Origin of the sequence: Domibacillus sp., from assembly GCF_031181085.1 — a bacterium.
Taxonomy (GTDB): domain Bacteria; phylum Bacillota; class Bacilli; order Bacillales; family Domibacillaceae; genus Domibacillus.
Map to the genome: position 1 here is coordinate 227,374 of NZ_JAPSLE010000002.1, position 115,343 is coordinate 342,716.

Annotated in this window: 112 protein-coding genes, 2 pseudogenes, 2 riboswitches and 2 other annotated features (2 of these 118 only partly in view); of the genes and pseudogenes, 86 read left to right on the forward strand and 28 right to left on the reverse strand. The window is 44.9% G+C overall.

Translation table 11 applies throughout. The features are described from left to right. Nucleotides 1-173, forward strand: a pseudogene (locus tag RIN81_RS04895) (DbpA RNA binding domain-containing protein); its annotated part reaches 268 nt to the left of the window's first position; the annotation flags it as partial. A gap of 126 nt (nucleotides 174-299) precedes the next feature. Here the strand turns inward: RIN81_RS04895 and RIN81_RS04900 are convergent. The 3 genes from RIN81_RS04900 to RIN81_RS04910 all read right to left on the reverse strand — a co-directional run bounded on the left by RIN81_RS04900 (nucleotide 300) and on the right by RIN81_RS04910 (nucleotide 3,692). Further along, nucleotides 300-752: a hypothetical protein gene (locus RIN81_RS04900; RefSeq protein WP_309087931.1), complete on the reverse strand. Its 453-nt coding sequence runs from the start codon at nucleotides 750-752 to the stop codon at nucleotides 300-302. A gap of 87 nt (nucleotides 753-839) precedes the next feature. Beyond that, on the reverse strand, nucleotides 840-2,798 hold the full coding sequence (locus tag RIN81_RS04905; RefSeq protein WP_309087932.1) for a methyl-accepting chemotaxis protein: 1,959 nt from the start codon (nucleotides 2,796-2,798) through the stop codon (nucleotides 840-842). A gap of 312 nt (nucleotides 2,799-3,110) precedes the next feature. After that, complete coding sequence (locus RIN81_RS04910) at nucleotides 3,111-3,692, reverse strand: HAD hydrolase-like protein (protein ID WP_309087933.1); 582 nt, start codon at nucleotides 3,690-3,692, stop codon at nucleotides 3,111-3,113. A 670-nt stretch (nucleotides 3,693-4,362) separates the two neighbouring features. On the opposite strand from RIN81_RS04910, the gene RIN81_RS04915 reads away from it, so the two are divergent. The 9 genes and pseudogenes from RIN81_RS04915 to RIN81_RS04955 all read left to right on the forward strand — a co-directional run bounded on the left by RIN81_RS04915 (nucleotide 4,363) and on the right by RIN81_RS04955 (nucleotide 12,333). Further along, the gene (locus tag RIN81_RS04915; RefSeq protein WP_309087935.1) at nucleotides 4,363-5,556 is read left to right on the forward strand and encodes an acetate kinase; all 1,194 of its coding nucleotides are present in this window, start codon (nucleotides 4,363-4,365) and stop codon (nucleotides 5,554-5,556) included. A gap of 146 nt (nucleotides 5,557-5,702) precedes the next feature. Next, complete coding sequence (locus tag RIN81_RS04920) at nucleotides 5,703-6,716, forward strand: tyrosine-type recombinase/integrase (RefSeq protein ID WP_309087937.1); 1,014 nt, start codon at nucleotides 5,703-5,705, stop codon at nucleotides 6,714-6,716. Nucleotides 6,717-6,992: 276 nt separating this feature from the next. Then, complete coding sequence (locus tag RIN81_RS04925; RefSeq protein WP_242233738.1) at nucleotides 6,993-7,184, forward strand: hypothetical protein; 192 nt, start codon at nucleotides 6,993-6,995, stop codon at nucleotides 7,182-7,184. Nucleotides 7,185-7,366: 182 nt separating this feature from the next. Further along, the gene (locus RIN81_RS04930; protein ID WP_251270802.1) at nucleotides 7,367-7,810 is read left to right on the forward strand and encodes a HEAT repeat domain-containing protein; all 444 of its coding nucleotides are present in this window, start codon (nucleotides 7,367-7,369) and stop codon (nucleotides 7,808-7,810) included. 740 nt (nucleotides 7,811-8,550) lie between these two features. Continuing rightward, entirely contained in the window at nucleotides 8,551-8,988 is a 438-nt protein-coding gene (locus tag RIN81_RS04935) for a phage integrase SAM-like domain-containing protein (protein WP_309087939.1), read from the forward strand. Between the two features lie 273 nt (nucleotides 8,989-9,261). Next, a complete protein-coding gene (locus RIN81_RS04940; protein WP_309088285.1) occupies nucleotides 9,262-10,428 on the forward strand; it encodes an aminotransferase class I/II-fold pyridoxal phosphate-dependent enzyme in 1,167 nt (388 codons plus the stop codon). Between the two features lie 5 nt (nucleotides 10,429-10,433). Continuing rightward, a pseudogene (locus RIN81_RS04945) lies at nucleotides 10,434-10,544 on the forward strand (preQ(1) synthase); the annotation flags it as partial. Between the two features lie 414 nt (nucleotides 10,545-10,958). Then, a complete protein-coding gene (locus RIN81_RS04950; RefSeq protein ID WP_309087941.1) occupies nucleotides 10,959-11,792 on the forward strand; it encodes a 3'-5' exonuclease in 834 nt (277 codons plus the stop codon). Nucleotides 11,793-12,162: 370 nt separating this feature from the next. Further along, the gene (locus RIN81_RS04955; RefSeq protein WP_309087943.1) at nucleotides 12,163-12,333 is read left to right on the forward strand and encodes a hypothetical protein; all 171 of its coding nucleotides are present in this window, start codon (nucleotides 12,163-12,165) and stop codon (nucleotides 12,331-12,333) included. A 190-nt stretch (nucleotides 12,334-12,523) separates the two neighbouring features. On the opposite strand, the gene RIN81_RS04960 is transcribed toward RIN81_RS04955, so the two are convergent. Then, on the reverse strand, nucleotides 12,524-13,294 hold the full coding sequence (locus RIN81_RS04960; protein WP_309088287.1) for an SDR family oxidoreductase: 771 nt from the start codon (nucleotides 13,292-13,294) through the stop codon (nucleotides 12,524-12,526). A gap of 2,280 nt (nucleotides 13,295-15,574) precedes the next feature. Here RIN81_RS04960 and gerD point away from each other — a divergent pair. The 8 genes from gerD (at nucleotide 15,575) to RIN81_RS05000 (ending at nucleotide 26,676) form a co-directional block, all read left to right on the forward strand. Continuing rightward, nucleotides 15,575-16,150, forward strand: coding sequence for a spore germination lipoprotein GerD (gene gerD / locus RIN81_RS04965; protein WP_309087945.1), 576 nt, complete (start codon nucleotides 15,575-15,577; stop codon nucleotides 16,148-16,150). A gap of 210 nt (nucleotides 16,151-16,360) precedes the next feature. Then, nucleotides 16,361-17,848 (forward strand): sugar porter family MFS transporter, encoded by a 1,488-nt coding sequence (locus RIN81_RS04970; RefSeq protein WP_309087947.1) that lies wholly within the window; start codon nucleotides 16,361-16,363, stop codon nucleotides 17,846-17,848. Between the two features lie 997 nt (nucleotides 17,849-18,845). Next, nucleotides 18,846-18,928, forward strand: a riboswitch (cyclic di-GMP riboswitch). 173 nt (nucleotides 18,929-19,101) lie between these two features. Next, nucleotides 19,102-22,317: a response regulator gene (locus RIN81_RS04975; protein ID WP_309087949.1), complete on the forward strand. Its 3,216-nt coding sequence runs from the start codon at nucleotides 19,102-19,104 to the stop codon at nucleotides 22,315-22,317. Beyond that, on the forward strand, nucleotides 22,307-23,131 hold the full coding sequence (locus tag RIN81_RS04980; RefSeq protein ID WP_309087951.1) for a CheR family methyltransferase: 825 nt from the start codon (nucleotides 22,307-22,309) through the stop codon (nucleotides 23,129-23,131). The genes RIN81_RS04975 and RIN81_RS04980 overlap by 11 nt, the downstream gene beginning before the upstream one ends. Nucleotides 23,132-23,153: 22 nt before the next feature. Then, nucleotides 23,154-25,283, forward strand: a complete 2,130-nt coding sequence (locus RIN81_RS04985; protein ID WP_309087953.1) for an EAL domain-containing protein — start codon at nucleotides 23,154-23,156, stop codon at nucleotides 25,281-25,283. 637 nt (nucleotides 25,284-25,920) lie between these two features. Continuing rightward, the gene (locus RIN81_RS04990) at nucleotides 25,921-26,079 is read left to right on the forward strand and encodes a hypothetical protein (protein ID WP_309087955.1); all 159 of its coding nucleotides are present in this window, start codon (nucleotides 25,921-25,923) and stop codon (nucleotides 26,077-26,079) included. A 27-nt stretch (nucleotides 26,080-26,106) separates the two neighbouring features. Beyond that, entirely contained in the window at nucleotides 26,107-26,286 is a 180-nt protein-coding gene (locus RIN81_RS04995; protein ID WP_242232845.1) for a YjzC family protein, read from the forward strand. Between the two features lie 150 nt (nucleotides 26,287-26,436). Beyond that, complete coding sequence (locus RIN81_RS05000; RefSeq protein WP_242232846.1) at nucleotides 26,437-26,676, forward strand: hypothetical protein; 240 nt, start codon at nucleotides 26,437-26,439, stop codon at nucleotides 26,674-26,676. 48 nt (nucleotides 26,677-26,724) lie between these two features. Here the strand turns inward: RIN81_RS05000 and RIN81_RS05005 are convergent, their stop codons facing one another. Continuing rightward, nucleotides 26,725-27,525, reverse strand: a complete 801-nt coding sequence (locus tag RIN81_RS05005) for an NAD kinase (protein WP_309087957.1) — start codon at nucleotides 27,523-27,525, stop codon at nucleotides 26,725-26,727. Between the two features lie 76 nt (nucleotides 27,526-27,601). Between RIN81_RS05005 and RIN81_RS05010 the strand changes: the two genes are divergently transcribed. After that, complete coding sequence (locus RIN81_RS05010) at nucleotides 27,602-27,721, forward strand: NAD(P)-binding protein (RefSeq protein WP_309087960.1); 120 nt, start codon at nucleotides 27,602-27,604, stop codon at nucleotides 27,719-27,721. 421 nt (nucleotides 27,722-28,142) lie between these two features. Beyond that, nucleotides 28,143-29,843, forward strand: coding sequence for a glycoside hydrolase family 13 protein (locus RIN81_RS05015; protein WP_309087962.1), 1,701 nt, complete (start codon nucleotides 28,143-28,145; stop codon nucleotides 29,841-29,843). A 129-nt stretch (nucleotides 29,844-29,972) separates the two neighbouring features. Here RIN81_RS05015 and RIN81_RS05020 read toward each other — a convergent pair whose 3' ends face one another. Continuing rightward, complete coding sequence (locus RIN81_RS05020; RefSeq protein WP_309087964.1) at nucleotides 29,973-30,524, reverse strand: GNAT family N-acetyltransferase; 552 nt, start codon at nucleotides 30,522-30,524, stop codon at nucleotides 29,973-29,975. 914 nt (nucleotides 30,525-31,438) lie between these two features. On the opposite strand from RIN81_RS05020, the gene RIN81_RS05025 reads away from it, so the two are divergent. The 13 genes from RIN81_RS05025 (at nucleotide 31,439) to RIN81_RS05085 (ending at nucleotide 42,884) form a co-directional block, all read left to right on the forward strand. Further along, nucleotides 31,439-31,945: a Dyp-type peroxidase gene (locus RIN81_RS05025; protein ID WP_309087966.1), complete on the forward strand. Its 507-nt coding sequence runs from the start codon at nucleotides 31,439-31,441 to the stop codon at nucleotides 31,943-31,945. 71 nt (nucleotides 31,946-32,016) lie between these two features. After that, entirely contained in the window at nucleotides 32,017-32,433 is a 417-nt protein-coding gene (locus RIN81_RS05030; protein WP_309087968.1) for an FTR1 family protein, read from the forward strand. Between the two features lie 4 nt (nucleotides 32,434-32,437). Further along, on the forward strand, nucleotides 32,438-32,623 hold the full coding sequence (locus RIN81_RS05035) for a hypothetical protein (RefSeq protein ID WP_309087970.1): 186 nt from the start codon (nucleotides 32,438-32,440) through the stop codon (nucleotides 32,621-32,623). Between the two features lie 43 nt (nucleotides 32,624-32,666). Next, nucleotides 32,667-32,809: riboswitch (FMN riboswitch) on the forward strand. Between the two features lie 249 nt (nucleotides 32,810-33,058). Beyond that, nucleotides 33,059-34,135 carry a bifunctional diaminohydroxyphosphoribosylaminopyrimidine deaminase/5-amino-6-(5-phosphoribosylamino)uracil reductase RibD gene (ribD, locus tag RIN81_RS05040; RefSeq protein ID WP_309087972.1) on the forward strand — a complete coding sequence of 359 codons (1,077 nt, stop codon included), beginning with the start codon at nucleotides 33,059-33,061 and terminating at the stop codon, nucleotides 34,133-34,135. A 4-nt stretch (nucleotides 34,136-34,139) separates the two neighbouring features. Continuing rightward, the gene (gene ribE, locus RIN81_RS05045; protein WP_309087974.1) at nucleotides 34,140-34,784 is read left to right on the forward strand and encodes a riboflavin synthase; all 645 of its coding nucleotides are present in this window, start codon (nucleotides 34,140-34,142) and stop codon (nucleotides 34,782-34,784) included. Nucleotides 34,785-34,796: 12 nt separating this feature from the next. After that, on the forward strand, nucleotides 34,797-36,005 hold the full coding sequence (locus RIN81_RS05050) for a bifunctional 3,4-dihydroxy-2-butanone-4-phosphate synthase/GTP cyclohydrolase II (protein WP_309087976.1): 1,209 nt from the start codon (nucleotides 34,797-34,799) through the stop codon (nucleotides 36,003-36,005). After that, on the forward strand, nucleotides 36,005-36,475 hold the full coding sequence (ribH, locus tag RIN81_RS05055; RefSeq protein WP_251270778.1) for a 6,7-dimethyl-8-ribityllumazine synthase: 471 nt from the start codon (nucleotides 36,005-36,007) through the stop codon (nucleotides 36,473-36,475). The genes RIN81_RS05050 and ribH overlap by 1 nt, the downstream gene beginning before the upstream one ends. A gap of 89 nt (nucleotides 36,476-36,564) precedes the next feature. Further along, nucleotides 36,565-37,782, forward strand: a complete 1,218-nt coding sequence (locus RIN81_RS05060) for an NCS2 family permease (RefSeq protein ID WP_309087978.1) — start codon at nucleotides 36,565-36,567, stop codon at nucleotides 37,780-37,782. A gap of 126 nt (nucleotides 37,783-37,908) precedes the next feature. Continuing rightward, nucleotides 37,909-38,895, forward strand: coding sequence for a diaminopimelate epimerase (dapF, locus tag RIN81_RS05065; protein WP_375164500.1), 987 nt, complete (start codon nucleotides 37,909-37,911; stop codon nucleotides 38,893-38,895). Nucleotides 38,896-38,969: 74 nt separating this feature from the next. Continuing rightward, entirely contained in the window at nucleotides 38,970-39,638 is a 669-nt protein-coding gene (locus RIN81_RS05070; RefSeq protein WP_309087982.1) for a phosphatase PAP2 family protein, read from the forward strand. Nucleotides 39,639-39,849: 211 nt separating this feature from the next. Further along, the gene (gene adhP / locus RIN81_RS05075; RefSeq protein WP_309088289.1) at nucleotides 39,850-40,860 is read left to right on the forward strand and encodes an alcohol dehydrogenase AdhP; all 1,011 of its coding nucleotides are present in this window, start codon (nucleotides 39,850-39,852) and stop codon (nucleotides 40,858-40,860) included. Nucleotides 40,861-40,952: 92 nt separating this feature from the next. Continuing rightward, nucleotides 40,953-42,470, forward strand: a complete 1,518-nt coding sequence (gene adh, locus RIN81_RS05080; protein ID WP_309087984.1) for an aldehyde dehydrogenase — start codon at nucleotides 40,953-40,955, stop codon at nucleotides 42,468-42,470. Nucleotides 42,471-42,527: 57 nt separating this feature from the next. Then, a complete protein-coding gene (locus tag RIN81_RS05085) occupies nucleotides 42,528-42,884 on the forward strand; it encodes a DUF779 domain-containing protein (protein WP_309087986.1) in 357 nt (118 codons plus the stop codon). 246 nt (nucleotides 42,885-43,130) lie between these two features. Here RIN81_RS05085 and RIN81_RS05090 read toward each other — a convergent pair whose 3' ends face one another. Genes RIN81_RS05090 through RIN81_RS05100 form a run of 3 tightly spaced genes read right to left on the reverse strand, consistent with a single transcriptional unit; the run spans nucleotide 43,131 to nucleotide 47,265 of the window. Beyond that, entirely contained in the window at nucleotides 43,131-44,537 is a 1,407-nt protein-coding gene (locus tag RIN81_RS05090; protein WP_309087989.1) for a sigma-54-dependent transcriptional regulator, read from the reverse strand. Nucleotides 44,538-44,542: 5 nt separating this feature from the next. Then, a complete protein-coding gene (locus tag RIN81_RS05095; protein WP_309087991.1) occupies nucleotides 44,543-46,138 on the reverse strand; it encodes a GAF domain-containing sensor histidine kinase in 1,596 nt (531 codons plus the stop codon). Beyond that, entirely contained in the window at nucleotides 46,135-47,265 is a 1,131-nt protein-coding gene (locus tag RIN81_RS05100; RefSeq protein WP_375164502.1) for an iron-containing alcohol dehydrogenase, read from the reverse strand. Before RIN81_RS05100 ends, RIN81_RS05095 begins: the two co-directional genes overlap by 4 nt. A 98-nt stretch (nucleotides 47,266-47,363) precedes the next feature. Here RIN81_RS05100 and RIN81_RS05105 point away from each other — a divergent pair, with 98 nt between their 5' ends. The 13 genes from RIN81_RS05105 to trpA all read left to right on the forward strand — a co-directional run bounded on the left by RIN81_RS05105 (nucleotide 47,364) and on the right by trpA (nucleotide 61,754). Further along, on the forward strand, nucleotides 47,364-48,113 hold the full coding sequence (locus RIN81_RS05105; protein ID WP_309087995.1) for an NRDE family protein: 750 nt from the start codon (nucleotides 47,364-47,366) through the stop codon (nucleotides 48,111-48,113). A 40-nt stretch (nucleotides 48,114-48,153) separates the two neighbouring features. Continuing rightward, complete coding sequence (locus tag RIN81_RS05110) at nucleotides 48,154-49,644, forward strand: polysaccharide lyase domain-containing protein (RefSeq protein ID WP_309087997.1); 1,491 nt, start codon at nucleotides 48,154-48,156, stop codon at nucleotides 49,642-49,644. 178 nt (nucleotides 49,645-49,822) lie between these two features. Continuing rightward, nucleotides 49,823-51,121 (forward strand): homoserine dehydrogenase, encoded by a 1,299-nt coding sequence (locus RIN81_RS05115; protein WP_309087999.1) that lies wholly within the window; start codon nucleotides 49,823-49,825, stop codon nucleotides 51,119-51,121. Between the two features lie 2 nt (nucleotides 51,122-51,123). After that, on the forward strand, nucleotides 51,124-52,188 hold the full coding sequence (gene thrC, locus RIN81_RS05120) for a threonine synthase (protein WP_251270766.1): 1,065 nt from the start codon (nucleotides 51,124-51,126) through the stop codon (nucleotides 52,186-52,188). Then, complete coding sequence (gene thrB, locus RIN81_RS05125; RefSeq protein ID WP_309088002.1) at nucleotides 52,185-53,075, forward strand: homoserine kinase; 891 nt, start codon at nucleotides 52,185-52,187, stop codon at nucleotides 53,073-53,075. The genes thrC and thrB overlap by 4 nt, the downstream gene beginning before the upstream one ends. A 226-nt stretch (nucleotides 53,076-53,301) precedes the next feature. Continuing rightward, nucleotides 53,302-54,171, forward strand: a complete 870-nt coding sequence (locus tag RIN81_RS05130; protein WP_251270764.1) for a carbon-nitrogen hydrolase family protein — start codon at nucleotides 53,302-53,304, stop codon at nucleotides 54,169-54,171. Further along, nucleotides 54,168-54,836 carry a GNAT family N-acetyltransferase gene (locus tag RIN81_RS05135; protein WP_309088004.1) on the forward strand — a complete coding sequence of 223 codons (669 nt, stop codon included), beginning with the start codon at nucleotides 54,168-54,170 and terminating at the stop codon, nucleotides 54,834-54,836. The genes RIN81_RS05130 and RIN81_RS05135 overlap by 4 nt, the downstream gene beginning before the upstream one ends. A 40-nt stretch (nucleotides 54,837-54,876) precedes the next feature. Continuing rightward, nucleotides 54,877-55,110, forward strand: a binding site (T-box leader). A gap of 25 nt (nucleotides 55,111-55,135) precedes the next feature. Continuing rightward, nucleotides 55,136-55,344: a binding site (T-box leader), on the forward strand. Nucleotides 55,345-55,395: 51 nt separating this feature from the next. After that, nucleotides 55,396-56,790: an anthranilate synthase component I gene (gene trpE, locus RIN81_RS05140; RefSeq protein ID WP_309088006.1), complete on the forward strand. Its 1,395-nt coding sequence runs from the start codon at nucleotides 55,396-55,398 to the stop codon at nucleotides 56,788-56,790. Next, the gene (locus RIN81_RS05145; protein WP_309088008.1) at nucleotides 56,787-58,403 is read left to right on the forward strand and encodes a bifunctional anthranilate synthase component II/anthranilate phosphoribosyltransferase; all 1,617 of its coding nucleotides are present in this window, start codon (nucleotides 56,787-56,789) and stop codon (nucleotides 58,401-58,403) included. The genes trpE and RIN81_RS05145 overlap by 4 nt, the downstream gene beginning before the upstream one ends. Further along, nucleotides 58,400-59,170, forward strand: coding sequence for an indole-3-glycerol phosphate synthase TrpC (trpC, locus tag RIN81_RS05150; RefSeq protein ID WP_309088010.1), 771 nt, complete (start codon nucleotides 58,400-58,402; stop codon nucleotides 59,168-59,170). The genes RIN81_RS05145 and trpC overlap by 4 nt, the downstream gene beginning before the upstream one ends. Then, a complete protein-coding gene (locus tag RIN81_RS05155; protein ID WP_309088012.1) occupies nucleotides 59,171-59,785 on the forward strand; it encodes a phosphoribosylanthranilate isomerase in 615 nt (204 codons plus the stop codon). Continuing rightward, a complete protein-coding gene (gene trpB / locus RIN81_RS05160) occupies nucleotides 59,782-60,993 on the forward strand; it encodes a tryptophan synthase subunit beta (RefSeq protein WP_309088014.1) in 1,212 nt (403 codons plus the stop codon). Before RIN81_RS05155 ends, trpB begins: the two co-directional genes overlap by 4 nt. Further along, the gene (gene trpA / locus RIN81_RS05165) at nucleotides 60,990-61,754 is read left to right on the forward strand and encodes a tryptophan synthase subunit alpha (RefSeq protein WP_309088016.1); all 765 of its coding nucleotides are present in this window, start codon (nucleotides 60,990-60,992) and stop codon (nucleotides 61,752-61,754) included. Before trpB ends, trpA begins: the two co-directional genes overlap by 4 nt. A gap of 70 nt (nucleotides 61,755-61,824) precedes the next feature. Here the strand turns inward: trpA and RIN81_RS05170 are convergent, their stop codons facing one another. Beyond that, nucleotides 61,825-62,613, reverse strand: coding sequence for an ABC transporter ATP-binding protein (locus tag RIN81_RS05170; protein ID WP_309088018.1), 789 nt, complete (start codon nucleotides 62,611-62,613; stop codon nucleotides 61,825-61,827). 500 nt (nucleotides 62,614-63,113) lie between these two features. On the opposite strand from RIN81_RS05170, the gene RIN81_RS05175 reads away from it, so the two are divergent. Both RIN81_RS05175 and odhB read left to right on the forward strand, forming a co-directional pair. Continuing rightward, nucleotides 63,114-65,933 carry a 2-oxoglutarate dehydrogenase E1 component gene (locus RIN81_RS05175; RefSeq protein ID WP_309088020.1) on the forward strand — a complete coding sequence of 940 codons (2,820 nt, stop codon included), beginning with the start codon at nucleotides 63,114-63,116 and terminating at the stop codon, nucleotides 65,931-65,933. Between the two features lie 72 nt (nucleotides 65,934-66,005). Beyond that, nucleotides 66,006-67,262: a 2-oxoglutarate dehydrogenase complex dihydrolipoyllysine-residue succinyltransferase gene (gene odhB / locus RIN81_RS05180; RefSeq protein WP_309088022.1), complete on the forward strand. Its 1,257-nt coding sequence runs from the start codon at nucleotides 66,006-66,008 to the stop codon at nucleotides 67,260-67,262. Nucleotides 67,263-67,299: 37 nt separating this feature from the next. Here odhB and sda read toward each other — a convergent pair whose 3' ends face one another. Then, on the reverse strand, nucleotides 67,300-67,440 hold the full coding sequence (gene sda / locus RIN81_RS05185) for a sporulation histidine kinase inhibitor Sda (protein ID WP_309088024.1): 141 nt from the start codon (nucleotides 67,438-67,440) through the stop codon (nucleotides 67,300-67,302). A 191-nt stretch (nucleotides 67,441-67,631) separates the two neighbouring features. On the opposite strand from sda, the gene RIN81_RS05190 reads away from it, so the two are divergent. The 5 genes from RIN81_RS05190 (at nucleotide 67,632) to RIN81_RS05210 (ending at nucleotide 72,620) form a co-directional block, all read left to right on the forward strand. Beyond that, nucleotides 67,632-69,080 (forward strand): NAD(P)H-hydrate dehydratase, encoded by a 1,449-nt coding sequence (locus RIN81_RS05190; RefSeq protein ID WP_309088026.1) that lies wholly within the window; start codon nucleotides 67,632-67,634, stop codon nucleotides 69,078-69,080. Continuing rightward, nucleotides 69,077-69,286, forward strand: a complete 210-nt coding sequence (locus RIN81_RS05195; protein ID WP_242232880.1) for a DUF6501 family protein — start codon at nucleotides 69,077-69,079, stop codon at nucleotides 69,284-69,286. Before RIN81_RS05190 ends, RIN81_RS05195 begins: the two co-directional genes overlap by 4 nt. 29 nt (nucleotides 69,287-69,315) lie before the next feature. Further along, nucleotides 69,316-69,768 (forward strand): Rok-like winged helix domain-containing protein, encoded by a 453-nt coding sequence (locus RIN81_RS05200; protein ID WP_309088028.1) that lies wholly within the window; start codon nucleotides 69,316-69,318, stop codon nucleotides 69,766-69,768. A gap of 88 nt (nucleotides 69,769-69,856) precedes the next feature. Continuing rightward, on the forward strand, nucleotides 69,857-70,732 hold the full coding sequence (locus RIN81_RS05205) for an ATP-binding protein (protein ID WP_375164503.1): 876 nt from the start codon (nucleotides 69,857-69,859) through the stop codon (nucleotides 70,730-70,732). Nucleotide 70,733: 1 nt separating this feature from the next. Then, complete coding sequence (locus RIN81_RS05210; protein ID WP_309088032.1) at nucleotides 70,734-72,620, forward strand: vWA domain-containing protein; 1,887 nt, start codon at nucleotides 70,734-70,736, stop codon at nucleotides 72,618-72,620. A gap of 69 nt (nucleotides 72,621-72,689) precedes the next feature. On the opposite strand, the gene RIN81_RS05215 is transcribed toward RIN81_RS05210, so the two are convergent. From RIN81_RS05215 to yidC, 3 genes are all read right to left on the reverse strand, one after another. Beyond that, entirely contained in the window at nucleotides 72,690-73,871 is a 1,182-nt protein-coding gene (locus tag RIN81_RS05215; RefSeq protein WP_309088034.1) for a toxic anion resistance protein, read from the reverse strand. Beyond that, nucleotides 73,816-74,517, reverse strand: a complete 702-nt coding sequence (locus tag RIN81_RS05220) for a 5-bromo-4-chloroindolyl phosphate hydrolysis family protein (RefSeq protein ID WP_309088036.1) — start codon at nucleotides 74,515-74,517, stop codon at nucleotides 73,816-73,818. Before RIN81_RS05220 ends, RIN81_RS05215 begins: the two co-directional genes overlap by 56 nt. A 150-nt stretch (nucleotides 74,518-74,667) precedes the next feature. Continuing rightward, entirely contained in the window at nucleotides 74,668-75,429 is a 762-nt protein-coding gene (yidC, locus tag RIN81_RS05225; protein WP_309088038.1) for a membrane protein insertase YidC, read from the reverse strand. Nucleotides 75,430-75,602: 173 nt separating this feature from the next. On the opposite strand from yidC, the gene bioB reads away from it, so the two are divergent. Continuing rightward, nucleotides 75,603-76,595, forward strand: a complete 993-nt coding sequence (gene bioB, locus RIN81_RS05230; protein ID WP_309088040.1) for a biotin synthase BioB — start codon at nucleotides 75,603-75,605, stop codon at nucleotides 76,593-76,595. Nucleotides 76,596-77,303: 708 nt separating this feature from the next. Here the strand turns inward: bioB and RIN81_RS05235 are convergent. Beyond that, entirely contained in the window at nucleotides 77,304-78,068 is a 765-nt protein-coding gene (locus RIN81_RS05235) for a hypothetical protein (protein ID WP_309088042.1), read from the reverse strand. A gap of 245 nt (nucleotides 78,069-78,313) precedes the next feature. On the opposite strand from RIN81_RS05235, the gene RIN81_RS05240 reads away from it, so the two are divergent. The 5 genes from RIN81_RS05240 to RIN81_RS05260 all read left to right on the forward strand — a co-directional run bounded on the left by RIN81_RS05240 (nucleotide 78,314) and on the right by RIN81_RS05260 (nucleotide 81,107). Next, on the forward strand, nucleotides 78,314-78,709 hold the full coding sequence (locus RIN81_RS05240; RefSeq protein WP_309088044.1) for an FAS1-like dehydratase domain-containing protein: 396 nt from the start codon (nucleotides 78,314-78,316) through the stop codon (nucleotides 78,707-78,709). Continuing rightward, nucleotides 78,702-79,052, forward strand: coding sequence for a MaoC family dehydratase (locus RIN81_RS05245; protein ID WP_309088046.1), 351 nt, complete (start codon nucleotides 78,702-78,704; stop codon nucleotides 79,050-79,052). Before RIN81_RS05240 ends, RIN81_RS05245 begins: the two co-directional genes overlap by 8 nt. Beyond that, nucleotides 79,049-79,417, forward strand: coding sequence for a CidA/LrgA family protein (locus RIN81_RS05250; protein WP_309088048.1), 369 nt, complete (start codon nucleotides 79,049-79,051; stop codon nucleotides 79,415-79,417). The genes RIN81_RS05245 and RIN81_RS05250 overlap by 4 nt, the downstream gene beginning before the upstream one ends. Then, entirely contained in the window at nucleotides 79,414-80,085 is a 672-nt protein-coding gene (locus RIN81_RS05255; RefSeq protein WP_309088050.1) for an LrgB family protein, read from the forward strand. Before RIN81_RS05250 ends, RIN81_RS05255 begins: the two co-directional genes overlap by 4 nt. 179 nt (nucleotides 80,086-80,264) lie before the next feature. Further along, nucleotides 80,265-81,107 carry a formate/nitrite transporter family protein gene (locus RIN81_RS05260; protein ID WP_309088052.1) on the forward strand — a complete coding sequence of 281 codons (843 nt, stop codon included), beginning with the start codon at nucleotides 80,265-80,267 and terminating at the stop codon, nucleotides 81,105-81,107. A 14-nt stretch (nucleotides 81,108-81,121) separates the two neighbouring features. On the opposite strand, the gene RIN81_RS05265 is transcribed toward RIN81_RS05260, so the two are convergent. Further along, the gene (locus tag RIN81_RS05265) at nucleotides 81,122-82,477 is read right to left on the reverse strand and encodes a TrkH family potassium uptake protein (protein WP_309088291.1); all 1,356 of its coding nucleotides are present in this window, start codon (nucleotides 82,475-82,477) and stop codon (nucleotides 81,122-81,124) included. A 22-nt stretch (nucleotides 82,478-82,499) separates the two neighbouring features. Beyond that, on the reverse strand, nucleotides 82,500-83,663 hold the full coding sequence (locus RIN81_RS05270) for an aminotransferase class I/II-fold pyridoxal phosphate-dependent enzyme (protein ID WP_309088054.1): 1,164 nt from the start codon (nucleotides 83,661-83,663) through the stop codon (nucleotides 82,500-82,502). 164 nt (nucleotides 83,664-83,827) lie between these two features. On the opposite strand from RIN81_RS05270, the gene RIN81_RS05275 reads away from it, so the two are divergent. The 9 genes from RIN81_RS05275 (at nucleotide 83,828) to RIN81_RS05315 (ending at nucleotide 93,441) form a co-directional block, all read left to right on the forward strand. Then, nucleotides 83,828-84,382 (forward strand): biotin transporter BioY, encoded by a 555-nt coding sequence (locus tag RIN81_RS05275; protein ID WP_309088055.1) that lies wholly within the window; start codon nucleotides 83,828-83,830, stop codon nucleotides 84,380-84,382. Nucleotides 84,383-84,414: 32 nt separating this feature from the next. Further along, entirely contained in the window at nucleotides 84,415-85,818 is a 1,404-nt protein-coding gene (locus RIN81_RS05280; protein ID WP_309088057.1) for an AMP-binding protein, read from the forward strand. Next, nucleotides 85,815-86,879, forward strand: coding sequence for an acetyl-CoA C-acyltransferase (locus tag RIN81_RS05285; protein WP_309088059.1), 1,065 nt, complete (start codon nucleotides 85,815-85,817; stop codon nucleotides 86,877-86,879). The genes RIN81_RS05280 and RIN81_RS05285 overlap by 4 nt, the downstream gene beginning before the upstream one ends. Before the next feature lie 71 nt (nucleotides 86,880-86,950). Continuing rightward, a complete protein-coding gene (locus tag RIN81_RS05290) occupies nucleotides 86,951-88,390 on the forward strand; it encodes a phospholipase D family protein (protein WP_309088061.1) in 1,440 nt (479 codons plus the stop codon). Between the two features lie 100 nt (nucleotides 88,391-88,490). Next, nucleotides 88,491-88,850, forward strand: a complete 360-nt coding sequence (locus RIN81_RS05295; RefSeq protein ID WP_242232899.1) for a replication termination protein — start codon at nucleotides 88,491-88,493, stop codon at nucleotides 88,848-88,850. Nucleotides 88,851-89,117: 267 nt separating this feature from the next. Beyond that, the gene (locus tag RIN81_RS05300; RefSeq protein WP_309088293.1) at nucleotides 89,118-90,443 is read left to right on the forward strand and encodes a CitMHS family transporter; all 1,326 of its coding nucleotides are present in this window, start codon (nucleotides 89,118-89,120) and stop codon (nucleotides 90,441-90,443) included. A 93-nt stretch (nucleotides 90,444-90,536) separates the two neighbouring features. Continuing rightward, nucleotides 90,537-91,817 (forward strand): sensor histidine kinase, encoded by a 1,281-nt coding sequence (locus tag RIN81_RS05305; protein WP_309088064.1) that lies wholly within the window; start codon nucleotides 90,537-90,539, stop codon nucleotides 91,815-91,817. After that, nucleotides 91,817-92,497 carry a response regulator gene (locus RIN81_RS05310; RefSeq protein WP_309088066.1) on the forward strand — a complete coding sequence of 227 codons (681 nt, stop codon included), beginning with the start codon at nucleotides 91,817-91,819 and terminating at the stop codon, nucleotides 92,495-92,497. The genes RIN81_RS05305 and RIN81_RS05310 overlap by 1 nt, the downstream gene beginning before the upstream one ends. Beyond that, nucleotides 92,494-93,441 carry a tripartite tricarboxylate transporter substrate binding protein gene (locus tag RIN81_RS05315; protein ID WP_309088068.1) on the forward strand — a complete coding sequence of 316 codons (948 nt, stop codon included), beginning with the start codon at nucleotides 92,494-92,496 and terminating at the stop codon, nucleotides 93,439-93,441. The genes RIN81_RS05310 and RIN81_RS05315 overlap by 4 nt, the downstream gene beginning before the upstream one ends. 29 nt (nucleotides 93,442-93,470) lie before the next feature. Here the strand turns inward: RIN81_RS05315 and trhA are convergent, their stop codons facing one another. Continuing rightward, nucleotides 93,471-94,127: a PAQR family membrane homeostasis protein TrhA gene (gene trhA / locus RIN81_RS05320; protein ID WP_309088070.1), complete on the reverse strand. Its 657-nt coding sequence runs from the start codon at nucleotides 94,125-94,127 to the stop codon at nucleotides 93,471-93,473. Nucleotides 94,128-94,278: 151 nt separating this feature from the next. Here trhA and RIN81_RS05325 point away from each other — a divergent pair, with 151 nt between their 5' ends. From RIN81_RS05325 to RIN81_RS05335, 3 genes are read left to right on the forward strand one after another with little or no spacing between them, the layout of a single operon-like run. Next, nucleotides 94,279-94,560, forward strand: coding sequence for a GNAT family N-acetyltransferase (locus tag RIN81_RS05325; RefSeq protein WP_309088072.1), 282 nt, complete (start codon nucleotides 94,279-94,281; stop codon nucleotides 94,558-94,560). Then, nucleotides 94,557-95,879 carry an FAD-dependent oxidoreductase gene (locus RIN81_RS05330; RefSeq protein WP_309088074.1) on the forward strand — a complete coding sequence of 441 codons (1,323 nt, stop codon included), beginning with the start codon at nucleotides 94,557-94,559 and terminating at the stop codon, nucleotides 95,877-95,879. Before RIN81_RS05325 ends, RIN81_RS05330 begins: the two co-directional genes overlap by 4 nt. Before the next feature lie 17 nt (nucleotides 95,880-95,896). Beyond that, complete coding sequence (locus RIN81_RS05335; RefSeq protein WP_309088076.1) at nucleotides 95,897-96,316, forward strand: universal stress protein; 420 nt, start codon at nucleotides 95,897-95,899, stop codon at nucleotides 96,314-96,316. Nucleotides 96,317-96,352: 36 nt separating this feature from the next. Here the strand turns inward: RIN81_RS05335 and RIN81_RS05340 are convergent, their stop codons facing one another. After that, nucleotides 96,353-97,975, reverse strand: a complete 1,623-nt coding sequence (locus tag RIN81_RS05340) for an ABC-F family ATP-binding cassette domain-containing protein (RefSeq protein ID WP_309088078.1) — start codon at nucleotides 97,973-97,975, stop codon at nucleotides 96,353-96,355. A gap of 193 nt (nucleotides 97,976-98,168) precedes the next feature. Here RIN81_RS05340 and RIN81_RS05345 point away from each other — a divergent pair, with 193 nt between their 5' ends. From RIN81_RS05345 to RIN81_RS05385, 9 genes are all read left to right on the forward strand, one after another. Continuing rightward, a complete protein-coding gene (locus RIN81_RS05345; RefSeq protein ID WP_309088080.1) occupies nucleotides 98,169-98,888 on the forward strand; it encodes a phosphoadenylyl-sulfate reductase in 720 nt (239 codons plus the stop codon). A 72-nt stretch (nucleotides 98,889-98,960) separates the two neighbouring features. Then, a complete protein-coding gene (gene sat, locus RIN81_RS05350) occupies nucleotides 98,961-100,100 on the forward strand; it encodes a sulfate adenylyltransferase (protein WP_309088082.1) in 1,140 nt (379 codons plus the stop codon). A 14-nt stretch (nucleotides 100,101-100,114) separates the two neighbouring features. Then, entirely contained in the window at nucleotides 100,115-100,711 is a 597-nt protein-coding gene (gene cysC, locus RIN81_RS05355; RefSeq protein WP_242232910.1) for an adenylyl-sulfate kinase, read from the forward strand. A gap of 84 nt (nucleotides 100,712-100,795) precedes the next feature. Next, on the forward strand, nucleotides 100,796-101,569 hold the full coding sequence (gene cobA, locus RIN81_RS05360; RefSeq protein ID WP_309088084.1) for a uroporphyrinogen-III C-methyltransferase: 774 nt from the start codon (nucleotides 100,796-100,798) through the stop codon (nucleotides 101,567-101,569). Next, nucleotides 101,566-102,315: a sirohydrochlorin chelatase gene (locus RIN81_RS05365; RefSeq protein WP_309088086.1), complete on the forward strand. Its 750-nt coding sequence runs from the start codon at nucleotides 101,566-101,568 to the stop codon at nucleotides 102,313-102,315. Before cobA ends, RIN81_RS05365 begins: the two co-directional genes overlap by 4 nt. After that, nucleotides 102,300-102,920 (forward strand): precorrin-2 dehydrogenase/sirohydrochlorin ferrochelatase family protein, encoded by a 621-nt coding sequence (locus tag RIN81_RS05370; protein WP_309088088.1) that lies wholly within the window; start codon nucleotides 102,300-102,302, stop codon nucleotides 102,918-102,920. Before RIN81_RS05365 ends, RIN81_RS05370 begins: the two co-directional genes overlap by 16 nt. Nucleotides 102,921-102,937: 17 nt before the next feature. Next, the gene (locus tag RIN81_RS05375; protein WP_309088090.1) at nucleotides 102,938-103,822 is read left to right on the forward strand and encodes a sulfite exporter TauE/SafE family protein; all 885 of its coding nucleotides are present in this window, start codon (nucleotides 102,938-102,940) and stop codon (nucleotides 103,820-103,822) included. An 85-nt stretch (nucleotides 103,823-103,907) separates the two neighbouring features. After that, nucleotides 103,908-104,141: a hypothetical protein gene (locus tag RIN81_RS05380; RefSeq protein WP_309088092.1), complete on the forward strand. Its 234-nt coding sequence runs from the start codon at nucleotides 103,908-103,910 to the stop codon at nucleotides 104,139-104,141. Next, nucleotides 104,128-104,712: a hypothetical protein gene (locus tag RIN81_RS05385; protein WP_309088094.1), complete on the forward strand. Its 585-nt coding sequence runs from the start codon at nucleotides 104,128-104,130 to the stop codon at nucleotides 104,710-104,712. Before RIN81_RS05380 ends, RIN81_RS05385 begins: the two co-directional genes overlap by 14 nt. A 160-nt stretch (nucleotides 104,713-104,872) precedes the next feature. On the opposite strand, the gene RIN81_RS05390 is transcribed toward RIN81_RS05385, so the two are convergent. Next, on the reverse strand, nucleotides 104,873-105,250 hold the full coding sequence (locus RIN81_RS05390; protein ID WP_309088096.1) for a DnaJ family domain-containing protein: 378 nt from the start codon (nucleotides 105,248-105,250) through the stop codon (nucleotides 104,873-104,875). 363 nt (nucleotides 105,251-105,613) lie between these two features. Here RIN81_RS05390 and qoxA point away from each other — a divergent pair, with 363 nt between their 5' ends. The 4 genes from qoxA to qoxD are packed head-to-tail and all read left to right on the forward strand — an operon-like array spanning nucleotide 105,614 to nucleotide 109,393. After that, nucleotides 105,614-106,528 (forward strand): cytochrome aa3 quinol oxidase subunit II, encoded by a 915-nt coding sequence (qoxA, locus tag RIN81_RS05395; RefSeq protein ID WP_309088098.1) that lies wholly within the window; start codon nucleotides 105,614-105,616, stop codon nucleotides 106,526-106,528. A 30-nt stretch (nucleotides 106,529-106,558) separates the two neighbouring features. Further along, a complete protein-coding gene (qoxB, locus tag RIN81_RS05400; RefSeq protein ID WP_309088100.1) occupies nucleotides 106,559-108,505 on the forward strand; it encodes a cytochrome aa3 quinol oxidase subunit I in 1,947 nt (648 codons plus the stop codon). Further along, on the forward strand, nucleotides 108,505-109,101 hold the full coding sequence (qoxC, locus tag RIN81_RS05405; RefSeq protein ID WP_242232920.1) for a cytochrome aa3 quinol oxidase subunit III: 597 nt from the start codon (nucleotides 108,505-108,507) through the stop codon (nucleotides 109,099-109,101). Before qoxB ends, qoxC begins: the two co-directional genes overlap by 1 nt. 4 nt (nucleotides 109,102-109,105) lie before the next feature. Next, nucleotides 109,106-109,393, forward strand: a complete 288-nt coding sequence (gene qoxD / locus RIN81_RS05410) for a cytochrome aa3 quinol oxidase subunit IV (RefSeq protein ID WP_242233171.1) — start codon at nucleotides 109,106-109,108, stop codon at nucleotides 109,391-109,393. 31 nt (nucleotides 109,394-109,424) lie between these two features. Here the strand turns inward: qoxD and RIN81_RS05415 are convergent, their stop codons facing one another. The 4 genes from RIN81_RS05415 to RIN81_RS05430 all read right to left on the reverse strand — a co-directional run bounded on the left by RIN81_RS05415 (nucleotide 109,425) and on the right by RIN81_RS05430 (nucleotide 111,543). Continuing rightward, nucleotides 109,425-109,655: a hypothetical protein gene (locus RIN81_RS05415; RefSeq protein ID WP_309088102.1), complete on the reverse strand. Its 231-nt coding sequence runs from the start codon at nucleotides 109,653-109,655 to the stop codon at nucleotides 109,425-109,427. Between the two features lie 131 nt (nucleotides 109,656-109,786). After that, nucleotides 109,787-110,425 carry an MOSC domain-containing protein gene (locus RIN81_RS05420; protein WP_309088104.1) on the reverse strand — a complete coding sequence of 213 codons (639 nt, stop codon included), beginning with the start codon at nucleotides 110,423-110,425 and terminating at the stop codon, nucleotides 109,787-109,789. Nucleotides 110,426-110,437: 12 nt separating this feature from the next. Next, nucleotides 110,438-110,899 (reverse strand): GNAT family N-acetyltransferase, encoded by a 462-nt coding sequence (locus RIN81_RS05425; protein WP_309088106.1) that lies wholly within the window; start codon nucleotides 110,897-110,899, stop codon nucleotides 110,438-110,440. Between the two features lie 71 nt (nucleotides 110,900-110,970). Then, complete coding sequence (locus RIN81_RS05430) at nucleotides 110,971-111,543, reverse strand: spore coat protein (protein ID WP_309088108.1); 573 nt, start codon at nucleotides 111,541-111,543, stop codon at nucleotides 110,971-110,973. 158 nt (nucleotides 111,544-111,701) lie between these two features. Between RIN81_RS05430 and RIN81_RS05435 the strand changes: the two genes are divergently transcribed. Then, a complete protein-coding gene (locus RIN81_RS05435; RefSeq protein ID WP_309088110.1) occupies nucleotides 111,702-112,010 on the forward strand; it encodes a hypothetical protein in 309 nt (102 codons plus the stop codon). Nucleotides 112,011-112,031: 21 nt separating this feature from the next. Here the strand turns inward: RIN81_RS05435 and RIN81_RS05440 are convergent, their stop codons facing one another. After that, nucleotides 112,032-112,997, reverse strand: coding sequence for a cation diffusion facilitator family transporter (locus RIN81_RS05440; RefSeq protein ID WP_309088112.1), 966 nt, complete (start codon nucleotides 112,995-112,997; stop codon nucleotides 112,032-112,034). 102 nt (nucleotides 112,998-113,099) lie between these two features. Continuing rightward, nucleotides 113,100-113,372, reverse strand: a complete 273-nt coding sequence (locus RIN81_RS05445) for a hypothetical protein (RefSeq protein WP_309088114.1) — start codon at nucleotides 113,370-113,372, stop codon at nucleotides 113,100-113,102. Here RIN81_RS05445 and RIN81_RS05450 point away from each other — a divergent pair. After that, on the forward strand, nucleotides 113,365-114,075 hold the full coding sequence (locus RIN81_RS05450) for a hypothetical protein (protein WP_309088116.1): 711 nt from the start codon (nucleotides 113,365-113,367) through the stop codon (nucleotides 114,073-114,075). The genes RIN81_RS05445 and RIN81_RS05450 overlap by 8 nt on opposite strands. Nucleotides 114,076-114,152: 77 nt before the next feature. On the opposite strand, the gene RIN81_RS05455 is transcribed toward RIN81_RS05450, so the two are convergent. Then, nucleotides 114,153-114,320, reverse strand: coding sequence for a hypothetical protein (locus tag RIN81_RS05455; RefSeq protein ID WP_242232928.1), 168 nt, complete (start codon nucleotides 114,318-114,320; stop codon nucleotides 114,153-114,155). 343 nt (nucleotides 114,321-114,663) lie between these two features. Then, nucleotides 114,664-115,343, reverse strand: the 3' portion of a protein-coding gene (locus RIN81_RS05460; protein ID WP_309088118.1) for a glucose-1-dehydrogenase. Its footprint extends 106 nt past the window's final position; 680 of the gene's 786 nt are visible here — the last part of the coding sequence; its start codon lies beyond the right edge, outside the window — the gene reads right to left on this strand; the stop codon is at nucleotides 114,664-114,666.

Below are 115,343 nucleotides of genomic sequence, written 5' to 3' on the forward strand. Positions count from 1 at the left end.
GCACTATTTCAAATCTCCCGGGTATCGAAGCGGCTGATATCGGCATTATTACCATTCAGGACAACGTTACCTATGTGGAGATTTTAAATGGAAAAGGACCGGATGTGCTGCGGGCGATGAAAACAACGACCGTTAAAGGAAAGCAGCTGAAAGTGCAAAAAGCAAGAAGCTGACCTCGGACCGATCATAACTGAAAGTCTCTGCTGTTTATTCATGGCTATTAGGTCATGATGATGGCGGAAACTCCAAAAGCATGTTCTTCGTTTACAAGCATTTCAAATGTTTTCACCTGGCCGGTATCAGGGACTTCCGCTGAACCGGTATTTTTCGTCGTAAAGCGGGTAGAACAAGTGATGGCCGCCTACCGTACCGGCTGGGAGAGGCTCCTGCCTGGCTGGACACGAATTGGCAACCGCCCAGAATGTTCCATCACTCAGCTTAAACACAGCAAGCATGCGGCCTCGGGCTTCGACTTTTTTGCCGAGCGGAATGTTTTTCGCAGCCATATACACATTAGCCGGAAAAACAGCAGCTAAAAAAGCTGGCATCGTTTTTGTGACAAGGGACGTTCCGCGGTTCAACAGCAGGGCGGCTCCGTATATGATTTCAATCATGCCAGAGGTAGCGACAATGGCTTCTCTAAAGGGCAGAAAAGCAGGCCCAATCGTTTTAAAGCCATTGGGCCGTTTGGAATACGCGATGCCTGCGGCTAAAAAACCAGCTCCGTAAAACAGGCGAATCAATGTTTTCATCCTGACACACTCTTTTTTCTACCGTATAAAAGGAAGGATGGCCTGCCAAATAAAAAGCACCGCCGAGGGGGCGGTGCTTAGCATCTATTAAACAGTAAATTTACGGACAACCTGCTGCAGTTCTTCTGCCATGACGGACAGGGATTTTGCAGCAATATTAACTTCCTCTAAAGAAGCAAGCTGCTCCTGTGTCGCCGCTGCCACTTGTTCCGCGCTCGAGGCATTGTTTTGAGCCACATCCGAAACGGAATGAATGGAGGATGTCAGCTGGTTCACAATGGCGGCTACCTGAGCAGCAATTGATGTTACATCCTGCACGTGCGGGGCAATCTGCTCCATGCCGTTTAAAATGCCGCTAAACTTTTCGGAGGTATCATCCGACAGGGAAATGCCGGTTTTGACGCTTTGAGACGCCTGGCTCATCAGCTCAACCGAACGCTGTGTATCTTTTTGAATGACATTAATTAATCCAGCAATTTGTCCGGCAGAAGCCTGTGACTGCTCAGCCAGCTTTCTTACTTCACCGGCTACAACAGAAAAGCCTTTGCCATGCTCGCCGGCGCGGGCTGCTTCAATGGCTGCATTAAGAGCCAGAAGGTTCGTTTGATCGGCAATTGAAGAAATCACATCAATGATGGTATTGATTTCGGCTGACCGCCCGCTTAACGATTTAATCATTTCATCAGACGCCTCTACATGCTCTTGAATTTCGTTCATTTGCGCCACTGTGCGGCGGACGGATTCTTCTCCTTCAGCGGCATGGGACATCGTATCAGCTGCAGATGCTGCCATGATGCCGGCACTGTCTACAATTTTCCCGGCACCCGCACGCAGTTCTTCCATATCATTTACAATGGTCGTAATCGCGCTTGTCTGCTGGTCGGCTCCGGCAGCTACTTTTTGAATAGAATCGGCCACATGGCCGGTTGCAGCCGTTGTTTCGTCTGCGGAAGCGGTTAACTCTTCAGAAGCCGCTGCCACCTGCTCTGTATTACGGTCTACCTGGCCAATGAGCTCGCGCAAATTCTGTGCCATCAAACCGAAGGAACGTGATAAATCACCAATCTCATCCCTGCGGCGGCCCGCTTCAATCGTTTGGGTCAGATTGCCCTGGCTCAATGTATCAGCGCTTTGTTTTAATGAGTGAAGCGGCCGCGTAATAGAGCGGATAATGGCCCAAACAAGCGCAGCACCCGCAAGCAGGGAGAGAAGAATGGTAGCAGCCGTTTTCCATAAAATCGGCTTGGCCGCTTCTGTTATTTCACTTGAAAACATGGTACCGCCGATTTTCCAGCCAGTCGCTTCATTTGTCAGAAAGGTCATAAACTTGCTGTCATGATCGAGTGTGTAATCAAACGAGCCTGATTGGGTATCGTACAGCTGGTCGTAAAGGGCGTCTGTTGCTTCCGTTCCAAATTCTTCGGTTGGATGAACGATAAAATGGCGTTCACCGTCAAGCAGGATGGCATAGCCTTCCTTGCCCACTTTGATCGGATCTGTCATGGCTGTAATAGAATCGAGTGTTAAATTGATCCCGATTACACCGCTTTTGTCGGCTGTCTGGCGGGCAATTGTCACAACGTTTGAGCCGGAGGAAGAAACATAAGGCGGCGTAATGACCGTTTCACCGTTTGCTTCAACCGCCTGCTTGTACCAAGGACGGTCTCTCGGATCATAATCGGCTGCCAGTTCCTGGCGAGGCTCTTGGATCATGATGCCATTTGTGGTGCCGACATAAATGCTGACTGCTTCCGGATGAAGCTTCGCATATTGATCAAGACGAAGACGAAGAGCCGGGCTTTCTTCCCCTTGAATTGATTTAGCAGTTACGAGACTGCTGTAAATTTCCGCGTCATGTGCTTTCTTTCCGATTTGATCGGTAATGAGCCGGTCAAGAGAGGAGATATTTTCATTGGCAGAAGCCATCATCTGCCGCTTGATTTCATTTTTCGCGCTATTGTATGCGGAAAAGCCGATCAAAAGGGAAGGAATCAACAGGACGGCTAAAAATGAAAGAATAAGTTTTTTGCGAATAGTCCACTTCATGGGGTTGCTCCTTTTTATATGATGCTATTATTTTAGCGTTTAAATACAGGGAATCAATCCTTTTTTATGAAAAAAGTAAGTCTTTTTTAACAAACTAAAAAACGGACCTATGTCTTAGGTCCGTTCAGAGTGTAGACAAATTCTATTTTCGAAAAGAGCTTCTGCGAAAATGGGGTTTTCGTCTTTTTGTTTTAGCTTATTTAGTTGACTTGTAACTAAAACAAAACAAAATCTTGATTGCTCATTCAATATTAAAAAGGACTGTCGACTTTGTCGACAGCCTGAACGAACCTATGTCTTAGGTCCGTTTTTTTATTTTGTGATTTTTTGGAAGAAAGAGTCGTCATAGACGTTCAAATGAACATCGGCTTCGATATCTTCGTTTTGGAAAGCGGCTGTTTTCATGCCGGCTTCCCGTGCAGGAATCAAGTCGAGTGAACGATCACCGATCGCCCAGTCGAGCCCGTATTTTTCATGCAGATATTTATAAGCGGCGGCATCCGGCTTGCGTGGGAAGCCGTCTTCCTCCGGGCTGATAATTTCGGTGAAGTACTCGAGCAGGCCAAACTTTGTTAACAGGTTTTTCGTTGATTCTTTCGTTCGGTGAGTCACAATCACATTTACTTCTGCTGCAGCAAGCACGCGGTCAATTCCTTCGAAAGGAAGACAGGCCGACTCTGCCTGTTTATGATCCAGTTCTGCAAACATTGCCCGAAAATCCTCTGAAATGCCATAGTGCGCAAAAGCAAGCTTTGAATTTTTTTTCAGCCAGCGAAGGGCTTCATCCCGGTCAACAGGCGTGCCGTGTGCCGCTTCGTGAACGGCCGCAAAGCTGGCCAAAATAGCCGGGTATGTATCGAAAATGGTTCCATCTAAATCCCAAAGTAGTCTCATGTTGTCATTCTCCTTTTTTCTTTCGTATAAAACTGGTAAGCACCCTTGCTGTTTTGCTTTACCGCCTACATGGCCGGGTCTGCTTTTTGAATCAGCTGCTCCAGTTTTTCGCCCATTTGTCGTTTTCAAACGAAAAAAGCCATACATAATAACTGGCTGTTATAAACAAAATAAAAACAAGGTATCGCTTACTCAACTAGCTATCCCCTATTTCAAGCAGTGCATCTTATATTTTATCACAAAAAAGAACCGCTCTGATGGACGGTTTTATAAAATTTAAAATGAGTCCGTGACACTGTTTAAAGTGGCAGCCGAGCCTGCTGCTTGCTTGATTTCACCAGATGTATGCATAAAAAGCGCACCGGGTTCTTTTTAGAAGAGCAGGAAAATGCAGACAAAAGCACTGCTCCTTTTTAAGTGTTTATTTGATGCAAATAGCGTATGTGTATTTTATTGGGAAAACCATATTTTCAAAAATAATTTGGCGTATTTTTACACGAAGTACAGAAAAATAAACAAGAAAAAGCGGATTCGAAACACGAAGCAGATTTTTCAGAAAATACTTATTTTTGGATGTAAACGGTTTATTAAGGAAGAGTACTTGCTATTTTGTTCGGAACGCGTTATCTCTATATAGAGAGATAAATTGTTCGATACTTAGGAGGATATAATGTCTAAAGTAATTGCGATTAACGCAGGAAGTTCATCATTAAAATTTCAGCTTTTTGAAATGCCGCATGAAACGGTACTGACAAAAGGCCTTGTGGAAAGAATTGGTTTACAGGATTCTGTTTTCTCTATTACAAAGCCAGACGGCACAACAGACACAGAAGTAACGGATATTCCGGATCATTCTGTTGCCGTACAAATGCTTTTGTCAAAACTTGTATCACACGGCATCGTGTCGTCACTTGACGAAATTGACGGTATCGGCCATCGTGTCGTGCACGGCGGCGAAAAATTCAGTGACTCTGCTTTGATCGATGACGCAACTTTAGCGCAAATCGAAGAATTGTCTGAACTTGCACCGCTTCATAACCCGGCGAACGTAACAGGTATTCGTGCGTTCCAATCGGTATTGCCGAACGTGCCAGCTGTAGCGGTATTTGATACAGCGTTCCACCAAACAATGCCAGAGAAATCATTCCTATACAGCCTGCCGTACGAATATTACAAAGAATACGGCATCCGGAAATATGGCTTCCACGGTACGTCTCACAAATACGTATCTGAGCGTGCTGCAGCTCTGCTTGGCCGTCCAATCGACCAGCTTCGCTTAATTTCCTGCCACCTTGGCAATGGCGCCAGCATCGCTGCCATTGAAGGCGGAAAATCTATTGACACATCTATGGGCTTCACGCCGCTTGCCGGTGTAGCAATGGGAACACGCTCTGGAAACATCGACCCAGCCTTGATTCCATTTATCATGGAGAAAACAGGCCAGACAGCGGACGAAGTACTGGATATCTTAAACAAAAAAAGCGGTATGCTTGGCGTTTCTGGTGTATCAAGCGACCTTCGTGACTTGTCTAAAGCGGCAGAAGAAGGCAACGAGCGTGCAATCACAGCACTCGAAGTATTTGCAAGCCGTATTCACAAATACATCGGTTCGTACGCAGCCCGTATGTCTGGTGTAGACGCAATTATTTTCACTGCCGGTATCGGTGAAAACGATATTGCTTCTCGCGCCCGTATTTTGAACGGCCTTGAGTTTATGGGCGTTTACTGGGATCCAGCACTGAACAATACACGCGGTAAAGAGCAGTTTATCAGCTACCCGCACTCACCAGTTAAAGTCATCGTTATTCCGACAAACGAAGAAGTCATGATTGCGCGTGACGTTTCTCGTTTGGCTGGTGTGTAAGGCGCTACAGCAGCGTTTTTGGCTGATTGATGGTGAGCGAATTATCCATTTAAATAAAACATTTTGGGTCATCAGCAACCATAACTGATTTTGACCCTTTACCCTCTTAGATGTGTGAATTTTAACACGGAAAAGAGGGTTTTTTTATGGCCAGAAGAAAAACAAAAATTCAAAGTGGATTGTCTGTTGAGAAAGCACGGGAAATTGTGATAAGAGTAAAGAAAATGGAGGGACTATCAAAACATACAATTGAGAATTATAACAAGTTATTCAATGACTTGGAGCGGTGTTTTGCTAAAAATAAATATATGGAGAATTTCTCAATCAGCGATGCAAGAAGGTTTTTGGAATGGCAGCTAACTGAAAAACAGCAATTTCAAGGAGTAAGATGGGGAAGAGAGAAAAAGATAGGTGTTTCCGTCAGTTCTGCAAATTCATACTTGCGGCTGGCGAAAGGAGCATTTTCAACACTCATTAATGAAGGACACCTTGAAGAAAATCCTTTTATGGAAATTAAAAATATTAAATTTCAGAAAAAGCAGGTTGAAACTTTGACTGAGGAGGAAATACAGAAAATATTGAAATCACTTGACCATTCTTGGTTCGCTGATTTTAGATCAGCAGTTTTAATTCATGTGCTGTTCGATTCGTTTGGGAGAATAGGAGAAGTTTTAGCGTTAAAAAAGCAAGATATTGACTTTCAAAACGGCTCAATAACCTTTAATGAAACAAAAAACAGCTTGTTTAGAATTGTGCCAGTAACAAAAAAGACATTGAACCTTTTAGAAAAGTTAATTGAAGAATGTGATGACTGGGAAAGTGAATACATTTTTCTGACACATGCAGGCAATAAACTAGGTACAGATGCAGCAAGAAAGCATATTCATGAAATTGCAAGGCGGGCAGGAATTAACAGGAGAATACATCCACACATTTTCCGGCATACAAGTAGTATGATGTTTCTCAAAAACGGCGGTTCTATTCGAATTTTACAGAAAATCCTCGGACATGCTGATATAAAAACAACTCTGATTTATTCACATGTACTTGACGACACAATTAAGGAACAACATGAAAAATTCAGTCCTATAAGACATTTAAACGATGGAAGAAAGCAAAAAACACGAACTTCACAAACCGAATTCAAGAGGAGAACGTAAAGGCTTCACATTCTGTGTGAATTCTCTCTGTAATAAGTTTTAGAGTCGTAGTCGCTACCTTTTGCTTATTATATGGCAGCAGGAGAACTAAATGATTATGCAGGGCGGGTTGTATCTGTTTACGAAGATATAGAGGAGTTAAAACAAACAGCGAAAAAAGCCGGGGATCCTGACTTTCATAAACTCCGCCTTCAAAAGCAAGCCGGTTATTTCCCCACAAATCGTTTGCTGGATGATATACTAGATGAATGGTTTTAGAAAGGGGTTCACCGGCTTATGAAATATTTAAAACCACAGATGAAACAGCTTGTTAAAGAAAATGAAGAATTGCAGCTGCGTTTAAAAGAACTGATGAAGGAACACAACCTTGAAAAAAACTTTGCTCTTAAAGCACTGTACCATGCAGAAGTAGCGGACGGCGGAAAGTTTCAGTTTGCTTACCAAGCCCTTGACTTGCCAAAAAGGTAAGTCATTTTTTCATTCAAGGGGCTTGGCTTATCAGCAGTGCTGGTCATACGGCAGACTGAATCAGTTCAGTTGAGCCAAAAAGGTATGTACTTGATTAAATCATGGTACAATAGCTGTTGAAGCAAGGTTGTTTGTTTTTATCTTGACTAAAAAGATGTTTAATCAAAAGGAGATCGGATCGTTTGAATCATAAAGAAGTAAAAAGTGAGCTGCCCCCAAATTTTAAGGAATTAAAAAAGTCGGCCGACCGGACGTCTAACTGGAGAGAACGTTTAGATGCGGTGGAAGAGCTGGGCCAGTGGAAAAACGACCAAACCATTAAGCTGTTAAAGCGGATTATGGCCGCCGATACAGTATATAAAGTACAAGAAGCGGCGTTCCGCCAGCTGAAAAAGCTAGGGGAAGACGTTCAAATGCCACCGCAGAAAAAAAGCGGTGCGATAAAAGATGTAAATAAGATTTTGCTGCGCATTAAGAAAAGTTTGCCGGAAGGCCACACATTTAAAGAATTTGAAGAAAAATTGAAAAAGATGCGGCTTGATGTATACGATACGTATGAAGGCGAAAAAGGAGCAGACTTTGACAAGTGGCTTCAAGAAACATGGGTATCGCTGCCGGCTAGGTAAGCTCCATTGAATAAGAGCTGAATAAAACAAAAACATGAGTTTTTTAATTTAGCTAAAGACCATAAAGAATTGAGCTATGGTCTTTTTCCTGATTATCCGGGTATTGTTCCCACTCCTGCAAAACCGGGCTGTCTTTTCCCGTTTGCCGGTTTCATCCCTCTTTTTGCACCAGTAGGAATCATAAGGTGTTAAAACCTAGCGTAACCCTTATAGGAGAAGGGTTTCCGGGAAAGAAGATCATCTCTTTGGAGGTGGTCTTTTTTTGTGTTTTAAAAGAATTGGTCACGAGCCTGTGACCAATTCAATAATATTGATTAAAAAGTTGTGCATTAACCTCCAAAGATTCCTTAGCTCAGCTGGGAGAGCGCTACCTTGACAGGGTAGCGCTCAATGAGGAAACTTATTTAAGTGACTAAGATGAAAATGAAACTCAAAATAGCATGAAACAATAACTGATTTATGCTATTATCAAGATAAACACACATCTAAAGGGCTTTGGATGTGATAATTAGCGAATCGTTATTCCGACAAACGAAGAAGTCATGATTGCGCGTGACGTTTCTCGTTTGGCTGGTGTGTAAGGCGCTACAGCAGCGTTTTACGTGAATGACTGGTCATGGTTACAGGTCAGGAAATGAGCTTTTGGATAGAACATTTGGTGAAATAAACCATGACCAGAATTTCACCTTTGAACCCTCTTATGTGTTGAAAACCATCACACAATAAGGGGGTTTTTTTCATTGGTAAAAAAGAAACGAAAAACACAGGTACAGGTATCATTGTCGATTGAAAAAGCAAGAGAGGTTGTCACAAGAATTAAGAAGCTTGAGGGTCTATCAAAGCACACTCTGGAGAATTATCAGAAGATGTTTAATGACCTTGAATGCTGCTTTTCCAAAAGAAAGCTCGTTTCCGACTTTACCATTGAAGATGCCAGACGCTTTATTGACTGGCAATTGAATGAAAAAGAGCAATTCAACGAAGGACGATTTAGACAAGACAAGAAAATGGGTGTCTCGATCGGTTCAGCTAATTCATATCTTCAGTATGCCAAAGCCGCTTTCAATACACTTCAAGATGAAGGATACCTTGAAGAGAATGTATGGGAGTCATTGAAGAACATTAGAAGGCAAAAGGAACAGGTGGACCCACTTTCTGAAGAGGAAATACCAACGTGATTTAAGTTGACGTTTATTGTTTTAAACCAATAAATATAAAAATAATATAATAAGAAGAAACAAAAATGCTTTTGAAGAGAGAGGAAAAGAGTGTCGGAATGGTGCCAATATCGAGTTTATCCAAACAAAGCACAAGTGAAATCCATGTAGCCATTTTACGGAGAGGAAAATGAACAAAACAAGATTTGTTTATGTTTAATATTTTTTCACTCAAAGGGCTTATTTTTCTTCTTTTAAAGTACAGAAAAACTTGGAAGCGAGTGAGTGGATTTTATGAAAAATTTATTTAATAAAGATGTGCAGTCACTCGGAATTTCTGGGATCATAAAAATGTCTGAAATAATTAAAACATACGATGGTGTCGTGGCATTAACAATAGGCGAACCTGATTTTCAAACGCCCTTTTTAATAAAAGAAGCGGGGAAGGCTGCCATAGACAACAATCGCACGTTTTATGCACCAACGGCGGGGGAACCCGCACTGCGAAAAGCAGTGTCATCATTTATGGAACGGAGATACCATTTATCGTATAGCCCCGACACTGAAATTATTGTCACGAATGGGACAACGGAAGCCGTGTTTCTTACGTTGAAGACCCTTTTGTCACCGGGTGATGAAGTGATCCTTGCAACACCCGCTTATCCAGGGTATGAGCCTGTTATAAAGTTGTGCGGCGGTGTGCTCGTGCCTATTGATGTTAGCGGTACTCGTTTTAAGTTAACAAAAGAACAACTGGAGCAAGCCATTACACCTAAAACAAAAGCAATCATTCTAACGTTCCCCTCTAATCCAACAGGTGCCATCCTAACAAAAGATGAGTTAATGGATTTGGCGAAAGTCATCGAAAAACATAGTGTTTTCGTCATTTCAGATGAATTGTACAGTGAATTGGTTTTTGATCACCCTCATCAATCCATCGCTTCATTTCCTTCTATAAGAGAAAAAGTGATTGTTATTAATGGCGTGTCCAAGTCTCATGCGATGACGGGATGGAGAATCGGATATACGCTTGCGCCTTCCTATATCACCAATGAACTGTTTAAAGTTCATGAATACCTCAATACAAGTATCTCTTCTATCTCACAAGAAGCCGCTGTCTATGCCCTTAATCACGGAGAAAAAGAAGTGGAACAAATGAAACTTGAATATCAAAAACGGAGAGATTACTTGTGTACACGGTTAAATGCCCTGGGATTCGATACAGCTGTGCCTGATGGAACGTTTTATGCGTTTCCAAGTATAACAAGATTTCATCATGATTCCTATGCATTCAGCATGGAACTGTTAGAGCAAGCGAAAGTAGGTCTTCTGCCCAGTACCGTTTTTACAAAAGGAGGATCGGATCGACTGCGTATCTCCTTTGCTTATTCGATGGAAAAATTGAATGAAGCGATGAATAGAATCGAGCAATATTTAAAAACAAATAAAAAAAGCATTTAACAGGATCCATTCACCCGTACACGAAATACGGGAAGCCTGGCACAAAATACGAGAAGATGACCGAGTACCGTATGATGAACCATGACCTGTATCCAGAGACAGTGGAAAACCGGTAAGGATAAAGGGAAGAGTGTGGTCGCGCGAAAATTGGATGAAATGTGACCAAATGTGTGACCAGGAAAACAAAAAATATTGCAGGATGTGACCACGGTAATTTGCGTGAAAGAGATGTCTTAACAAGGCGTCTCTTTTTATTTTTATCAATTGCAAGGTCGCGCTATCCAGTTTTTCGAGAGGTTTTCTTGAAAAGTGGACAACCGACAAGGGGGCGGGGAAAGAGCATGGTCGTGTAGAAGTTGAAGGAGAAAATTACATCCATAAGGGCTTTCCATGTTTCCGTGCCCTTGGCAAACACACACGCTGCCACGAGAACAGATATCAGACGCTTCATTTTGTTCACTCATTTTTCCCTGTTTCTTTTCTCAAATGGCTGTATAATGAGAAATAGATAATGAGAGAGGCAGGATACTGTGAACTACATCGTACTTGATATTGAATGGAATGCGTCAAAATGGAATCCGCACCACCTGGAAGAAATTATCGAAGTCTCGGCTCTGAAAGTGTCGCCCGCTACTCTGGATGTGATCGATGTCTTTTCATCCCGGGTGAAGCCGGCAGAACGGTTAACATCGTTTACGAAAAAACTAACAGGTATCACGGAGAGGGATGTGTCTTCAGCCCCGTCTTTTCCGCATGTATTAAAGAACTTTAAGGCGTTTCTTAGCACGGAGGAATCTTGTTTTGTGACATGGGGGAAAGAAGATTTTCGGTTCTTGGAAAAGGAATGCAAACGTTACCGGCTTCCTTCCCTGAACCTGTCCAGCTATATTGACATATTGCCGATTCTTCAGTTTGGCCTGTATGATACCTTTAACGGCAACACCCCCAGCCTGACTAAAACCATGGAGGTATTCCAAATCGAAGCAGACGGGCAGGCACACAACAGCCTCGATGATTCGATGAATACCTTAAAAGTGTTTCGCTATCTTCACGGAAAACTGGATGTTCATGCGACGTACAAATCAAATAAAACACCTGAAGAACGGTATCTACACGAGGATACACTGAAATCCAGCGGAAAAAAGCAATTAATGAAATGCATCTTTTCGTATATGAAGAAGCATGACGTAGACGATGTGGCATTCGATGCTTTCTTTGCCAGCCCCATCTGGCTGGACCGGGCCCTTGCACTTGATCTGAATGAACACGTAACGGCTGTTTTTAAAACCGAGTTTGACGCGCAAAAACAAAAGGCATCCGAGAAATATATATCTCAGAAAGCATTGCTGCTTGCCAAAAGATGAAATGTCAACACGATAGTCTGCTTAAAAAGAGGTGCCCTAACAAGGCATCTCTTTTTGCTGCTCACGCTATGCGCCTTAAAGACGCCTTTTTGGAATTTACTTGTGAAAGCCAGCTCCCCTATTTCATGAAATTAATGAATGCTCTAAAGAAGAAGTTTTATTTAATAACTTTCTAGCCTCTAAACTTTTAACTACTAATTGACTCGATTACATGAAAAGGGACTGTACAAGCTAGTTGACGTTTATGGACTGCAGAGTACAACTGGATAAAGCCAAAAAAAATCGCCAAAATGGAGCAGCATAGTGTTACATAACGTGATGTTTCGTTGTGATGGGTTGTGGTAATATCCTTAAAAAAGGAGGAATAAAAATGCCCAATTACAAAGTTCAATACTTTGAAAAAATACCATTAGATTTAAAAACAATTGTGGTCGCAGAAGAAACCGCAGCTAAAGCCAAAGAAGTAGCAATGGACAGGCTTGATAACCAACTGGATGTAGGGCACTATACAATCCATAAAATTGTTGAAATAAAGAGCTGACTCTTTTGAGGAGTTAGTTCTTTTTATATAAAGGCTTTGTTAAGCGATAGTACTGATATTTGCTCAAAAGAAAAAGGCCTGTTCTTTGGTTCCTTTGTTTACCTCTTCTTTAACTACGGCCCCTGTTTATTTGAGTATATTTCTTCATAATCATTAAGAAAGCCTTAACAACCTCACACATAAAACATCCTCACTCTATCTTATTACTTAAATATTCTTCGAATGTAATTTTCCCTGCTTTTTGAATAGTATTGGTATTTTTTCCATCGAGGAAAGATCTATATAGTTTTCCTGGTAAGGAAATGTTTAAAATTTTATTTGTTTCATGATTTACTTTGATTTTGAGTTCAGCCATTTCTCTTAACGTCATTATATCCGGGCCGCCAAAATCATTCGCTCTTCCTTGTGGACCTTTATCCACTAAACCTATTAAATGATTGGCAAATTCACTTACATCGACACTTTGACATTTAATATTTCCAGGGACAATATATCTTTTAAAGAAAGGTTTTGATAAAAATAAATTTTCAACGAAGCTATGGAACTGAGTCGCACGTACAATTGTATAAGGGATAGAACTATTCTTTAATAAACCTTCTGCTTCATATTTTAGCTTATAATAATTGAATGGTATTTCATCTATGCCAACAATTGATGGGTAAATAAAATGTTTTATGTGTTGAATCTTTCTTAAAAATTCCTCAAAACCTGAAACCTCAACGTTTTTTGAATTTTTAATCGGGCTTGTTGCTGCGTGAATAATGACATCTATATCATTTACTGCTTCTTCTATACCTTCACAAGACAATAAATCGCTATAAACCCACTCGAAAGGTCCTGTTTCTTCAGGTTTTCTTCTCGAAGTTATTTTAACTTTATAATCAGAACCTTTAAGTTGATTTAGCAAAGCTGTACCCAGTTGTCCTGTTGCACCTGTAACTAATATCCTCAATGACAACACCCCCATTTTCTGGATGATCTTTGTAATGTAATATTCAGATGTCGGGAGCTTTATTCAGTTTATCTGCCCCGTTTGTTCAATAAGAAAATCAACAGCAACATGTAACAGAGCCTATATAAAAAATTATATTATGGTCGTGTAAATTACCAGCAGCAAAGTAAAAATGGATACACCCCTAAAACGTTTTGCCAGAGACTAGACAACCTTCCATGAGTTTTAACTAACAAGTGAATCGATTCTACAAAAAGAACTATACGAGTCAGTTGACGTTTACAGGCTAAAATGTTTATGTGGTAAACTCGGCGGAAAGGGGCCCGGAGTATACGTATTCACTGTGTCGTCCATTTTACTGCAAATTTAAAGAGCCATTTTCATCAACAATCGGAGATAACCAGGTGCATTTCAGCCGATGATATGGTACGTACAAGACACATTCTACGTACGGAGCATTCGAACAGACAGAGATTGAACATGCCAGATATGAATCGTTATGGCCGGCTGTAATGGCGACTAAGATAAAGCAGATTCGGAATTTAGCTGGATATTATAACGGTACGCTCGACCATTACCCGTTTTGGTAATAAAATAAACCGAATACAAAAAAAGGCTGCGGACGCGACTCCGCAGCAAAAGACAGATGAGTGATGAAGGTAGGTGGTATGAACCTTGCTTATTGTTACCCGCTCTACAAAACGATAAACAGCAAGTATGAAATTTGCGAAATAAAGCTGCAACGGGCGATATACATAAAAAAAGGCTGCGGAAAATCCGCAGCAAATAGTGACACGTATGTAGAGAAATTAGGAGGTGGCAGGGTTACCACAGTGAATCCTTTACCCGCTGCGGCGAGAATTTAAACCAAATACATAAAAAAGCTGCGGAAGCTCCGTAGCAAAAACCAGCTGGATATGGTGCAACGATTGGTGAGGAATTCAATACGTTAGTATATCGCTGGTCAGAAACATCACTTTCTCCGCTTTGTATACGTCTGTGATGACGACAAAAAAGAAGCGCATTCGCAAGCTGCCAGGCTTCTTCAGCGGCTTGCTGAATAAGATGATGGACTGCTATGTACTCGGTGAAAAGAACCGTGTGCTTATGGAGGATGAAGACACACCAGCTAACCCTAAAATGAAAGCTCGGATAAATGTAAAGAAGCCGGAAAATATTAACCCGACCTCAACCTGCTAAATTAAGAATTAAGCGGTGTTATAAAGATGAATGCACTAATTTCACACAACGAAATATAAATGAATGTAGGAGTAGGTTCATCTATATCTTTCAGTACAAGGATATAGGAATCCACTCTTATTAATCTACCGGTAAATTCAACATCACTTTTAGTTATGACAGAAATAACTTGACTTTCTAATTTTCTTAATTCACTCTCGAGTCCGGGAATACAGCAACAGGCACACCGTTTCTCTTGTTGCTCAATATTTTGATCTTCTTGTGAAGAGGAAGACATTCTTTAATCACTCCTTTCTTTAATAATTTATGAAGAAGTGTTTAAGTTTGTAACGATAATTACCTAGGTTTAGATTGTTTTTTGAAGATATAGATCTATCCGCAGGCATTATTTGATGTGACTTGGATGAATTAACATATTTGACTGATAACTACCGCCATAAAAAAGGTGAGGTTTTAATAAAAGAAACCGCTAAATGACTAAAGTAATATTTCTTGGAGAGGGCTATTGTTTCGAGGAATGGCGGGGCGAGTTCGCTGTCATTTTAGTAAATACAGATCAAGCACAAGTTGAATCCTTTGTAAAAAGATTCCTGAAGAAATGAAAGAATATAATATAAATAAAAAGACGTAAAAATCAACATGTCGATTGGGTATGCAGTTAGTGGCCATTCTATAGGAGAAATGGACATTTTATTTGCTGAAGCTGATAAAAATATGTATGAAGATAAGAAAGCGAAAAAGGAACAACATCAAATTAAATTGGACCGAGATTACATAAATATTATAGGGATAATTTGATCGAAATTATGCACCATAAAACCAAGAAGCCAAAAGAAAATCAAAAGGTAAAATCATTTTAAAAAAGCTATTCTGATTAACGCGAAGGTTGCGGTCACTCGCGACGTGCTTCAGTTAGCTGGTATCTCGTTCACCTTTATGAACATACTCATTCAGCTCCTTTTATTTGTAAAGCAAATCGCCACACAAAAGGAAGGGGCTTTTTGCGGCGCCAGCATTTTCCGCGTATACATTCGTCCGGCTCATTCAAAATATAAAGAGCGGACTGTAAAGTGAAAGGAGCTGGGCAAGATGAAGAAATATGCACTTCTTAGGATGACGTTATTATCGGTTGTGGTCATACTGGCTGCCGGCTGTGCCAATCAAAATGAAGAGGCTCATCAGCTCGACTATGAAGAAACGAAAAAAATGGTTGTGGATATATTAAAAACCGACGAAGGAAAAAAAGCACTGCAGGAAGCGATAAAAGACAAAGAAGTTCGGCAGGAAGTGATCATGGATGAAAAAGTGATCAAAGAAACGGTTCAAACGACGTTAACATCTGATAAAGGCAAGGAGTTCTGGCAGAAAGCCTTTGAAGATCCTAAATTTGCCGAAACGTTTGCCAAAAGCATGAAAAAGGAACATGAAGCACTCCTCAAAGAGCTGATGAAGGACCCGGATTATCAAAAAATGCTGATCGACGTTATGAAAGACCCTGAAATGCAGAAAACGATGCAGACAGCGATGAAAAGCCAGGAATTCAGAAAATATCTTCAAGGCGTCGTAGAGGAAACGCTGGCCAGTCCTTTGTATAAGGCAAAAATGGAAGAAGCGATTAAGAAAGCGGCGGAAGAAGCGCAGAAAAAGGAGCAGGGCGGAAGCTAAGAAGTTTTAGCTTCCTGTTTTTTTGCCGTAAAGTCCCTTATTAAAGGGTCTTTTTTCTTATTTATAAATGTAAGCGATTTAATGGCTTCTTTTTCATTTTGGACATGTTTATACAAGTAAAAAGGGAGGTAGATGTAGTTTTACCTCCTGCACTTCTTTGCAACTAGGTACATATAAACAATAACGATCATGAAAGAGAGAGGGGATAAAATGAAGACAACGAAAGAAAATGGTACAGGGAGGCTTGTGTCTGTGGACGGAGCTTCTGTCGAAACAGAAGTGCCGCAGAAAAAACAGTCTTTATCTCAAAAAGCTTACTTAAAGCTCATTACGCTCATTTCAACATTCGGTGGTCTTTTGTACGGATACGATACAGGCGTGGTGAATGGAGCACTTCCTTTTATGTCAAGGGAAGACCAGTTGAATTTAACGCCGTTTACACAAGGACTTGTGACCAGTTCACTGCTTCTTGGAGCCGCGTTTGGAGCCGTATTTGGCGGAAGGATGTCTGATAAAAAAGGAAGACGGAAAACCATTTTAAGTGTTGCGTTTGTTTTTTTACTTGCTACAATCGGCTGCGCCGTTGCACCAAACGTGGAAATAATGGTTTTTTGCCGGATTGTATTGGGTCTCGCTGTTGGAGCCACTTCGGTTACCGTTCCCGCTTTTTTAGCGGAAATGGCACCTGCTGAACGCAGGGGGAGAGTCGTCACCCAGAACGAGTTGATGATTGTCACAGGCCAATTGCTTGCATACATATTTAATGCCGTTTTAGCCAATTCTTTCGGTGAACTTGCTCATGTCTGGAGATATATGCTTGTCATTGCGACCTTACCGGCGGTGGCTCTATGGATCGGGATGCTGATGGTTCCGGAAAGCCCGCGCTGGCTCGCTTCAAAAGGAAGATCAGTCGAGGCATTGAATGTACTAAAAAAAATTCGGGAAGCGCAGCGGGCGAAAACGGAATTTAATGACATTGAACATACGATTCAGGAAGAGGGAAAAATCAAAAAAGCGACTTTTAAAGATTTAAAGCTGCCTCACGTCCGCAGACTCGTTTTGATTGGAATCGGTATTGCGATGATTCAGCAGTTAACGGGCGTCAATTCGATTATGTATTACGGAACCGAAATTTTAAAAGACGCAGGATTTTCAACAGAAGCGGCTCTGGTCGGCAATATCGCCAACGGTGTGATTTCTGTATTAGCGACCTTTGTAGGTATTGCGCTGCTTGATAAAGTAGGAAGACGCCCAATGCTGTTTACCGGCATGGCGGGCACGAGTACATCCCTGCTGTTAATCGGGATCTTGTCTATTGTGCTGAAAGACAGCAGCATGCTTCCGTACATCATCCTTAGTCTCACCGTTGTTTTCCTTGCTTTTCAACAGGCTGCTGTTTCTCCGGTGACTTGGCTGATGCAGTCGGAAATCTTCCCGCTTCATCTGAGAGGGCTGGCAATGGGGATTACTGTTTTTTGTCTTTTCATGATGAATTTCCTTGTGGGACTGCTGTTTCCAGTTTTGTTTGACGCATTTGGTTTATCTAATACGTTCTTCGTTTTTGTTGGACTCGGTGTTTTATCACTTTTGTTTATTAAGCGGTTTGTACCGGAAACAAAAGGGCGTACACTTGAGGAAATTGAGCATTCCTTCCAAGTATCGGAAGAACGTTATCTGGCGGGAGCCAAAAGAAAATAAACGTATTGTTTTCCCCTTCATGCCTTTTCAAAAGGTATGAAGGGTTTTTTCATTTTCCTCTACTTATAGCCCTGTACATATGTAGATGGAGGAAGTGAAATGGAACGGTATCCAACCAGGTGGCTCTTATTATTTCGAGCAAAAAGAAATGGATTGATATGATTGTCGTTATTTGACGACCGAAAAAGATTGAATATGTAAACGCTTTCTTTTATAGTAGAACTTGGGTTGGATGGCACGCGTGGCCATCACGGTATTTGGCGTAGGCGGGGCCGATACTAAAGGCAGCAATAGGTGCAAGATACATCAGGGATCGTTTTTAAAAGTAAAACTTGAGGAAAGGCGGATGAAAAAGAAAGAGAGACTTTTAAAATATTTTGAACAAGACAGCCGAAGGCCGAAGCAAAAGAGATAAAGAAACACATGCTTTATTGAGAGAATAGATGATGGTACTTTTAAGCGCTTTTTATCCGAAATATGAATGAGAATGGCCGCAGACTAAAATAATGTGTAGATGAAAAGGTTTTATAAACACAAAGATTGCTATGAAAGAAAAATCTCGATTAGCAGCTTCCTGCTTTTTATCACTGCTGGATAAAACATCCTCGTTTTCTTCAAAGAATCATTATCAGGGATGAAGATTCTTTCGTTTACTTTTTAAACGGCTCATCATCAGATCCTCTTGAACAAAACTCTATCGGAAGGCCGTTGGTGTTAATGAACCGGCGGCCTTCTTTCAGTTTTGTCTGCTTTTTGTTTTTGATTACCCCATTGATTCCTATATGTTTTTCACCCGGACATTTTCTTTTTATATTTATATGTTGAAAGTTAAATAGAGAATAAAATAAAACAGCTTTTGAAAAGCTATTCATATAGTTGTAAAATAAATAAATATTCCTATTTAATGGGAACGTTTCTGGAAAATATGATATAATGCTCACAATACAATTGTATCGTGTGTGTGCGATTTGCTGTAAATGAGCAATAGAATCGAAATCTCCGATAAAGGCAAACTTTCCGAAAGGCAAGGACGCAAAGCCAAGGGTCTAACGTTTTAAACTATGACAGCCGGTTACCGAAAAGGATTGGATTATTGAAGTCAACAGGGTATCATATCATGCTTATAGCAGATAAAACTCTTTATTTATTGACGCTTCCTAATCTTTTTAGGGAGCTTTTTTGCATTCTGACTTTCATGAATCTTTACAGGGCCGGCTTCGCTTAAATTCATACCAGCAAGGAGTAGAGAATCGTTGAAAATTGGGACGAAACTATGGACAGGATTTAGTATAGGACTTGTTTTTGTCAGTATCATTGTTTCATTAGGCTTTGGACAGTTTTTTCAGTTTAAGGATACATTGCACGATTTAACCGGCAGCCAATACAAGAAACTCGATTTAACGACCACGATTCGAAGTGAAGGCAACGCCATTGCAAAATCTATGCGTGATCTGCTTATCGTTGATTCTTCTGCTGCGAAAGAGCAGCTCATAAATGAAATCGAGGACACGCAAGGAAAAATGGATACAAACCTATCCGAATTGGCTTCTATTACGACAAATAATGAAACAAAAGCTGCCGCTGAAAACCTTGAAAAGAACTATGTATCTTTTATTGATCTGAGCGACCAAATCATATTGGATGTTGAAGCTGGCAGAATGGCAGAAGCTTCGAGTTATTTAGCAGGAACAGGAGCGCAGATCGAAAAAAGCTTTTTTGAAAATATTAACGAGTTGAATGATTTATACGAAACAGGAATGGAAGAAAAATTGAATGCGTCTTTAAATGAATACAACAAGGCTTTACGTTACATGGGGTATCTTAGCCTGTCCACTTTAATCGTCGTGCTTGGATTTCTGATCTGGATGCAGCGCACTCTTACAGGCGGTTTACAACATGTCTCAAATGTAATGTTGAGCTTTGCGGATGGAAAAGCCGGTCTCTCAACGAGAATTCGCCTTAAACGCAAAGATGAAATTGGCGATGCAGCCAAAGCGTTTAATACAATGGCTCAATCACTGGAAGAACATGTACAAGAAATTGAAAATCAAGGATGGTTAAAAGCCAACCTGGCTGAAATCGCGACGAAACTGCAAGGGATGGAGTCTGTTTTCAGTGTAGCCAATACCTATATCCAAACCATTACTCCGCTTGTTGGGGGAGTTCAAGGAGTATTTTATTTAAAAGAGGAGGAGCAGGAGGATCTGCAGCTGGCCGGCTCTTATGCTTTTAAAGAAAGAAAGCATATGGAAAATCGGTTTTCTGTTGGCGAAGGCATTATCGGTCAATGCGCTCTTGAACAGCAGCCCATTCTGCTGAAAAAAGTGCCATCTGACTATATTACAATCCGGTCAGGGCTTGGGGAGTCGGCTCCTCTTTCCATTATGGCTCTTCCTGTCACGTTTGAAGGAAAGCTGTGGGGGGTGGCAGAGATTGCTTCTTTCGATGGTTTTACAGCCGTTCAGCAATCCTTGCTGACGGAAACCGCGCAGACGCTTGGAATCATTCTGGACAGCATTTACAGCAGAACGCAATTAGCCAAACTTCTTGAAGAATCCCAAGTAATGACAGAAGAGCTGCAGGTTCAAACGGAAGAGCTGCAAGTGCAGCAGGAAGAACTGCGGAAGCTAAATGAAGAACTAGAAGCGCAGGCAATGGAATTAAAAGCGTCGGAAGAATCTCTTCAGCAGCAGCAGCAGGAACTTGAATATATGAATGCAGACTTGGAAGAACAAAACAGCAAATATGAACAGAAAAACAGAGAGGTGGAAATGGCGAAGGCGGATTTGGAGCAAAAAGCAGAGCAGCTTGCCCTAAGCTCAAAATATAAGTCAGAATTTTTAGCCAACATGTCTCATGAATTGCGGACGCCGTTAAACAGTTTGCTTATTTTATCCCAGCTGCTGCTTGATAATCCACAGCGTAACCTGACAGAAAAGCAGCTGGAATTTGCCCGTACGATCCACTCTTCGGGAACAGATCTCCTGCATTTAATCAATGAAATCCTGGATTTAGCCAAGATCGAATCAGGGAAAATTGAAACAGACGCTAAACCAGTCTCCCTCGTCCAAGTGGCTGAAATGCTTCATGCTAAGTTTTCTTTTATGGCTGAACAGAAAGAAATTGATTTTAAAGTAGTAGTAGAGGAAAACGTCCCTGCTCACGTATTCACAGATTCTATGCGCCTGCATCAAATACTAAACAATTTGATCAGCAACGCCTTGAAGTTTACCGGGGAGGGACATGTAACAGTAAACATAAAACGGGAGGGTGGCCATATCTCGTTTATCGTCAGTGATTCAGGAATCGGGATCCCTAAAGACAAGCTGTCGTTAATTTTCGAGGCTTTTCAGCAGGTAGACGGCACGACAAGCCGCAAATATGGAGGCACAGGCCTTGGATTATCCATCAGCCTTGAGCTGGCCCGCCTGCTTTCTGGAGAAATTCATGTAGAAAGCGAAGAAGGAAAAGGAAGCACATTCCGTTTGTCTTTGCCGTATGAAGAAGCAAACCAGGTCCAAACCGTTCAAGCACCTGCATCATGGTTAATGGCCGAGGGACAGCTGGCATCCGCAGCTGAAGCGGCTGCGCCGGTAAGGGAAAAACCGGCTGGGACCCCGGAAAAGGAACAGGACGACTCGTTAAGAAAAAAGCTTCTCATTGTAGAGGATGAAGAGGGGCAGAGGATGAGCATAAAAGAGCTGATGAGCGTTTATCCAATTGATATCTATACAGCGGGAACCGGAGCAGACGCGATGCAGTCCTTAGCAGCGCATCGTTTTGACTGCATGATTTTAGATTTGCAGCTTGCAGATGTCTCAGGGCTTGACCTTCTTCAGCAACTGGAAAAACAGCCGGCCTTCAAACCTGCCCATATGATCATTCATACAGGCAGGGAGGTTACGATAAAAGAAGAAATCCATTTAAACAAGTATACAAACACGATTATTATCAAAGACACGATGTCGCCTGAAAGACTTCTTCAAGAAACGGCAGCTATCTTTCAGCTGCCGGCGGATTCCTTGCCGCAGAAAGCACAATCTGCCGCAGCTTCCATAACAGACAATGTGTTAAAGAAGAAAAAGGTTTTACTAGTAGATGACGACGTTCGCAATTTGTTTGCTGTATCGAGCATTTTAGAAGATCACGATATGAATGTGACTTTTGCGGAAAATGGGAAGGAAGCTCTCCGGCTGCTGGAAGAAGGCATGTTATTTGACTTGATTTTAATAGATATTATGATGCCGGAAATGGACGGGTATGAAACGATGCAGCATATCCGCCGGAAAATAAACTGGCGGTCACTGCCAATGATCGCTTTAACGGCTAAAGCGATGAAGGATGACCGGGAAAAATGCATAGAAGCTGGAGCATCGGATTATATAGCGAAGCCGATCAACCCGGAACAGCTCATTTCGCTGTTAAAAGTTTGGCTGTACGGACAGGGTGAAAAGCAGCATGAGGCATGAGGAAATAGAAAAGCTGGAAATAGAGCTCCTGTTAGAAGCGATTTTTCGAAGATACGGATATGATTTCCGGAATTATTCTTATCCATCGATCAAACGGCGTACCTGGCATCGAATTGCCGCAGAAAAACTGGCGGGTATCGCGGCGCTTCAAGAAAAAGTGATTCATGATCCGTCCTGTATGAACCGGCTGTTTTATGATTTTTCCATCAATGTGACAGAGATGTTCCGCGATCCATTATTTTTTCTTTCTATGCGTGAAAACGTGATGCCGCTGCTGCGGACCTATCCTTTTATCCGCATTTGGGTGGCGGGATGCTCGACCGGCGAGGAAGTGTATTCGCTGGCTATTTTGTTAGAGGAAGAGGGTTTGCTGGCAAAGTCTAGAATCTATGCCACGGATATGAATGCCCGCGTCTTAAAGCAAGCTGCAGAAGGGCTGTTTTCACTGAAAACAATGAAAGATAACACAGATAACTATATTAAAGCAGGCGGGAAACGGGCATTTTCTGAGTACTATACGGTGAGATTAAACGAAGCAGTGTTTCATTCGCGGATTAGAGAATGCCTTGTGTTTGCCCAGCACAATTTAGTGACAGACAAGTCTTTTAATGAATTTCACCTTATTTTGTGCCGGAATGTTTTAATTTACTTTAACCGGACGCTCCAGGAGGGGGTTCACGATTTGTTTTACAACAGCTTAAGCCCTTTCGGATTTTTAGGCCTGGGAAACAAAGAAAGCATCCGCTTTACAAAACATGCAAAGCATTATGAGGACGTGGATGTTCAAGAAAAGATCTATCGAAAAATAAGGTAAATGCAGACAAGAAGGTAGGGAAATGAACGTGGATAAGAAAAGCAAAATTTTATTAGTTGATGATCGTCCAGAAAATTTATTTGCCTTGGAATCTGTTTTAGAAAATGATTCTTATGAGCTTGTGAGTGCGTATTCAGGAGAAGAAGCCTTAAAGCTGTTATTGAAGGAAGAATACGCCGCTATTTTGCTGGATGTGCAAATGCCCGGGATAAATGGCTTTGAAACAGCCAAAATTATTAAAATGCGGGAGAAAACGAAACATATTCCCATTATTTTTGTGACGGCTATTAACAAAGAGGTCGAACATGTTTATACGGGCTACTCTGTGGGTGCCATTGATTATATGTTTAAACCGTTTGAACCGGAAACACTCCGGGCTAAAGTCAGCCGGTTTGTAGATATTTATCAAAGCCAGAAATTGCTGAAAAAGAAAAATGAGGAATTGCAGCAAGCCCACATGGAGCTTTCGTCTCTGACTAAAGAATTGGAAAAAACAAAATCCTTATATGAGGTAATCAGTGAAACCCATTTAGATGCCATTATTGTTTTTAATGAAAAAGGCAAAATTATTATGGCCAACCCTGCCGCCCACCAGATTTTTCAGTATGAAGGGATGAAACTGGCAGGTCAGCCGATTGAGATGCTCCTGCCGTTTTTTCAAGCGGAGGGATACAGGCAAACAGAAAAATTAGTTGAAAAAAAGGGAAAGAAACGCGACAGCAGTACTTTTTCAACTGAATTGCAAGTGGCACAGGCATATGTGGAGCAGGGAAAAGAGCGAATTTTTGTTTGTGCCATGCGTGACATTACGGAAAGAAAAGAGCAAGTGGCAAAATTAGAATACCAGGCTACACACGATTCTTTAACGAACTTGCCCAATCGGTATTTTTTATACAAATGTTTAAAAGAAATGGTTGAGGGGCATTGTGCGGAAGAACCATCGTTTGCCCTCATCTTATTGGACTTGGACCAGTTTAAAACGATTAATGATACGCTTGGCCACCATATGGGCGACCAGCTTTTAAAAGAAGTAGGATACTGCCTCCGGCATGTAAGCAGCACCGGAGACATTGTGGCCCGGCTTGGCGGTGATGAGTTTGCCCTGCTGGTGAAGGATGCGGCAAAGGAAAACGTAATGGCAGTTATTCAGCGTATCCAGCGCGTGTTATCTCAGCCATTTATGATTGAAGGAAAACCTCTTACCGTTCATTACAGTGCAGGGATTGCCCTGTTTCCTGAACATGGGATTGATGAAGAAACCTTGTTCCGTAAAGCAGACATCGCTATGTATACAGCTAAAACAAGCGGCAGCGGCTATTCTTTTTATACGGACGATCAACAGCAGCAATCGAATCTGAATCAAGTGATGCTGATGGGGGAATTGGGCTCTGCTATTCAAAATAAAGAGCTGCAGTTGTACTATCAAGCTAAAGTGGATATTAAATTGAATATGGTAGTAGGGGTGGAGGCGCTTGTTCGGTGGAAGCATCCGAAATTAGGGTTGATTTTTCCTGATGAATTTATTCCGCTCGCAGAGCAAACGGGATTAATTCATTCACTTACCCTTGATGTGTTCGACCAGGCGGCCTGCCAAATTCGACAGTGGCTGGATAATGGATTAAATCTCACTATTTCCGTTAACCTCTCTGTCCGCAATCTGCAGGATGAGGGGCTTCCGGAAAAGCTCAAAGCGGTTTTAGATAAGTACCAAGTGCCTCCTCAATGTTTTACTCTTGAAATTACGGAAAGCATTATTATGACGAACCCTGAGAGAGCGATGCAGGTGTTGACACAATTACATCGTATGGGGGTAGTGCTGTCTATCGATGATTTTGGCACCGGCTACTCTTCTCTGGCTTACTTAAAGCATTTGCCTGTTAATGAAATTAAAGTCGATAAATCATTTGTGATGGATATGATGCATGATGGGAACGATATGATTATTGTTAAATCCATTATCCATCTAGCACATAACCTATCGTTAAGGGTAACCGCAGAAGGAGTAGAAAACGAGGGAATACTAGAAAAGCTTCGAGAATTTGAGTGTGATACAGCCCAGGGGTATTTCATCAACAAGCCTTTGCCTGCCGATCAGGTTTTTCAATCACTGGAAAAATCTGCATGGAAAGTGAGAAAAGTGAATTTAATATAAGAGACACTGTACATAAACAGGGAGAAAAAGAAAGCTTGAATAAGCTTTCTTTCAGACTGTAAACAAATGATAGGGATGACCGTGCACATGAATGGAATGGGATAGATCGGCGGCGTCCAGGCAGCTCCGCTTTCATGGGGCAGGTGCTGAGCCCGGCTCCACTGGTATCCGCTGCCCTCCCGCCGCCAAGTGGCTTGCGACAAGATGATATAAGAGCGAATAAGGTCGCAATCTTTCTGTTTAAAAAAGAGAAAATGTCTATTCGTTTTTTGCTTATGGATTTTCCACACTGCCCTAAGAGGCGCGAAATCCGGCAGGCTCGACTTATCGGCTCTTTTTTAAAGCGAAAGAATTTTGCTGCACACTGAGAATGCCTAAATAGACGTTCTTTTTCTTTTAGTTACTGTTCGCTTTCATTTATTCATTATATTCGTATTTCACCATTCCATAGCCATTACTCCATTGATTCAGCGCGTTTTTTGATTTTTGTTTTTTACATTTGTTTGTACTGCACTTTTGTATGGATCGTGTACGCTAAAAGCGCTTTTTAAAACGCTGGAATCGACCGAACGTGTATACAAAGCACAAATCCGGGGAAACTGTCGATGATTGCTGGCAAAGCGAAAGGAGAGAGACTATGAAGCGGAAAGCCACAAGAGACGCGGTGGAAAAATATGCGAAAACACCAAAGAAAAACGTAGAAGAAACCGATTATTCCGTTGAATTTGCCCACGGAGAGGATCCGATGAAAGGGGCAAACCGCAATTCGAAATTGGGGCGAAAAGGAAGAGGTTAAACATAAGAAAAGAGGAGGAAAAGGGCATTGTCACAAAACAACCAATTTAAGCCGGGACAAAAAGCGCCGAATAATGGTGTTTACATTGAAATCGGTGAAACAGGTTCCTCGGTCACCAATCCTCAAAAAATCGAGCTGAAAGCAGGCGATGATTTTCCAGACACAACCAATAAAGACCGAATTTGGACAAGACATACAAAATCATAAAGCGAGCAGCCCCTCTTAGATTTCTTCTCTAAGAGGGCTTTTTGGCGCGTGAAAAAAGAAGCCTTTTTACTTTATTTGCATATAAAAGGGACAAGCCGCATACATTTGATCATGAGAAGCAAATGTTTTTTTAGAGGAGAGGGGACGGGAATGGAGATGAAAGAAGACATTCAATTTATAAGGGATATTATGGTAGATAAGATTGAGGAATTAAATGACGTGATTGAAATGGGCGGCACGCTCAGTCCTAAAGTGGAATTAACCTTTGCTATCGGCCTTCAAAGTCTGCTCAGTCAGTCGATTCAAAAAGGAGATAAAGCGGGCAGAAACAATCCGCCTCCTGCCAAGAAGTCAGAATATGAGACACTTTCTTCTATTGCGAACAAGTAGCGGATGGACAAGCGATTAAAAACGGATCCATAAAGGATCCGTTTTTGATTAAAGAAATGTTCGTTGTACTTTATGCCAGAAGGAATTGTTTTTTAATTTAACCGTTTTAATAATGCTACCGGTCATTTCTACTTCAATGTTTTGAATGTTTTGGATGCTGAGCGCTTCATTGTCCAGGCCGATAACCGGGTAGTTATTGCCGTCTTGTGGGATGCTCAGCGTCAGCTTGCGGTCGCTGTGTAAGATAAATGATGAACCGAGCGTACGGAATTGGTTATTGTTTAGAGATGCCATTTCATTCACCTGCATACATGGAATGCGAGGGTCTACAACTGCTCCGTTTAAGGACCGGTTGTAAGCTGTGCTTCCCGTTGGTGTAGAAACAACAATGCCGTCACCGCGGAACGTTTCAAAGTGAAGGTCATCAATATGTACGTCCATGACTAATGTTTTAATAATGGAAGAGCGAACGGACAGCTCGTTCAAGCATTTGAAATGGGATTCACCGTCGATATGCACATCTATCACTGGATAGCGGCGCACTTCCACTCCTGCCGTTTGAATCGCTTCGATCATTTTTTCCGTATCGTGAATGTGAAAATCGCAATACAAGCTTGCTTCCACTTCGTCTGTTACACCGACGTATAAGCAGTCATCACGAAATCCGGATTTGCGGACCGCCTGCAAAAACGCTCCGTCGCCGCCAACCCCCACAATAATATTGGCTTCTTTGTAATCATCCACTACGACAAATCCCTGTTCTTCAGCAAGTGTAATCAGCTTTTGAATGTCAGGCAGTTTTTCAGGATCTTTTTTATACGAAAAAAACATGTTTCTTCTTGATTCCATTGGCTAAAACTCCTTTATCGTACAAGATACTTCCATTCTAATGTATAAGGGCGGCAATAGTAAAGGAGGACGCCAGGTGAAAAAAGCAATTATGATCGGTGCTGGAATCGGGGGCCTGGCTGCCGCTGTTACATTACAGTCAAGAGGCATACATACAACGGTTTTTGACGAAAACCGCACGCAGGCGGCAAAATGATGAGTGTAGATGCAAAAGGCTTTCATTTGCTGTACCGGAGGCATGACCCATCCGGGCGGGGGAAGCCCGGGTGATTACGCTAAGCGGACTGAATGTGCCTTTTTATTAAATGTTCCAAAACCCATTACGGGGAATCGGAAAGGTGGATCTGGAACACATAGGCATTCATATGTTAACGAAGAACGGGAGAGTCATCTCTCTTAAAAATGGTTTCATCATTATGCGTAAAGGGGCGGGCAATAAAATACACGCTCTGGTTTCAGCAGGCACGCTTATCTTTATTAAAGCTTTTTAAGAAAAGGGAAGAATTGCTTTGCCTGCCGACCCTGTCATCCCGCCTGGTAATACGCTGCATACGCGTTTAGAAAAGAATGGAAAGGGAACGTTTCTACTAAACAAGTAAGCGCAGGAGGGAAACAGCTTGGCAAACGAATGGTGGAAAAGGGCAGTCATTTACCACATATATCCCCGCAGTTTTCAAGACAGTAACGGAGATGGGATTGGTGATTTACAGGGTATCATCTCGAGGCTGGATTATGTGAAAAAACTGGGGGTGGATGCGATTTGGCTTTCACCGGTGTACCAGTCGCCGAATGTCGACTATGGATATGATGTATCGGATCACCGTGCCATATCAGAAGACTATGGCACGATGACAGACATGGAGGAATTGATTTTTGAAGCAAATCGCCGCGGGCTGAAAGTAATTTTAGACATTGTCTACAATCACACATCAGATCATCATCGCTGGTTTTTAGAAGCGAAAAAGTCGAAAACGAGCCGGTTTCGGGATTTTTACCATTGGCGCCCCGGCACCCCCGATGGCCCGCCTTCCGACTGGATGTCTACCTACAATACAAGTGCGTGGGAATTTGATGAAAAAACGGGTGAGTATTATCTGCATATGAACAGCCGGCGGCAGGTGGATTTAAACTGGGAAAACCCGAATGTCATCCATGAAGTAAAAGAAATGATGATTTTCTGGATCCGAAAAGGCGTCTCTGGATTTCGGATCGACCAGCTTGGCCACATTAATAAAAAGAAATCGCTGCCGTCATACGAACAATATGTAGACAAAGAAGCAAATCCCCATTTTGAAATCATTAAAGATGAAGGGGCTCATCCATACATCCATCACTTAAACGAAGCCGTTTTTTCAAAATACGGCATAATGACGGTTGGAGAAAGCGGCTCGGCTACGCCGGAAGAAGCGCTTTTATACACCGATCCGGATCGGCGCGAAGTGAATATGGTGTTTTCCTTTGACCACCTGCAGGTTGAAGAAGGGGACCCGGAATCCGATGTAAAAGTAAATGTGGTCCAGTTAAAAAAAGTAATGGGAAAATGGCAGAAAACTTTGGAGAAAAAGGGCTGGAATACGCTGTTTTGGTGCAATCACGATGAGCCGCGCATTGTCACGCGTTTTGGAGACGAAAGCGAGCACCGTGCAGCATCTGCTAAAATGCTGGCCGCAACACTGCATATGATGAAAGGAACGCCTTATATTTACCAGGGAGAAGAAATCGGCATGATAAATGCAGATTTTGAAGGAATAAACGAGTTTCGGGACAGCAAGTCCATTACCGAATTTCACCAGCGGCATTATGAACAAGACGAGGACAAAGAAAGCGTGCTGGCCGACTTAAATAAAAGAAGCCGTGACCAGGCAAGAACGCCCATGCAGTGGAATGATGGGGAAAATGCTGGCTTTACGGAGGGAGAACCATGGATTAAGGTCAATGATAACTATTTAAGTGTGAATGTAAAGCAGAACCTGGATGACCCGGAATCGGTTTTTTGGTTTTACCATAAACTGATTCACCTTCGGAAAACAGAACCGGTCGTTACCGAAGGAACCTTTGATTTAATGGCGCCAGATCATCCGTCTGTTTTTGCTTATACGCGGACAGGAGGGGGCGAAGTACTGCTTGTCATTAGTCATTTTGGCAAAAATCTGGTTTCTTTTTCAGTAGACAGGGAGCAGATAAGCGGCCTGTCCGGTCACCTGCTTTTATCCAATTACACGGTGGAGGACGACGCATCATCCTTGGAGAAGCCTTTTGAGCTGCGTCCGTATGAAACAAGGATTTATCTGTTTAAAGAAAGGGAAAAAGAACGATAAAAAGCCGGCTGCTGATGCAGCCGGCTTTTTTTGGGATTTTAAATTGTCTCAGTTAAATGAGCGTCACGGTAAAAACTCAACGCTTTACTAGTGAAGGAGTATGTGGACGAGGATAATTGGAATTGTTTGTTACGCTTCCATTGCCTGTTCGTTTTCCTGATCGTTACGCATTAAATAAAGCGTGAAGAGGTCTTTCGGTACTTCATATAAATCAAATACAGCTTCGTTTTGATTTAATTTAGCATACACATCGGGCCGTGTTTCATTAGCCAAAACAACGTAAGGCAGTTTTTCTGCCGCTTTGCGCGAGCGGATATTGACTTTGCGAATGGACATATAAACCGATTCAATGTCCATTTCATAAAACAGCTCTCTGAAAAACTCTTCTTTGGCTGGTGCATTGTAGCCTTTGCCGTGATAAGGCTTGCCGAGCCACGTGCCGAGAAAGCCGGCGCCATTTTCAATATCATACAAGTTGATCGTGCCGATTGGGCTGCCCCATTCGTCAAGAATCGTCCGCGAAATCAGTTCACCCCGTTCTTCCGCTTCAATCGTTTGCTTGGTGGCAAACACAAACTCCTCGTATGAGTGGACTTTTTGGCGCACAAAAGGGAACACATCCGGGTGCGTCATCAAATCAAATAAAACATGACTTTCATGAACATCGCGTTTCTTCAACATTTTCTTTCCCTCCTCTGTTTTACACAACGAGGGCATAGCGGTTCATACGTGTCCCGATCCACCCTCGAAATTTTTTAAAAAACAAACAAGACCGTCACAACTGCAGCCTGTCCATAAAAAAATTCCGGGATGGGAATCGAACCCATTAGAACCGATAGAAGAAACCGGTGGCGCACCATTTGCCTTCCCAACACAACTAGCATTAAAATGTCGTCGTTAATCACATCATATAAAATTTTTACCCATTTGAAAATAGATTTTAAACGCAAATTAAAAATTTTTTCGACACGATTTTAAATTTTAATTGAAAATGCTTTTCATTACTCTGTAATGATAGGAAAATCCAATATGCACCGGCTCGTATGCACTAAGAATGTGCAGATCCGATTGCCGAAGTGCTTGGCGATACAGACCCGAAAATGGATGAGAATGAAGGTGATGTTTCCGAAACCGATTTGACAGGTTATCACCGGATTGAAAAAGGACTGTAGGTTGGCGGTACAACTAAAGGGTGCGCGCAATACGCCCAGCAGCTGATTGATAACACGAAGCTGCTTCGTGCAAAAGTGGAAACGGTTGAAGTAATGCTGGATCTTTTCATTACAGGAGCCGTCGATTTATTGAATGAAGTGCCGACACCAAAAGTAACAGATGAAGAAGACCGGTATTGACATACGGATTTGTATGATGTGGCAGCAAATGTAGAGGGAGTGGAAAAAATCTTTTCCCTGCTGCAGCCGGAACTGAAGAAAAAAGATGAAGCGCCGTCGACTGAAATCGAATCATAATTCGATGACGTATATACGCTGCCCAACAATCAGAAAAAAGCACAGGCACAGTGCCCTTTTAAGGAACACACCAGGCGGGCATTACAGCGCCTGCCTAAAACCTTAACCACCACAGAGCGGGCAGAAGTGATCACTCTTTTAAAAGAATGGGCAGCTGCCGCTGCTCAAATGGACGCAGGGAAATCGATCGGCCGGCCGGCTGAAAATGCACCTATGCCGCCTGAAGATACAGGGGCAGCAGACGGCTGGATGTCTGGAGACACCTATATGGTTGTGCGCCGTGTACAGATGTTTATCGAAGTGTGGGTTTGGACAGCATTGAAAGAACAGAAGGCGGCATTTGGGCGCCGCCGCTCAAGCGGTGCACCGCTGGAAGGGAAAGACGAATTTCAAAAAATTAATCTTTCTAAAAGAGACGAAACAGGCCAAAAGCAAATACCGCCGAATTCCCATACAGCGCTTGCGCATGGAGATGGAAGCATCAAAATTCTGCGCCAATCGTATTCGTACGTGGATAGACTGGATCCAAAAACAGGCAGCTTTGACGCAGGGCTTTTGTTTATGAGTTTTCAGCTGAGCATTCGAAAGCAATTCATGCCATTGAAACACGCCTGGCAAATAGCGATAAGCTGAATGAATAGACGACGATCCACCGGGGGATTGCTGTATTTGCCTGCCTGGTGTGAAAAAGGGAGGCTGGCCCGGTGAAACGTTATTTTCTTAAAGTGGCTGCTGTTTTCGTTAGTATATGCGGAATAAAGATACAAAGTGCATCGGCAGCAACCGGTGCGGACGCTTTATTTGTGACGGTTGGCGAGGCGATGATGAAAGGGCTGACGGGCATCGCCGCTGTTGTAGTGATGGGGGCTGGCATCTGGCTGCATGGAAAGTCAAATATTGCAAAGTGGAACGCTTTTATGAAGCAGTTGGTGGGAAAAGCCGCAGCGTCAGGAAGCATCTTGTCCTTTGCGTTTATCAGCTTTTTATCGGTATTTAGAGAGGGTGCCGAAATGCTTATTTTTTATTCCGGCATGGCGCCGGATATGAGTGCAGAGGCACTTGCCGGCGTTGTATCTATTTTTCACAGGCGCAGCTCTGTTAATCTAAGTATTGGCCTTTAACATTTTGGATAAAAGCATTCATTCTCTTCAGGCTGCAGGAGTCATTGATACTCATACAGCTCCAGCTGTGCCGTTTATTGATGTAATTGGCTTATACCCGACGCTTGAAACGATGCTGCCGCAAGTTATTCTACTTATTATCATGGTCATTTTGGCGCTTTGGTTTAAAAAACAGGAATCAGCTGCTTGACAGTATATCGAAACAAAGTTCATAATGGTAACAACATTCGAATAAACCTTTCCGGGGCAGGGTGCAACTCCCGACCGGCGGTGTTGGGCATTGAGGCCCTCAGTCCGTGACCCGCATCATGTGCATGCGGTGGATCTGGTGTGATTCCGGAGCCGACAGTGAAAGTCTGGATGGGAGGAAAGGACAGTGTACGTTTTCTGAATTTTTGGAAGGGAAACGTTTATTTCTTGATGCTAAAAGCCCCGTATTGACTGTCAATGCGGGGCTTATTTTGTCTAGCTCCAGGCGCCATCGGAGGTCCACACGATGTGGATCACAAAAGCGTTGCGGCATGATGCTGCGTTTTAGCTTTTGTTCCTTATGAGCCGATAAGCAGGCGCCTTGCGCTTTTCTTGTGTACAGGCGGTATTTTGACTAAGGAGGATGGCTCTTCTCGTGAATAAAGAACAATATATGAATCTTGCTCTTTCGCTCGCCGAAAGCGCGGCTTACCAAACATCACCAAACCCTCCTGTGGGCGCAGTTGTCGTCAAAGACGGCCGAATTCTCGGAATGGGTGCTCATTTAAAAGCAGGAGAAGCTCATGCAGAAGTGAATGCGCTCATGCAGGCGGGTGATGCGGCACAGGGAGCAGATATTTATGTAACACTTGAACCGTGTGCCCATTTCGGCAAAACACCGCCTTGTGCAGATCTTATTATTGAAAAAGGTTTGCGCCGTGTGTTTATTGCTGCGGTTGACCCCAATCCGCTTGTAGGCGGCAAGGGTATTCAAAAGCTTCAGGAAGCTGGTATTGAAGTTGAAACTGGCGTTTGTGAACAACGGGCACTTGAAGTATTAACACCATTTTTTCATTTTATCCAAACAAAACGGCCTTATGTGACGATTAAAACTGCTGTTACCGCCGACGGCAAAACGGCTGCCCATACCGGGCACAGCCGCTGGATCACAAGTGAAGCCGCCAGAGAAGACGTACACCTTCTCAGAAGCCGTCATGATGCCATCCTAACAGGTATCGGCACGGTCCTGCTTGACAACCCGCTCTTGACTTCCCGACTGCCCCAGGGAGGAAAAAACCCGATTCGAATTTTACTGGATACGCATTTGCGCGTTCCGCTTGGTTTTCACATTGTTCAAAATAAAGAAGCAAAAACGATTATTTTCTGTGCGTCCGACGCCCAGACAAAAAAACAGCGTGCATTAGAAGACGAAGGGGTTACGGTGATCCGGCTGCCTCATATGTCGATTGATGCGGTGCTGGATGAGCTCGGCAAAATGAACATTATGACACTGTTTGTAGAAGCAGGTGCTGAAATGAACGCCTCCTTTTTAGACATCGGTGCGTTCAACCGGCTCATTATGTATATGGCGCCAAAACTGATCGGCGGCAAATCGGCTCCATCTTCTTTTGGAGGATTGGGCGGATCGTCGATGGATGAAGCACTCGACCTTGCTTTTGTTTCAATGGAGCAAGTAGGACCGGACTTGAAAATTGTCATGGAAAAAAGGTGATCCTATGTTTACAGGAATTATAGAAGAACTTGGCACAGTCGAACGAATTGTGCGCGGAGGCCGGTCGCTGCAGCTTACCATTGCCGCCAAAAAAGTGCTGGAGGATGTTCACCTTGGCGACAGTATTTCAGTCAGCGGTGTTTGTTTAACCGTTACGACTTTTACAAAAACTCACTTTACCGCTGATGTAATGCCTGAAACCTTTACATCTACCGCTCTTGCTGCTCTTACGCCGGGAGCGCGTGTGAATTTAGAAAGAGCGATGGCGGCTAATGGCCGGTTTGGTGGACATTTCGTCTCCGGACATGTAGATGGCGTCGGTCATATTGTCTCAAAAAAGCACGAAGAAAATGCCCTGTACGTGACGATCTCGTATCCAGAAGAGCTGAGCCGCTACTTTTTGTATAAAGGCTCCGTCGCTCTGGATGGTACTTCTTTAACGCTTTTTGGGGTGACAGACGAAGGGATTACCGTATCTCTTATCCCGCATACACAGGACGAGACCATTTTAGCTTCTAAAAGTGTGGGTGATCCAGTGAATATTGAATGCGACATGCTCGCGAAATATGTCGGCAGTATGCTGGAGAAAAAAGAAGCGCCGAAACGCGGCATTACCATGGATTTATTAAAAGAGAACGGTTATTTGTAAGGAGGAATATCCATGTTTTCGACAATTGAAGAAGCGATTGCGGATTTAAAAGAAGGTAAAGTCATCATTGTAGTAGACGATGAAGACCGTGAAAACGAAGGCGACCTTGTCGGCATCGCCGAACTTGTGGACGGTGCCATGATTAATTTTATGGCAAAAGAGGGCCGCGGCCTTATTTGCGTGCCGATTGAAGAACAAATTGCGAACCGGCTTCATTTCCACTCTATGGTGGAACGCAACACGGACAGCCATGGAACGGCGTTTACAGTCAGTGTTGACCATATCAATACGACAACCGGCATCAGTGCATTTGAACGGGCGGATACCGTAAAAGCGATGGTGGACGATGCGGCTGTGCCTGCTGACTTTAAACGGCCGGGACATGTTTTTCCGCTGATTGCCAAGTCAGGCGGCGTGCTGCGCAGAACCGGCCATACCGAAGCTGCCGTAGACCTTGCCAAGCTTGCCGGATACAAGCCGGCTGGTGTGATATGCGAAGTGATGAATGATGATGGAACGATGGCCCGTCTGCCGGAGCTTGAAGTGATGGCGGAAAAATTCGGCCTGAAAATCATCACGATTGAACAGCTTGTTGCTTACCGCCGCGGTCGTGAAACGCTTGTCCGACGCGAAGCGGATATTCAGCTTCCAACGGATTTTGGGCAGTTCCGCGCGGTTGGCTATGAGGAAGATTTAACAGGCCAGGATCATGTAGCGCTTGTAAAAGGAGATATTTCCGGTGAGGAGCCGGTGCTTGTCCGTGTTCATTCGGAATGCCTGACAGGCGATATCTTCGGCTCACACCGCTGCGACTGCGGACCGCAGCTTCATGCTGCCCTTGCACAGATCGAAGAAGAAGGCCGCGGCGTGCTGCTTTATATGCGTCAGGAAGGCCGGGGTATCGGACTGATTAACAAGCTGAAAGCATACGAGCTTCAGGAGCAGGGCTATGACACGGTCGAAGCAAACGTAAAACTCGGATTTAAAGACGATCTGCGTGATTACGGCATTGGCGCCCAGATTTTGCGTGACCTTGGCATTTCCAAAATGCGGCTGTTAACAAACAACCCGCGCAAAGTTACCGGTTTAAACGGGTACGGTCTTGATATTGTCGAGCGTGTGCCGATTGAGATGCCGGCCAACGATGATAACCGCAGTTATTTAAAAACGAAAATCTCAAAGCTTGGCCACTTATTACATGTAGAAGAGGGGAATAAATAATGGGAAAAACATTTGAAGGACATTTAATTGGAGCAGGATTGAAAGTAGGCATCGTTGCCGGCCGTTTTAATGAATTTATTACAAGCAAACTCATTGCAGGAGCAGAAGATGGATTTATCCGCCATGGTGTAGACGCAGACAACATTGACATCGCCTGGGTGCCGGGGGCATTTGAATTGCCGCTCGTTGCGAAAAAAATGGCGGAAAGCGGAAAGTATGACGCTGTTATTACACTCGGTGCTGTTATTCGCGGAGCCACTGCTCACTTTGATTATGTCTGCAATGAAGCAGCAAAAGGAACTGCCCAGGCTGGCATGCAAACGGGAGTACCTGTAATCTTTGGTCTTTTAACAACGGATACGATTGAGCAGGCGATTGAACGTGCCGGTACAAAAGCGGGCAATAAAGGCTGGGACTCAGCGATGTCTGCTATTGAAATGGCGAACTTGCTCCGCTCATTTGACGCGTGATATAATGGCCTTTGTGGCTGGCTGCCAGACATTCGTCTGACAGCACAGCGGGTAGGGAGAGGGCGCTTCACAGTAAGCAGGTTTTAACAATGAATGGAGGAATTTTTAAGCTTCGCGAGCACGGAACAACCTTCGCGAAGGAATGGTCTGCGGGTGTAACGGGCTTTTTAACCGTTATTTACATTATCGCAGTGAATGGGCTCATTTTATCTGAAGCAGGCATGCCATTTGAGGCTGCTGCTGCTGCGACAATCGTGTCAGCGGCTGCAGGCTGCTTGATCATGGCGCTCTGGGCAAATGCCCCGATCATTATCGTGCCGGGCATGGGGATTAATGCCATGTTCACGTATACGTTTGTTGAGGAGATGGGCATGACATGGCAGCAGGCACTTGGCGTTACCGTTATATCGGGCCTTTTATTTGCCGTCGTGACATTTACGCCGCTTGCCGCCAAGTTAAACAGCGTGGTGCCGGCATCCTTAAAAGAAGCGATCACGATTGGCCTCGGTTTATTTCTGATTGTAATCGGCGTAGAGAAAGCCGGATTTTCCTGGGCTGCTCTCTTAACGCTTCTTGTAGCGGTAATTCTTTATTGGCGCAAGGTGCCGGGAACGTTCATCTGGGTGATTGCAGCCGGAACCGGCATTGCCTGGCTGTTCGGCAGTCTCCCGGAGGCATCGGGCAATGTTGGGGTCAAAAGCTATACGGAAGTATGGGGCGCCTGGACGATTCAAGGCCTGTCCCCGTTTGTTTTTATACCAGCGGTTTTTTCACTGACGATGGTGCTGGTGTTTGAAAACATCGGGCTTGTGCACGGGCATTTGAATTTGGCCCGGCAGCCGGAAAAATTCAAGCGTGCCATCCAGGCAAATGCTGCTTCTGTTGTGGCAAGCGGGCTGGCCGGATCAAGCGCAAACGTATCAGCTGTGGAAAGCGCAGCGCCGATTGCATCCGGCGGGCGGACTGGCTTAGTGCCGCTGACGGCTGGACTGCTGTTTCCGCTTGCTTTTATCGCAGCGCCATACTTAAATAGGGTTCCGGGTTCTGCGGTTGCTCCGATTTTGATCATTATCGGTATGCTGATGACGATGAACATCCGCCGCCTGCCCGTTTCAGACTGGACTGAATTGATTCCAGCCCTGGCGATTATCGCCATTATCCCGCTTACCTCAAGCATTGCAGACGGTATTGCGGCTGGCTTCATTTTATATCCTATTTTAAAAATGACCCGCGGGCGATTCCGCGAAGTGCCTGTTTCGATGTATATTATCGCGGTGCTTTTCCTAATGAATACAATTGTTCACTAAAAACCCGCCTCTTGCAGGCGGGTTTTTTCTTTTGTTAAAAATGGCACAAACCCTTCGAAATGCAACACCAATGGGTTCAAATCTGCTATACTAAACAACAAATCAGCTGTGAAAGAGGGAGTTATGTTGGAGATTTCGTATATTAAAGGCCATGGGTCGGGAAATGATTTTATTTTGATCGATGAGTGGACGAATGCATATACATTTACAGAAGAGAACCGCCGCGATCTCGCTTTAGTGCTTTGCGACCGGGAAAAGGGCATTGGCGCCGATGGAATTGTATTTGTGATGGAAAGCGCGCATGCCGATGCGAAAATGCGTATTTTTAACAGTGACGGTTCGGAAGCGTCCATGTGCGGCAACGGGCTGCGTCTGCATGGACGGTACGTGCTGGATAAACTTGGGAAAAATGAGATTATCGTTGAAACAAATAAAGCCGATCTTTATGTGAAGCGGGACGGCGATATTTATGAAGGCGTGCCGGCATACCGTGTTCAAATTTCACCGGTCTTGTTTAATCTTGCAGATTTGCCAATGACGATCGGAAAAGAACATTTGTTTAATGAAGTGGTGCCCGAACTGTCTGATTCTATCCGGTTCTCTGCGCTTGCCGTACCGAACCCTCACTTAATTGTTGTGGCAGACCGGGAGCTTATTGCTTCAGATGAGCAAAAACGGATTTCAGAAATGCTGAACGGGAAAAACGACATTACGCCAGATGGTGTAAACGTCAGCTTTGTGTATCCAATCCAAAAAAGAACACTATATGTGCGGACGTTTGAGCGCGGCGTCGGTTTTACCAATGCATGCGGTACAGCGATGTCCGCTTCTACGCTGACTACATGCCAGCTCGGCTTAAATGAAATGGAAACGCCTATTGACGTATACAACAACGGGGGAAAAGTCCGCTGCGAAGTGCACGTGCATGAAGACGGACAGTACTCTATTGATTTAATCGGAAACGGAACATATATGTTCGGCGGCACAATCAGTATTGACCTTGATACGCCGGCTCATTTTACCGTTCATAACCAGGAGGCGTTTGCTGAACAAAATGCCTATGAGCAATTGCGCGAGGAAGTAGAATCGTATCTGGCTTCAACCGTTTTTTAATCCAGGAAGGTTTCCTGGATTTTTTGAACGGACAAGAGTTAAAAACCTTTACAGCTAAGAAAGGAAGATTGGGATTGCAGCAAAAGAACTGGCGCGCCTATGCTTATTACGGCTCACTTGTGCTGTTTCTCGTCCTGTTTACATGGGGATTTTTCGAAGTGGTCGAGGCCCTTCAAAGAAATGAAGTGGCGGCGTTTGACACGAAAATCATCAACGAGGTACAGTCATGGATCAACGAAGGCCGGACAGCCCGGATGATCTTTTTCACCAATCTTGGTTCCGTCATGTTTTTAAGCGCGGCAACCGGGGTTATTTCTCTTTTTCTCGTGATCCGCAGACGGTATGGATGGGCGCTGTTTTTTATACTGGTAAATGGCCTTGGCGGCGCGTTTAATCATTTTTTAAAAGAGCTGTTTCAGCGTCAGCGGCCGGATGTTCTGCCGTTAATCGAACAGGGCGGCTACAGTTTTCCAAGCGGTCATTCTATGGGATCTTTTATTTTTTACGGGGCGCTTTCTTTTATGCTGTTCCGGCTTTTACGTGGAAAGTGGAAAAAAACCGTATCGGCGCTTGTGGCCGGCTCTATGATTTTTTTAATCGGCTTATCGCGCATTTATCTCGGTGTTCATTATCCAAGTGACGTAGCAGGCGGCTTCTCCATAGGCGCTGCCTGGCTGTTTTTTTGGATTATGCTGTTTCATTTTACCGAATATCGACTGGCCCGCCGGCTTTCTCCTCGTTGAGAAAGCCGTTTTTTCGTTTATAAGAGCCAATCTTTTGGCTGAATGGGCCGAAAAATCGGCTGATACCGAAAGAACTCCCTTTTATGTCAGCGTTTCCGTTGTTGGCACAGTGCCTGCAATAAAGTAAACGAATGACCAATTAAAAGGAGGAATTAAAATGAAAATAACAGCCGTAAATGAACCGAACCAGGAGCCTGAAGCAACAACAAATATGAAAGCAGCCGTCGTAAATGAATTTAAGCAGCAGCTCGAAGTAAAAGATGTACCCAAGCCCTCGCCAAAACGAGGAGAGGTACTGGTTAAAATTGAAGCATGCGGTGTATGTCATACCGACCTCCACGCAGCGCATGGTGACTGGCCGGTCAAGCCAAAGCTGCCGCTTATTCCAGGCCATGAAGGTGTAGGGATTATCGAAGAAATTGGTGAAGGGGTCACCTCTTTAAAAACAGGAGACCGGGTCGGTATCCCCTGGCTGTTTTCCGCATGCGGTGAATGTGAGTACTGCCTGCAGGGACAAGAAACGCTTTGCCCTCATCAGGAAAATGGCGGCTATTCAGTTGATGGCGGCTATGCTGAATATTGTGTCGCACCAGCTGATTATGTAGCAAAAATTCCAGATGGCCTCGATCCAGTCGAAGTAGCTCCTATCTTGTGTGCGGGCGTAACAACGTACAAAGCGTTAAAAGTATCAGGAGCAAAGCCAGGCGACTGGGTTGCGATTTACGGAATTGGCGGCCTCGGCCATATTGCGCTTCAATATGCGAAAGCAATGGGCTTTAACGTCATTGCCGTCGATATTTCAAATGAAAAGCTGGAACTTGCTCAAAGTTTGGGAGCGGATGAGGCAGTAAACGGTATGAACGAAGATCCTGCCGATGCCATACAGGAGAAAGTGGGCGGTGTACAGGCGGCCATCAGTGTAGCAGTGACGAAAAAAGCGTTTGAGCAGGCATACCGTTCTGTTAAACGCGGAGGCACACTTGTTGTGGTCGGCCTTCCAAATGATGAGCTGCCAATTCCGATTTTCAATACGGTTTTAAATGGTGTATCTGTGAAAGGCTCCATTGTCGGAACACGACTCGATATGAAAGAAGCGCTTGAGTTTGCGGCACGCGGTAAAGTAAAAGCACAGGTAGAAACGGCGCCGCTTGATGAAATTAACACCGTCTTCGATAAAATGACGCAAGGAAAAATCAACGGCCGCATTGTGCTGACTTTGTAAGCGTCTCGGTTGACATTCAAGTTGGGAACCGTTATTTTGGAAATGTAAGCGTTTTATACAACGATTTCCATCATTCAAAGGGGGAAGGGTATATGATTTACGCAAATCCAGGGCAGGAAGGATCAAAGGTTGCATTCAAGAAAAGATACGAGAATTATATTAATGGAGAGTGGACAGCACCGCTCGGCGGCCAGTACTTTGAAAATATCACGCCTGTTACAGGTGAAGTATTTTGTGAAGTCGCACGCTCTCAGGCTGAGGATATTGAGCAGGCTTTGGATGCCGCCCATGCCGCAAAAGATGCGTGGGGAAAAACGTCGGCTGCCGAGCGTGCCAACATTTTAAATAAAATTGCCGATCGTCTTGAAGAAAACTTGGAAATGCTGGCGGTTGCGGAAACGTGGGACAACGGAAAAGCGGTTCGTGAAACATTAAATGCCGATTTGCCGCTGGCGATTGACCATTTCCGTTACTTTGCCGGAGCAATCCGGGCTCAGGAAGGGTCCTTGTCACAAATTGACAATGACACCGTTGCGTATCATTTCCACGAGCCGCTTGGTGTAGTCGGACAAATTATTCCGTGGAATTTTCCGCTCCTCATGGGTGTGTGGAAGCTTGCACCGGCTCTTGCTGCTGGAAACTGTGTAGTCTTAAAGCCGGCTGAACAGACTCCAGCGTCTATTCTTGTATTCATGGAGCTGATTGAAGATCTGCTCCCGCCTGGAGTCGTAAACATTGTCAACGGCTTTGGACTTGAAGCCGGAAAACCACTGGCCTCGAACAAACGAATTGCTAAAATTGCTTTTACCGGCGAGACAACAACCGGCCGCTTGATTATGCAGTATGCATCACAAAACTTGATTCCGGTCACACTCGAACTCGGCGGGAAATCACCGAATATTTTCTTTGAAGACATTATGGAAAAAGATGATGCGTTTTTAAACAAAGCAGTTGAAGGGTTTGTCATGTTTGCGCTCAATCAGGGAGAAGTGTGTACATGCCCATCCCGTGCGCTCGTTCATGAAAGCATCTATGATCAGTTTATGGAGCGGGTCATCAAGCGAGTGAATGAAATTAAAACAGGCAACCCGCTCGATACGGATACGATGATGGGGGCACAGGCTTCAAACGAGCAGATGGAAAAAATCCTTTCTTACCTGGATATCGGCAAGCAGGAAGGTGCTGAGTGCCTGGCAGGCGGTGAGAGAAATACGGTCGAGGGACTAGAAAACGGCTATTATATCAAACCGACTGTTTTTAAAGGCAGCAACAAAATGCGCATATTCCAGGAAGAAATTTTTGGGCCTGTTGTATCAGTGACAACGTTTAAAGATGAAGCAGAGGCGCTTGAAATCGCCAATGACACGTTGTACGGACTGGGTGCCGGCGTTTGGTCCCGCCATCAAAACCGGGCATACCGGTTTGGCCGGAACATTCAAGCGGGCCGCGTTTGGACAAACTGTTACCACCAGTACCCGGCACATGCGGCGTTCGGCGGCTATAAGATGTCCGGTATTGGCCGTGAAAATCATTTGATGATGCTGAATCATTACCAGCAGACGAAAAACCTGCTTGTCAGCTATTCAGAAGATGCCCTTGGATTCTTTTAAATCAAAAAGTCGCTGCCGCTTTAGCGGCGGCGTTTCTTTCGTAGGAGGGAAAACAGGATGGTTGACCGTGTTACCGCAACGCCGGCTGCTCTCGCGTTAATAAATCAGTTAAAAGCAAAACACGGACCGCTTATGTTTCATCAGTCTGGCGGGTGCTGCGACGGCAGCTCGCCGATGTGCTACCCGGACGGGGAGTTTATAACGGGTGATGCGGATAAAAAGCTTGGTGAAATTGGCGGGGCACCCTTTTATATTAGTGAAGCCCAGTATGAATATTGGAAACATACCCAGCTTATTATCGATGTTGTAGACGGGCGGGGAGGCATGTTTTCTCTTGAAGGACCGGAAGGAAAAAGGTTTCTGACAAGGTCACGTGTATTTACAGAAGAAGAGAGACGGGAACTGAATCAATAACCGAAAAAGCCTCTATAAAATAGAAGTTTCAGATTGTAAAAAGTAAAGTCTTTTGTCAAAGGAAATCTCTCTTTCTTTTTCATGCAAGAAGTGTAGGCGGTTGAGATAAGAGCCGATAAGGCGGCGGGCGTGCAGCTTCGCTTCCCCTATCGGCTCTTTTTAAGAAGCGATGTTTTCCGAAAAGTCTTCTGCCCGTTTTCGATAGTGAAGGCTTTCGTGATTTTGGCTGATGAGCCTTTTACCATGTTACGTTTCATTTAAATAATAGCGGATTTTCCGTTTAGAAATACCGAGCCGCTCAGCGGTCTGTGCCCGGCTTCCGGCCGTCTCCCGGAGCGATTTTTGAATAAACGCTTCAGCTACTCTTTTTTCCATCCCTTTCATTTCCTGCATCAGTTTATCAAGCGAAATGGGCTCGTTTCCTGCATATAAATCGGCTATGTAATCGGAAAACCGGCGCCATTCCTGGTCGAATGACGGCGCGGGTGCCGCAGTCATTCTTTTCGTAGAAAGCGTTTCTGTCATTTTTTGAGGGAGCATCTCTGGCGTAACAAACAGTTCCTCTGGATAAAGAGCCGCCAAACGCTGCAGAAGATTCCCCAGCTCGCGCATATTGCCAGGCCAGTTATACCGCATGCATACCTCCATTGCTTCTGGTGAAAAAGAAAAAGGGAGGCGTTGTTTTTGTTTGTATGCTTCGATAAGAAGCGGAATATCTGACGGCCGTTTACGCAGCGGAGGGATCACTAGTTTCACAACGTCGAGCCTGTACAGCAAATCTTCCCGGAAAGCGCCGTCTGCCACCGCTTGCTCTAAATTCGTATGGCTCGCGGCAATGATGCGGGCATTTGTACGCTTTGGTGCCGGGTCGCCGATTTTAAAAAATTCGCCTGTTTCCAGTACGCGCAGCAGCTTTACTTGCGTCGCAAGGGAGGCCTCGGCAATTTCATCTAAAAACAGCGTTCCGCTTCCCGCCGTCTCCACGTATCCCGCCCGGTCGGAGGCGGCACCGGTAAAAGCGCCTTTTGTATGGCCAAACAATTCACTTTCAAGCAGTGACTCGGAAATGGCCCCGCAGTTCACACCGATAAAAGGTGCCTCAGCCCGGCTGCCGGATTGATGCAGAAAGCGGGCCAGCACTTCTTTACCGGTGCCGGTTTCTCCTTCAATTAAAATGGTAATCTGTTTGGCAGCGAGTTTAAAAGCGAGGCGGTACAAATCATGCATATCTGAACTTGTTCCTAAAAAAGCACCGGCGGCCAGTGCTGCCTGTATGTAATCTTCTTCCTCTTTTTGTGCCGTTAACTTATCAAGCAGCTCCTCTAGGGCTTCAATATGTTCAAATGGTTTTTCCAAAAAATCTTCTGCACCAAGCTGGATGGCTTCTACTGCCATCCTGACAGTGCTGTAGCCCGTCATGATAACCACTTTGCAGCGAGGTGCCTTTCTTTTCAGTTCTTTTAAAAGCTCAAGGCCATTCCGGTCGGACAGCCGTACATCTACAAAAGCCACATCAAACTGGTCATGGCGGGAAAGCCGGTCAAAAGCAGCGCCGCTTTCTGCATACGTCACCTCCATTTCTTTCATTTTAAAAAGCCTTGTTAAAAAACGGCCGATTTCCTGCTCATCATCGACAACCAAAATATGAGCCATGCTGTCTACCTCCCCTTTCTTCTTGGAATGGCCAGGGTAAATGTGCTGCCTTCATGCAGCCTGCTTGTCACCGTTAACGTTCCGCTGTGTGATTCGGCAATACCAAGGCTCACCGATAACCCGAGCCCGGTTCCTTGATGGGCGGATTTAGTGGTGAAAAACGGATGGAAAATATCATCCATTTTTTGGGACGGGATGCCACATCCATTGTCTGCCACCCGCATATAAACCGAGTGCTCGTCAAACTCAGTCCAGACAGACACTTGTTTCGCCGTTTCTTTTTCTATACAGGCGTCCTTCGCATTTAGAAGCAGATTAACGGCGATTTGGCTGAGCTGCTGAATGCTGCCGTCAATAAGCGGCAGCTGCTCGTCCAGCTCAACCGTTAATTCGATCTGCTGCTTTTCCATTTGCCGGCCGGTCAGGCGCAATGCTTCATATAAGGCATCGTTTAAGGAGCAGGGAATGAAAGAAGCGGGTTCCTGGCGGGAAAAAGCAAGAAGGCTGCGGATAATCGCCCGGCACCGTTTGCCGCATTCCTCGATGTCTGTAAGAAGCGGCTTTGTTTCACTTGTGGAAAGCCGAAGTAAAAGCTGGGTATTGCCAATAATAGCGGTTAACGGATTGTTTAATTCATGGGCTACGCCCGCCGCCATTTCGCCGATTGCCGCCAGCTGGCCGGAATGAATAATTTGCGCCTGCATCAGCTGTTTTTCTGTAATGTTTTTTAAATACACAATTACACCATCTATTTGTCCATCATCAAGCAGCGGATAAAGGGCACATTCAAACACCTGGTTTCCGATCGATACTTCCTCCATATGAGGTTTTATTTCCTGAACGGTTTGTTCAAAAAGCTCTGCTGCTAAAAAAGTGAAGACACTTTTAGCTTGGGGCCAGTTCACAGCGGCACTGTCATTTTTCGTTAAAATGGTTCCGTTCAGGTCGGTTATGACAATAGAGTCCGCTACGGCACGAAAAGTCGATTCCCACCTGGACTTGCTGAGCAGCACCTCATGGTAAAGCCGGGCATTTTCAATACAAACGGCGATTTGTCCGGATAAATGACTGAAGAAAGCCTGGTCTTCCTGACAGAAAGCTGCCGGTTCACGTGAGGCAAGCCCGATTACGCCAGTTATCACGCCGCGGCTTCTGAGCGGAAACAGCCAGACAGAGCGAAGCGAGAGCGCTTGAAACGCTTCACATTCGAAAAAGGAATCTGCATCATTCGGGACATAAAGAACATCCTGCCCGGTTAAAAACACTTCTGAATAAAGCGAGTCATCAGCCGGAAAAGCCGTTCCTTCCGGCAAAAAAGCGGCTTGTTCCGGGTATACATCGGCTATTCGAAGAGAGCCATCCTCCCAGACTGCTAGACTGAGCCGGTCAATCCGATATACCTTCTTCAGCTTTTCCTGCGTATGCTTCAGCATCGTGTGAATGGACATATCAACATTAAAGCTGCGCATCATCTCATTGATCACTTCAAGCTGGCTGTTTTTCTTTTGCAGCTCGTCAACGGTCCGCTTTAACTCTGTATAATAATTCCGTTTGGATGATTGGACGCCCGTCAGCAGCCGGATCATATCAGGCCGGTTCATGAAAGAGCCCTTCTCAACAGAGCGGCGACTTCCTCCGCTGAAATATCGCGTGGATTGGTAATCATGCAGGCGTCCATCAGGGCAATTTCACTCATTTCCGTGATGGCTTTTTCTTCAAATCCCATCTCTGAAAGGGAAAGCGGAGCCCCGATATCAACGGCAAGCTTTCGAACGGACTGGATGGCCCTCTCACCGGCGGCGATATCAGAAAGTCCGGTTACGTCTTCTCCCATTAAAACGGCCATCTCCCGAAACTTTTTCGGGCAGGCAATTAAATTAAATTCCATCACGTGCGGGAGCAGAACAGCGTTAATGTCACCATGCAAAAACGGATAGCGGCCGCCGATCGTGTGGCTCATCGCATGGGCGGCGCCGAGGATGGCATTGGAAAAAGCAAGCCCTGCCTGGAGACTGGCCATCGCCATTTTCTCTTTTGCTTCTTTGCTGTATTTTGAAGCAACGGACGGGCGCAAATACTGAGACGCAAGAAACAGGGCATTTTTCGCCTGCACATCTGTCATGGGAGTAGCCGCCATACTAACATAAGATTCAATCGCATGCGTAATCACATCAAGGCCCGTGGTTGCAGTCAGTCGCGCACTTTTAGTGGCCAGAACGTCTGGATCGATCAGGGCAATATCAGGAACGAGCGACTTCGAGACAATCGTCATTTTTTTCTGGCGTTCACTGTCCACAATGACGGAAAACTGGGAAACTTCTGATCCGGAACCCGCAGTTGTCGGTATCATCACAAGCGGGGGAAGAGGATGCAGGATGCGGTCCACTCCCTCATAATCTCGAATATGGCCTCCGTTTGTTACAAGAGCGGCGGCTGCTTTTCCCACATCAATCGGACTTCCACCGCCTACGCACATAATGGCATCACACCCATGCTCTTTATAAACACGGGCACAGGCAGCCGCTTCGGCATCGGTTGGATTTACAGATACCTCATCAAATAAAACAGCTGCAAGTCCTGCGTTGTGGCAGCTCGCTATTACAGGCTCTGCCCAGCCGGCGTCCACGACGCCGCGGTCTGTTACGACAAGAACGTGGCGGGCACCAAGCCGCAGGCAGCTGTCACCTGCCTGTGAAATGGATCCGCTTCCAAAAATCACTTCGGGCATCACAAATTTATACACGCAGTTCACATCCGTTTCTTTCCTTGTTTGTTCTATTGTAACACTCCTGCGTATAATGAAGAAAAAGGAAATGAGGAAAGTGCATGTGTTTGATTGCCATTGCTCATCAGGTGAACAGGAATAAACCACTCATTGTAGCAGCAAACCGGGATGAGTTTTGGGGGCGGCCTGCCCTGCCTTCTCACTGGTGGGAAGAAGCACCTATATTGGCCGGCCGTGATGTAGAAAGGGGCGGGACCTGGATGGGGATTTCTAAAACCGGGCGCTTTTGCGCACTCACCAATTACCGCGACCCGGGGGAAGAAGGGGGAGAAAAGCAGTCACGCGGCCATATTGTCCGTTCGTTTCTAGAAAGTAATCTGGAAACAGAGTTGTTTTTGAAAGAACTTGACCGGGAAAGAAATCGTTATCCGGGTTTTAATGTGATTGCCGGTACGGCTGAAGCAATATGGGTGTACAGCAGCCGCTCCGGAAGCCGTCCATTTCTGCTGCCGCCGGGAATTCATGCGATCAGCAATGCCTTTTTAAATACACCGTGGCCGAAAACCGTAAGAATCAAGAAACAAATGGCCCAATCAATGGACAGCAAAGAGAAGCTGTTTTCGATGCTGCAGGATGGAAGGGCAGCAGCAGACGAAGACCTTCCAAATACCGGCGTATCTCTCAAGTGGGAACGGCTGCTGTCTTCTATTTTTATTGAAAGTGCGCACTACGGCACACGCTGCTCTACCGTTCTTGAAGTAAACAGCCGTAAGAGAGCCGTTTGGACAGAACGGACCTTTACACCGGGGCAGCCATTTGAAGAACGAACCTTTACATTTGATTTTTTCTAATAACAAAATGTGCAAAATTCAAATAGAAAGGACAAAAAGAATGCCTCTTAAAAGAAACCATGATCCGAGAATGAATGACCAGCTTATTGACTCTTATTTTAAAAACTGTGTCCCGCTGTCAGAAGCTGTCCGGGAAACAGATGCGCTTTTTTTCGCTTCAGCGGCACAATGGAAGCCAGTTGAAGAAAGAAGATCGCTGTTCGACCGGCTCAAACGGTTATGGACCAGAGGTGAAGAGCCGCTGAAGCTGCATCATACGCTCGTTAATGAAACAGGCGCCTACCCGGATTGGAAACCAGTATTAGACCGGGAATACCAGGTACTTGAAGAACGGGCCGTCCATACCGTTTACGTAAAACCGGGAGAAGATATTCAGGCAGCTCTTGCCGGAGGAGGCAAAACCGTTAAACTCTCAGAAGGCACGTACATTGTGGATGAACTGCATGTGCCGTCTAACACCATCGTCAAGGGAGCAGGAGCAGGCAAAACGATTTTAAAGCTGCGGAATACGGCGCCAAAAAGAAGCTTTGTGATCACAAATGAAAATCATGTCAAAGGCAATCATCACATATTAATAGAAGGCATGACGCTCGACTGGTCGCTTGAACGGCTGCATCCGGATGAAAAATCAGCAAGCGGCAATAACCGCTCAAGCTGCGTAACTTTTGCGAATGTGGCCTACGGCTGGATACGAAACTGTGACGCCATCAATCCTGGCCTTCACTGCTATGATGTGTCTTCAACGTTATATGATTATTCAGGGGACGGACATCGTGCCCGGGGCGGCAGCCGTTTTGTCTGGATTGACGGATGTACGGGTTCTGGCTTTGGGGATGACGGGGTTACGACACACCATAGTGATTATATTTTAATCTCAAATTGTTTTATGTGTGACCCGTCGGGACGGAGTCATAAAAAAGGCGTTTCCAATTCGAATGGCTTTGAAGTCGACGACGGCTCACGCACCGTCTGGCTCATTAATAATGTGTCGGCCCGCTGCTTCGGCGGCGTTGAAATTAAAGCCCATGCAACCAGTTCAGCCGCAGCGAATGTTCATGTTATCGGCCACCTGTCTGAGAATGATAACCGGTCATTTAATTTCCGGCATATCGGCCATCATACGGCAGAAGACCCGGATTCTAAAACAGCCCGCTTTATCACTGCCACACGTATCGTTTCCATTCGGCCTGTTTACACAGAGCTGTATACTGTATCAAAGCCGCGTGTTCTTACTGTGTCCGCTTACCGTCATGTTGTGGTAAACGGACTGCGTGCGGTCGGTGATCCGGCTTATGATTATAAAAATCTGCCTGTCGCGGGTATTCAATATAAAGCAAAATATGTGCATATTCGAGATATAGAGATGCGTGATTTTGCGACGGCCGGGGCTGCGCTGAAAGTTTTTGGGGGCGACAACAGAGCTGATTATGTGACGATAGAGAATGCCCGCTTTGCGAATTGCGGAGCGTGTCCACTCTCGATTGCAGTAGATATGAAAAGTGCTTCGCCGAAAAACACGACAACCGCTTGAAACGAGCGGTTGTTTTCTATAATATAAGAATTGTATGAAAATATTGTTTTATTAAAAAAATGATTCCGTTTAATTTTCCAAAAGAGAGGGTTGTATTCCACTCGAAAGACCGATATAATGTCTACTATACAAAAACAAATGTACATCAGAAAAATACATAGTTGAGGTGACGTTTAGGATGAAGGAGAATGTTAAGGTAGGATTACTCGGTCTTGGAACAGTCGGCACAGGGGTTGTCAAGATGATTCAGGATCATCAGGAGCAGCTTGCTCACCGCGTTGGCTGCTCGGTTGAAGTAACAAAAGTATTGGTTAAAAACGTAGAGAAAAAACGTGAAGTAGAATTGCCAAAAGAGTCCCTCACACTTGATCCATATGAAGTGATTAACGATCCGAACGTAGATGTGATCGTGGAAGTAATGGGCGGCATAGATGAAACGAGAAAATTGCTGCTTGATGCATTTCATCAGAAAAAACACGTGGTCACTGCCAACAAAGACCTTGTCGCGCTGTACGGATCAGAGCTGATGAAAGCAGCGGCTGAAAACGGCTGTGACTTTTACTACGAAGCAAGTGTAGCCGGCGGTATTCCCATTATCCGCGGTCTTGCAGACGGACTTGCTTCTGATAAAATTAGAACGATGATGGGAATCGTGAACGGTACAACGAACTTTATCCTGACGAAAATGAACAAAGAAGGCATGTCTTATGAAACCGCACTTCAAGAAGCACAGGATCTTGGCTTTGCAGAAGCAGATCCGACTTCTGACGTAGAAGGGCTTGATGCCGCACGTAAAATGGCGATTCTGGCACGCCTTGCTTTCTCAATGGATATTGAACTTGAAGACGTAGATGTGAGCGGCATCTCAAAAGTATCAGACAGCGATTTAAAGCACGGCCAGACACTGGGCTATACGATGAAACTAATTGGATATGCAGATCAGCAAAACGGCGGAGCTGAAGTGAGCGTGCAGCCAACGTTCCTATCAAACAATCACCCGCTCGCATCGGTAAATGATGAGTATAATGCCGTTTATGTATACGGAGATGCAGTCGGTGAAACAATGTTCTACGGACCAGGGGCCGGCGGGCTTCCAACAGCAACATCGATCGTAAGTGACCTAGTTGCCGTTATTACCAACATGAGACTTGGTGTAAACGGAAAAAGCATTACAGTACCGCAATTTGAAAAGCAGCTGAAATCATCAGAAGAAAAATTTGCGAAATACTTTATTCGTCTCCATGTGCAGGATGAAGTGGGCGCGTTTTCCGAGCTTACAAAACTGTTTTCAGCCAACGGCATCAGCTTCGAAAAAATTCTTCAGCTGCCGCTTGAAGAAGAAGGCGTAGCTGAAATTGTAATTGTGACACATAAAGCATCACATGAAAGCTACCAAAAAATGCAAGAACAAATTAAAGATTTGGCGGTTGTTCGTTCAATTGAAAGTTTCTACCGCGTTGAAGGAGAAGGAGCATAATCATGGCAAAATGGGAAGGTTTATTACATCAGTACAAAGAATTCTTACCGGTTACCGAAAATACACCGGCACTTTCATTAATGGAAGGAAACACACCGCTTATTCCACTTGTGAACATTTCTAAAAAATTAGGTGTGAACATTCATGTTAAAGTAGAAGGTGCCAACCCGACCGGCTCCTTTAAAGACCGCGGTATGGTTATGGCTGTAGCCAAAGCAAAAGAAGAAGGAAGCAACACTGTCATCTGCGCGTCAACAGGGAATACATCAGCGGCAGCAGCTGCTTATGCATCCCGCGCCGGCATGAAAACCATTGTGGTTATTCCGGATGGCAAAATTGCTCTTGGTAAATTAGCGCAGGCCATGATGTACGGAGCAGAAATTGTTGCGATTGAAGGAAACTTCGATGAAGCACTGGCAATGGTCCGCAGTATCAGTGAAAAATCACCAATTACTCTTGTAAACTCGGTAAACCCATACCGGATCGAAGGGCAAAAAACAGCGGCGTTTGAAGTATGCGACCAGCTTGGACAAGCACCGGACGTTTTAGCGATTCCAGTTGGAAATGCCGGCAATATTACGGCTTACTGGAAAGGCTTTAAAGAATACAATGAAAAATTCGGCACAGGTCTTCCACGCATGCACGGATTTGAAGCTGAAGGAGCGGCAGCGATCGTTCAGGGTGCACCAATTGCACAACCGGAAACAGTCGCAACGGCAATCCGTATCGGTAACCCAGCCAGCTGGAAATTTGCAGAAGCAGCGCGTGATGAGTCTGGCGGTAAAATCGATTTTGTAACAGATGCAGAAATTCTAGAAGCGTATGAAATGATGACACGCGAAGAAGGAATTTTCGCTGAGCCGGCTTCAAATGCTTCTATCGCCGGTATCATCAAGCACGTAAAATCAGGTGAAATCGAGCAGGGAGCAAACATTGTCGCTGTACTGACTGGAAACGGCTTGAAAGATCCGCAAACAGCGATTTCTCAAATCGAGAAAAAACCAACAGTTCTGCCAAACAATGAAGAAGCGGTGTTCAACTTTATCCGTGGAGTGGTCGAAGCATGATGTTTTCCGGCTCTTTGAAAGTGCCGGCATCAACGGCCAATTTAGGGCCTGGATTTGACTCGATCGGCCTGGCTTTTAACCTTTATTTAACGGTGGATGTCAAGCAGGCGGAGGAGTGGGCATTCTCCCACGAATCCGAGCTGCTTGCCGGTCTTCCGGAAGATGATCGTCATTTAATTGCAGTCGTAGCGAAGAAAACAGCCGCCCTGCGCGGCGTCGAGATGACACCGGTAGAAGCTGTGCTGAAAAGTGAAATTCCGCTTGCACGCGGGCTTGGAAGCAGTGCAGCAGCGATTGCGGCAGGTATTGAAATTGCAGACCGTTTTGAAAACCTGGGGTTATCAGATGAAGAAAAATTAAACATTGGCGATCAATTTGAAGGGCATCCTGATAATATTGGTGCGTCTTTGTTTGGCGGAATGGTATGCGGCGTGTCCCTTGGCGAGCATGCCGAACTATTAACACTTCCTGCACCAGACGTAGACCTGGTTGCACTTGTGCCGCCGTATGAGCTGAAAACTGAGGATGCTCGTAATGCGCTGCCGGATTCGTTCAGCCGGAAAGATGCGGTTTTAGCGAGTGCAGTTTCCAATATGCTTGTTGCGGCTTTTATGCAGCATGATTATAAAACAGCAGGACGTATGATGGAGCGCGATGTTTTTCATGAGCCGTACCGTGCTGCACTCATTAAAGAATTTCATCCGGCACGTACACTGGCGAAATCATTGGATGCTTACGCAACAGTGATCAGCGGTGCAGGTCCAACCGTGCTGACACTTGCCCCGCGCGGCAAAGGTGAAAGCATTGCGGCGGCATTCCGGGAGCAGTTTACAGATTGTGATGTTTTACAGTTAAATGTAGAAGCAAATGGCCCAGTGTGGCAGTAAAAAACCGGCGGAGCGTTCCGCCGGTTTTTTTGCATGAAAAAGGGCAGATAAAGGAGTTGACATTTTCGTAAAACACTTTATAATTGAAATTGAGATTCATTCTCATTAACCCCCTCTTATGAGTATGAATTGAACATCCGACTTGTGACGGCTTTCGAGCCGTCTTTTTTCTTGCAAAAAATGCCCGTTTCTACTACCGTAGAAAAAGACGAAAGGGGCGACGAGCATGAAAATGAGAGTATCAGCCGTGCAGTATCACCTGCACACTATTGATTCATTTGATGAATTTGCAAAACAATGCGAACACTACATAAAAACAGCGATGGAATTTGAAGCAGAATTTATCCTATTTCCGGAGTTCTTTACAACACAGCTTTTGTCCATCGGCGATGAGAAAACGGGTGAAGCGCTTAAAATTACCGACCTGCCGCTGTTTACAGAAAGGTATGAGCGGCTGTTTTCAGGTTTTGCCAAAGAATATGACGTACATATTATCGGCGGCACGCACGTAACAGAATGGAAAGGCGGCATTCAAAATACGGCGTATTTGTTTTATCCGGACGGTTCGTATCAAATGCAGTCGAAACTGCATATTACACCGGCTGAAGTAGAAGGCTGGAATATGCAGCAGGGTGAAACGTTCCGCATTTTCGAAACGGAAAAAGGAACGATTGCCATCCTGACCTGCTATGATATTGAATTTCCTGAAGTGGTCCGCATGGCAAAAGCGAAGGGTGCAGATGTGGTTTTTTGCCCGTCTTGTACAGATGACATGCACGGTTTTCACCGTGTCCGCTATACGAGCCACGCCCGGGCGGTTGAAAACCAAATTTATGTGGTCGGCGCCGGCACGGTCGGCTCACTGCCAACGGTTGACTTAATGCGGTCGAATGTCGGGCAGGCGGTCGTGATTTCACCGAACGACATTCCATTCCCGCCGGGCGGCATTGTCGCAGAAGGGATTATGAATGATGATATGATTATTACAGCTGATCTGGATTTAGCGCTATTGTACGAAGTGCGCAAAAGAGGGTCCGTTACTACATGGCGTGACCGGCGAACAGACTTATATCCAGATTGGTGGGATCAGGATTGACCTATTACCAGGAATATTTTGCGTTTCAGGATAAAAAGCCGATAAAAGCCATTCTCCGTAATTATACGAAGCAGGACTTTAACGGACTGCTTGATGTGCAAAGAGCGGCTTTTCCGCCGCCATTCCCGCCGGAGCTATGGTGGAATACCGAGCAATTGCAAAATCATGTTGACCTGTTTCCAGAAGGAGCACTTTGTGTCGAAATCGAAGGGGAGATAGCCGGTTCGATGACCGCATTGATCATTCAATACGAGCCCGGCGATACACATTCGTGGGAAAAGGTAACGGACAATGGATATATCCGTAATCATAATCCAGACGGCAATACGCTGTATGTTGTCGATATTTGCGTCAAGCCGGCCTTTCGAAAGCTGGGACTCGCGAAAAAAATGGTCGAGGCCATGTACCAAACCGTTGTTCACTTAAATCTTGAACGGCTGCTTGGCGGCGGACGGATGCCCGGCTATCATCTTTATGCAGATACGCTCACTCCAGAGCAGTATCTACAAAAAGTCATCTCCGGAGAGATTTATGACACAGTCGTTACGTTTTTAATGCGTGCCGGCCGCGTTCCGGCCGGCGTTCTGCACAATTACCTGGATGATGAGGAATCCAAAAACTGTGCAGCTCTCATGGAATGGAAAAATCCTTTCCGAAAGGGTTGATATTTTAAATTGATTGTATTATGATAATAATCAGTCAAATAACAAAGCGTTGAAGAAGAAGAGTAGCGCTGTGAAATGCTAAAGAGAGCCGGCGGTTGGTGCAAGCCGGTGCGGGAAACAGTGTGAATGGGCTTCTGAGCTCCGGACCGAACATGATAAGTAGGCTCCGGCGTCCGTCTTACGTTACAAGGAACAGGCAGAAATGAATTCTGCTGTTAAAGTGGGCTGCAGTTTGCGGCCAATAAAGGTGGTACCACGGCTCCCCGTCCTTTTAGTGATGAGGGGGCCTTTTTGTATATAAAAATACGTTGATCGGAAAAAGTAAAGCAGACAAGCGCGTTAAAGAGAGCCGGGATGGTGGAAACCGGTACGAAGCCTCTGCTTGAATGGGTCCGTGAGTGGCAGCTTGAACGAGAAAGTAGAGCGCCCGGCAGCCGGCCGTTAACCGGATTTTAAGGGGAAGCATTTGCTTCAACGAGAGGTGGCACCGCGGGAAACCGTCCTCCATAGATGATGATCATCTATGGAGTTTTTTTATGCCCTGAAAGGAGAATGGAAGATGAATTTACAAACAACGCTAGCCTACAAACTAAAAGAAATAGAAGGGGATATGATTACACCGATCTCTATTTATCGTTTGCTTTCCGGCTCTAAAAAAATGCTGTTTGAATCATCAGCTAAACATGAAGAAAGCGGGCGCTACTCTTTTATTGCAGTAGATCCAATCGCCGAGTTCAAAGCGGATACAGCTGGATATGAATTGAGCAAAAAAGATGGAACAAAAGAAACCGGGTCGGGCAAATTTATGGACAAGCTCAAATCTATTATGCCTGTTCAAGAAGAGCAGCCATATCCGTTCCCATTTTTCGGAGGAGCAGCCGGCTACATTGGCTATGATACGGTTTTCTTTGAAGAAAAAATTGGCGAGCCGCTCACAGATGAGCTCGGCATGCCGGATGTGCACATGATGTTTTACGATACGTTCGTCGTCTACGATCACTTGATGCAGCGTGTAACGATTGCTGCAGTTGACTTGTTCGGCGGCCGGACAGAAGAAGAAATGGAAACGGCGATCGAGACGATCTACAACGATATTCATACCGGCCAAAAGCCGGATAGCGGGCAAGAAACACAGACGCTTATGTTCAGCTCGAGCCTTGAGCGGAATACCTTCTGCCAAATGGTTGAGCGGGCGAAGGAGCATATCATTCGCGGAGACATTTTCCAAGTCGTTCTTTCCCAGCGCTTATCTTCTCCGTTCGAAGGCGATCCGTTCACGCTTTACCGCCGTCTGCGGACGTCTAATCCGTCGCCGTATATGTTTTATATTGATTTTGAAGGCTATACCGTTCTTGGGACGTCACCAGAAAGCCTTGTAAAGGTAAGCGGCCGGACGGTAACAACGAATCCGATTGCCGGCACACGCCCGCGCGGCAGCTCGCAGGAAGAAGATGCGCGCCTGGCAGAAGAGCTGCTCGCAGATGAAAAAGAAATCGCCGAGCACCGTATGCTCGTGGATCTTGGCCGGAACGATGTCGGAAAAATTTCTGAAATTGGTTCTGTTACACTCGATAAATACATGAAGATTGAAAGATATAAGCACGTCATGCATATCGTCTCTGAAGTATCGGGCGAATTAAAAGAAGACTATCATCCACTTGATGCTTTAACCGCCTGCCTGCCCGCGGGAACTGTAAGTGGTGCACCAAAAATCCGCGCGATGCAGATTATTAACGACTTGGAGCCGGTAAAACGAGGCGTGTACTCGGGTGCGGTTGGCTATTTATCCGCAACCGGCAGCATGGACTTTGCGCTGGCGATCCGTACGATGGTTATTAAAGACGGCAAAGCGCATGTACAGGCTGGCGCAGGAATTGTATATGATTCGGTGCCGGAAACCGAATACGAAGAAACAATGCACAAAGCAAAAGCATTACTGGAGGTGCAAAAATGATTTTATTGATTGATAATTATGACTCTTTTACTTATAACCTATATCAGCAAATCAGCCGGATCGGCAAAAACGTCCGGGTTGTGCGAAACGATGAAATAACGATTGATGAAATTGAAGCTCTTGAGCCGGAAGCGATCGTCATTTCTCCTGGACCTGGCACACCGGAAGAAGCGGGCATCTCAATTGATGTGGTTCATGCTTTTTACCACCGAATTCCAATACTCGGCATCTGCCTTGGACACCAGGCCATTGCGGCGGCATTTGGAACGGATATTATTCAAGCAAAAACAATTAAACACGGCAAATTATCCATGGTCCGCCATAAAGGAAAAGGGTTGTTTGCGGCTGTACAGGGCCCGGTTCCAGTCATGCGCTACCATTCTTTAGTCGCAGACCCGAAAACGCTCAGCTCAAAACTTGAAGTCATCGCAGAGTCGGTCGATGACAATGAAATTATGGCGCTCCGCCACAAAGAATATCCGGTATTTGGCCTGCAGTTCCATCCAGAATCAATTGGTACGGAATTGGGGGATGAGCTGATTGCTGAATTTTTCCGGTCTTACCGGAAAGAGAAAAATATGAAAAAGTATTTATTGAAGCTTGCGGAAGGCCAGTCTCTTTCATTTGATGAAATGACAGATGCGGTTGAAGAAATTTTACAGGAAGATATTTCTGACAGTGAAATCGCTGCATTTTTAATGGCGCTGAAAGCAAAAGGCGAAACCGTCGATGAAATTGCTGCACTGGTGCACGTGCTTCGCCAAAATGCCGTATCCACTCGCACTGCCTGGAAAAATGTCATGGACAACTGTGGAACGGGGGGTGACGGCTCTCAAAGTTTTAATATTTCGACTACTTCTGCTTTTGTACTGGCAGGTGCGGGCGTCACAGTCGCGAAACACGGCAACCGGAGCGTATCGAGCAAAACCGGAAGTGCCGACGTGCTTGAGCACCTTGGCGTGTCACTGGACTTTGTAGCGGGTGAAACTGATAAACTTTTAGATGAAAATGGGATTACTTTTTTGTTTGCCCCACACGTTCATCCGAAAATGAAACGGATTATGAAAGTACGGCGCGATTTGAAAATTCCGACCATTTTCAACTTGATTGGACCGTTAACGAATCCGGTTCAGCTTGATACACAGCTGCTCGGTATTTACCGTCGTGATATGCTTGAGATGATGGCAGATGTATTAAACCGGCTTGGACGCAAGCGGGCCGTTGTGCTGAACGGTGCCGGCTACATGGATGAAGCGTCTTTAGCAGGGGAAAACCATCTGGTTGTGCTTGAAAACGGCGAGGTGAACAAAATGATTATTACACCGGAATCTGTCGGGCTGCCTGCTTATTCACTCGATGAAATCAAAGGCGGCGAAGCGGTTGAAAATGCACAAATTTTAAAGCGTATTTTAGAAGGGGATGAACAGGGTGCCTGCCGGGATACGGTTCTCCTCAATGCCGGCATTGGATTGTTTGCCTGCGGAAAAGCGAAAACAGTGAAAGAAGGCGTAGATATGGCGAGAGAAAGCATTGACTCGGGTGCTGCACTCTCGAAGCTGAACTACCTTGTTAACTACTCAAAATCCAGACAGAAAGAAGCGGTATTCGGATGACAACCATTTTAGATAAAATTATTGATAAAAAAAGAGAAGAAGTTACCCTGCTGAAAACAGCTGGTCTGTCCTATGCAGCGGACCGGAAACCGGTTTCGTTTTACGAACGAATTGCCGCTTCCAAAACAATGGCACTTATCGCGGAAGTAAAAAGAGCATCGCCTTCAAAAGGGGATATAAATATCGGTGTAGATCCTGTCCAACAAGCATCTATTTATGCCGAAAATGGTGCAGATGCTGTATCGGTTTTAACGGACACGCCCTTTTTCAAAGGAACGATGACCGATTTAGAAGCGGTAAAAGCAAGTATTGAGATTCCTGTGTTGAACAAAGACTTTATCATTGATCCTATTCAGATCGACCGTGCTTTTGTATCAGGCGGAGATATTATTCTATTAATTGCAGCGGCGCTTGAAGACGAAGATATGAAGCGTCTGTACACGCACGCAAAGGAAAAATCGCTTGATGTGCTTGTAGAAGTACACGATGAAGCGGAAATGGAACGGGCGCTCCGCCTTGGCGCAAACTTGATTGGGATTAACAATCGGAATTTAAAAACATTTGATATTGATTTGGCTGTGACAGAGCGGCTGCTTCGTTCATATGGACAGGAAAACGCCTTTTTTGTTTCCGAAAGTGGTATCCAGACAGCGGATGATGCCGTCCGCATGAAAGAAGCGGGGGCACGTGCCTTGCTTGTGGGAGAAACGTTAATGAGAGCGGATAATATTGGGGAAACGGTCCGTTCATTGAAAGTGGGGCTGTAAATGAACGTAAAAATTTGCGGCATTCAATCATTTGAAGCAGCGAGCTGGGCCAGGGAAGCGGGAGCGGATATGATCGGCTTTGTTTTTGCGGAAAGCAGCCGGAAAATTCCTTCCGAATTCGCACGCCAGCTTGCAGAAGCAGTAGGATCGGATGTAAAGAAAGTTGGCGTTTTTGTCAATGAATCTGAAGAAACGATTCGCTCGATTGTTGAAGAAGTTGGACTTGATTATGTGCAGCTGCATGGCGATGAGACAGCGGAATTTGCGCGCCGGATGCCGGTGCCCGTCATTAAAGCTTTTTCTGCCAAAGACAATCTTTCCTTTGAAGAAATGTTCGCCTTCCCGGCCGATTATATTTTAGTCGACAGCCCGCCTGCTGCGTACCGTGGTGGAAGCGGCCGGACATTTGACTGGTCTATTTTAGAAAATCCAGGTGTAGATAAATCCCGCTTGATTTTGGCAGGCGGTCTGCATCCTGATAATATTGAGGAAGCGGTCCAGTCGGTTGGTCCATTTGCGGTTGATATATCAAGCGGGGTCGAAACCGATGGACGAAAAGATGAAACAAAAATATTTCAATTTATAGAGCGTGCGAAAGGAGCCCACCAATCATGAGTAAAGTATACAACCAGCCGGATGAAAAAGGGCATTATGGAGAATATGGAGGCCGGTACGTGCCGGAATCCCTCATGCGTGCCGTAAAAGAATTAGAGGAAGCTTACCAGTCAGCGATGAAAGACGAAACGTTTTTATCCGAGCTGAACCGCTATTTAACCGACTATGTCGGACGTGAAAATCCGCTTTATTTTGCCGAAAATCTAACGAAAGCAGCAGGCGGCGCGAAAATCTATTTGAAGCGGGAAGATTTAAATCATACAGGCGCCCACAAAATCAATAACACGATCGGACAAGCTTTGCTTGCTGTAAGAATGGGCAAGAAAAAAGTCGTAGCTGAAACCGGTGCCGGCCAGCACGGAGTCGCAACAGCAACTGTATGTGCGCTTTTAAACCTCGAGTGCGTCATTTTTATGGGGGAAGAAGACATCCGCCGCCAGGAGCTAAACGTGTTCCGAATGGAGCTTCTTGGTGCGCGCGTTGAAAGTGTTTCCCAGGGAAGCGGAACGCTGAAAGACGCTGTTAATGAAGCGCTTCGCTACTGGGTAACGAACGTTGAAGATACCCATTACATTATGGGATCCGTGCTGGGTCCGCATCCATTCCCGCAGATTGTGCGTGATTTCCAGGCGGTCATTGGTCAGGAAACAAAAAAACAGCTGCAGGAAAAAGAAGGGCGTCTTCCGGATGCTGTTGTAGCCTGCATTGGCGGCGGCAGCAACGCGATGGGTATGTTCTACCCATTTATTGAAGATGAAAGCGTAAAAATGTACGGTGTTGAAGCATCCGGCAGCGGAGTCAATACGGACAAGCATGCCGCATCCATGACGATGGGCAGCGTCGGCGTCCTGCACGGCAGTAAAATGTATTTGCTGCAGGATGAAGCGGGCCAAATTCAAGAAGCTCATTCGATTTCAGCCGGTCTTGATTATCCGGGTGTTGGACCGGAACACAGCTTTTTAAAAGATTCCGGCCGGGTCATCTATGAACATATTACCGACGAAGAAGCACTTGAAGGATTTAAAGTACTGACAAAAACAGAAGGCATTATCCCGGCACTTGAAAGCTCTCATGCGATTGCATACGCCCTAAAGCTTGCACCGAAAATGAATCAAGACGAGATTATTGCCATTTGTTTATCCGGCCGCGGTGACAAAGACGTAGCGCAAATTAAAGAGCGGTTTGAAAGAGAGGGCAAGCAGGCATGACCAAGTTTAAAATGGCCGAAGCATTTCAAAAAGTAGAGCAAGAAGGAAAAAAAGCATTCACCGCTTACATTATGGCGGGTGATGGCGGGCTTCACACACTAAAAGACAACATTTTGCTTTTAGAGAAGTCCGGTGTAACCGTGATTGAGCTGGGTATACCGTTCTCCGACCCTGTCGCTGACGGCCCTGTTATTCAGGAAGCCGGCAAACGGGCGCTCAAAGAAAAAGTCACCCTTACTCAAATTTTAGAGGAGCTTGCTTCTTTCAAAGAAGAAATCGGCGTGCCGATTGTGATTATGACCTATGCTAATCCAGTGTTTAAAGTAGGGGCGGAGCGTTTTGCCGAACTGTGCGAACAAGCAGGTGTATCAGGCGTGATTATTCCGGACGTCCCAATGGAGGAAGAAGCAGAGTTTCGGGAGCCGCTTGCGAAGCGGGACATCGCGATGATCCGCTTTGTGACACTAACCAGCTCAGACGAGCGCATCGCCCAAACAGTGAAAGATGCAGAAGGGTTTATTTACGCGGTCACCGTTAACGGCATTACCGGCGCACGCGCCGGCTTTGCAGACGATCTCAGTGTTCATCTGTCCCGTATTGCGGAGCAAAGCCCTGTCCCGGTTCTGGCCGGATTTGGTGTATCGTCAAAAGAACAAGCTGAAACGCTGGGCGCAGCATGCGGCGGCGTCATCGTCGGCAGTAAAATTGTCCAGTTGCTTCATGAAGGAAAAGGCGAGGAAATCAAACAGCTTATCCCTTAAATCCCTTTTTAAAAGCAGGGCAGCAAGCAATCAAAAACCACCCTTTTTCGGTAGAAAAAGGGTGGTTTTTTTAATTGGATAGCACTTTCAGCCAGCATCGCTCGTTCTGCCATTCAAGCTCAACCGGCAGGCCGAATGCCTCGGAAAGAATACGGCTGGTAAGCACCTTTTTTTTCTCGCCTGCTGCGAGCATTCTTCCTTCTTTTAAAACAGCAACGTGTGTAATAGCCGGAAAAATTTCTTCAATATGATGCGTAACGTATAAAAGAGAGGTATTATGCCGTCCGGCTTGTTGTTCGAGCGCCGTGAGAAGTTCTTCCCGCGCTCTTACATCCAAGCCGGAGCATGGCTCATCTAAAATCATGGCATCAGGGTCAGCCATAAAAGCACGGGCAATGAGCACCCGCCGCTGTTCTCCCTGGGACATAAACCGGTACGGCTTGTCCGCTAAATAAGATAAACGAAGCGATGCCAGCAGTTCATCTGCTTTTTCCCAATCCGCGGCTTCTGTTTTTTCATAAAGCCCGATGGAATTAAAACGGCCGCTTACGACAATCTCCCGGGCGCTCTCCGTATTCAGCGTTTCTAAAAAACGGTTTAATGTATTGCCGACGAAGCCGAGGCGCTTTTTCACATACTCCCAGTTATAACGCCCATATTCGTGACCAAAAACCCGAATTGTGCCGCTTGTAGGGAATTCGTACCCGCCCATCATATTCAGCATCGTTGACTTGCCTGATCCATTTAACCCTAAAACAGCCCAATGCTCGCCCTCTTTTACGGTCCAGTTTACATTGTTTAAAATGACTTTGTCCTGCCGGACGAAACGTACTTGCTCATATGAAATTAATTCTGTCATTATGTATCACTCCCGCTTTTATTGTAACAGAAAAAAATGGATGCTATAAACGGTAAAAGAAGAAACCCGGTTATCTCATAGAGGAATTTTCAAGATGCTTTGATATGCTGTTTCGGCATCGGATTGATGCCAAAAATGAAAGGATTTTAGTATAAGATTTCACTAATGAACAGAGGGTATTCTATAACACTTTTTTATCGGTTTGAGGTGAAAAAAACCGCATAACGGCGCCTATTGGAGCGTTTTCATAAAATATGAAAAATAATTAAGTAAATTTGCAAAAAAGCTTGGTTTTTTGAAAAAACAGTAGTAAGATTGTACTTGAAAAAGGCAGTCTCCAGTCAACTGGAACTCATCAACAGAATCAGCCTTTTTCGTTTAAATTGCATTCAGAGTGGTAAGGATGTTCTGAAAGCGTTTTTAGATTTTTTTGTACATATTTTGGTAAAAGCGAACGTATACACGAAAATCAAATGGGCAACAAGTGGAGGTTTTTCAGTATGAACATGCAGATTAGCCAGGGAAACCCGTGGAAAAGCTTTTCGGGTCCAAACCTTGGGTATGTAATGGAAGTGTACGAACAATACTTGGCCGATCCAGATGCAATCGACCAGGAGCTGCGTCAGTTATTTGATCAATGGGGTCCCCCGGAGTCGTTAACCGGAAATACAGCGCAGCATACCGCATCAGCGGGTGATCTTGATAAGCTGTTTCGTGCCGTGAAGCTTGCAGACAGCATTCGTATTTATGGTCATTTGGCAGCAGATATTAATCCGCTTGATGACAGCAAAAAAGACACACGTCGTATTGATCTTGAAACATATGAGCTCACAGAAGCAGATCTTCGCCAAATACCGGTAGAGTATATTTGTCCAGGCGCCCCGGCACACGTTCAAAACGGGTATGACGCCATTATGCACTTGAAAAAAGTGTACACAGATAAGGTTGCTTTTGAATTTGCGCAAGTACATGATTTGGAAGAAAAACAATGGCTTCGCCAGCAAATCGAATCGACAGATTACTATCCAACGTTTACAGACAGTGACAAGAAAAAGCTGTTAAAACGCCTTACACAGGTTGAAGGATTTGAGAAATTCATTCATAAAACATTTGTCGGCCAAAAGCGCTTTTCTATTGAAGGCTTAGATGCCATGGTGCCGCTTTTAGATGAGCTTGTTCACCATTCGGCTGTAAAAGGCGCCCAAACGATTAATATCGGGATGGCTCACCGCGGTCGCTTAAACGTCCTTGCCCACATTCTCGGCAAACCGTACGAAATGATTTTTGCGGAATTTGCTCACGCACCAAGCAAAAAAATGCTGCCTCTTGGTTCTATGAAAATGAACTATTACGGCTGGACAGGCGACGTAAAGTATCACCTTGGTGCAGATCGCAGCTATAAAGAAGAAGATACACAAACAGCGCGTATTACCCTTGCGAACAATCCGAGCCACCTTGAGGTAGTTAGTCCAATTGTCGCCGGTTATACACGCGCCGCACAGGAAGACCGTACACAAAAAGGAAAACCAGCGTTAGATGTTTCTAAAGCGATGTCTATTATCATTCACGGAGACGCAGCATTCCCTGGACAGGGGATTGTCGGTGAAACGTTCAATATGAGCCAGATTAACGGCTATAAAACGGGCGGATCGATTCATATTATTGCGAATAATATGATCGGCTTTACAACGGAAAGCTATGATTCACGTTCTACACGGTATGCGTCCGATGTAGCCAAAGGCTTTGAAGTGCCAATCGTCCATGTGAACGCGGACGACCCGGAAGCATGTGTGGCTGCAGCATTTATGGCGGTCAACTACCGGTCACGCTTCGGTAAAGACTTTGTAATTGACTTGATTGGATACCGCCGTTTCGGCCATAACGAAATGGATGAGCCGATGACAACAAATCCAAACATGTACAATATTATTCATAAACATAAAACAGTTCGTGAACTGTATGCACAAAAACTCGCTGACCGCGGAGTTATTGAAAACGGGTATGCAGATGAAGTGTACCAAGAAAACGAGCAAAAGCTGAAAGACCTGTTTGAAACGGTTCCGAAAAAAGACGATAATCCGGATATTATTATGAATCCGCCGCAAGTCGTTGAGCAGGACCTGCCGTGCCATAAAACAGGTGTAAGTGAAGAAGACTTAAAAGCGATCAATCAAGAGCTTCTTCAATGGCCGGAAGGATTCCAGCCGTTTAAAAAGCTTGAACGGATTTTAAAACGCCGTGAGCAGCTGTTTGAGGAAGACGGCCAGGTTGATTGGGGTCATGCTGAAACACTAGCATTTGCTTCTATCTTAAAAGAAGGCACACCGATCAGACTAACAGGTCAAGATTCACAGCGCGGAACATTTGCGCACCGTAATCTTGTTTTGCACGATGAAAACAATGGCAAAGAATACAATACGCTGCATGGTTTAAGCAACGTATCCGCTTCATTTGATGTCATTAACTCGCCTTTAACAGAAACAGCTGTTGTCGGATTTGAATATGGCTATAACGTATTCTCTCCGGAAACACTCGTTCTTTGGGAAGCACAGTTTGGAGATTTTGCCAATATGGCCCAGGTAATGTTCGATCAGTTTGTTTCCTCAGGACGGGCGAAATGGGGTCAAAAATCAGGCTTGGTTATGCTTCTGCCGCATGGCTATGAAGGCCAGGGACCTGAGCATTCAAGCGGCCGCATAGAACGCTTCCTGCAGTCTGCAGCTGAAAACAACTGGACGGTAGCGAATTTGTCATCAACGGCTCAATATTTCCACATTTTGCGCCGTCAGGCTTCCATCCTGCAAAAAGAAGAAGTTCGCCCGCTTGTCATTATGACACCGAAAAGCTTGCTTCGTCATCCGCTGGCTGCGTCTAAAGCTTCCGAGTTTTCAAATGGAAACTTCAACATTATTGTGGAAGAGCCGAGAACAGGCAGCAAGCCGAAGAAAGTAGAGCGCATTGTGCTTTGCAGCGGGAAAGTGTCCATTGACCTTGCTGAGCAGATCGAGAAGTCAGAAGAAAATCTTGATTGGCTTCACGTATTACGGGTAGAAGAGTTATATCCGTTCCCGAAAGAAGAAATTACGGATATTTTAGAACGCTTCCCGAATGTAAAAGAAGTCATCTGGCTTCAGGAAGAACCGCAAAATATGGGTGCGTGGACATATATGGATCCAAGACTGCGTGATACAGTTCCAGAAGGCGCATCCGTCCGTTACGTAGGCCGCCGCCGCCGTTCTAGTCCATCAGAAGGCGATGCGATTGTTCACAAGAAAGAACAAGCTCGTATTCTGCGTACTGTATTAACGAAAGAACAGTAAAAATAACCGGCTCCACCCTGGGGCCGGAAATGTACATAAAACGACATGGAAATTACTGAGGAGGATTTTATCGTGGCTGAAATTAGAGTTCCTGAACTAGCAGAATCAATTACAGAAGGTACAATTGCGCAATGGCTGAAACAACCGGGTGATTACGTTGAAAAAGGCGAATATATTGTTGAGCTTGAAACGGACAAAGTCAATGTAGAAGTTATTTCTGAAGAAGCAGGAACCATCAAAGAATTGCAAGCGGCAGAAGGCGACACGGTCGAAGTAGGCCAGGTAATCGCCATCGTAGAAGCAGGAGCGGGCAGTTCTGCAGGAACGTCTGCACCAGCTGAAACGGAAGCTGCGCCTGTTCAAACAGAGGCGAAAGCAAAAGAAGATATCGTAAAAGAAGATTCTGCTCAAAAACAGGAAGAAGCAGCAAGCCGTACGGTTGCTTCACCAGCTGCTCGTAAACTTGCACGTGAAAAAGGCATCGATTTAAATGCTGTTAAAACGGTTGATCCACTTGGACGTGTACGCGTGCAGGATGTAGAATCACATCAAAACACACCGGCTTCGGCACCAAAGCAGGCTGCTCCACAAAAGCAAGCGGCTTCCGCACCGAAAGCACAGGACAGCGGCAAACCGGTTGAGCGCGAGCGCATGAGCCGCCGCCGTCAGACGATTGCAAAACGCCTGGTGGAAGTACAGCAGACAGCAGCGATGCTGACAACGTTTAACGAAATCGATATGACGAATATTATGGACCTTCGTAAACGTAAAAAAGATAAATTCTTTGATGATCATGATGTTCGCCTGGGCTTTATGTCGTTCTTTACAAAAGCAGTTGTAGCGGCGTTGAAAAAGTATCCATATGTAAATGCGGAAATTGACGGAGACGAAATTGTCTTGAAGAAGTTTTATGATATCGGCGTTGCCGTATCAACAGACGATGGCTTAGTTGTACCGGTCGTGCGTGACTGTGACCGCAAAAACTTTGCAGAAATCGAAGGCTCTATTATGGATATGGCTTTGAAAGCACGCGACAACAAGCTGGCGCTTGGTGACCTGCAGGGAGGTTCGTTTACGATCACGAACGGCGGTGTATTCGGTTCCCTTCTATCAACACCAATTTTAAACGGCTCGCAAGTAGGTATTCTTGGTATGCATACGATTCAAAGACGCCCGGTTGCGATTGGTGACGCGGTCGAAATCCGTCCGATGATGTATGTGGCTCTTTCATACGATCACCGCATTATTGATGGAAAAGAAGCGGTTGGATTCTTGAAAATGGTTAAAGAGTTAATTGAAAATCCAGAAGACCTTCTTCTTGAAGGATAAGAAAAAACCCGCAGCGCCTGCTGCGGGTTTTTCTTGTTTATGAGCTCTTTTCAAGTTTAGGAGAAAGACCTCGCTTATTCACTTCTGTTTTTAATGTTTCAATTTCAGATTTGTTTCGGTCTTGTTTCAATGCGTCCCTGTAAGCAGCCACCAGCATCTCGTCACTCATAATTTTCATTTTATGACCTCCTTGGATATGGTGTTTAAATAAAGAGAAAAAAGTTTCTCTTTATTTTCTGATTATTATACTATCAATAGAATAAAAGGCAAATGATAACAGTGAAAAGACAAAAAACGATATAATATTCCTAAATAATATACTAGTTTTTGAAAGTTTTTAAGTAAAATCATGAAAAAGGAGGTATTTTGTTGTATATTTATAAGAGTAGTGATATAAGCAAAACAGACCAGTTGGCTGATGAAAATGGTATGTCTTCTTTTACGTTAATGGAACTTGCCGGAGCTAGTTTATGGAAAAAAATAGCTTCTTCGAACAAAATAAGTGATCATTCGTTTATTATTTTAGCCGGGAAAGGAAACAACGGCGGTGATGGGATTGTGCTCGCACGTTACCTGAAACGGGCCGGGGCTGCCTGTCATCTTTTCTTCCCAGACGGACTGCCTAAAACGGGTGCGGCAAAGCAGCATTTAACGTATTTTGAAACATGCGGCTACTCCTATGAAACGGGTCTGCCGGCTACTTCGGCCTCTATTGTCGTCGATGCGCTTTTAGGCGCTGGCACGCGGCTGCCGCTATCAAAAGCAATCAGGGAGAGCGTGAACTGGATAAATGGGCAAAAGGCGCATGTTATCTCGATTGACCTGCCGACTGGTACAGCAACTGATAATGGGGACTGTGATGAATCCGTTCTTTATGCACATAAAACGTACGTCCTTCATGGGTATAAGCCATCCCGGTTTTTATACCCGGCGGCGGCTTGTTATGGAGAAACTGAAATTGTCGACATTGGACTTATACACACATCGAATTGGAAGGTGTACGAGCCGGCTCCTCATTCCCGTTCTTTTTACCATCTTGGGCATAATACCCATAAAGGCACATTTGGCCATGGCCTTCTGGTGGCCGGAACCGGTGAAATGCCTGGCAGTGCAGCGCTTGCTGCATTAGGAGCTGTGTCATGCGGAGCAGGTAAGCTGACTGTGCAGACGGATCAAGAAGCAGTCCCGGTCATTGCTTCTCATGTGCCAGAAGCGATGTATCATTTTAAAAAAGGAATAGACGACGATCATCCATACGAGGCGGTTGCTGCCGGATGCGGCAGAGCAGCAGACGGAGAAATGGAAGAGATCGTTCAGCATTTATTGCAGCAGGAGAAGCCGGTCGTTTTAGATGCAGGTGCACTAGGGCCGCGAAGCTACAAGGAAGCAAGGTGCCCGGTAGTAGTAACGCCGCATCCTGGTGAGTTTGCGCGGATGACAGGAAAACCGGTTGGCTTTATTCAAAAAAATCGGCTGCAGGAAGCCTCGGCATATGCAGTCGAACACGGCGTAACGGTTGTGTTAAAAGGGGAATATACCGTCATAGCATTCGCGGATGGAAGCGGCTTTGTTAATCAAACAGGAAATGAAGGGTTGTCTAAAGGCGGAAGTGGCGATACACTGACAGGTGTGATGCTGGCGCTTATCATGCGTAATCCTGATCTTAAGGCCGCTGTCGCGGATGCTGTTTATCTGCACGGAAAATGTGCGGATCATTGGAAACAGCTTCGTCCGGCCCAAGCGATGCGCCCCCTTGGTATTCACGAGCTGATTCCGGATGCAATAAATGAAATAATAAAGGAGACCAACGAAACATGATTCATTTAAACTGGGACAAAACAAAAACGATTAAACAGGTAAAATGCGTTCATACAGACGCCAAAAAGTATGTTGTTGAAAATGCGCTGACAAAAGGAAACGTTTATGAGGTAAAAAACGAAACCGAGGAATTTTATTTTGTATTAGATAATAAGGGCCGTGTTTCCGGCTTTTACAAAGATTATTTTGAAGAAGTAACGGGATAAACGAATGTTAGCTGCAAGGGGGCAGAAAAATGTTTAACGAGCGCATGGCCTTAAAGATCAGGCTGGATCAATTAGCGGATGCGGAAGTTCGAGTTATGCAGGAATTTAAAAAAGAACGGGAAGCGATTTTTGCGCGGCTTCAGGAGCTGGATGAAACAGAAGAGAATCACACACCTGGCATAACAGTTGCTGCTGACATAACAGCTGCGGCTGATATAACAGCTGTTACGACAGTTGGAGCACCGCCAAAAGTACGCAGAGGACGCCGGAGCGAAGGGTTAACAGAGCTTCGCGATACAACCATCCGCATTTTGAAAAAGCAGAATACGCCTATTCGCGGCATCGAGCTGCAGCGTTATGTAGAGGAGCAGTCCGGCAAAAAAATTGCAAACATGACCACTTTTATGAATAGTCTTGAGCGCGAAAATGCACATGTCCGCAAGCTTGGGCGGGGTCTTTACATTTACGAATATGATTTATAATGCAAAAAAGCGGACGGGCAGTCCGCTTTTTTGCGTTGTATGCCTTTTCAGGTGTATGATAAAGCGTGCACAGTTATGAGAAAGGAAGATTTATTTGAACATTACAACCTTGCCAGAATCGATTCAATCGATCATTCATGAAAGAAAAAAACAATTTGGACTCGAAGAAGATACACAGTCCACTTCCTATATAGCCCAAAGTGAAGAGATCGTATCAGATACGGTTATTTCTTTGGCGCTTGGCAAAAACATTTTGCTGAAAGGGCCAACAGGTTCCGGAAAAACAAAACTGTCAGAATCACTTGCTGCATTTTTTGGCCAGCCGGTTCACAGTATTAACTGTTCCATTGATCTGGACGCTGAGGCGATGCTTGGCTTTAAAACGATTGTCGAGGCAGAGGGCAAAACACAAATTGATTTTGTGGAAGGTCCTGTTATACAAGCGATGAAAAAAGGACATCTTTTATATATTGATGAAATTAATATGGCAAAGCCGGAAACGCTGCCGATCTTAAACGGTGTATTGGACTATCGCCGTCAAATCACGAATCCGTTCACAGGAGAAGTCGTGACTGCAAAGCCGACATTCAGTGTTATTGCCGCTGTCAATGAAGGATATGCAGGTACAGCGCCGATGAATGAAGCGCTGAAAAACCGTTTTATCGTATTTGAGATTCCGTACATTTCAGGAGATGTCCTGCTGCAGGTATTAAAGCAGCAGTCTGTTCTTCAGGATCAGGCGATGCTTGAGAAATTCGTTTCTCTGTCCGGTGACTTAACGACACTTGTCGAAAGCGGCCGTTTGCCGGAAGAAGCTTCTTCGATCCGCGCGCTGGTGGATGCATGCGACCTGGCTCTTTACATGCCGCCAATGCGGGCCGTGGAAAGCGCGATTGCCGGCAAGCTTGACGATGAACGAGAAAAAGCCGCAGTCCTAAACGCGGCGGAAACATGGTTCGCCTAACATGGAACGGTTCATACAGTTTAATGACGAAACAGTCAACTCCGCTTTTTGGATGGAACTGTCGGACCTTGCTGCGGCTCTGTCTCAAAATCCGGATTTAAAAGTGGAATTTGGCCCGCTTGCTTATTTGCAAAAAACGCCGGCCATTCTGTTTGCCAGCCATTTCTGGCACCATCGTTCCAAGGAAGAAGAAACAGCGGGATTAAAAACGGATGTTTACCTGCGTGCACTTGGCACGATTCAGTGGACGGACGAAGCGGTCATTAAGTCCTTCATGGCTCGGTTTAAAGGAGATTTCGCCCGGCAGCTGCTTGCCGCTGCCGAAGATATTCGCTTGGAGCCCATGTGTATGGGCGCGCGCCCTGGAACAAAAGGAGCTTTTCATATCCGCCGCCAGGTGCTGCGGCGTTACCATGAAGTACAGCTGTCGGTGAATCAATCCAAAGGTTTTTACATGGATGCCGTTTTTAATGCTCTGTTTGTTCTGTGGCAGGCAGATGCACCTTTTGAATGGCCGGCTATTCATCCAGCTGTAGACCGTGCCGTGCCGTTTATCGATCGTACTGCCAGAGAGCTGTTTGATGCACGGTCGACAAAAGATGCAGCCAGAGTGGCCGGGGAGATCGCTGAGGTATTAGAAGAGCTTGAGCTGCGCAGCATGGTAAATAAGTACAGCCATCTTCCGGATTACCGGGAGCCGTCGGCGGATGAAGCCGTGGTGGATCCAGGAAAGCGGCAGGATCCGCTTGTAAATGATGATGAGGCAGCTGAAAAAGAAAACGAGCAGTTTGACGAACAGTTCTCTACCTGGCACCGCGAATCAGAGGAAACACGCGGTACCTTTATGCAGTTTGATCTTGACCAGGGAACGAAAACACCGATGATGGGCAACACAGCCCGTGAAGGAGACGAAGGAGATGCAGCCCTTGCTTCCGTGCAGGGACGCTCTAAAAAGTCCTCACGTGAGCAATATAACCGGCTGCTTGCCGAGCGTCGTGACGAAGAAAGCAAGGCAGATGAAGCGCATTACGGAAAAGAAAACATTGGCGCCAAAGCGATTTACGAAAAGCCGCGTACAGCAAGTGATACAGAACGGGAAGAGTACCGCCGGATGAGAGATGAAACGGCATCCGTTGTCCAGACGCTGAAGCGGATGATTCAAAAATCGATTGAAAAGAAAAAAACAAGTCCGCGTACGGATTTGTTAACAGGGCGCCTGGGACGTAAGCTGACGCGCTATTTTACCGATGAGAATCCACGGCTGTTTTACAAAAAGCAGGAGCCGTCCCGTGAAATTGATGCTGCTTTTTATTTATTGATTGATAGTTCTGCGTCTATGTACGATAAAATGGATGACGTGAAAAAAAGCGCCGTACTGTTTCATGAAACATTGTCCTCTCTTCGAGTGCCACATGAAATTACCGGCTTTTGGGAGGATACGTCTCCTCTTTCAAAAGAAGTGAAGCCGAATTATTTCTTAACGGCTGTGCCTTTTCAAGCATCCCACCAAAAGGATGCGGGCTATGCCATTATGCAGCTTCGGCCTGAAGAAGACAACCGGGATGGCTTTGCCCTCCGCCTGGCCATTGAAAAAATGGAACGCCGGAGTGAAGCGCGAAAATTCCTTATTGTTTTCTCAGACGGAGAGCCGTCCGCTGCTGATTACGATAAAAACGGTGTACTTGATACCCATGAAGCCGTAATGATGGCACGCAAAAAAGGGATGACCGTGTTTAATCTGTTCATTGGAGAAGAGGCGCTTGATGAAGCACGCCGCCAGACAATGAAGACCATTTACGGGCATGGCTCTATCATGGCTCCTGATGTATCAGAGCTTCCTCACGTGTTAACGCCTATTTTAAAAAAGCTGTTGTTTGAAAGTATTTAAGCCATCGTTTGATTAAATTCAAATACAAAAAAGCTGCTCCGTTATGGAACAGCTTTTTTGTATTTGAATTTATTGTTTTAAACGCAGCAGCTGTTGTTTTAAATCGTCTTCCATCACAAGCAATTCGTCTTCCGCTGCTTTTCGTTTTGCACGCCCGTCCTGCTGGATGCGGATTGTTTCTTCAAGCGTTGTAATTAAGTTTTCCTGTGTTTTCTTTAATGTTTCAATATCAACAAGGCCGCGCTCATTTTCACGAGCTGTCTCGATCGAGTTGACTTTCAGCATTTCAGAGTTTTTCAGCAGCAGGTCATTCGTGGTTTTCGATACTTCTTTTTGTGCCTTTACGGCTTTTTGCTGGCGGACCAGCGTTAAAGCAATGGCGATTTGGTTTTTCCAGAGCGGCACAGCCGTTAAAATGGAAGACTGGATTTTTTCAGCCAGAGCCTGATTTGTATTTTGAATCAAACGGATTTGCGGCGCGCTTTGAATCGTAATCTGGCGGCTCAGCTTCAAGTCGTGCAGACGCTTTTCAAGCCGGTCCGCAAAAGCGATCATATCATTGACTTCCTGGAAATCCATTTGATCACCCGTCTGCTCTGCTTTTTGGCGCAGCGCCGGGATCGTTTTCGTTTCGATTTCTTCGAGCTTTAATTCTCCAGCAGCGATGTAGATATTGAGCGCCTGGAAATATTCTTTGTTTTTTTCATAGAGCTGCTCAAGCATCCGGATATCTTCGATAAGTCCGCGCTTGGAATGTTCAAGCTTGACCCCGATGCGGTCGATTTGAGCACCGACTTTTTGGTAGCGCGTCATCACTTCCTGCACTGAATCCGATACTTTGCCAAACATACGGGAAAACACATTTCGCTTTTCCTCCCGCAGTTCATCTGGATTTACATTTTTTAAGTTTTTCATCAAATCATTTAAAATATCGCCAACCGGCCCGATATCCTTGCGCTGTACATGATCAAGCATATGGTGTGAGAAATCAGACAGCTTTGTTTGTGCAGCAGTCCCGAAGGAAAAAACCGCCTGCTGGTTTCCAGCTTCAATTTGCGCGGCCAGCTGCTCTGCTTTCTGGCGGTGTTCAGCCGGAAGCAGATCGACAAGCCGTTTAGATTGTGGAGAAGGGGCAGCTGTGCCCGGGGCAGAAGGCATGTCCCCAAATGGATCGGCAAGCAGGTCATTTAATAAATCATCGTTTTTTGCGCCCGTAACGGGTGCCTGTTGTGACTGTAGTTCGTTGTTCATCTTCGTTGTCTCCTTTCAAAGCAGGTTGTTCAGTTTCGATTAGTTTCTTCGTTTGAGTCGTGCGCTGCCGGGCAACATCGAGTTCGATCGTTAAATGCTCAATATCACGGGCGAGCACTTGACGAAGATCCGCTTCTAATGTTTGGGACAGGTCACCAAGTGTTTCAGTCGTTTCGAGCAAGGATCGTTTCATATCCGGGCCTTTTACTTTTTTGCTTGAGAGAAGCGCTGATTTTTCAGCCAGCTCCACCACTGAATCCAGATGAGAATAGAAAAAAGGCTCAATCTCGTAAAACCGCTTCGGTTCTTTTTTGACAACCGAATAAATACGCTTTACCAGACTGTTTAATTCAATCATTTGTTTAAGAGAACGAAGGCTCCGTACCTTTAAAAACAAATGCTGCAGCCGGGACAGCTTCGCTTTCGCTTCTTTTAGCTGATCAAGTATATAGTAATATTCTCTACGGCTTAATCCATATTTTTTTTGGATTCGTCTGTTGCCGAAATTGGTATACAGCATAAACATTCCTGCAAAACCGGCTGCGAATGCCGCCCATGCCAGCCATCCATCAAACGGCATTGTCAGCACGAGGGCTGCTGCGAGTGAAACGGCCAGGCGGCGGGACCAATAAAAAGAATATCGCATCGTTCATCCACTCCATTTTATCATTTTGCTCTTTTACATGAGCGTATTTTGTTTCTTTATACGGACAAGCCGCAGAAAAAGTTTCATCTATAGTCCATTGTTTACGTTTTTTTCTATGAAAAAACCCCTTTTTGAAAAAAGGGGCATTTCTTATTTTGCTGATTCTTCAGCCGGCGGGTGGTTTTGATAATATTTGCGCCCGATCCATGATTGGAAAATAAGAATCAGTCCACTGACGCTCCAGTAAATAGGAAGGGCAGCCGGCGCGTTAAAAGAGAAAATTAAAATCATAATCGGCGACAGCAGGCCGATAAATTTCATCTGCTGCTGCTGTTCGGCCGGCATTGTCTGCATGGACAGACGGAATTGAACATAGTACATAATACCCGCAATAACGGCCATGGCAATGTCAGGCTGTCCGAGACGGAACCAAAGGAATTCATGCGCTTTTATATCTTCTGAGACGGTAATGGCGTAATAAAGGCCTGTCCAGACCGGCAGCTGTAAAAGCATCGGCAAGCAGCCCATGGCCATTGGATTGATGCCATTTTCTTTGTAAAGAGTCATCATTTCCATTTGAATCTTCCGCTGTTCTTCCTGTGTTTTAGCCGCTTTTAATCGTGCTTGAATATCAGTCATCTGCGGTTTTACTTTTTCCATCTTGTGGCGCATGGCGGCCTGCTTTTTCATCGAATTCAGCATAGACGGCATCAGAATTAATCGTACCGCAATAGTAATGACGATGATTGCCATTCCATAACTGCCAAACATTTCACCGAGCCAGTGAATCAGTTCAACGAACGGATTCACGAGGTAATCATGGAAAAAATGGCCTTCTGTTTGTGCGCTTTGACAGCCGGATAACAAAACGGCCGATAAAGCAGTAAGCGCAATCGTTAATTTTTTTTTCAAATTCGTTCCTCCTGCGCCTGCTAGCAGGCTAGTTGCTTTAGACAAAAAAAGTATACTCCTTTTTTCCTGCAAAAACAATTAATCAATTATAAGGGGTATTGTAAACCTTTAATTTTATTAGGTTGACAAAATGAAGACCAATCCTTTAATCTGGAAAAAAAGGAGGGGTTACCATGTCAACATGGACTCAATTAGCTGTACAGATTTTAGAAGGTTACAAGCTTTCAGAAAGGGAAGCAGAGAATATTTTAACATGTCCTGATGAAGAGGTTTTGCAGCTGCTCGAGGGCGCTTTTCATCTTCGCCGCCATTATTACGGAAAGAAAGTTAAACTGAATATGATCATCAATACAAAATCCGGCTTATGTCCGGAGGATTGCGGCTATTGTTCTCAATCGTCCCAGTCAACGGCTCCCATTCAAAAATACCGGATGATGAACCGTGAACAAATTGTGGCCGGTGCCGAAAAAGCCCATTCCCTTGGCGCAAATACCTACTGCATCGTGGCGAGCGGAAGAGGACCGTCTAAAAAAGAACTCGACACAGTCACAGAGGCGGTAAAAGAGATAAAAAGCAAATATGGGATGCGCATTTGTGCATGCCTGGGACTCCTAAAACCGGAGCAGGCTGTACAGCTGAAAGAAGCAGGAGTGGACCGGTACAACCATAATATAAATACATCCAAAAACCATCACGAGTCGATTACGACTACCCATACATACAACGATCGTACAGAAACAGTCGGCCGCGTAAAAGAAAGCGGCATGTCCCCATGCTCCGGCGTCATTATCGGCATGGGTGAAACGAATGAAGATATTATCAATATGGCTTTTAGCCTGAGGGAGCTTGATGCCGACTCAATTCCGATTAATTTCCTGCATGCCATACCGGGTACAAAGCTTGAGGACGCTAAGCCGCTTACACCGCTTTTTTGCTTAAAAGTACTTGCGTTGTTCCGTTTTATCAATCCATCAAAAGAAATCCGAATTTCAGGCGGCCGGGAAGTGAATTTGCGTTCCGTTCAGCCGCTTGGCTTGTACGCTGCCAATTCTATTTTTTTAGGAAGCTATTTGACGACTCCCGGCCAGGAAGTCACGGCAGATCATAAAATGATTGAGGATATGGGATTTGAAGTAGAGCAGGCGCACGAGCAGGCTCCTGTTTAATAGACCAAAAAGGTCCATTTGTAGACAAATAAAATCTTTTACTCAAGTAACTCTTTGCTTCCTGTTGATGTAAGGAGTGCGGGCGATTGGGATAGGAGCCGATAGGGCGGTGGGCGCTGAGCCCGTCTTCGCAGCACAACTGCCCGGCCGGTCTCAGCTGACCCGCTCGTCCCATAGGAGTCTTCGCCGCACACCCGCCGCGGTTGAACAAACATGCACAGCCTGACAGATACACTTTCCCTTATCGCCTCTATTTAAGAAGCACTATTTCTTGAAAAGATACCTGCCGCTTTCAGCAGTAAAAGCTTTCGTGAAAAAGACTGACGACTTTGTCGACAGTCTTAAAGATCTATGAATTCTTTTACTGAAACACAAGAAAAGTGAGTTATAAGGCTTAAAATAAAAATAGCTGCCTGTTGTTTAATAATAAAAAGAAAAAAAGAGGAGTGGGAATCCCACTCCTTTTATCACGACAATTTATGGTTTTAAAATAAAATCCCGTGAAACGTTTCTGTTGATTTTTCACAAAAAAATGAAATGAAGTATTAGACCGAAACTGTTTAAAAAATGGCACACTTTCATACAAATGTGCCATTAGAGTAACTAATTCCTCATTCCATTGTAACGCTAAACTTTATGCACATACTATTTTTTTTGGATTTTCATAAAAAACAATTATCTTAATCAGATTCTTATTTTTAAAAGAAATTAGTCATTGTAGTAGGGTGGCTCTTTTCCCTTCTGATCATAAGCAGACAAACTTCCTCGTTCTACTTTATAGGACAACGACCAAGAACCACTTGCAGCTTCCTTACTCCAATGCTCCGTAAAAGTAACAAGATATATTTCAGATTCCAGTTCTTTTACGCTTGTTTCTCTAACTACATTATAACCTTGAATGATTCCTTCCCACTTGCCAACTTCCTTAGGAAAACCCTTTATAACAGACTCATTGTCATTGGTCGTAAACTCAACAGCTTCTTCTTTTGTAAAAGGAGGGACGGGAGGAGAAGAAATATAAAAATACAGCCAGCCGATAAAAGCTACAATCATAGGAATAAGCCAGAGTATCTTTATACTCTTTTGGTTTTCCATTCTCTTCTCTAACCACTTATCTATTAGTGCATAAAGCAGCGCTACAACCAAACCATAAATTGCAAAAATCAAATCTTGAAATAAAATGCCATTTACTAAACCAAACAAACTAAGAATGACTACATATAACCAATCTTGATTTTTAAACCATTTTTTGTGAAAGTACTCAATGACAAGAGAAATAATATTTCCATAAATAAGAACAATTGCACCGACGTACATGAAGAACATAGATGACAAAAGAAGAAAGTTAGTTCCCAAATCATATATGAAATCAGTTTCTTCAGCCATATCGTAAAACGCTAAAAATAGTGATGCCAAAGTGGTGGTAATAAATGTTGCCAGTGCTTTTCGTATGGCTAAGTATGTAAAATTCATTTTTATCCTCCCTGTGTTAGTAGTATAGCAAAAGTGATAAATGTAGTGATAAAACGGTGAAAAAAGTGCAAAAAAAGGTGTAACAACAAAATGGTTGATACACCGCTAATTTACATTGTTAAACAGCATGTGTTGTCGTTTATTAACACTGTCTAATCTTTAATAATTATAGATTCAGTATTACATATTAATGGACCTTTTTTATATACAGATATGGTAAAATCATTCAAAGAAAGGGTGAGAGCATGAAAGAAAAACAAGAGCTGTACCGGTATTCCTGCACGGTGGATGAGGGGAAAGTTTTTGCATTTAAACAAGCGGTTTCGGCTGCCGATACGGGGAGTGAGATACCGCCGACGTTTCTCACTGTACTTGATTTTCACGGCGGGTTGTCTTTTCAAAAATTAACGGAGCTTCTCCAGTTTGACCCCGCTTGTGTGCTGCACGGCAGCCAGTCTTATAAATACATAAAACCCATTTTTCCAGGTGACCACATTGAAGCCGTTGTGTATATTACAGGACGAACGGCCAAAAGAGGCATGACGTTCGCAAAGCTTGAAACGGTTTATTTAAAAGAAAACCATCCAGCCGTTATATCGCGTTCGACCTTGATTGAACAGAAAGGAGCAGCCCATGTTTAAACCTGTTTACTGGACGATTACCGCGGAAGAAATTCGTGCGTATGCAGCCGCTTCAGGTGATTTTAACCCGATTCATACAGACCCTGATTATGCACAAAAAGCCGGGCTGAAGGGCTGTATTGCACACGGGATGCTCGTAATGGCGCTTGGAAGCCGTGCGATCCGTGAATGGGAGGCAGGCGATTTAACGTCCTACGAGGCCCGTTTTCAGGCGATGACGTATCCCGACGAGCCGCTTGTGGTCAAAGGCAGCTGGACGGATGAGGAAGCAGGCAAAGGCAGTGTAACAGTTCAAAACGAGAAAGGCGAAATAAAAATGAAAGGCACCTTTACAGTGAAGTGAAGAAAGCGGCCGCTTTTCTTTTTCAGCTTGCGTTTCTGTCCGCTTTGTATTATGGATCTGAGTTTCTTGTTTCCTGGCTGCATATCCCGATTCCAGCTAGTGTTACCGGCATGGTGATCCTGCTTTTTCTTCTATCAAAAGGCTGGGTTCCTGTTCAAATGATTCAAAGTGGAGCTGCTTTTTTAAACAAGCATTTAGCTTTCTTTTTTATTCCTATTGCAGCCGGATTAATCACATACGGGGATCTGATCCGATCAGACGGTGCTGCCCTTATGGCAGTGATTGCCGGCAGTTCGGTTATGGGCCTTCTTATTACCTCTGGACTTTCTAGTGCATTGGCGAAAAGGGGCAGGGAAAAAGCATGACTATTATTTACATAATTGTAACCATTGCAATTTACCAACTGGCGCGATGGGCCGCTTTGCGGTTTCCATCCCCTTTCACAACGCCCGTTTTCACATCAACTGTGGTGATCATCAGCCTGCTGGCTGCCTCGGACGTATCGTATAAAGAATATACACCGGCGAAAGAGATCATGACCTTTTTGCTCGGTCCGGCAACCGTAGCACTGGCTCTGCCGCTGTATCATAACCGGGCTGTACTGCGTGAGCGCTTTCTTCCAGCCGCCACCAGCTTGATTGTCGGTACATTCGCAACGATTGTATCGGCTGTTTGGATGGCTTCTGCATTTGGCCTCTCCCGTACCATTCAAGCGACCGCCGCTGTAAAAGCCGTGACAACGCCCGTAGCGATGGAAGCAGCTGTGATTATTGGCGGCGATCCAGCCCTGGCCGCTGCTTTTGTCATCACAGCTGGTATTTTCGGAGCTGTATTTGGCCCGCCTTTTTTAACGATGTTCAACATAAACGATCCTTTTTCAAGAGGCCTCGGTATCGGCACCATTTCTCACGGTATTGGAACAAGCCAGGCTCTGCAGGAAGGACATATTCAAGGAACGGTGTCCAGCGCTGCAATGGGCGTCTCTGCCATTATTACCTCGCTTGTTCTGCCCTGGCTGTTCCCTTTTCTTTAAAAAGATGACGAGCTCGACTTGTCATCTTTTTTTTGTGGAATATAATGTGAGAACGCTTTAGAAACAGACAAAAAGTTGTGACAACTTTTCTATAGACTTTCCATAAAGAGGGCGTATAATAAAAGTATAAATCAATTGTGAAATATTTCACAAATTATCTCGAATGGTGAGTGAGAACAGTGAATAAAGAAGCGTATGAGGAAATAAATGCATGGGCGGTTAAAAAGTCAGCGATTTTGCGCCATAACCCTCTTCAATATATTGTAAAAGCGATGCTGGCAAGCTTTTTTATCGGCTTTGGCATTATGCTGTCCTTTAAACTGGCTGAACCTTTTTTTGATGCAGGATCACCAGCCACAGTCTTAATGCTCGGTGCGTTTTTCGGCATTGCCCTTGTGTTAATTCTTTACGGAGGAGCGGAACTGTTTACTGGCAATACTATGTATTTCACAATGAGTACAATGAGCGGCAAAACAAATTGGAAAGAAGCACTGGCCGTTCTTGGAGCATGCTATATAGGGAATCTGCTTGGCGCTTTATGCTTCGCCCTGTTTATCAGTGGAGCAGGAATTTATAATGATACGGCGAATTCTCAATATTTAATGGATGTTGTTTCTCATAAAATGCATTATCCTGCGTCTCAATTGTTCTTTAAAGCGATTTTGTGTAACTGGATCGTTTGTCTCGCTGTCTGGATTCCTATGCAGATGAAAGGGGACATGGTGAAAATCGTGACAATGCTGCTGTTCGTTATGACATTTGTTGTGGCCGGCTTTGAACACAGTGTGGCTAATATGGTTTTGTTCAGCCTGGCTCTGGCAGTGCCGCATCCTGAAGCGATTTCTGTAGCGAGCGCTGTTCATAATTTAATTCCTGTTACTTTAGGAAACATCATTGGCGGCAGCGTGTTTGTCGGCATGGTATACATGTACCTGGCAAAACCAGTCCAAAAAAGCATACCGGGAGAAGCAAAAGAACGCATTACTGTTAAGCTTCTTGAAATGAATAAAAGCCGTCGCTGAGCGACGGCTTTTTTTTAACCAATTAAAATGCGTTCCTTCGGATAATGGTAAGAGTCTTTAATTTCTTTGCCGCGAATGAGGAAAAGAAGGGAAAACAGCCCTACCCGGCCAATAAACATAAGCACAATTAAAATTATTTTAGCCGGTGTGCCGATCACGCTTGTCACGCCAAGGGAGGAGCCTGTTGTACCAAATGCGGATGAAACCTCGTAAATAATAGGAAGCAGTGCCAGCTCCGGCTCTAAATAAGAAAGAGCAATAACGGAAACAGCCCAGATAAACGTTCCGGTCACAAGAACGACAAACGACCGGTGCGCGTCAATGGGATGTACTTCCCGATGAAACACTTTAATAGTGTTTTTCCCGCGTGCAAATGTGAATACACTGAGTGCTGCGATCGCGACGGTCGTGGTTCGCAAACCGCCGCCTACACTTGAAGGTGAGGCGCCGATAAACATCAGTACCGACAAAAGCAGCAGTGACGGCGATGAAAAGTCATTTAAATCCAATGTGGCCAAACCGCCGCTTCTCGATGCAATTGATTGAAAAAGAGCATAGAAAAACGATTCATGCCATACTTTATCCGCTAAGAAATGGTTTCGCTCAAACAAAAGCAGTCCCGCTGTGCCGATGGCAGCCAGCAGCACATACATGGTAACGGTTAATTTTGTAAACAAGCTGAACGCAAATTTACGCGATCCGCGGTAGGTTAAAAAATCTTTCATTTCAATCAATACAGGAAACCCGATCGCCCCAAGAATAATCAGCACCATATTCACAACTTGAACAAAATAGTCATTTGCGTACGGAATAAGGGAAGCGCCGGTAATATCAAAGCCGCCATTGGTTGTAGCACTGACCGAAGCGAACAGGCCGTGCAGGAACGCTTCGCTGATCGTCGGGTAGTACTGAATAAAATGAATGCCGAGTACGAGAGCTCCAACTGCTTCAATAGCAAGAATAAGAAGAAAAATTTCCCTCATTAATTTAACGAGGCCGCTTAAATCGGTCCGGTTTTGGTCTGCCATAATGAGCTGCCGCTCCCGCATGCCAATCCGTTTACCAAAAAGGAGCCACACCATGGAACTAAACGTCATAATGCCGACACCGCCTACCTGTAAGATAAGCAGGATAAAAAAGTACCCGGTCGTGCTGAAGGTGTCAATGGTGCTGACCGGGGTCAAGCCCGTTACACTGAGGGCACTGACAGCTACAAAAATCGCATCTATAAACGAAATGTCTACGCCTGGTTTGTGAGCGGCCGGCAGCAGCAATAAAATACTGGCAAACACAGCACCGCTTAAATAAAGGAGGAAAATAACCTGAAAAGGAGAAAGCCGCAGCTGTTTTAACTTCATGCCCGGCACCATCCCCATTGTGTGTTTCTCTTCATCATACAATCACCTTTTTAAGCCTCTCTGCTGCCTGCTTTAATAAAGGAACAGGCTGCACTAGGGCGATACGCACGTAGCCTTTGCCCGCTGTGCCAAACGCGCTTCCCGGCACCATTACAACGCCGGCTTTATCAATCGCTTCGAAAACAAAGGCGCGGTCATCGCTGCCGGACGGAATTTTCGTCCATAAAAACATGCCGCCCCCAGGCTGCTCAACCGGCCATCCGATCTCTTGAAGCCCTGATGAGAGTGCTTCGGCCCGTGCCCGGAATTCCATCCGGAGCTTGTTTGTGATTTCCTCCGCATGATCGAGGGCAAAAATAGCCGCTTTCTGAACCGGAGCGAACACCCCGTAATCCAAATTGGATTTGAGCTGCTTCAGCACACGAATCATGTCGGCATTTCCGGCAATATACGCAATGCGTGTCCCGGCCAGACTGAAGGTTTTAGAAAGAGAATTGATTTCCATCCCTACTTCCATTGCACCGGAAATGGAAAGAAAACTAAACGGTTCCCCGCCTTCAAAGTAAAACTCTGAATAAGCCGCGTCATGCAGTACAATGATATCGTGCTTTTTGGCAAAATCAATGACCTGCTCAAAAAATGCACGATTCGGCATCGCCGGTACAGGATTGCCCGGCAGATTGAGCAGCATCAGCTTTGCTTTTTGAGCTATATCTTCTGGAATAAGAGATAAATTCGGCAGAAATTGATTTTCAGGCAGAAGCGGCATAAAGTACGGCACCGCACCAGCAAGAGAAATGCCGGCTTCATACGCAACATAAGCAGGGTTCGTCGTTAATACGATGTCACCGGGATCACAAAAAGCAAGAGGAAGATGCACAAGTCCTTCCTGAGATCCCATCGTTTGAACGATTTCTGTTTGCGGGTTTAAAAGGACGCGTGTGCGCCGCTTGTAATAATCGGCTACGGATTGATAAAACTGCGCGGTTCCGCCAAGTGTATAGCCGTAGGCATCCGCTTTCGCACTTTCATCGGCTAGAACGGTCCGAACGCGTTCATCCGGCGGCAAATCCGGGCTGCCAAGGCTTAGGTCAATTAAAATGTCGCCTTGCTGCTTTTTTTGATCCGTATAGGCTTTTAAGTCACTAAAAATGGATGGACCAAAGGCCGTCATTCTTTTAGAAGGTTGAAACTTCAAGACAAGCACCTCGTTGCATGAAAATATGTATGTACGCGCCCTATTTTACCACATCAAATCAAAAAAGTATGCGGCTTGGTTTGTTAACTATATTAAAAATAGGTTGACAATAGAGGGAGCCGCCTTTTACAATAAAAAAAACAATTCACTGGAGGATTACATATATGAAAACAGTTCACTGGATGCAGGCGGCTATGTTTGCTGCTATTATGGCCGTGCTTGGATTCCTGCCGCCTATTCCGCTTTCTTTTACGCCTGTGCCGATTTCCTTTCAAACAATCGGTGTGATGATTGCGGGGGGCATACTCGGTGCCCGGCTGGGTGCACTCAGCCAGGTTATTTTTCTGCTGGCTGTCGCAGCAGGAGCTCCTATTCTTGCCGGCGGGCGGGGAGGGCTTGCTGTTTTTGCAGGACCAAGTGCCGGTTTCCTGATTTCCTGGATTGCGGGCGCATTTGTTGTCGGCTTCCTGGTTGAACGCGCCGCAAAACTATCAGCTAAGCGCACGTTTGCTGCTAACGTCATTGGAGGCGTTCTCGTTTTATACATCATTGGCATTCCCGTTCAGTCACTTGTGACAGGAGTCGGGCTGAAAGAAGTCACGCTGGCAAGTGCCGCTTTTATTCCGGGTGACCTCCTAAAAGCGGCGGCGGCGGCACTTCTTGTTCCGAGACTGCGTACCGCCCTGCAGGCTGTACCGTCTTTTCGCCGAGCTGCATAAATTTTGATATAGTACCAGTGGGGGGATAAAAGATGAATTTAACGTCCACACAATCGCTCCGGGCACATTCGTGTCCGGAGCATATTTGTTTACAAACGCCGAGCCGAACCTTTACATACCGGGAGTGGGAGGAGATCACAAAGCGCGCTGCCGCCTGGCTTTTATCACACGGGCAGCCGGGAGAGACCGTTGCGTTAACCGCTCAAAACAGATGGGAAACGCTCGCTTTATTTTGCGGGGCGGTACGGGCTGGATTTGTTTTTATGCCGCTTGATCCGCGGATGACAGAAGCAGAACGGACCGAGCGGCTTCGGCTCGCAAAGCCAGTGCTGTTCATTCCGTCAGAGCAGCTTGAAAAAACCGGTTCTTTGATCGAACAGACCACTCCTTCTTCGTATTGCCATGAGGATGTTCATTGTATGTTTTACTCTGGATTCACTTCTGGTTCAAGCGGTACGCCAAAGCAATTTATCCGCAGCCAGCGGTCCTGGCTGAAAAGTTTTGAAGCGGGGATGGCCGATTTTCCGCTAACCGGGCATGAAACGGCCGTCATCGCCGGTCCTATTCACCATTCCCTGTTTTTATATGGAGCCGCATTTGCTTTTTTCAGCGGACAGCCGATTCTTTTAATGGATAAGTTTGTGCCGCAGCATACGGCTCAAGCATTAAACCGTCTGGATTCATTTGTTTTTTACGCGGTTCCGACGATGCTTGAAGCGCTGTACAATCGCTTTCACACTTCTTCGAAAGGAATTGTTTTTTTATCCGGTGCAGGGTGGACAGCGGAGCGGAAGCAGCAATGGATCGATACATATCCAGCGGCATCGCTTTATGAGTTTTACGGTGCCTCCGAGCTCAGCTTTGTGTCTTATATGACACCAGAGGATTACAGAGTGCGGCCTGCTTCTTCCGGAAAACCGAGCACTGGTGTAACGGTGGATATCCGGTCAGGGGGAGAAAGTCTTTCTCCTGGACAAACGGGGACCATTTATGTGAAAAGCCCGATGCTGTTCAGCGGCTATGTGCACGAAGGCTGCTACAAGCTTGACATCGATCAAGACGGCTTTTATACGGTCGGAGATGCAGGCTATGTAGATGAAGAAGGCTGTTTATATGTGGTGGGCAGAGAGCAGTTTATGATGATTACAGGCGGCGTGAATGTTTATCCGGAAGAAATAGAGCGGGTCGTTGTAAGATGTCCGGATGTACATGCAGCAGCGGTTACGTCTATTGAGGATGTGCATCTTGGCGACCGGATTGTCTGCTTTTATACAGGCGGGGCAGACAAGGGAGCCGTCCGCGTTTTTACAAAGCAGTTTCTATCCGTCCAAAAGCTGCCGAGACACTGGATTCAAACAAACAGTCTTCCACTCACAACGAATGGAAAAATCGACCGGAAAGCTCTTCGGGAAAAAGCAAAGGAGGTCCTGCAGTGACTGTTTACATTACGAATGCGAAAAGAACGCCGGTAGGAGTAAAAGATGGGATTTTTTCAACAATAGAAGCAGCCCATCTTGCAGCACCTGTTATCAAAACGCTGGCAGACTGCTCCGCTGTTCCGCCCGACGAAGTGATTTTAGGCAATGTCACGGGGCCGGGCGGAAATATTGCGCGCTTGTCGGCTCTGCTGGCGGGACTTCCCCAGTCGGTACCCGGCTTCACAGTGGACAGACAGTGTTCATCAGGGCTGGAAGCGATTCGGCTTGGTGCAGCATTGGTTGCTTCCGGTGAGGCACAGCACGTGATTGCCGGCGGCTGTGAAAGCTCCAGTACCTCATTGCGCCCGGAAAAAGCGGTGTTTTCTCCGCAATCGATTGGAGATCCGGAAATGGGTATAGCAGCAGAATGGCTGGCTGAGCGAGAAGAAATTTCAAGAAAGGATCAGGATGATTACGCTGTATTAAGTTATCGCCGGTTTGCCGAATCGATCGCGGCAGCGCGGTTCACTCATGAAATCGTCCCGGTCGGCGGATGCTCAGTAGATGAGGCAGCTTTAAAAAAACGGCCGATTGAAAGGATGGCTCCGCGGGCAAAATCAGCTTTTCAGCCAGGAGGAACGGTGACCGCATTGAATGCATCTGCTTTTAATGATGCGGCTTGTGCAGTATTTATGACGTCTGTAGAAGCACCAGGCATGAAAGTGATAGCCAGCGCTGCCTCCGGAGCCGATCCGAACTTTCCAGCCGCTTCGCCTGTGCCAGCGATTGAAAAGCTGCTGATGAAAACGGGGCTCTCTGTATCAGATATTGACGTATGGGAAATAAACGAAGCATTCGCTGTGAAAATCATTTACACAGCAAGAAAGCTCGGCATTCCTTTTGAGAAAATAAATCCGGACGGGGGCGGATTGGCACTTGGCCATCCGTACGGGGCATCCGGCGCCATGCTTGTACTGCGGCTGTTTTACGGCATGCAGCAGCGGAATGAACGATTCGGCATTGCCGCAGTAGGAAGTGCAGGAGGCATCGGAGTAGCTATGCTTTTTGAACGCGTTTAAAACCTCCAAATCGGTTTTTACCAGTACATGCACGGGTATAAAACGGGAAAGAAGAGAAGGAGGAAAGAAGGATGAAAAGAGAGCTGGATCGGAGAGGGAAATGGCGCTTGTTCGCCATTCTTTTTTTGTCTTTATATGTAGTGATCATGCTGTATAACGTATACCGGCCGCTGCCGGAACATATTTCGTATGCGGGCAAAGAATGGGTCGTTCCAAGTGAAGATGTTGATTTTTTCTACAACCTGTCCGGTGAAAAAAACGGGGAAAAATTTTATAAGGAAGAAATTTTCACAAGGACCCTCGACATTATAGACGAAGCAGAACAATTTATCGTTTTGGACTTCTTTTTATTTAATTCGTATCATGAAAAAGAAAAAGAATACCCAACTATAACAAAGAAAATAACGGATGCACTGCTGTCAAAAACAGCGGAAAATCCGGACATGCCGATTATCTTTATTACAGATGAAGTAAATTCATCGTATGGCTCTCATACGGTACCCGAGTTTGAAGCAATGAAAAAAGCAGGGATCGAGGTTGTTGAAACAAACTTAGATGCGTTCCGGGACCCGAATCCCATTTACAGCGGCTTTTACCGCATGCTGTTTACGTGGTGGGGTGAGAGCAAAGAAGGCTGGCTGCCGAATGGATTAACGGATATGGCGCCGGATATGACCGTACGTTCTTATTTAAAACTCATGAACGTAAAAGCGAATCACCGAAAAACCATTACAACCGAAAAAACGACCTTGATCAGTTCAGCGAATCCGCATGATGCTAGTTATTACTTCGCGAACGCAGCGTTTGAAGTAAAAGAAGCGCTCGTTGGAGATATGCTGCAAAGCGAAAAAGCCGTTGCCGATACAAGCCGGAACATCTCTTTTCCAAAATGGACGAATGCGGCCGAAAAAGGCGGGGAAGTTCGTGTCCAGCTTTTAACAGAAGGTAAAATACAAGAAGCAATTGAACAAGAATTGGCTCGTGCCCAAAAAGGAGACGAAATTTGGCTGGCTATGTTTTACTTAGCCGACCGGAGTGTGATTGAAGGACTGACAGACGCGGCAGAGCGGGGGGCAGATATCCGCTTAATTTTAGATACAAATAAAAATTCGTTTGGACGCAAAAAAACTGGACTGCCCAATATTCCAATGGCCGCTGAACTGCGTGAAGACACACATAACAGGGTAAAAGTGCGCTGGTTTGCTCAGTCGCCGGAACAATTTCATTCAAAAATGATGTATATAAGGCATGAAAATGAATCGGTTGTCATCAGCGGGTCCGCCAATCATACGTCCCGCAATTTAAATAACTACAATCCGGAAACAGACGTGAAAATAAGAGCTGCTCACAATCAGCTTATTATAGAAGAAGTAGATGCGTATATGCATATGCTTTGGGAAAATAAAGGAGCTATTTACACAGATCCATATGAAAAGCATAACGAAAAAATATCTATTATGAAACGAACCATTTATTCATTTCAAAAATTGCTTCATTTTACAACCTTTTAGAAAAAAAACAAACTTTTTAACTAATTACATTATGTGCAAAATTCAAATTTGACATTTTTAAAAGAAAGATTTAAAATAAAAGAAAAAAGGTCGTGACAAAATGCCAAGAGGTGAAGGAAAGTTTTTAATTAAGCAGCGTGCATTCTTAAAACTGTATATGATTCGCTTTGTAGAAGAGCATAAAATGTACGGTATGCAGGCAATGGATGAACTGAAAGCATCGTTTAAAGCATTTGGATACGAGCCAAACCATTCGGAAATTTACCGCTCTCTTCATGAACTGATTGATGATGGCATCTTAAAGCGCCAGAAAAAAGTACAGGAAGGGGCAAAATACAAAGAAATCGTCATCTATCAATTTGCCGACTATGAAAAAGCAAAGTTATATAAGAAACAAGTGAAAACCGACCTCGACCGCAGCATGTCATTGTTACGGAAAGCGCTGGAGGATGTTTATTAAGCTGAATAACGATCTGTTAGAAAAACCGCTTCTTTATTATAAGAGAAGTGGTTTTTTGTATAAACAGAATCGTATTTTAGCAGGCAAAGTGATCTTCTTTGGATTTTATGAACACAATTCATTTTAAAAACAAAATGTTTTTATTTTTCTTTTTATATACGTTTCTAGTTAAATTATTTAAATTATTTAATAATAAAGCGTTTTCAAAAAGCGATTATAAAAAATGAGAAAAATGAGAAAAAGAAAAAAGGAGTTGGTTTTATGACAATGCTCGCCATTCTCGGATTTTCTATGGTAGCTGTTTTTATGTATCTGATAATGAGCGGAAGATTATCCGCGTTGATCGCACTTATGATTGTCCCGGCTGCATTTGCTCTTTTTGCCGGATTTGGATCTAAGATTGGAGAAATGGCTTTAGCGGGTATTACTGATCTTGCACCAACCGGCGTTATGCTGATGTTTGCGATTCTTTACTTTGGAATTATGATCGATGCCGGTTTGTTTGATCCTGTAGTAGGAAAAATTTTAAAAGCGGTTAAAGGAGATCCAATGAAAATTGTGGTTGGTACAGCTGTACTGGCTATGATTGTTTCACTAGACGGAGACGGAACAACAACCTACATGATTACGATCTCAGCTATGCTTCCGCTTTACCAGCGTTTAAAAATGAATCCGCTTATTCTTCCGGCTGTAGCGCTTATGGCTGTAGGGGTAACCAACCTTACGCCTTGGGGCGGGCCGACTGCCCGTGCAGCAAGTGCCCTGAGCCTTGATATGCAGGAGCTGTTTAATCCTCTTATTCCAGTTATGGCTGCCGGCGCCCTTTGGGTGATTGCCGCTGCTTACTGGATGGGGAAAAAAGAACGGAACCGCCTTGGTGTCCTTTCATTGGAAGAACTCAATCAGCCGGTTGAAGGAAAAAGCTATTTAACGTTTTTCGGAACAGCCGCTGTTTCAGAAGAAGATGCAAAATGGAAGCGTCCAAAGCTTCTTTGGTTTAACTTTGCACTGACTATTGCACTTATGGTGATGCTCATTCTAGGCGTTATGCCGCTGCCAATCTTGTTTATGCTTGCTTTTGCTGTGGCCATTACGATCAACTACCCAAATGTAGACAATCAAAAAGAACGTATTGCGGCACATGCAGGCAATGTGCTGGCTGTCGTATCACTCGTGTTTGCAGCCGGTATTTTCACAGGTATTTTATCTGGAACAGAAATGGTTGATGCGATGGCGAAAAGCCTGATTGCCATTATTCCAGATTCGATGGGGCCACATCTTCCTGTTATCACAGCGCTTGCGAGCATGCCATTTACATTTTTTATGTCTAATGATGCTTTCTACTTCGGTGTTCTGCCTATTATCGCGGAGGCTGCTTCCAATTACGGTGTAAGTGCTCTTGAAATTGGACGTGCTTCACTTTTAGGCCAGCCGGTTCACTTGCTCAGCCCGCTTGTAGCTTCCACGTATCTGCTTGTCGGGATGGCAAAAGTAGATTTTGGCCAATACCAGCGCTTTACAATTCTATGGACAGTCGGAACAGCCGTTGTCATGACGGTAGCTGCCATTTTGCTTGGTGTTATTTCTCTATAAGAAGAAGTCCCGGATTCGGTTTGATCCGGGATTTTTTCTTTTATTCTGACCTGTTTTTTCGTACAATTTGGTAAAAAGAAGATAGGAGTTCACATGAAAAGAAAAACTGTGCCGCTTCGAACGAAAATTTTTACACTCGTTTTTTGTCTGCTTTTTTTCATCGTAGCCGGCATGTCTGCGGTCTTTTACTGGATTCAGGCAAAAGAAACCGCCGATCAGGTACACCAGCTCTCTTTGCAGACTGCTCAAACGATTTCTTTTATGCCGGAAACGAGTGCTTTCTTAACCGACGAGCGCAAATCAGATACACTGCTTCCCGTCTTAGAGCATATTCAGGAAAGAACCGCTGCGCAGTCTATATCGATTGCGGGCCGAAACGGAACCGCCTTATCTACGTTTCAAAAAGCACAGCCGCTCCATGAATCAGACAGCCGCTCTCTTATTTACGGAGGTTCTTACACAGTAGAGGAAAAGGGAACAGACGGCGAAGCAATTATCGGCAAAGCTCCGATTGTCCAAGCAGCAGACGGCCATTCAGAAGTAATTGGCACCGTCTCTGTTGAATTTTCCAAAAAATCGATTGCAGCCCAAATTGCTTCCCAGACGGGAAATATCCTGCTTGCCGCCGCGTTAGCGCTTTTAGTTGGGATTGCCGGCGGTTTATGGCTCACCAGAAGCATTTTATCTGATACACTTGGATTTGAGCCTGTAAAAATTGCATCCTTGTATAAAAAAACGATTGATGAAATACGGCTGTATTCCGATGAGCTCCGGGCTCAGACGCATGAATTTATGAACAAGCTGTATGTTTTATCCGGTCTTTTGCAGCTTGGCCGCCATGAAGCTGCCCTTGAGTTTATTCAAAGGGAAGCTGATAGTGTTTCCCTGCAGCAGCATATCGTTTTTAAACAAATTCAAGACGACTTGATTCAAGCTGTGCTGCTCGGCAAAACCGCTAAAGCATCAGAAAAAAAGATTTCCTTTACGATTGAACAGGAAAGCGTGCTGTCCGGTATTCCTTCCCATATGGACGGTCATGCGCTTTTAACCATTATCAGCAATTTAATTGATAATGCATTTGAAGCCGTCAGGCAAAAAGAAAGCCCCCGTGTTTCTTTTTTGATCACAGATGCGAGTCCAACTTTAATTATAGAAGTGACTGACAATGGGACTGGGATTGACGAACAAATGGTTTCTTCCTTGTTTGAGAAAGGAGTATCGACAAAAGGGGAAAACCGGGGTTTTGGCCTTTATAATGTAAAAGAAGCAGTTGATGCTTATGGAGGCTTTATGGAGGTGCTGCCAAATGACCCTTCCGGCACTATTTTTACAATTTACATACCGAAGAAAGCAGTTAAAGGAGATGGACATTGATGATACACGTTGCGATCGCGGAAGACGATTTTCGCATTGCCAGCATACAGGAAGAGTTTCTTAAACAATTAACCGGGTTTACGCTTGCAGGAAAGGCATTGAATGCAGAAGATACGCTTGCCCTGCTTGAAAAAAAGAGAGTGGATGTTTTGCTGCTTGATATTTATATGCCGGATATGCTTGGCACGGAGCTGCTGCCGATTATAAAGAACCGTTTCCCGAAAACCGACATTATTATGGTTACCGCAGCTTCCGAAAAAGAAATGCTTGAAGAAGCACTTCGTTACGGCGTTTTTCATTATTTAATCAAACCGGTTTCGCTTGAGAAGTTCACATCGGTGTTAAACGAATATAAAAAGAAAAAACAGCTGCTTCAGGACACAAGCCAGGTTACCCAGGATATAGTCGATGCTTATTTTGCCGGGAACGCCCAGGCATTGCCTCAAGCGGCCCAGCTGCCAACCGGTATCGACAGCGTGACGCTAAACCGGGTGTCGGAAGTATTAGAAAACCTACGGGACGGCGTATCGATTGAAGAAATGGGCACCCAGATTGGCGCTTCCCGGACGACGGCACGCCGCTATCTTGAATACCTTGTCACAGTAGGGAAATGCCGGGTTGAACACGAATACGGCATCGTTGGACGACCGGAACGCCGCTATTTCAAGGTTGGGTCATGAAGCAGCTTCTTTTGCTTGTCTTGATTTTTTTTACGGCCGGCTGTGAGGCGTCTTCTCCACCGCTTGAAGAAAAGGGCCTGACCTTTATTGTCCCCGGCTCTCCAAACGGCGGCTGGGATGCACTCGCCAAATCGATTAAAACGGTTATTGAAAAAGAGCAGCTTATCAAAAAGCCCATACATATTGTGTACGAAGAAGGCGATGGCGGAAATGACGGCTGGGCCCGTTTAAACGAAGAAGACTCCAGTACAATCGCCATTAACTCAAGCTTGCTGCTCACAAACAGGCTGCTCGGGCACAGCAATCTTCAATACAAAGATTTTACGCCGCTTGCCACAATGGCCAGCGAGTGGCAGGCAGTGATTGTTTCTAATGATTCTTCTATCCAGTCGATTAATGACTTAATGGACAAGCTCAAAAGAGAGCCCGGCCGCTATCCCATCGGTATTGAGCCGCAATTTGGCAACGATGATCAAATTGCTTTCGCTCAGGCAGCACGTACAAAGAGCATATCGGCGGCTTCCCTTCGTTTTTTTCGCTATCCTGACGGAAAAGCGCTCCTCGAAGCGCTTCAAAACGGAAAAATCGCTGCTGCTTCTCTGTCTTCCTCTCAGTCAGAAGATTTTGCGGCAAATGGAAACGTCCGCATTATCGCTATTTCCTCGCCGAAGCGGCTTGGTCATCTCCCGGATGTACCAACATGGAAGGAACAAGGCATTAATGTCGTGTTTCCGCACTGGCGCGGCGTGATGGGTCCTGGCGATTTAACAGAAGCGGAGCAGAAATGGTGGAGCGAGCTTTTAAACGCGGTTCAATCTTCTCCTCATTGGAAAGAAGAGCTGAAGAAAAACCATTGGACTCCTTTTTATCGAAACAGCGAGGACACGGAAGCGCTGCTCCGGTCTGATACAAAAAAATACCGCTATATGATGAACCAAAAATAAAAGCTGTCTCTAATGATTAGAGACAGCTTTTACGCTGTTTGCGGCAAAAGGCCAAGAACCGCGAAAAAGTGAAATACGGTGCCCGCCAGTACAAACAAGTGCCAGATCATGTGATGATACGGAAAACCGCGCCAGACGTAAAAAACGGCGCCTGCTGTGTATAAAACCCCCCCGGTAACCAAAAAAGAAAGCGTCATGGGTGACAGAGCGGCTGTAAGCGGCCCCCAGGCAAAAACGATCAGCCAGCCCATCATCACGTACAAAAGGGTAGACAGCCCGACAAACCGCTTTACAAAAAAGCATTTAAACACTGTGCCGACTATGGCCATTCCCCATATTAAACCAAACAGTGTCCAGCCGAGCGTTCCCTGGACGGCCACAAATAGAAATGGCGTATACGTCCCTGCTATAAACAAATAAATAGACGCGTGATCAAAAATTTCAAACAAGTCTTTTACTTTTCCTTGAGGAAAACTATGAACAAGCGTAGAAGACACATATAAAAGCAGCATCGTGATGCCAAAAATCATAAATCCTGCTAAATGCCAGCCGGTTCCGTAAATGGCCGAAAAAACAATCAATAAAACAAGAGCGGCTAAGCTGAGCAGGGCGCCAATTCCGTGGGTAATGGAGTTGGCAATTTCCTCACCCCTGGAAAATACATGTGTAGTCGAAGATTCTTTCATATGCGGCAGCTCCTCCCATTGGGTAAATGTCACAGTCGTATTGTAGCATATTCATTTCGAATTATTCTCGTTCCGCCTTTCAAAAAGGTTAGGATATACCGGAAAAACGGGTATACTGATAAAGACAATGGATGAAAGGGGTTTTTTTGAAATGGAACCAATTAAACATGAAAACGGCATTTTTTACATGGAGAAAGACGGCCGGCGTGTTGCGGAAATCACCTACGTCCCGGCTGGGGAAGGAAAAATTAATGCCAACCATACGTATGTCGCAAACGAGCTGCGCGGCGGCGGTGTAGCCGAACGGCTGCTCGATACGCTTGCCGATTATGCAAGAGAAGAAAACCTAAAAATTATTCCTTCCTGCTCCTATGTCGTCGCAAAATTTGCAAGAGGCGGCAAATATGACGATGTAAATGCCCTATCTACATGAAATATGTGGTGATTGGAGGAGACGCGGCCGGCATGAGTGCTGCCATGCAAATCGTGCGTAGTGACAGCGAAGCAGAGATTACTGTGCTTGAAAAGGGAGCTATTTATTCCTATGGCCAGTGCGGGCTTCCTTATGTGGTCGGCGGTCTTATTCCTTCAACGGATAAAGTGATTGCCCGAACCATTGAAACATTTCGCATGAAGTATGGGATCGATGCCCGTATTTTGCATGAAGCTACAGCGGTAGATCCGGTAAAACGGACTGTATCCGGCGTGAATCATGAAACGAAAGAAACGTTTACAGTTTCCTATGACCGGCTGTTAATTGCAACCGGAGCCAGCCCGGTTCTGCCGTCCTGGAGAGGAGCAGGCGTAGAAAGGGTGCACGTTGTCAAAACCATTCCGGATACCGAGCGTTTAATGCGCCATCTCAGCTCAAAAGAGGTAAACGAAGTTGTCATTATCGGAGCGGGATATATCGGCCTTGAAATGGCTGAAAACATTCACCGGCTCGGAAAACAGATCCGGATTGTTCAAAGAAGCAGCCAAATTGCCGGCATGCTTGATTCGGATATAGCCGAGGCGCTTCATCAGGAAGCCGAGCAGCACGGTGTGATTCTATCGTTGAATGAACACGTTGAGGCAATTGAAGCAGGACAGGTTGTAACGAGAAGTGCCGCTTATCCGGCTAATCTCGTCATTGCTGCTGTTGGCATTCGTCCTAATACCGCTTTTTTAAAGAAAACAGGCATCCATATGCTTGAAAACGGAGCGCTTATCGTCAATGACCGAATGGAAACCTCGGTGCCCGGTATATACGCAGCCGGTGACTGTGCCACACATTTTCATCTTGTAAAACGAAAACCCGATTATATTCCGCTCGGCACAACCGCTAACAAGCAGGGAAGAATTGCCGGACTGAACATGGCCGGCCGGACAAGGTCCTTTAAAGGTGTTACCGGCACGTCCGTTTTTAAATTTTTTAACCTGGTGGCTGCATCAACCGGCTTAACGGAGAGAGAAGCGGAAAGGGAAGGGATTTCCTATCGGGTCTCTGCGATTGAAACAAAAAACAGAGCCGGCTATTACCCGGATGCTTCTCCTCTTCGTGTGAAAATTTTGTATGATCCGGAGTCCAGGCTGCTGCTCGGCGGCCAGGCAGTGGGCGAGCGCGGGGCAGAGAAGCATATAGATGTGCTGTCGGCGGCCCTGTTTAACAACATGACCGTCGAAGAACTGGAAGATTTGGACTTAAGCTATTCTCCGCCGGTTAACAGTGTATGGGATCCTATTCAGCAAGCGGCGCGCCGGGCCAGATAAAGCGGGAGGGAGCGCATATGTATTCACATATTATTTTGGCAGCGGACGGGTCAGAGCATTCGTATCGTGCTGCCGAGCATGCTGCGGCGATAGCGGGTGCTTCCCCTTCATGTACGGTTACAATTGTGTTTGTTTCAAGGCCTGATGAATCAAAAGGAGCTGCTTTACAGCAGGAACGCATGAATGCGGTTCAGTGGGAACGGCGGGACAAACTGACTCGTCATGAATGCCTTTTTACGGGAAAAGGCATTCCATATTCCGTCTTGGTACGGGAGGGAGATCCAGGACCCGCTATTGTGAAGTACGCCAATGCCCAAAAGGCAGACCTGATTATTCTCGGCAGCAGAGGACTGAACCATCTTCAAGAGTTTGTTCTTGGCAGCGTAAGCCACAAAGTGATGAAACGGGTGAACTGTCCCGTGATGATCGTAAAATAAAAAATGGCACCTCCGCGGGGAGGTGCCATTTTTTATTTAGGAAGCGTACATTTCTTTTACACGTTTTTGAAGCTCTGTATCTTCTAAAAACTCGTCATACGTCATCATCTTATCGATGATTCCATTCGGTGTAAGATCGATAATACGGTTCGCTGTTGACTGAACAAACTGATGGTCATGAGACGAGAAGATCATGGCGCCTTTAAACGCAATCAAGCCGTTGTTAAGAGCCGTGATAGATTCCAAGTCCAAGTGGTTGGTCGGTTCATCCAATAAAAGAACGTTTGAACCGGACAGCATCATCTTAGACAGCATGCAGCGGACTTTTTCTCCCCCGGAAAGCACGCTGGCTTTTTTCAGCGCTTCTTCACCAGAGAAAAGCATCCGGCCAAGGAATCCGCGTAGGAAGCTTTCGCTTTCATCCGCCGGCGAAAATTGGCGCAGCCATTCTACAAGCGTCATCTCTGACCCCTCAAAGTATTCGGAGTTGTCTTTCGGGAAGTAAGCCTGTGATGTAGTGACGCCCCATTTGAATGAGCCTTCGTCCGGCTCCATTTCGCCTGCTAAAATTTTAAACAGTGCCGTTTTGGCTGCTTCATTTGTGCCGACAAGCGCAATTTTATCTTCCCGGTTCATAATAAAGCTTACGTTATCAAGCACTTTCACGCCATCAATTGTTTTGGACAATCCATCTACACGCAGGACATCGTTCCCAATTTCACGCTCAGGCGTAAACTGTACATATGGGTAACGGCGGGAAGAAGGCTTGATATCATCCAGCGTGATTTTATCCAAAGACTTTTTCCGTGAGGTCGCTTGTTTTGACTTTGAAGCATTGGCGCTGAAGCGAGCGATAAATGCTTGTAGTTCTTTGATTTTCTCTTCTTTTTTCTTGTTCGCATCTGACTGTAATTTTTGTGCAAGCTGGCTTGACTCATACCAGAAATCATAGTTACCGGCATAAATTTGAATTTTTCCAAAGTCAAGGTCTGCAGTGTGCGTGCATACCTTATTTAAGAAATGACGGTCATGGGATACCACAATAACGGTATTTTCAAAGTTAATTAGAAATTCTTCCAGCCAGCGGATCGCTTCAATGTCAAGGTGGTTGGTCGGCTCATCCAGCAAAAGAACGTCCGGCTTGCCGAATAAGGCCTGGGCAAGAAGCACTTTTACTTTGTCTGATCCATCAAGCTCTGACATTTTTTTGTCATGCAGTGCTTCTTGAATACCTAAACCAGAAAGGAGTATCGCAGCTTCAGATTCTGCTTCCCAGCCGTTCATTTCAGCAAACTCACCTTCGAGTTCCGCTGCGCGCATGCCGTCTTCATCCGTAAAATCAGCTTTCATGTAGATCGCATCTTTTTCTTTCATTACTTCATAAAGACGGGCATGACCCATAATAACCGTTTCCATTACGCTGAACTCTTCATATTCGAAGTGGTTCTGCTTTAATACGGCAAGACGCGCATCTTTTGGCATGGACACATGACCGGTCTGCGGCTCCAGGTCACCGGATAAAATTTTAACAAATGTAGACTTGCCGGCACCATTTGCGCCGATAAGTCCGTAGCAGTTCCCCGGTGTAAACTTTAAGTTAATATCTTCAAACAATTTTTTGTCGCCAAAGCGCAGGCTGACATCTTGTACTGTAATCAAATGTTTTTTCCTCCCAATATGAATTCATCGCCTCTGATTATATCATTCTTGGGAGAAAAAAAGAATAAACAGTAAATTGAAAAAGCGGGCAAATCTTTTTTAATTCCGAGTAAGCAAATAGGATTGACTTTGCATTATTTTCTGATAAACTAAACTCATTCGAAAAGAACAGATAATAAAGAGGGGGACATCAATGATTACCTTTGAATCGTGGAATGATATGCAGGACCAGATCCCTGACTTTCCGGCTGATTCAGAAACAAAAGGAGCACTTGAAGTGCTTCGGTGGGCATATGATACGTATGGCGACAAGCTTGTTTATGCCTGCAGCTTCGGAATTGAAGGCATTGTTTTGATTGACTTGATTGCTCAAGTAAAGCCGGATGCAGAAATCGTTTTTCTAGATACACATTATCATTTTAAAGAAACATACGAGACCATCGATAAAGTAAAAGCTCGTTATCCGCAGCTGAATATTCGCATGCAGCAGCCAGAGATGACGATCGAAGAACAAGCGGCCAAGTTTGGACCAGACTTGTTTGCTACAAACCCAAATAAATGCTGTGAAATCCGGAAGATTATTCCGCTTCAAAAAGCATTGGCTCCGTCAACAGCTTGGATTTCCGGGCTGCGCCGTGAGCAATCGGAATCAAGAGCAAACACAAATTACTTAAATCTTGATAACCGATTCCAAAAAATTAAAGTGTGCCCGCTTATTCACTGGACGTGGAAAGAAGTGTGGCGTTATGTAACAAAGCATGAGCTTGACTATAATGTACTGCATGACCAGGGTTACCCAAGCATTGGCTGCGAACCTTGCACGAAGCCTGCTTTTTCAATGGACGACATTCGTTCCGGACGCTGGAGCGGATCCGGTAAAACAGAATGCGGTCTTCATACAACCAATCCGTAAGATCTTAAATTTTTTTAAAAATAATACCAAGTGTTTATCTATGAATTTTAACCTATTCGGAGGGACCTATACATGACGAACATTGCTGCCCATGGAGGCCAACTTATCAACCAATACCAACCGGATTTTGACCTATCCGGCATTTCAAAAGAAGTCGAACTTGATGCGACGGCTTTAAGTGATCTTGAATTAATCGCCACGGGCGCATTCAGCCCGCTTACCGGCTTTCTTACACAAAAAGATTATGACAGCGTCGTAAAAGATATGCGCCTCGCAGACGGCACAGTTTGGAGCATTCCGATCACGCTCCCTGTACAGGATGCATCTGGATATGAAAAAGGGGACACAGTCCTATTGAAACAAAACGGCACGGTATATGGTGTGCTGAACATTGAAGACATTTATGAGCCTGATCAAAAGCTTGAAGCAAAAAATGTATACAAAACAACAGAAGAAGCACATCCAGGCGTAAAAAAAGTATACAGCCGCGGTCCGGTTTACCTGGGCGGCCCGATTACACTTGTGAAACGCATTGAACGCGAGCAATTCGCAGAGTTCTACTTTGATCCATCCGAAACACGCCGTATTTTCCGTGAAAATGGCTGGAACAAAATTGTCGGTTTCCAAACACGCAACCCGGTTCACCGTGCACATGAATACATTCAGAAATCAGCGCTTGAAATTGTAGACGCGCTTCTTTTAAATCCGCTTGTTGGCGAAACAAAATCCGATGATATTCCAGCTGATATCCGTATGGAAAGCTATCAGGTGCTTCTTCGCGATTATTACCCGGCAGACCGTGTGAAGCTTGCTGTATTCCCAGCAGCTATGCGCTATGCTGGACCGCGCGAAGCGATTTTCCATGCGATTGTCCGCAAAAACTATGGCTGCACACACTTTATCGTTGGCCGTGACCATGCAGGTGTTGGTGACTACTACGGTACGTATGAAGCCCAAGAAATATTCTCAAACTTCACAGCGGAAGAAATCGGCATTACGCTTCTGTTCTTTGAACACAGCTTTTTCTGCAAAAAGTGCGGAAACATGGCTTCTTCCAAAACATGCCCGCATTCAAAAGAAGACCATGTGATTCTTTCTGGTACGAAAGTGCGTGAAATGCTTCGTGCAGGAGAAATTCCACCGGCAGAATTCAGCCGTAAAGAAGTGGTAGAAGTTCTAATCCGTGGAATGAAAGAAACATCAAACGCATAAGGGAGAGAAGAAACATGACGAACAACAATATCGTCTGGCATGAACAGTCACTAACAAAAGAAGAACGTCGCAAGAAAAACGGACACCACAGCGCGGTACTATGGTTTACCGGGCTGTCCGGTTCCGGCAAGTCAACGGTCGCAAATGCTGCGGCCCGCCGCTTGTTTGATCTTGGCGTAAGCACGTATGTATTAGACGGAGACAATGTGCGCCATGGCTTAAATAAGGATCTTGGTTTCTCAGATGAAGCACGCAAAGAAAATATCCGCCGTATTGGGGAAGTATCTAAACTGTTTGTAGATGCAGGCCAGCTTGTATTCACAGCTTTTATTTCTCCATTCCGTGAAGATCGTGACACCGTTCGCGCACTTCTTGAAAACGACGAGTTTATTGAAGTATTCGTTGAGTGCCCGATTGAAAAATGTGAGCAGCGCGATCCAAAAGGCTTGTATAAAAAAGCAAGAGCAGGCGAGATTCCTGAGTTTACTGGTATTTCATCTCCGTATGAAGCACCGGAAAAACCGGAGCTTGTGTTAAATACGGATCAATATTCCGTTGAAGAGTGCGTGGACCAGCTTGTTGAGTACTTAAAGAAAAACAACTGGCTGTAAAAGCACCTTGCCTAAGGTTTTCATTCAGGCTATGATAAAAAGCATCAGATAGAGAGAAATGCATGATGAACGGGAGGTGGCACGATGGGCAAAATATGGCTTGTCGGTGCAGGTCCGGGGGATCCGGATTTAATTACGGTAAAAGGGTTACGGGCAATACAGGAGGCAGATGTGATTTTATATGACCGCTTAATCAGCATGGAGCTTCTTGGCCATGCCAAAGAAGGAGCCGAGCTTCTTTTTTGCGGAAAGCTGCCAGACCGTCATTTTGTCCAGCAGGAAAACATTAACGAGCTTCTCGTTGAGCATGCCAAGCAGGGCAAGCAGGTCGTCCGGCTAAAAGGCGGCGATCCATACGTATTTGGCCGTGGCGGCGAGGAAGCGGCGTTTGCTGTACAAAACGGCGTGGACTTTGAAGTGATTCCAGGTATCACATCTGGTATCGCAGCGCCTGCGTATGCCGGTATTCCTGTAACTCATCGTGATTACGGCGCATCTTTTGCCATCGTAACCGGCCACCGCAAAGAAGGCGCAGATGAAGAAACAAAATGGGCGTCTCTTGCAAAAGGAATTGATACGATTGCCATTTATATGGGTGTCAAAAACCTTCCTTATATTCAGGAAAAATTAATTCGCTACGGAAAATCTCCCGAAACACCGGCAGCTCTAATTCATTGGGGAACAACGGAAAAGCAGCAGACGGTAACAGGCACACTCGAAAACATTTATAATGTTGCACAAGAAGAAGGGATTACCAATCCAAGCATGATCGTCATTGGTGAAGTGGTGAAAATGCGAGGAGAATTGCAATGGTTTAATGAAAATGCGAAAAAGGTACAGGGGGGTGCAAAAGGATGAAAGCAGTTCTTTACATTTGTCATGGAACACGCATAAAAGAAGGCGCTAAGCAGGCGGCAGATTTTATACGCGAAACCATGCCGCTTGTTGACATGCCCATCCAGGAGATTTGCTACCTTGAGCTTTCGGCCCCTTCCATTGAAGAAGGGCTTCGTACCTGTGTGGAAAGAGGAGCAACGGATATCACTGCGATTCCGTTTCTCCTCCTGACAGCAGGGCATGCAAAAGAAGATATCCCAGAAGAGCTTGCAAAAGCAGCCAAGCTTTTCCCTGACGTTGCGATTCGTTATGGACGCCCGCTGGGTGTACAGGAACAAATTATCGATGTATTAATCGACCGGATGAAAGAAGCCGCACCGATTTCAGCGAATGCGTCGGTTCTGCTTGTAGGACGGGGAAGCAGTGATCCGGCAACAAAAGAAGACTTCGGTTACATTCTCGATCTTTTTCAATCTAAAACCAAGTTAACTGATGTGACTATTGGTTATATGGCAGCTTGTGAACCTTCTTTTGAAGACGCTCTTCGCCAGGCGGTAGACAGGCAGCCTCGTCAGCTGTTTATTGTCCCTTATCTGCTTTTTACCGGTATATTAACGAAAACGATGGAACGAGCTGTGAAAAAACTGAATTCAACCAGCGAGATTCACCTTTGCCGCCATCTCGGGTATGACCCGGTTATTGGCCGTATTTTAGCACAGCGTGTAGCAGAAGCTGCCCAATCGGAGCCTGTATGTTTCCCATCATGATTGACTTGAGCGGACAAAAGGTTGTAATTGCGGGCGGCGGTCCGATCGCTTTTCACAAAACCGAGAATTTACTTCGATTCGGTATACGCCCGCATATTGTCAGCCCCGATTTTCACCCGTCTATTGAACAATTGGCTCTTGAAGAAAAAGTAGTGCTTCGTCGTAAGAAAGTCGAGTGGAGCGATCTTGAGGATGCCTTTTTAATTATGCTTGTCACAGACGACAAGCAGGCAAATGCCAAAATGGCTGAGCTTGCTGTCCATCATGGAAAACTCGTTGTCCATGCAGAGCATAATGATCTTGGCAATGCACAGATTCCTGCTGTCATGATGCGTGGAAAGCTTATGATCAGTGTGTCTACAAGCGGCGCAAGCCCATCTCTCTCTACTCAAATCCGTAATCAGCTGGAAGAAGAATTTGACGAACGTTATGAAGCGTATGTAGATTTTTTGTATGAGGTCCGTCAGTATATTAAACGGCATATTCCTGAACGTCCTGAACGGCGAAAGTGGCTGAAGAGGGCAGTAGAGAATGATTATTTGGAATATCCAGAGAAAAGAAAACAATACATGGCGGATCTTAAAGAGGAGTATCCCACCTTGTAGACTACAGGAGGAACGGTATGGAACGTTTTATCATTTTTGCACTCGTCGGGCTTGCTGCCCAGCTTGTGGACGGGGCCCTTGGAATGGGCTACGGCCTGACATCAACAACGTTGCTTTTATCTGCGGGAATTGCTCCGGCCGTTGCCTCGGCTTCTGTTCATATGGCAGAGGTCGTGACAACGGCAGCATCGGGCATTAGTCACCGGAAATTTGGAAATGTCGATAAAGCCATGCTGAAAAAACTCATTATCCCTGGCTCTATTGGTGCGTTTGCCGGTGCAACTTTTCTAAGCAACTTGACGGGAGAATATGTACGTCTTTACGTTTCTACGTTCCTGCTTTGTCTCGGGCTGTTTATATTAGGCCGTTTCCTTTTATTAAAGAATGCACAAAAGCAAGCACCAAAAGCGCCAACGAATCGCTTTTTTATCCCTCTAGGCCTTATCGGCGGTTTTTTTGACGCCAGCGGAGGCGGAGGCTGGGGACCTATTGCAACACCAGCTTTACTTTCACAAAAAGGCATGGAGCCCCGAATCGCTATTGGGACAGTAGCGGCCAGTGAATTTGCTGTTGCAATGTCCGCCACAATTGGATTCATGATTTCACTTGGCCCTGACAAAATTAACTGGCTGTGGGCAGGGGCCATTATGCTTGGCGGTATTATCGCAGCGCCTATTGCTGCCTATATTGTGAAAAGCCTGCCAACACGCGTGTTAGCGGTTATTGTAAGCGGCATGCTGATTTTCACAAATTTAAATGCCATTTTTAAATATACGGATATCCCTGGTTCAGCCCAATCGGCGGTATTTATTGCGCTCGTTATGATTTGGGTTCCACTAACGGTTTATATGGTTCGGAAAGAAAAGCAAATCGCCCGCAGTGAACAAAAAAGAGTATCTTAAAAACAAGGCCTGTCACAGGTCTTGTTTTTTTATAACCAAATCAGAAAAATCGGGTATACTAAAAGTAAACAAAGGAGGGAGCTACATGAAAATTCAGTTTGCTGCACTGGAGTCGTTTGTCAATGAAAAACGTCCTTCGGTGAACGCACAGCTGTATGCAGCTCAAAAAAGCAGTCCTTCCATTAAACGATCCCGCATTCGTTCTAAAGGGGAATCGGAGGCGCTTACCGCTCTTGTTTTGGCCAAAAAACAACGGGCTGTTCAGGAAGGCACTTTTGTTATTAAAGAATCGGGGAAGATTTATTTTGATGCCTATTGATGCCTTACGCGCCCAATTAGAGACTTTAAAGCAGCTGCCGATCCGTGAGCGCATGTTTGAATTTGCGGGCCTTGTAACGGAATATATGAGTGCATTCAGCATTAAGCCTGTAGTCGTCGGCGGGCTGGCGGTAGAACTATATACGTTAAACCATTACACGACACACGATATTGATTTTATTTCCAGTGGATGGGAGCAATTCAACAAGCTGCTGACAGATGAATTGGCGTTTAAGCGGACAGCGCGCGAATGGTACCATGAAGAGCTTGAAATTGCCATTGAAATCCCTTCCAGTGATCTGGAAGGCAGCGCGGAGAAAGTGGTTGAAATCGAATTAAAAAGCGGCCGCAGCATTTTTGTGATTGCTGTAGAAGATATTATTATACACAGACTTGAATCGGTGCTCGTCTCCAATGTCCAGTTTCCTGAAGACCATGAAGATTATCAATGGGCATACCGAATGTTTTTGCTGCACAAAGATGATTTAATCGACCACGAGTACTTAAAACAAGAATCGCTTAAAACAAAAACAAATAAATGGATCCAGGACTGGATAAAAACTGAAACGTAAAATTTCTCTTTTTTCTCATTGTTACAAGTTTACTTATAGAATGAGAAAAAAGATATTCGACTTTCTATAATAAATATTATGTTAACTTAAAAATAAAAAAACAAAACAAGCCTTTTATATATTTCCCCTTTTTTCCTTCCTTTCACTTCATATCCAGCTTTTACTTATCAAACAGTTTTCGTTCGATTTTATCCTCATATTGCTTAAACATGGCGGAATTCGTTTTAATCCTTCTTTTAGACAGCAGCTGATTGTAACGAAGCCTTTTTTCATTCAGCTGCTCGTTTAACGACCGTACCTGGTCTGGGTCGCCACAATTGCTTACTAACCGTTCGAGCTCGCGGATATCCTGGCGCAAATGAGCATCTTCCTGTGTAAAACCAGCATTTTTCAGCATTCTTGCAGCCATTCGCATTTCCGGCGGCAGTGATGCAAATTCATCCTTCGGCAGCGGTTTTCCAGCACCTGGCAGGCGGTCAAATGCGCCTTCCTCCATCGCTTTCTTGATCCGTTCTTCAGCAATCCGGAATGAATCCATTTTTATTCCTCCATTTTCAATTGAGTGATGTTTATTATAGCAGATCCGAAACAAAATACCGGAAATAAGTCCTTTTTCAACTTGGCAGTGCTTTACATATAGCTCTTTGTAAAACAGTTTTATAGACATATTTTCACGAAAGAATCTACTAAGAATTTTCATTTTGTACAAACAAAGGCGAAAACTGTTGAATTTTTTGTGACACTGTCGTGAAAATATTGTTTTTTGCGGCTAATAGGATTAGCATAGAGAGTGGTGAAAAGATCGTTACAACTAGGTTTATCTACTGAAAACAAGCAATTGTGAAGTTGTTAACATTCTTTACGCTTTGAACTACGGAACTACATAAGAAAGGGGTACAGCATGAAAAAGAAATGGTTGTTATTATCAGCGATTTTCACTATTGCTACAGTGCTTGCAGGATGCGAAAATCCGCTAATGGTACTTGATCCAAAAGGGCCGAATGCCAAAACGCTATCTGACACCATTATTATGTCAATCATTGTGATGTGCGGTATTTTATTTGTTGTTTACGTGTTGTATGCGTACATGCTTATCAAGTATCGGGCGTCCAAAATGGGAGAGGATTACGAGCCTCCTCACGAACATGGGAGCACAAAACTAGAAATTATTTGGACGGTTATTCCGATCATAATTGTTGTGTTTTTGTCCGTTATTACAGTTCAATCAACAAGTAAAGTAGAAAGCAAGCCGGTTGGCTATGAAAATGAAGAGCCGCTTGTTATCTATGCAGCATCGTCTAACTGGAAATGGCATTTCAGCTATCCAGAGGAAGGCATTGAAACAGTTAACTATGTAAACCTTCCGGTAGATCGTCCAGTAGAGTTCCGTTTGTATTCATACGGACCAATCACAAGCTTCTGGATTCCACAGCTGGCTGGTCAGAAGTACGCGATGAGCGCCCACGTTACGAAGATTCATATGGCAGCAGATGTGCCGGGATCATACATGGGCCGTAACTCAAACTTCAATGGTCAAGGTTACGCTCAAATGGAATTTGAAGCACAAGCAATGACACAAGCGGATTATGACGAATGGGTAAATGACGTCAAAACAACAGCACCAAAGCTGACTGACGCTGATTACGACAAGCTGCTTGAAACAGATTTCGTAGGCCGCAAATCGTACTCGTCTACTCACCTTGAGTTTAACCCGCCGCCAGAAGGACAGCATCACGGAACACCTAACACAGAAGAAGATGCAGACAAAACGGCTCCTTCTTCAGAGCCACACACCCATCCGAACCACACTGAGTGATGGACACAACAATGAAAGGAGACACTTAACATGGAGTCGCATGAGCAACAATTTCTCATTCTTAACGAACCCATGATCGTCGGAGCGATGATCAGTATTGTGGTCGGTGCGCTATCCCTTTTTATTGGGATAACCTACTTTAAAAAGTGGGGTTACTTATGGCGTGAATGGATCACAACGGTTGACCATAAAAAAATCGGCGTTATGTACATCTTAGTCGCCCTTGTAATGCTATTCCGTGGAGGCGTTGACGCCCTCCTTATGCGCGGACAAACAGCGATGCCGGAAAACGGCCTGCTTGATGCGCAGCATTACAACGAAATCTTTACAACACACGGCGTTATCATGATCCTCTTTATGGCGATGCCATTTATCATTGGATTAATGAACGTTGTCACACCACTTCAAATTGGTGCACGTGACGTAGCATTCCCACGCCTGAACTCCGTCAGCTTCTGGCTGTTCGCGGTTGGGACAGGCTTGTTTAACATTTCATTTATCATCGGGGGATCACCGGATGCCGGCTGGTCTGCTTACTTCCCGCTGGCGAGCTTGGAATTCAGCCCGACAGTCGGAAACAACTATTACGCAATTTCCCTGCAAATTGCAGGTCTTGGTACATTGGCGACAGGGATTAACTTCCTTGTAACGATTTTGAAAATGCGTGCACCAGGCATGACATTAATGAAAATGCCAATGTTTACTTGGTCTATCTTGATCACAAACGTTATCATCGTGTTCGCGTTCCCTGTTTTAACAGTAGCACTTGCATTGATGACAATGGACCGTCAGTTTGGCACGAAGTTTTTCGCCATGCAGGACGGCGGAATGGACATGCTCTGGGCTAACCTTTTCTGGGTTTGGGGACATCCTGAAGTATATATCGTTATCCTTCCTGCTTTCGGTATTTACAGTGAAATTATTTCAACGTTTGCACGTAAAAACTTGTATGGCTACAAATCAATGGTTATTAGTATGGTGGCGATTTCCCTTCTTTCTTTCGTTGTTTGGGCGCACCACTTTTACACAATGGGCCACGGCGTTATGGTCAACAGCGTATTCTCCATCACAACGATGCTGATTGCCGTTCCAACCGGTGTGAAAATATTCAACTGGCTGCTTACCCTTCATAAAGGGAAAATTAGTTTTACGACACCAATGCTTTATTCGCTTGCATTTATTCCGATTTTCACAATCGGTGGTGTTACTGGGGTTATGCTTGCGATGGCAAGTGCCGATTACCAGTACCACAACACAATGTTCCTAGTGGCGCATTTCCACTATGTATTGATTCCCGGTACGGTATTCGCCGTTATTGCCGGCTTCCATTTCTGGTTCCCGAAAGTCTTCGGTTTCCGTTTAAATGAAAAGCTTGGAAAACTTGCTTTCTGGTTTATTACAATCAGCTTTAACGTGGCGTTCTTCCCGCTGTTCATTCTTGGACTAAACGGTATGACTCGCCGTATGTACACATATTCTGAAAGCACTGGCTACGGCCCGCTTAACATGCTTTCATTCCTTGGCGCGGTTGGCTTGGGGATCGGCTTTATCATCCTCGTGTATAACTTGTACTGGAGTATCCGTTACAGCCCGCGCGATGAAACAGGCGATCCATGGGATGCCCGCTCTCTTGAATGGGCAACACACGGTCCTGTACCGTTCTACAACTTTGCACGCATTCCACAAGTGAACGAGCTTGATGCATTCTGGTTTGCGAAGAAACACAACAAACCGCTTTGGAGCGGCCCAATTGAAAAGATTCACATGCCAAACAACAGCGGCATGCCGTTCCTTATGAGTGGTGCGTTTTTCGGTGCTGGCTTCTGCCTCGTATTCAGCTGGTGGATCCCGACCATTATTTTCACAATCTTGATCTTTGTCTTTATGGCCCTTCGTTCATTTGAACAAGATCACGGCTACTACGTTTCTGTCGAAGAAGTTGAACGGATAGAACGGGAACTTGGAGGTGAAAAATAATGAAAATTGATGAATCGCTGCCGCTTGAATACAGTACAGAAGAAAACCGGCTGAAGATTCTCGGCTTCTGGATTTTCCTTGGCGCCGAGATCGCCCTTTTCTCCACGCTGTTCGCAGTTTACTTTACGCTTCATAACGGCCACGGCGATGGACCGAGCGCAGAGGAACTGTTTAAAATTACGCCGGTTATGATCGAAACGGTTTTGCTTTTAACAAGTAGTTTCACGATTGGTCTTGGTATCCATGCGATGCGTCTTGGCTTGAAAAAAGCGATGATGACTTTCTTTGTGATCACCCTTGTCCTCGGCCTTGGATTCCTTGGTACAGAGATTTATGAGTTTGTAGAATATATCCATGAAGGTGCCACGATTCAAACAAGCGCCTTTACATCAAGCTTGATGACATTGCTTGGCACGCACGGTGCGCACGTAACGTTCGGCTTTTTCTGGGGAGTAGCAATCCTTATTCAAGTAGCAAAACGCGGCTTGACACCGGAAACAGCGAACAAATCGTTTATCTTCTCGCTTTACTGGCACTTCCTAGACGTTGTCTGGATCTTTATCTTCAGCTTCGTTTATTTGAAAGGAATGATGTAAGATGATGAAGCAATTGTTCCCGAAGCAGCACGTGATGGGCTTTGTATTTTCAATGGTCCTCTCGATTGTTGCCTTGGCGGTTCTCGCTTTTGATATGTCATACAAGATGGGAATGGCAATCCTGCTTGTTACCGCTATTGCACAAGCCTTGGTTCAGCTTCTTCTCTTTATGCATATCGGGGAATCAGAAGACAAAAACACACTTTACACAAACATCATTTACGCTTTGTTTGTTGGTGTCGTAACGATCCTTGGAACATTGTTCACCATGATCTGGGGTTATATGTATTAAGAAAAAACCGGAGCAAATCGCTCCGGTTTTTTTATATCTTCTCGTACCTTGAACTTACTTTCTCTATTAAAACGAATACCAGCCATATGCCAAAGATCCACATCGAACTCACAAGGATGGTTGCACCGACAATGGACATCATGTACCCTTCGTTGTAACCGCTTGCAAAAAGACTCACAAGAAAGATTAATCCGCCAATAACACAGCCCGCGCCTGAGAAATACTTGATAAACGAAAGTATTTTCACTTGCTCTTCTGTCATTTTTTATCAGCTCCTTCTTACTATCTATTTTACGCAGGTTCACAAAATTGTCAAATATTTTTCGTTAAATGTTCAAATTTATTTCAAAAAGTGAACACAAAAAACAGGAAGAGGTAAATCTTCCCGACGGGTTATAATGTCTGAAGCCTTTTAAGCAAAGGTTTTTTCCAGCTTTCGGCCAGTTCTTCAAGATCAGCAAGCTTTTTGATTTCTTCTTGTGAAGATTCTTTTTTCTTCATAGTCTGGTTGGCTTCTTCAACCGTTATAGCAGCTGGATGAATGTGTATACGTTCCAGGCGGCTTTCTGCCCCTACCTTTCCTTCTGTTAAAACGCGAAAGTAAAAGCCTGTATAGCCTGTTTCATCCACCAGGGAAACAAGCGTTGGTTCATTATAGCGCGCAGCCAGTTTAAAACACGGCTGCCGCGGCTGGCTGATTTGCACTACCGCTTCACCAAGCTGAAAAATGTCCCCGATATGGACGTCTGTTTCAAGCAGTCCGGCTGCTGTAATATTCTCACCGAACGCAGCTTGTGGAAGCGGCCTGCCCAGTGTTTCCGCCCAGTATATATAGTGTTCATACGGGTATACGCAAACTGCTTTGTCTTCCCCGCCATGATGAACAAGATCTGCCTGTCCATCTCCTTCGAATCCTGTTTTCGATAAAAAAATGGCCTGTTGCACAGGTGCTTTTTGAATGCCGGATTGAACAATTTTTTTTCCATACGGCAAATCAGCTGGTTTTCCGACATTAACAGATAGAACTTTCATGTATATCCCTCCCTAAAAATAATCAGGAATCGGCTCCTGCAGTATGCGCTCATATAAAAACGGAGCTGCCCGGACCATACATAAGCCATGAGCATGATGCTGATAAGCAGGAGGCAGCGCTTGAAAGCCAAGCTTCTCATAATAAGCTGTGTCGATTTCGCTGTAAAGCATAAACGCAGCAGCTGGGTGCTTGTCCATGCATTGTGTAAGAAGAGCTGTACCAAGCCCCTGTCCCCTGAAACCAGGTTCAACAACAACAGAGCCAATGCCGTACAAGTAAGGGCGCAGCCGAAGCAGCATTAAGGAGGCCGTAATCTCCCTATTCGCGCCTTCTAATACATAACGGGTACCATATGCTTCTTCTTTTTGATTGTCTTCTATGTACTCAGCAAGCGACCGTCCTTTGGGCCATTCCCGGTGCCCAAGCTCATAAAGTTTTTGCCGTTCTTCTGGCAGTGCTTCACGCAGCAGCATTTCTTCTTTCCTCCTTTCTTTTCCATCGTACAAAAAAACCGTCCCCAAACGCAAGGACGGTTTTTTGTTCTTTAGACGCCTACAGGCTGCATTGCTGGCGAATATGCCTGCTGAATGATTTTCATATCCGCTTCAGCCAGCTGCGGTACTTGATAATAGCCATGTTTATTTTGATAAATCGAAATTTCATATGCCATTTCGATGCAGTTCGGAAGAGAATCCGCTAAAACGCGGCGGACAACCGGGTTTGTTGCTTCAAGAGCCGCCATTGTTTTAAAGGATGCTGCTGATTTCATAGCACCGAGCATAAAAGTTGAAATCACCTGATCATTAATTTCATTTTCCGACCCAATCGGGGCTACAGGCTGTTTTGATTGAAGACCGTAGTCGAAGTTATTGTCCTGCTTCATTTTATAGCTTTGTGTTGGGACAGCAGGATCTTTCCCGGAACGGAAACAGTCAAGTGTCGTATTGTATTCCTGCTCGATAAATGTGTACTGGCGGTTTAGGATATCAAGCAGTTCTGAATCCTTTACCATTGGGCGCAGCATCGTATATTTGTTTAGTGTGCTGACAGCCATAGAGAGTACTTCATGAACATCAAGCATTTCGTGTGCGCCATGGTTAAATTGCGGTGAAGTCATCCAAATCGCCTCCTGAATAAAGTGTGATGCTCAAATAGTGTGTGGCATCCACCTCGATTTATTCAAAAATGAGCATGGTTGATGTTGTCACTTGCGACCTGAACGTGTAAAAATGGTATATATTAAAATAAAAGATCCAAACTAAAGGAGTATGCCTTATGAATAAAAAAGATCTTGAAGACCACATTATAAATCAATACAAACAGGATGAGCATATGATGGTGCTTGTGTTTGCGCAGTGGTGTGTAAACCACGACCTTGATCCAGCCGACTTATATAAGCGTGCGTATCCAAGCCAAAAGAAGAACGATGTGTTAAACCAGGCAGTCGAATTAACCGTGCCGAAAGAAGAAGCCGGCCATATTTCGGATGAAACCCTTCTGAATGTCTTATCTCTTTATGGCAACGACGACCTTGCTTTTGTGGTAAGCGAGGAAATGAGAAAACGCGCGAAAAAACCGGATTGAGTTACTCAATCCGGTCCTTACTTATGTTAACCCTGACTCGGGGCGCCAGGTTGTCCGGTTATCATCTTCGATAATGCCGAGTGTCACATCACTGATTTCGCTTTCCTCTAAAAGCCGATTTTTTACGCGGAATTTAATGTCATCGGCTTCGGCAAGGGAAAGGCCTTTTCGAAGCTCTATCACCCCATCTACATGATAAAAGCGGCCTTCCTGTATAATACGCAGGTGGTGGATATCGACTGTATCTTCATCCTGTAAAATGGCATTGGCTGTTTTTTGTTCAATTTCAACCGGTGCCGCTACGCCAATTAAGCCAATCATATTATCGTATCCAACACGAAATGCTACACCTACCATTAATAAACCGATCAAAATGGTAATCACGCCATCCGCGGCCAAAATGCCAAAAAACTGAGCAAGCGTAATACCAATAATCGCTAAAATCGCCCCGGAAGTAGCTACAAGATCCTCATAAAAAACAAGCCGGGTTGCCGGCGATGCTTTACCAACGTTTTTAAATGCCTGTATAAAAACATTTCCTTTTTTCTCTACACGTGCTTCCTCTAAAATTTCCTTCATAGCTTTAAACAAAATAAAGCCATCAATGATAACCGCGGCTAAAAGAACCACCACATTGAGCCAGAATTCCGTTGCCTGCTCAGGATGCTGAAGAAGCTTCCAGCCTTTTAAAATGGTCTCATATGCCATAATCGAAACGACAATCACGGCAATCATACAAAAGATATTCACCAGCCGGCCAAATCCTGTTGGAAATCTTTTTGAAGGCCGCATTTCAGCCAGTGCGCTTCCGAAATAAACAAATCCTTGATTAATGGCGTCTGCCAGTGAATGCATGGCAGAAGCAAACATCGTTCCGCTTCCGCTAAAAGCAGCGGCAATAAATTTTAAAACCGCTAACACCGTATTGCCCAGTGCTGCAATACCCGATGACGTGTTTCCTTTTCGCATTAAAGAACCAATTCCCATAAGCCGCCTCCTTTTTTCTATATCTATACCCGATAAAAAGGATACCTACTCTTGAAAAATAAACAGCACACTTCCATCCTTTCTTCTTTAAAGAAATAATTTTTACATACATACAAAAGCAAGCCGCTGCCGCTGCAAAATCGAAAACCAATTTCCCTGCATTCTTTTTTTCATATCCCCACCATTCTCATAAGTTAACATCTGTATACGAGCTTTTGATGAAAAAGAAGGGCCATTCTGAAAGAACCAAGCCTTCATTCTTTTAAAAAGGACAGCGTTTGAACGGGGTTCCTTAAGGCAATAGGTAAGAAATAAAGAGCTTTGAAAAGAAAGAAGGGATGGTATGTTTTTTTGGTGGAGTTTCTTTTTGGCCATTGGCTTGGCCCTGCTTCACTTTTTTTCAAAAAATATGGCGTTTCTGTCAGTGAAGCCGCGCAGCCGGTTTCTTTCTATTGCTGGCGGAATTGCCGTCGCGTACGTGTTTATTCATCTTCTTCCCGAATTACACCGTTACCAAAACGAAATCGAAGAAGAAATAAAACAGGGTGTGCTTGGCTATATAGATAACCATATTCTGTTCGTTTCCCTGCTGGGCCTTGTCGTTTTTTATGGATTGGAACGCCTCGTGAAAGTGTCCAAACGGAAAGGAGCAGGCAGAGAAGTGAATAAATCTTCTGCCGGTGTATTTTGGCTTCATATGGCTTCATTTTTTCTTTATAACATGGTGATTGGCTATCTTTTAATTCGTGAAGAGTATGAGAGTATTGGGGGCATGTTGTTTTTCTTTTTAGCCATGGGTGTTCACTTTGTTATTAATGACCACAGTCTCCGTGAAGCCCATGAAGCTGTGTATGATCGATATGGAAGGCTGCTTTTAACAGCTGCTATCCTGATCGGATGGTGCATCGGCGCCGTAGCAGAGGTGAATGAATTAATCATTTCGCTCCTTGTTGCCTTTATTGCTGGAGGCGTGATTTTAAACGTAATGAAAGAAGAGCTGCCGGAGGAAAGAGAAAGCAGCTTCGGTGCTTTCAGCATTGGGATCGCGGCGTATACTGCGCTTTTACTGCTCATTTAAGGAAGCAAAGCGGCCGGGCCATTTCTTATGGACGTGATCCAGGCGGACACAAAAAAAAGCCGGGTCTTCCCGGCTTTTTATTTTACGATATTTGCTTTTTCCAGCGTGTTCATCATACTTTGTATGTAGCTTGCCTGCTGCTTTCTTGCCTGTTCTTCCTTACTGCTTGTACTAAAAGCAGCGTACATTGCGACCTCGTCATTCACAGCGTCCTTTAGTTCTTCCCACATTTTTTTGTAATCCATTTTCGAACCACCTTTTGTATGGTAATAAACTGTTAACTTATTTTATAACGGACGCCCTTATGCTCGCAATCCCTTTTTACTGTTTATGCCAGATTTCCTTCCTTTTTTTATAAAAATGCTCGTTAAAATAAGCTTTCTTAGCGGGTGTCAGCCGCTTCCCAGGGGTGGATAATTGGGTGTATTTTTCGATTAGAGTTTGAGAAAAGGGAAAGGTACATACAGAACTCTGTACCATTCGTCCAATATCCTTCTTTCCCGTCTTATTCTTTTTGGTAAAAATAAGAAAAAAGAAGCTGTACGCTATAAAGCTGCTTTCCTTTCTAGGAAAGCAGCTTTATTGGGTTCAGCCTCTGCCCGCTTGAAAACCGGGATACTTCGTCATGCCTCCGTCCGCAAAAAGCGTGATGCCTGTTACGTAGCTTGATTCTGAAGAAGCAAGCCAGGCGGCGGCAGCCGCGATTTCTTCCGGTTTTCCAATATAACCCATTGGAATGAGAGATTCGACGTCTGCTTTTGCCTTCGGATCCGAAAACTTCTCGGCATTAATCGGCGTATCAATTGCTCCAGGTCCGATACTGTTCACACGGATGCCTTTCGGGGCATATTCAAGCGCTAATGTCTGCGTCAGCATGTTCACGCCGCCTTTACTAGCCGCATAATGGACAAAATGCGGCCATGGAATCACTTCATGAACGCTGGACATATTAATGACATTTCCTTTAATCCCGTGATCGAGCATATAAGAGATGGCTTCACGGCAGCCGAGAAACATTCCGGTTAAATTGGTGTCTATGACTTTGTTCCAATCATCCAGGCTCAGCTTTTCGGATGGAACCTCATTTTCAATTCCGGCGTTGTTAATCATGATATCAACAGAGCCGAACGCTTCTGATGTTTTTGTAATCAAGGCTTTTACATCCTGCTCCTTTGACACATCTCCCTGCAGCCAAATCGCTTCCCCGCCCGCTTGCTGTACTTCCTGGGCTACTTTTTTCCCGTCTTCTTCATTTTGATAATAATTTA

Excerpts from the sequence above, each read along its gene's own strand:
- RIN81_RS04900 (WP_309087931.1), bottom strand. The coding sequence starts at position 752 with ATGAAAACATTGATTCGCCTGTTTTACGGAGCTGGTTTTTTAGCCGCA.
- RIN81_RS04905 (WP_309087932.1), bottom strand. The coding sequence starts at position 2,798 with ATGAAGTGGACTATTCGCAAAAAACTTATTCTTTCATTTTTAGCCGTC.
- RIN81_RS04910 (WP_309087933.1), bottom strand. The coding sequence starts at position 3,692 with ATGAGACTACTTTGGGATTTAGATGGAACCATTTTCGATACATACCCG.
- RIN81_RS04915 (WP_309087935.1), top strand. The coding sequence starts at position 4,363 with ATGTCTAAAGTAATTGCGATTAACGCAGGAAGTTCATCATTAAAATTT.
- RIN81_RS04920 (WP_309087937.1), top strand. The coding sequence starts at position 5,703 with ATGGCCAGAAGAAAAACAAAAATTCAAAGTGGATTGTCTGTTGAGAAA.
- RIN81_RS04925 (WP_242233738.1), top strand. The coding sequence starts at position 6,993 with ATGAAATATTTAAAACCACAGATGAAACAGCTTGTTAAAGAAAATGAA.
- RIN81_RS04940 (WP_309088285.1), top strand. The coding sequence starts at position 9,262 with ATGAAAAATTTATTTAATAAAGATGTGCAGTCACTCGGAATTTCTGGG.
- RIN81_RS04955 (WP_309087943.1), top strand. The coding sequence starts at position 12,163 with ATGCCCAATTACAAAGTTCAATACTTTGAAAAAATACCATTAGATTTA.
- gerD (WP_309087945.1), top strand. The coding sequence starts at position 15,575 with ATGAAGAAATATGCACTTCTTAGGATGACGTTATTATCGGTTGTGGTC.
- RIN81_RS04970 (WP_309087947.1), top strand. The coding sequence starts at position 16,361 with ATGAAGACAACGAAAGAAAATGGTACAGGGAGGCTTGTGTCTGTGGAC.
- RIN81_RS04980 (WP_309087951.1), top strand. The coding sequence starts at position 22,307 with ATGAGGCATGAGGAAATAGAAAAGCTGGAAATAGAGCTCCTGTTAGAA.
- RIN81_RS04985 (WP_309087953.1), top strand. The coding sequence starts at position 23,154 with ATGAACGTGGATAAGAAAAGCAAAATTTTATTAGTTGATGATCGTCCA.
- RIN81_RS04990 (WP_309087955.1), top strand. The coding sequence starts at position 25,921 with ATGAAGCGGAAAGCCACAAGAGACGCGGTGGAAAAATATGCGAAAACA.
- RIN81_RS05000 (WP_242232846.1), top strand. The coding sequence starts at position 26,437 with ATGGAGATGAAAGAAGACATTCAATTTATAAGGGATATTATGGTAGAT.
- RIN81_RS05005 (WP_309087957.1), bottom strand. The coding sequence starts at position 27,525 with ATGGAATCAAGAAGAAACATGTTTTTTTCGTATAAAAAAGATCCTGAA.
- RIN81_RS05020 (WP_309087964.1), bottom strand. The coding sequence starts at position 30,524 with ATGTTGAAGAAACGCGATGTTCATGAAAGTCATGTTTTATTTGATTTG.
- ribE (WP_309087974.1), top strand. The coding sequence starts at position 34,140 with ATGTTTACAGGAATTATAGAAGAACTTGGCACAGTCGAACGAATTGTG.
- RIN81_RS05050 (WP_309087976.1), top strand. The coding sequence starts at position 34,797 with ATGTTTTCGACAATTGAAGAAGCGATTGCGGATTTAAAAGAAGGTAAA.
- ribH (WP_251270778.1), top strand. The coding sequence starts at position 36,005 with ATGGGAAAAACATTTGAAGGACATTTAATTGGAGCAGGATTGAAAGTA.
- RIN81_RS05060 (WP_309087978.1), top strand. The coding sequence starts at position 36,565 with ATGAATGGAGGAATTTTTAAGCTTCGCGAGCACGGAACAACCTTCGCG.
- adhP (WP_309088289.1), top strand. The coding sequence starts at position 39,850 with ATGAAAGCAGCCGTCGTAAATGAATTTAAGCAGCAGCTCGAAGTAAAA.
- adh (WP_309087984.1), top strand. The coding sequence starts at position 40,953 with ATGATTTACGCAAATCCAGGGCAGGAAGGATCAAAGGTTGCATTCAAG.
- RIN81_RS05085 (WP_309087986.1), top strand. The coding sequence starts at position 42,528 with ATGGTTGACCGTGTTACCGCAACGCCGGCTGCTCTCGCGTTAATAAAT.
- RIN81_RS05090 (WP_309087989.1), bottom strand. The coding sequence starts at position 44,537 with ATGGCTCATATTTTGGTTGTCGATGATGAGCAGGAAATCGGCCGTTTT.
- RIN81_RS05095 (WP_309087991.1), bottom strand. The coding sequence starts at position 46,138 with ATGAACCGGCCTGATATGATCCGGCTGCTGACGGGCGTCCAATCATCC.
- RIN81_RS05100 (WP_375164502.1), bottom strand. The coding sequence starts at position 47,265 with ATGCCCGAAGTGATTTTTGGAAGCGGATCCATTTCACAGGCAGGTGAC.
- RIN81_RS05105 (WP_309087995.1), top strand. The coding sequence starts at position 47,364 with ATGTGTTTGATTGCCATTGCTCATCAGGTGAACAGGAATAAACCACTC.
- RIN81_RS05110 (WP_309087997.1), top strand. The coding sequence starts at position 48,154 with ATGCCTCTTAAAAGAAACCATGATCCGAGAATGAATGACCAGCTTATT.
- RIN81_RS05115 (WP_309087999.1), top strand. The coding sequence starts at position 49,823 with ATGAAGGAGAATGTTAAGGTAGGATTACTCGGTCTTGGAACAGTCGGC.
- thrC (WP_251270766.1), top strand. The coding sequence starts at position 51,124 with ATGGCAAAATGGGAAGGTTTATTACATCAGTACAAAGAATTCTTACCG.
- thrB (WP_309088002.1), top strand. The coding sequence starts at position 52,185 with ATGATGTTTTCCGGCTCTTTGAAAGTGCCGGCATCAACGGCCAATTTA.
- RIN81_RS05130 (WP_251270764.1), top strand. The coding sequence starts at position 53,302 with ATGAAAATGAGAGTATCAGCCGTGCAGTATCACCTGCACACTATTGAT.
- trpE (WP_309088006.1), top strand. The coding sequence starts at position 55,396 with ATGAATTTACAAACAACGCTAGCCTACAAACTAAAAGAAATAGAAGGG.
- RIN81_RS05145 (WP_309088008.1), top strand. The coding sequence starts at position 56,787 with ATGATTTTATTGATTGATAATTATGACTCTTTTACTTATAACCTATAT.
- trpC (WP_309088010.1), top strand. The coding sequence starts at position 58,400 with ATGACAACCATTTTAGATAAAATTATTGATAAAAAAAGAGAAGAAGTT.
- RIN81_RS05155 (WP_309088012.1), top strand. The coding sequence starts at position 59,171 with ATGAACGTAAAAATTTGCGGCATTCAATCATTTGAAGCAGCGAGCTGG.
- trpB (WP_309088014.1), top strand. The coding sequence starts at position 59,782 with ATGAGTAAAGTATACAACCAGCCGGATGAAAAAGGGCATTATGGAGAA.
- trpA (WP_309088016.1), top strand. The coding sequence starts at position 60,990 with ATGACCAAGTTTAAAATGGCCGAAGCATTTCAAAAAGTAGAGCAAGAA.
- RIN81_RS05170 (WP_309088018.1), bottom strand. The coding sequence starts at position 62,613 with ATGACAGAATTAATTTCATATGAGCAAGTACGTTTCGTCCGGCAGGAC.
- RIN81_RS05175 (WP_309088020.1), top strand. The coding sequence starts at position 63,114 with ATGAACATGCAGATTAGCCAGGGAAACCCGTGGAAAAGCTTTTCGGGT.
- sda (WP_309088024.1), bottom strand. The coding sequence starts at position 67,440 with ATGAAAATTATGAGTGACGAGATGCTGGTGGCTGCTTACAGGGACGCA.
- RIN81_RS05195 (WP_242232880.1), top strand. The coding sequence starts at position 69,077 with ATGATTCATTTAAACTGGGACAAAACAAAAACGATTAAACAGGTAAAA.
- RIN81_RS05200 (WP_309088028.1), top strand. The coding sequence starts at position 69,316 with ATGTTTAACGAGCGCATGGCCTTAAAGATCAGGCTGGATCAATTAGCG.
- RIN81_RS05210 (WP_309088032.1), top strand. The coding sequence starts at position 70,734 with ATGGAACGGTTCATACAGTTTAATGACGAAACAGTCAACTCCGCTTTT.
- RIN81_RS05215 (WP_309088034.1), bottom strand. The coding sequence starts at position 73,871 with ATGAACAACGAACTACAGTCACAACAGGCACCCGTTACGGGCGCAAAA.
- RIN81_RS05220 (WP_309088036.1), bottom strand. The coding sequence starts at position 74,517 with ATGCGATATTCTTTTTATTGGTCCCGCCGCCTGGCCGTTTCACTCGCA.
- bioB (WP_309088040.1), top strand. The coding sequence starts at position 75,603 with ATGTCAACATGGACTCAATTAGCTGTACAGATTTTAGAAGGTTACAAG.
- RIN81_RS05235 (WP_309088042.1), bottom strand. The coding sequence starts at position 78,068 with ATGAATTTTACATACTTAGCCATACGAAAAGCACTGGCAACATTTATT.
- RIN81_RS05240 (WP_309088044.1), top strand. The coding sequence starts at position 78,314 with ATGAAAGAAAAACAAGAGCTGTACCGGTATTCCTGCACGGTGGATGAG.
- RIN81_RS05245 (WP_309088046.1), top strand. The coding sequence starts at position 78,702 with ATGTTTAAACCTGTTTACTGGACGATTACCGCGGAAGAAATTCGTGCG.
- RIN81_RS05255 (WP_309088050.1), top strand. The coding sequence starts at position 79,414 with ATGACTATTATTTACATAATTGTAACCATTGCAATTTACCAACTGGCG.
- RIN81_RS05265 (WP_309088291.1), bottom strand. The coding sequence starts at position 82,477 with ATGGTGCCGGGCATGAAGTTAAAACAGCTGCGGCTTTCTCCTTTTCAG.
- RIN81_RS05275 (WP_309088055.1), top strand. The coding sequence starts at position 83,828 with ATGAAAACAGTTCACTGGATGCAGGCGGCTATGTTTGCTGCTATTATG.
- RIN81_RS05280 (WP_309088057.1), top strand. The coding sequence starts at position 84,415 with ATGAATTTAACGTCCACACAATCGCTCCGGGCACATTCGTGTCCGGAG.
- RIN81_RS05290 (WP_309088061.1), top strand. The coding sequence starts at position 86,951 with ATGAAAAGAGAGCTGGATCGGAGAGGGAAATGGCGCTTGTTCGCCATT.
- RIN81_RS05295 (WP_242232899.1), top strand. The coding sequence starts at position 88,491 with ATGCCAAGAGGTGAAGGAAAGTTTTTAATTAAGCAGCGTGCATTCTTA.
- RIN81_RS05300 (WP_309088293.1), top strand. The coding sequence starts at position 89,118 with ATGCTCGCCATTCTCGGATTTTCTATGGTAGCTGTTTTTATGTATCTG.
- RIN81_RS05305 (WP_309088064.1), top strand. The coding sequence starts at position 90,537 with ATGAAAAGAAAAACTGTGCCGCTTCGAACGAAAATTTTTACACTCGTT.
- RIN81_RS05310 (WP_309088066.1), top strand. The coding sequence starts at position 91,817 with ATGATACACGTTGCGATCGCGGAAGACGATTTTCGCATTGCCAGCATA.
- RIN81_RS05315 (WP_309088068.1), top strand. The coding sequence starts at position 92,494 with ATGAAGCAGCTTCTTTTGCTTGTCTTGATTTTTTTTACGGCCGGCTGT.
- trhA (WP_309088070.1), bottom strand. The coding sequence starts at position 94,127 with ATGAAAGAATCTTCGACTACACATGTATTTTCCAGGGGTGAGGAAATT.
- RIN81_RS05325 (WP_309088072.1), top strand. The coding sequence starts at position 94,279 with ATGGAACCAATTAAACATGAAAACGGCATTTTTTACATGGAGAAAGAC.
- RIN81_RS05330 (WP_309088074.1), top strand. The coding sequence starts at position 94,557 with ATGAAATATGTGGTGATTGGAGGAGACGCGGCCGGCATGAGTGCTGCC.
- RIN81_RS05335 (WP_309088076.1), top strand. The coding sequence starts at position 95,897 with ATGTATTCACATATTATTTTGGCAGCGGACGGGTCAGAGCATTCGTAT.
- RIN81_RS05345 (WP_309088080.1), top strand. The coding sequence starts at position 98,169 with ATGATTACCTTTGAATCGTGGAATGATATGCAGGACCAGATCCCTGAC.
- sat (WP_309088082.1), top strand. The coding sequence starts at position 98,961 with ATGACGAACATTGCTGCCCATGGAGGCCAACTTATCAACCAATACCAA.
- cysC (WP_242232910.1), top strand. The coding sequence starts at position 100,115 with ATGACGAACAACAATATCGTCTGGCATGAACAGTCACTAACAAAAGAA.
- cobA (WP_309088084.1), top strand. The coding sequence starts at position 100,796 with ATGGGCAAAATATGGCTTGTCGGTGCAGGTCCGGGGGATCCGGATTTA.
- RIN81_RS05365 (WP_309088086.1), top strand. The coding sequence starts at position 101,566 with ATGAAAGCAGTTCTTTACATTTGTCATGGAACACGCATAAAAGAAGGC.
- RIN81_RS05370 (WP_309088088.1), top strand. The coding sequence starts at position 102,300 with ATGTTTCCCATCATGATTGACTTGAGCGGACAAAAGGTTGTAATTGCG.
- RIN81_RS05375 (WP_309088090.1), top strand. The coding sequence starts at position 102,938 with ATGGAACGTTTTATCATTTTTGCACTCGTCGGGCTTGCTGCCCAGCTT.
- RIN81_RS05380 (WP_309088092.1), top strand. The coding sequence starts at position 103,908 with ATGAAAATTCAGTTTGCTGCACTGGAGTCGTTTGTCAATGAAAAACGT.
- RIN81_RS05390 (WP_309088096.1), bottom strand. The coding sequence starts at position 105,250 with ATGGATTCATTCCGGATTGCTGAAGAACGGATCAAGAAAGCGATGGAG.
- qoxA (WP_309088098.1), top strand. The coding sequence starts at position 105,614 with ATGAAAAAGAAATGGTTGTTATTATCAGCGATTTTCACTATTGCTACA.
- qoxB (WP_309088100.1), top strand. The coding sequence starts at position 106,559 with ATGGAGTCGCATGAGCAACAATTTCTCATTCTTAACGAACCCATGATC.
- qoxC (WP_242232920.1), top strand. The coding sequence starts at position 108,505 with ATGAAAATTGATGAATCGCTGCCGCTTGAATACAGTACAGAAGAAAAC.
- qoxD (WP_242233171.1), top strand. The coding sequence starts at position 109,106 with ATGAAGCAATTGTTCCCGAAGCAGCACGTGATGGGCTTTGTATTTTCA.
- RIN81_RS05415 (WP_309088102.1), bottom strand. The coding sequence starts at position 109,655 with ATGACAGAAGAGCAAGTGAAAATACTTTCGTTTATCAAGTATTTCTCA.
- RIN81_RS05420 (WP_309088104.1), bottom strand. The coding sequence starts at position 110,425 with ATGAAAGTTCTATCTGTTAATGTCGGAAAACCAGCTGATTTGCCGTAT.
- RIN81_RS05425 (WP_309088106.1), bottom strand. The coding sequence starts at position 110,899 with ATGCTGCTGCGTGAAGCACTGCCAGAAGAACGGCAAAAACTTTATGAG.
- RIN81_RS05430 (WP_309088108.1), bottom strand. The coding sequence starts at position 111,543 with ATGACTTCACCGCAATTTAACCATGGCGCACACGAAATGCTTGATGTT.
- RIN81_RS05435 (WP_309088110.1), top strand. The coding sequence starts at position 111,702 with ATGAATAAAAAAGATCTTGAAGACCACATTATAAATCAATACAAACAG.
- RIN81_RS05440 (WP_309088112.1), bottom strand. The coding sequence starts at position 112,997 with ATGGGAATTGGTTCTTTAATGCGAAAAGGAAACACGTCATCGGGTATT.
- RIN81_RS05445 (WP_309088114.1), bottom strand. The coding sequence starts at position 113,372 with ATGGCCAAAAAGAAACTCCACCAAAAAAACATACCATCCCTTCTTTCT.
- RIN81_RS05455 (WP_242232928.1), bottom strand. The coding sequence starts at position 114,320 with ATGGATTACAAAAAAATGTGGGAAGAACTAAAGGACGCTGTGAATGAC.